Annotated in this window: 110 protein-coding genes and 1 pseudogene (2 of these 111 running past the window's edge); 52 read left to right on the top strand and 59 right to left on the bottom strand. The window is 61.4% G+C overall.

The genetic code is table 11. The features are described 5' to 3' along the window. The 20 genes from purB to RB216_RS17675 form a co-directional block, all read left to right on the top strand. Positions 1-124 carry the final stretch of an adenylosuccinate lyase gene (gene purB, locus RB216_RS17580; RefSeq protein ID WP_028616801.1) on the top strand. Its footprint begins 1,247 nt before the window's first position, so 124 of the gene's 1,371 nt are visible here — the last part of the coding sequence; its start codon lies beyond the left edge, outside the window; its stop codon occupies positions 122-124. 84 nt (positions 125-208) lie between these two features. Beyond that, positions 209-1,375, top strand: a complete 1,167-nt coding sequence (locus tag RB216_RS17585; RefSeq protein ID WP_038847892.1) for a ribosomal protein uL16 3-hydroxylase — start codon at positions 209-211, stop codon at positions 1,373-1,375. Continuing rightward, positions 1,368-1,790, top strand: a complete 423-nt coding sequence (locus RB216_RS17590) for a GNAT family N-acetyltransferase (protein ID WP_122683848.1) — start codon at positions 1,368-1,370, stop codon at positions 1,788-1,790. The genes RB216_RS17585 and RB216_RS17590 overlap by 8 nt, the downstream gene beginning before the upstream one ends. Before the next feature lie 219 nt (positions 1,791-2,009). Further along, a complete protein-coding gene (locus tag RB216_RS17595) occupies positions 2,010-2,747 on the top strand; it encodes a secretin N-terminal domain-containing protein (protein WP_308907664.1) in 738 nt (245 codons plus the stop codon). A gap of 490 nt (positions 2,748-3,237) precedes the next feature. After that, positions 3,238-4,563, top strand: coding sequence for an isocitrate lyase (aceA, locus tag RB216_RS17600; protein ID WP_010458877.1), 1,326 nt, complete (start codon positions 3,238-3,240; stop codon positions 4,561-4,563). A gap of 656 nt (positions 4,564-5,219) precedes the next feature. Further along, a complete protein-coding gene (locus RB216_RS17605) occupies positions 5,220-5,633 on the top strand; it encodes an NADH-quinone oxidoreductase subunit A (protein WP_003219575.1) in 414 nt (137 codons plus the stop codon). Positions 5,634-5,643: 10 nt separating this feature from the next. Further along, a complete protein-coding gene (locus tag RB216_RS17610) occupies positions 5,644-6,318 on the top strand; it encodes a NuoB/complex I 20 kDa subunit family protein (protein WP_016975544.1) in 675 nt (224 codons plus the stop codon). A gap of 72 nt (positions 6,319-6,390) precedes the next feature. After that, complete coding sequence (gene nuoC / locus RB216_RS17615; RefSeq protein WP_028616805.1) at positions 6,391-8,175, top strand: NADH-quinone oxidoreductase subunit C/D; 1,785 nt, start codon at positions 6,391-6,393, stop codon at positions 8,173-8,175. A 2-nt stretch (positions 8,176-8,177) separates the two neighbouring features. Beyond that, positions 8,178-8,675, top strand: coding sequence for an NADH-quinone oxidoreductase subunit NuoE (gene nuoE / locus RB216_RS17620; RefSeq protein WP_016975546.1), 498 nt, complete (start codon positions 8,178-8,180; stop codon positions 8,673-8,675). Beyond that, complete coding sequence (gene nuoF / locus RB216_RS17625; RefSeq protein WP_028616806.1) at positions 8,672-10,027, top strand: NADH-quinone oxidoreductase subunit NuoF; 1,356 nt, start codon at positions 8,672-8,674, stop codon at positions 10,025-10,027. The genes nuoE and nuoF overlap by 4 nt, the downstream gene beginning before the upstream one ends. A gap of 135 nt (positions 10,028-10,162) precedes the next feature. Next, a complete protein-coding gene (gene nuoG / locus RB216_RS17630) occupies positions 10,163-12,877 on the top strand; it encodes an NADH-quinone oxidoreductase subunit NuoG (RefSeq protein ID WP_308907665.1) in 2,715 nt (904 codons plus the stop codon). After that, a complete protein-coding gene (nuoH, locus tag RB216_RS17635; protein WP_017137518.1) occupies positions 12,874-13,881 on the top strand; it encodes an NADH-quinone oxidoreductase subunit NuoH in 1,008 nt (335 codons plus the stop codon). Before nuoG ends, nuoH begins: the two co-directional genes overlap by 4 nt. Before the next feature lie 11 nt (positions 13,882-13,892). Continuing rightward, entirely contained in the window at positions 13,893-14,441 is a 549-nt protein-coding gene (nuoI, locus tag RB216_RS17640) for an NADH-quinone oxidoreductase subunit NuoI (RefSeq protein ID WP_003174725.1), read from the top strand. Positions 14,442-14,450: 9 nt separating this feature from the next. Next, a complete protein-coding gene (gene nuoJ / locus RB216_RS17645; protein WP_016974946.1) occupies positions 14,451-14,954 on the top strand; it encodes an NADH-quinone oxidoreductase subunit J in 504 nt (167 codons plus the stop codon). Between the two features lie 2 nt (positions 14,955-14,956). Further along, positions 14,957-15,265: an NADH-quinone oxidoreductase subunit NuoK gene (gene nuoK, locus RB216_RS17650; protein WP_003174727.1), complete on the top strand. Its 309-nt coding sequence runs from the start codon at positions 14,957-14,959 to the stop codon at positions 15,263-15,265. Continuing rightward, positions 15,262-17,115: an NADH-quinone oxidoreductase subunit L gene (gene nuoL / locus RB216_RS17655; protein WP_122683854.1), complete on the top strand. Its 1,854-nt coding sequence runs from the start codon at positions 15,262-15,264 to the stop codon at positions 17,113-17,115. Before nuoK ends, nuoL begins: the two co-directional genes overlap by 4 nt. Positions 17,116-17,154: 39 nt before the next feature. Beyond that, positions 17,155-18,687, top strand: a complete 1,533-nt coding sequence (nuoM, locus tag RB216_RS17660; RefSeq protein WP_010209575.1) for an NADH-quinone oxidoreductase subunit M — start codon at positions 17,155-17,157, stop codon at positions 18,685-18,687. Positions 18,688-18,694: 7 nt separating this feature from the next. Continuing rightward, positions 18,695-20,158, top strand: coding sequence for an NADH-quinone oxidoreductase subunit NuoN (nuoN, locus tag RB216_RS17665; RefSeq protein ID WP_028616809.1), 1,464 nt, complete (start codon positions 18,695-18,697; stop codon positions 20,156-20,158). A 238-nt stretch (positions 20,159-20,396) separates the two neighbouring features. Beyond that, on the top strand, positions 20,397-20,747 hold the full coding sequence (locus tag RB216_RS17670; RefSeq protein WP_071493394.1) for a type II toxin-antitoxin system RelE/ParE family toxin: 351 nt from the start codon (positions 20,397-20,399) through the stop codon (positions 20,745-20,747). Next, on the top strand, positions 20,737-21,051 hold the full coding sequence (locus RB216_RS17675) for a helix-turn-helix domain-containing protein (RefSeq protein ID WP_068935043.1): 315 nt from the start codon (positions 20,737-20,739) through the stop codon (positions 21,049-21,051). The genes RB216_RS17670 and RB216_RS17675 overlap by 11 nt, the downstream gene beginning before the upstream one ends. A 59-nt stretch (positions 21,052-21,110) precedes the next feature. Here RB216_RS17675 and RB216_RS17680 read toward each other — a convergent pair whose 3' ends face one another. Next, entirely contained in the window at positions 21,111-21,863 is a 753-nt protein-coding gene (locus RB216_RS17680) for an outer membrane beta-barrel protein (RefSeq protein ID WP_016979648.1), read from the bottom strand. Positions 21,864-21,996: 133 nt separating this feature from the next. Then, positions 21,997-22,824 carry an arylamine N-acetyltransferase family protein gene (locus RB216_RS17685; protein ID WP_308907666.1) on the bottom strand — a complete coding sequence of 276 codons (828 nt, stop codon included), beginning with the start codon at positions 22,822-22,824 and terminating at the stop codon, positions 21,997-21,999. Between the two features lie 120 nt (positions 22,825-22,944). Here RB216_RS17685 and RB216_RS17690 point away from each other — a divergent pair, with 120 nt between their 5' ends. After that, positions 22,945-23,181 carry a DUF6555 family protein gene (locus tag RB216_RS17690; RefSeq protein WP_028616813.1) on the top strand — a complete coding sequence of 79 codons (237 nt, stop codon included), beginning with the start codon at positions 22,945-22,947 and terminating at the stop codon, positions 23,179-23,181. Positions 23,182-23,212: 31 nt separating this feature from the next. Here RB216_RS17690 and RB216_RS17695 read toward each other — a convergent pair whose 3' ends face one another. Further along, the gene (locus RB216_RS17695) at positions 23,213-23,413 is read right to left on the bottom strand and encodes a DUF6021 family protein (protein WP_016979665.1); all 201 of its coding nucleotides are present in this window, start codon (positions 23,411-23,413) and stop codon (positions 23,213-23,215) included. Between the two features lie 14 nt (positions 23,414-23,427). Then, positions 23,428-23,604 (bottom strand): hypothetical protein, encoded by a 177-nt coding sequence (locus tag RB216_RS17700; RefSeq protein ID WP_163002128.1) that lies wholly within the window; start codon positions 23,602-23,604, stop codon positions 23,428-23,430. 113 nt (positions 23,605-23,717) lie between these two features. Here RB216_RS17700 and RB216_RS17705 point away from each other — a divergent pair, with 113 nt between their 5' ends. After that, positions 23,718-24,239, top strand: a complete 522-nt coding sequence (locus RB216_RS17705; RefSeq protein WP_308907667.1) for a DUF3087 domain-containing protein — start codon at positions 23,718-23,720, stop codon at positions 24,237-24,239. A 51-nt stretch (positions 24,240-24,290) separates the two neighbouring features. Here the strand turns inward: RB216_RS17705 and RB216_RS17710 are convergent, their stop codons facing one another. After that, complete coding sequence (locus RB216_RS17710; protein ID WP_308907668.1) at positions 24,291-25,421, bottom strand: MFS transporter; 1,131 nt, start codon at positions 25,419-25,421, stop codon at positions 24,291-24,293. A 46-nt stretch (positions 25,422-25,467) separates the two neighbouring features. Further along, a complete protein-coding gene (locus RB216_RS17715; protein ID WP_028616816.1) occupies positions 25,468-26,832 on the bottom strand; it encodes an MFS transporter in 1,365 nt (454 codons plus the stop codon). A gap of 200 nt (positions 26,833-27,032) precedes the next feature. Here RB216_RS17715 and RB216_RS17720 point away from each other — a divergent pair, with 200 nt between their 5' ends. Further along, positions 27,033-27,758: a carbonic anhydrase gene (locus tag RB216_RS17720; protein ID WP_028616817.1), complete on the top strand. Its 726-nt coding sequence runs from the start codon at positions 27,033-27,035 to the stop codon at positions 27,756-27,758. 3 nt (positions 27,759-27,761) lie between these two features. Here the strand turns inward: RB216_RS17720 and RB216_RS17725 are convergent, their stop codons facing one another. The 7 genes from RB216_RS17725 to RB216_RS17755 are packed head-to-tail and all read right to left on the bottom strand — an operon-like array spanning position 27,762 to position 31,585. Next, positions 27,762-28,211, bottom strand: coding sequence for an alpha/beta fold hydrolase (locus RB216_RS17725; RefSeq protein WP_028616818.1), 450 nt, complete (start codon positions 28,209-28,211; stop codon positions 27,762-27,764). Beyond that, on the bottom strand, positions 28,204-28,953 hold the full coding sequence (locus RB216_RS17730; protein WP_308907669.1) for an HvfC/BufC family peptide modification chaperone: 750 nt from the start codon (positions 28,951-28,953) through the stop codon (positions 28,204-28,206). Before RB216_RS17730 ends, RB216_RS17725 begins: the two co-directional genes overlap by 8 nt. Further along, positions 28,950-29,774: an MNIO family bufferin maturase gene (gene bufB, locus RB216_RS17735; protein ID WP_068935052.1), complete on the bottom strand. Its 825-nt coding sequence runs from the start codon at positions 29,772-29,774 to the stop codon at positions 28,950-28,952. The genes RB216_RS17730 and bufB overlap by 4 nt, the downstream gene beginning before the upstream one ends. A gap of 55 nt (positions 29,775-29,829) precedes the next feature. Continuing rightward, positions 29,830-30,102 carry a BufA2 family periplasmic bufferin-type metallophore gene (bufA2, locus tag RB216_RS17740; protein WP_038850270.1) on the bottom strand — a complete coding sequence of 91 codons (273 nt, stop codon included), beginning with the start codon at positions 30,100-30,102 and terminating at the stop codon, positions 29,830-29,832. Positions 30,103-30,128: 26 nt separating this feature from the next. Beyond that, entirely contained in the window at positions 30,129-30,890 is a 762-nt protein-coding gene (locus RB216_RS17745) for an alpha/beta fold hydrolase (protein WP_010209550.1), read from the bottom strand. 18 nt (positions 30,891-30,908) lie between these two features. Further along, a complete protein-coding gene (locus RB216_RS17750) occupies positions 30,909-31,316 on the bottom strand; it encodes a DoxX family protein (RefSeq protein ID WP_028616822.1) in 408 nt (135 codons plus the stop codon). Continuing rightward, the gene (locus RB216_RS17755) at positions 31,313-31,585 is read right to left on the bottom strand and encodes a BufA1 family periplasmic bufferin-type metallophore (protein WP_010209548.1); all 273 of its coding nucleotides are present in this window, start codon (positions 31,583-31,585) and stop codon (positions 31,313-31,315) included. Before RB216_RS17755 ends, RB216_RS17750 begins: the two co-directional genes overlap by 4 nt. A 572-nt stretch (positions 31,586-32,157) precedes the next feature. Here RB216_RS17755 and RB216_RS17760 point away from each other — a divergent pair. After that, positions 32,158-34,974 (top strand): ATP-binding protein, encoded by a 2,817-nt coding sequence (locus RB216_RS17760; protein WP_308907670.1) that lies wholly within the window; start codon positions 32,158-32,160, stop codon positions 34,972-34,974. A gap of 217 nt (positions 34,975-35,191) precedes the next feature. Here the strand turns inward: RB216_RS17760 and RB216_RS17765 are convergent, their stop codons facing one another. Further along, positions 35,192-35,650, bottom strand: a complete 459-nt coding sequence (locus tag RB216_RS17765) for an REP-associated tyrosine transposase (RefSeq protein ID WP_236318423.1) — start codon at positions 35,648-35,650, stop codon at positions 35,192-35,194. Positions 35,651-35,823: 173 nt separating this feature from the next. On the opposite strand from RB216_RS17765, the gene RB216_RS17770 reads away from it, so the two are divergent. Beyond that, positions 35,824-35,958, top strand: a complete 135-nt coding sequence (locus RB216_RS17770) for a hypothetical protein (protein ID WP_268964204.1) — start codon at positions 35,824-35,826, stop codon at positions 35,956-35,958. A gap of 49 nt (positions 35,959-36,007) precedes the next feature. Here RB216_RS17770 and RB216_RS17775 read toward each other — a convergent pair whose 3' ends face one another. The 14 genes from RB216_RS17775 to RB216_RS17840 form a co-directional block, all read right to left on the bottom strand. Beyond that, on the bottom strand, positions 36,008-36,421 hold the full coding sequence (locus RB216_RS17775) for an ester cyclase (RefSeq protein WP_032864182.1): 414 nt from the start codon (positions 36,419-36,421) through the stop codon (positions 36,008-36,010). Between the two features lie 150 nt (positions 36,422-36,571). Continuing rightward, on the bottom strand, positions 36,572-37,618 hold the full coding sequence (locus RB216_RS17780) for an EscU/YscU/HrcU family type III secretion system export apparatus switch protein (protein ID WP_308907671.1): 1,047 nt from the start codon (positions 37,616-37,618) through the stop codon (positions 36,572-36,574). Between the two features lie 3 nt (positions 37,619-37,621). After that, the gene (gene sctT, locus RB216_RS17785; protein WP_016978389.1) at positions 37,622-38,434 is read right to left on the bottom strand and encodes a type III secretion system export apparatus subunit SctT; all 813 of its coding nucleotides are present in this window, start codon (positions 38,432-38,434) and stop codon (positions 37,622-37,624) included. Positions 38,435-38,440: 6 nt separating this feature from the next. Continuing rightward, positions 38,441-38,710: an EscS/YscS/HrcS family type III secretion system export apparatus protein gene (locus tag RB216_RS17790; protein WP_016978390.1), complete on the bottom strand. Its 270-nt coding sequence runs from the start codon at positions 38,708-38,710 to the stop codon at positions 38,441-38,443. Between the two features lie 10 nt (positions 38,711-38,720). After that, positions 38,721-39,374 (bottom strand): type III secretion system export apparatus subunit SctR, encoded by a 654-nt coding sequence (gene sctR / locus RB216_RS17795; protein WP_016978391.1) that lies wholly within the window; start codon positions 39,372-39,374, stop codon positions 38,721-38,723. Next, positions 39,371-40,372 carry a type III secretion system cytoplasmic ring protein SctQ gene (gene sctQ / locus RB216_RS17800; protein WP_308907672.1) on the bottom strand — a complete coding sequence of 334 codons (1,002 nt, stop codon included), beginning with the start codon at positions 40,370-40,372 and terminating at the stop codon, positions 39,371-39,373. Before sctQ ends, sctR begins: the two co-directional genes overlap by 4 nt. Next, the gene (locus tag RB216_RS17805) at positions 40,369-40,815 is read right to left on the bottom strand and encodes a hypothetical protein (RefSeq protein WP_016978393.1); all 447 of its coding nucleotides are present in this window, start codon (positions 40,813-40,815) and stop codon (positions 40,369-40,371) included. Before RB216_RS17805 ends, sctQ begins: the two co-directional genes overlap by 4 nt. Before the next feature lie 16 nt (positions 40,816-40,831). Further along, positions 40,832-42,154 (bottom strand): FliI/YscN family ATPase, encoded by a 1,323-nt coding sequence (locus RB216_RS17810; protein WP_122555270.1) that lies wholly within the window; start codon positions 42,152-42,154, stop codon positions 40,832-40,834. Continuing rightward, positions 42,151-42,735 (bottom strand): FliH/SctL family protein, encoded by a 585-nt coding sequence (locus RB216_RS17815; protein WP_028616829.1) that lies wholly within the window; start codon positions 42,733-42,735, stop codon positions 42,151-42,153. Before RB216_RS17815 ends, RB216_RS17810 begins: the two co-directional genes overlap by 4 nt. Then, entirely contained in the window at positions 42,732-43,346 is a 615-nt protein-coding gene (locus RB216_RS17820) for a type III secretion protein (protein ID WP_068931654.1), read from the bottom strand. The genes RB216_RS17815 and RB216_RS17820 overlap by 4 nt, the downstream gene beginning before the upstream one ends. Then, the gene (gene sctJ / locus RB216_RS17825) at positions 43,343-44,125 is read right to left on the bottom strand and encodes a type III secretion system inner membrane ring lipoprotein SctJ (protein ID WP_028616831.1); all 783 of its coding nucleotides are present in this window, start codon (positions 44,123-44,125) and stop codon (positions 43,343-43,345) included. The genes RB216_RS17820 and sctJ overlap by 4 nt, the downstream gene beginning before the upstream one ends. A 4-nt stretch (positions 44,126-44,129) precedes the next feature. After that, the gene (locus RB216_RS17830; RefSeq protein ID WP_236318414.1) at positions 44,130-44,564 is read right to left on the bottom strand and encodes a hypothetical protein; all 435 of its coding nucleotides are present in this window, start codon (positions 44,562-44,564) and stop codon (positions 44,130-44,132) included. Between the two features lie 9 nt (positions 44,565-44,573). Next, a complete protein-coding gene (locus RB216_RS17835; protein ID WP_028616832.1) occupies positions 44,574-44,807 on the bottom strand; it encodes a hypothetical protein in 234 nt (77 codons plus the stop codon). A 12-nt stretch (positions 44,808-44,819) separates the two neighbouring features. Further along, entirely contained in the window at positions 44,820-45,383 is a 564-nt protein-coding gene (locus RB216_RS17840) for a hypothetical protein (RefSeq protein ID WP_028616833.1), read from the bottom strand. A gap of 48 nt (positions 45,384-45,431) precedes the next feature. Here RB216_RS17840 and RB216_RS17845 point away from each other — a divergent pair, with 48 nt between their 5' ends. Further along, positions 45,432-46,196, top strand: coding sequence for a tetratricopeptide repeat protein (locus RB216_RS17845; protein ID WP_122683877.1), 765 nt, complete (start codon positions 45,432-45,434; stop codon positions 46,194-46,196). A gap of 71 nt (positions 46,197-46,267) precedes the next feature. Here RB216_RS17845 and RB216_RS17850 read toward each other — a convergent pair whose 3' ends face one another. The 7 genes from RB216_RS17850 to RB216_RS17880 form a co-directional block, all read right to left on the bottom strand. Next, a complete protein-coding gene (locus RB216_RS17850; protein ID WP_236318413.1) occupies positions 46,268-46,648 on the bottom strand; it encodes a hypothetical protein in 381 nt (126 codons plus the stop codon). A gap of 14 nt (positions 46,649-46,662) precedes the next feature. After that, positions 46,663-47,943: a type II and III secretion system protein family protein gene (locus tag RB216_RS17855; protein ID WP_068931656.1), complete on the bottom strand. Its 1,281-nt coding sequence runs from the start codon at positions 47,941-47,943 to the stop codon at positions 46,663-46,665. After that, positions 47,940-50,072, bottom strand: a complete 2,133-nt coding sequence (gene sctV, locus RB216_RS17860) for a type III secretion system export apparatus subunit SctV (protein ID WP_028616837.1) — start codon at positions 50,070-50,072, stop codon at positions 47,940-47,942. The genes RB216_RS17855 and sctV overlap by 4 nt, the downstream gene beginning before the upstream one ends. Beyond that, entirely contained in the window at positions 50,069-50,404 is a 336-nt protein-coding gene (locus RB216_RS17865; RefSeq protein WP_028616838.1) for a tetratricopeptide repeat protein, read from the bottom strand. The genes sctV and RB216_RS17865 overlap by 4 nt, the downstream gene beginning before the upstream one ends. Continuing rightward, the gene (locus RB216_RS17870; protein WP_308907673.1) at positions 50,404-50,760 is read right to left on the bottom strand and encodes a hypothetical protein; all 357 of its coding nucleotides are present in this window, start codon (positions 50,758-50,760) and stop codon (positions 50,404-50,406) included. The genes RB216_RS17865 and RB216_RS17870 overlap by 1 nt, the downstream gene beginning before the upstream one ends. A gap of 26 nt (positions 50,761-50,786) precedes the next feature. Further along, positions 50,787-51,674, bottom strand: coding sequence for a SctD/MshK family protein (locus RB216_RS17875; RefSeq protein ID WP_028616840.1), 888 nt, complete (start codon positions 51,672-51,674; stop codon positions 50,787-50,789). 85 nt (positions 51,675-51,759) lie between these two features. Then, on the bottom strand, positions 51,760-51,921 hold the full coding sequence (locus RB216_RS17880) for a hypothetical protein (RefSeq protein ID WP_016969018.1): 162 nt from the start codon (positions 51,919-51,921) through the stop codon (positions 51,760-51,762). Between the two features lie 601 nt (positions 51,922-52,522). On the opposite strand from RB216_RS17880, the gene RB216_RS17885 reads away from it, so the two are divergent. Further along, the gene (locus tag RB216_RS17885; protein ID WP_372514812.1) at positions 52,523-52,984 is read left to right on the top strand and encodes a winged helix-turn-helix domain-containing protein; all 462 of its coding nucleotides are present in this window, start codon (positions 52,523-52,525) and stop codon (positions 52,982-52,984) included. Positions 52,985-53,071: 87 nt separating this feature from the next. On the opposite strand, the gene RB216_RS17890 is transcribed toward RB216_RS17885, so the two are convergent. After that, entirely contained in the window at positions 53,072-53,935 is an 864-nt protein-coding gene (locus tag RB216_RS17890) for a Dyp-type peroxidase (protein ID WP_308907674.1), read from the bottom strand. A 138-nt stretch (positions 53,936-54,073) separates the two neighbouring features. Here RB216_RS17890 and RB216_RS17895 point away from each other — a divergent pair. Next, positions 54,074-55,689, top strand: a pseudogene (locus tag RB216_RS17895) (NADP-dependent glyceraldehyde-3-phosphate dehydrogenase). Between the two features lie 23 nt (positions 55,690-55,712). Beyond that, positions 55,713-56,774 (top strand): FUSC family protein, encoded by a 1,062-nt coding sequence (locus RB216_RS17900; protein WP_028616844.1) that lies wholly within the window; start codon positions 55,713-55,715, stop codon positions 56,772-56,774. A gap of 73 nt (positions 56,775-56,847) precedes the next feature. Here RB216_RS17900 and RB216_RS17905 read toward each other — a convergent pair whose 3' ends face one another. Together RB216_RS17905 and RB216_RS17910 are read right to left on the bottom strand one after the other, a co-directional pair. Continuing rightward, positions 56,848-60,723, bottom strand: a complete 3,876-nt coding sequence (locus RB216_RS17905; protein WP_308907675.1) for an immunoglobulin-like domain-containing protein — start codon at positions 60,721-60,723, stop codon at positions 56,848-56,850. A 281-nt stretch (positions 60,724-61,004) separates the two neighbouring features. Continuing rightward, positions 61,005-61,763, bottom strand: a complete 759-nt coding sequence (locus tag RB216_RS17910; RefSeq protein WP_016977465.1) for a TetR/AcrR family transcriptional regulator — start codon at positions 61,761-61,763, stop codon at positions 61,005-61,007. A 360-nt stretch (positions 61,764-62,123) separates the two neighbouring features. On the opposite strand from RB216_RS17910, the gene RB216_RS17915 reads away from it, so the two are divergent. The 4 genes from RB216_RS17915 to RB216_RS17930 are packed head-to-tail and all read left to right on the top strand — an operon-like array spanning position 62,124 to position 66,750. Beyond that, a complete protein-coding gene (locus RB216_RS17915) occupies positions 62,124-62,828 on the top strand; it encodes an ABC transporter ATP-binding protein (RefSeq protein ID WP_122684092.1) in 705 nt (234 codons plus the stop codon). Next, entirely contained in the window at positions 62,825-64,042 is a 1,218-nt protein-coding gene (locus RB216_RS17920) for an ABC transporter permease (protein ID WP_028616847.1), read from the top strand. The genes RB216_RS17915 and RB216_RS17920 overlap by 4 nt, the downstream gene beginning before the upstream one ends. Then, positions 64,035-65,513, top strand: coding sequence for a TolC family protein (locus RB216_RS17925; RefSeq protein WP_028616848.1), 1,479 nt, complete (start codon positions 64,035-64,037; stop codon positions 65,511-65,513). The genes RB216_RS17920 and RB216_RS17925 overlap by 8 nt, the downstream gene beginning before the upstream one ends. Further along, positions 65,503-66,750, top strand: coding sequence for an efflux RND transporter periplasmic adaptor subunit (locus RB216_RS17930; RefSeq protein ID WP_028616849.1), 1,248 nt, complete (start codon positions 65,503-65,505; stop codon positions 66,748-66,750). Before RB216_RS17925 ends, RB216_RS17930 begins: the two co-directional genes overlap by 11 nt. 10 nt (positions 66,751-66,760) lie before the next feature. On the opposite strand, the gene RB216_RS17935 is transcribed toward RB216_RS17930, so the two are convergent. The 7 genes from RB216_RS17935 to RB216_RS17965 are packed head-to-tail and all read right to left on the bottom strand — an operon-like array spanning position 66,761 to position 73,902. Next, positions 66,761-68,152 (bottom strand): FAD/NAD(P)-binding protein, encoded by a 1,392-nt coding sequence (locus RB216_RS17935; protein ID WP_308907676.1) that lies wholly within the window; start codon positions 68,150-68,152, stop codon positions 66,761-66,763. A 12-nt stretch (positions 68,153-68,164) separates the two neighbouring features. Next, positions 68,165-68,932: an ABC transporter ATP-binding protein gene (locus RB216_RS17940; protein WP_028616851.1), complete on the bottom strand. Its 768-nt coding sequence runs from the start codon at positions 68,930-68,932 to the stop codon at positions 68,165-68,167. Positions 68,933-68,935: 3 nt separating this feature from the next. Beyond that, positions 68,936-70,276 (bottom strand): ABC transporter substrate-binding protein, encoded by a 1,341-nt coding sequence (locus tag RB216_RS17945; RefSeq protein WP_308907677.1) that lies wholly within the window; start codon positions 70,274-70,276, stop codon positions 68,936-68,938. A 21-nt stretch (positions 70,277-70,297) separates the two neighbouring features. After that, on the bottom strand, positions 70,298-71,347 hold the full coding sequence (locus RB216_RS17950; protein WP_028616853.1) for a branched-chain amino acid ABC transporter permease: 1,050 nt from the start codon (positions 71,345-71,347) through the stop codon (positions 70,298-70,300). A 4-nt stretch (positions 71,348-71,351) separates the two neighbouring features. Further along, a complete protein-coding gene (locus tag RB216_RS17955; protein WP_028616854.1) occupies positions 71,352-72,233 on the bottom strand; it encodes a branched-chain amino acid ABC transporter permease in 882 nt (293 codons plus the stop codon). Next, positions 72,233-73,003 carry an ABC transporter ATP-binding protein gene (locus RB216_RS17960; RefSeq protein ID WP_308907678.1) on the bottom strand — a complete coding sequence of 257 codons (771 nt, stop codon included), beginning with the start codon at positions 73,001-73,003 and terminating at the stop codon, positions 72,233-72,235. Before RB216_RS17960 ends, RB216_RS17955 begins: the two co-directional genes overlap by 1 nt. Then, a complete protein-coding gene (locus RB216_RS17965) occupies positions 73,000-73,902 on the bottom strand; it encodes an AMP-binding protein (protein ID WP_308907679.1) in 903 nt (300 codons plus the stop codon). Before RB216_RS17965 ends, RB216_RS17960 begins: the two co-directional genes overlap by 4 nt. 343 nt (positions 73,903-74,245) lie before the next feature. Between RB216_RS17965 and RB216_RS17970 the strand changes: the two genes are divergently transcribed. Beyond that, entirely contained in the window at positions 74,246-75,133 is an 888-nt protein-coding gene (locus tag RB216_RS17970; RefSeq protein ID WP_308907680.1) for a hypothetical protein, read from the top strand. Between the two features lie 60 nt (positions 75,134-75,193). Here the strand turns inward: RB216_RS17970 and RB216_RS17975 are convergent, their stop codons facing one another. The 4 genes from RB216_RS17975 to RB216_RS17990 all read right to left on the bottom strand — a co-directional run bounded on the left by RB216_RS17975 (position 75,194) and on the right by RB216_RS17990 (position 78,832). After that, positions 75,194-76,582 carry an LLM class flavin-dependent oxidoreductase gene (locus RB216_RS17975; RefSeq protein WP_028616858.1) on the bottom strand — a complete coding sequence of 463 codons (1,389 nt, stop codon included), beginning with the start codon at positions 76,580-76,582 and terminating at the stop codon, positions 75,194-75,196. Continuing rightward, positions 76,582-76,908: an acyl-CoA dehydrogenase gene (locus RB216_RS17980; RefSeq protein ID WP_028616859.1), complete on the bottom strand. Its 327-nt coding sequence runs from the start codon at positions 76,906-76,908 to the stop codon at positions 76,582-76,584. The genes RB216_RS17975 and RB216_RS17980 overlap by 1 nt, the downstream gene beginning before the upstream one ends. Before the next feature lie 9 nt (positions 76,909-76,917). Continuing rightward, positions 76,918-78,114 carry an SfnB family sulfur acquisition oxidoreductase gene (locus RB216_RS17985; protein WP_308907681.1) on the bottom strand — a complete coding sequence of 399 codons (1,197 nt, stop codon included), beginning with the start codon at positions 78,112-78,114 and terminating at the stop codon, positions 76,918-76,920. Positions 78,115-78,268: 154 nt separating this feature from the next. Then, positions 78,269-78,832: a helix-turn-helix domain-containing protein gene (locus RB216_RS17990; RefSeq protein ID WP_028616861.1), complete on the bottom strand. Its 564-nt coding sequence runs from the start codon at positions 78,830-78,832 to the stop codon at positions 78,269-78,271. A gap of 92 nt (positions 78,833-78,924) precedes the next feature. Here RB216_RS17990 and RB216_RS17995 point away from each other — a divergent pair, with 92 nt between their 5' ends. The 7 genes from RB216_RS17995 (at position 78,925) to RB216_RS18025 (ending at position 86,067) form a co-directional block, all read left to right on the top strand. Further along, positions 78,925-79,869 (top strand): DMT family transporter, encoded by a 945-nt coding sequence (locus RB216_RS17995; protein ID WP_016977448.1) that lies wholly within the window; start codon positions 78,925-78,927, stop codon positions 79,867-79,869. A gap of 158 nt (positions 79,870-80,027) precedes the next feature. Then, on the top strand, positions 80,028-82,949 hold the full coding sequence (locus tag RB216_RS18000) for a monovalent cation/H+ antiporter subunit A (protein WP_308907682.1): 2,922 nt from the start codon (positions 80,028-80,030) through the stop codon (positions 82,947-82,949). Continuing rightward, entirely contained in the window at positions 82,949-83,293 is a 345-nt protein-coding gene (locus RB216_RS18005) for a Na+/H+ antiporter subunit C (RefSeq protein WP_003192163.1), read from the top strand. The genes RB216_RS18000 and RB216_RS18005 overlap by 1 nt, the downstream gene beginning before the upstream one ends. Next, positions 83,290-84,972 (top strand): monovalent cation/H+ antiporter subunit D, encoded by a 1,683-nt coding sequence (locus RB216_RS18010; protein ID WP_308907683.1) that lies wholly within the window; start codon positions 83,290-83,292, stop codon positions 84,970-84,972. The genes RB216_RS18005 and RB216_RS18010 overlap by 4 nt, the downstream gene beginning before the upstream one ends. After that, a complete protein-coding gene (locus RB216_RS18015; RefSeq protein ID WP_308907684.1) occupies positions 84,969-85,457 on the top strand; it encodes a Na+/H+ antiporter subunit E in 489 nt (162 codons plus the stop codon). The genes RB216_RS18010 and RB216_RS18015 overlap by 4 nt, the downstream gene beginning before the upstream one ends. Then, positions 85,454-85,732: a K+/H+ antiporter subunit F gene (locus RB216_RS18020; RefSeq protein WP_003211751.1), complete on the top strand. Its 279-nt coding sequence runs from the start codon at positions 85,454-85,456 to the stop codon at positions 85,730-85,732. Before RB216_RS18015 ends, RB216_RS18020 begins: the two co-directional genes overlap by 4 nt. Then, positions 85,729-86,067: a Na+/H+ antiporter subunit G gene (locus RB216_RS18025; protein WP_028616866.1), complete on the top strand. Its 339-nt coding sequence runs from the start codon at positions 85,729-85,731 to the stop codon at positions 86,065-86,067. Before RB216_RS18020 ends, RB216_RS18025 begins: the two co-directional genes overlap by 4 nt. Before the next feature lie 125 nt (positions 86,068-86,192). Here RB216_RS18025 and RB216_RS18030 read toward each other — a convergent pair whose 3' ends face one another. Continuing rightward, positions 86,193-86,651 (bottom strand): HIT family protein, encoded by a 459-nt coding sequence (locus RB216_RS18030; protein WP_308907685.1) that lies wholly within the window; start codon positions 86,649-86,651, stop codon positions 86,193-86,195. A 112-nt stretch (positions 86,652-86,763) separates the two neighbouring features. Here RB216_RS18030 and RB216_RS18035 point away from each other — a divergent pair, with 112 nt between their 5' ends. After that, the gene (locus RB216_RS18035; RefSeq protein WP_308907686.1) at positions 86,764-87,093 is read left to right on the top strand and encodes a winged helix-turn-helix transcriptional regulator; all 330 of its coding nucleotides are present in this window, start codon (positions 86,764-86,766) and stop codon (positions 87,091-87,093) included. Here the strand turns inward: RB216_RS18035 and RB216_RS18040 are convergent. Both RB216_RS18040 and lepB read right to left on the bottom strand, forming a co-directional pair. Beyond that, on the bottom strand, positions 87,090-87,872 hold the full coding sequence (locus RB216_RS18040) for an SDR family oxidoreductase (RefSeq protein ID WP_028616869.1): 783 nt from the start codon (positions 87,870-87,872) through the stop codon (positions 87,090-87,092). The two genes, RB216_RS18035 and RB216_RS18040, sit on opposite strands and share 4 nt — an antisense overlap. 179 nt (positions 87,873-88,051) lie before the next feature. After that, positions 88,052-88,720, bottom strand: coding sequence for a signal peptidase I (gene lepB, locus RB216_RS18045; protein WP_308907687.1), 669 nt, complete (start codon positions 88,718-88,720; stop codon positions 88,052-88,054). Positions 88,721-88,831: 111 nt separating this feature from the next. Between lepB and RB216_RS18050 the strand changes: the two genes are divergently transcribed. After that, on the top strand, positions 88,832-89,395 hold the full coding sequence (locus RB216_RS18050; RefSeq protein WP_028616871.1) for a dihydrofolate reductase family protein: 564 nt from the start codon (positions 88,832-88,834) through the stop codon (positions 89,393-89,395). 241 nt (positions 89,396-89,636) lie between these two features. Here RB216_RS18050 and cysS read toward each other — a convergent pair whose 3' ends face one another. Beyond that, a complete protein-coding gene (gene cysS / locus RB216_RS18055; RefSeq protein WP_068931674.1) occupies positions 89,637-91,025 on the bottom strand; it encodes a cysteine--tRNA ligase in 1,389 nt (462 codons plus the stop codon). Positions 91,026-91,043: 18 nt separating this feature from the next. Further along, the gene (locus RB216_RS18060) at positions 91,044-92,744 is read right to left on the bottom strand and encodes a glutamine--tRNA ligase/YqeY domain fusion protein (protein WP_236318386.1); all 1,701 of its coding nucleotides are present in this window, start codon (positions 92,742-92,744) and stop codon (positions 91,044-91,046) included. Positions 92,745-92,992: 248 nt separating this feature from the next. Between RB216_RS18060 and RB216_RS18065 the strand changes: the two genes are divergently transcribed. Together RB216_RS18065 and lpxH are read left to right on the top strand one after the other, a co-directional pair. Continuing rightward, a complete protein-coding gene (locus RB216_RS18065; RefSeq protein WP_122683912.1) occupies positions 92,993-93,496 on the top strand; it encodes a peptidylprolyl isomerase in 504 nt (167 codons plus the stop codon). Further along, entirely contained in the window at positions 93,493-94,242 is a 750-nt protein-coding gene (lpxH, locus tag RB216_RS18070) for a UDP-2,3-diacylglucosamine diphosphatase (RefSeq protein WP_308907688.1), read from the top strand. Before RB216_RS18065 ends, lpxH begins: the two co-directional genes overlap by 4 nt. 115 nt (positions 94,243-94,357) lie before the next feature. Here lpxH and RB216_RS18075 read toward each other — a convergent pair whose 3' ends face one another. From RB216_RS18075 to RB216_RS18090, 4 genes are read right to left on the bottom strand one after another with little or no spacing between them, the layout of a single operon-like run. Next, positions 94,358-95,887: a DHA2 family efflux MFS transporter permease subunit gene (locus RB216_RS18075; RefSeq protein ID WP_028616875.1), complete on the bottom strand. Its 1,530-nt coding sequence runs from the start codon at positions 95,885-95,887 to the stop codon at positions 94,358-94,360. Then, positions 95,887-97,086 (bottom strand): HlyD family secretion protein, encoded by a 1,200-nt coding sequence (locus RB216_RS18080; protein WP_028616876.1) that lies wholly within the window; start codon positions 97,084-97,086, stop codon positions 95,887-95,889. Before RB216_RS18080 ends, RB216_RS18075 begins: the two co-directional genes overlap by 1 nt. 15 nt (positions 97,087-97,101) lie before the next feature. Then, positions 97,102-98,550, bottom strand: a complete 1,449-nt coding sequence (locus RB216_RS18085; RefSeq protein WP_308907689.1) for an efflux transporter outer membrane subunit — start codon at positions 98,548-98,550, stop codon at positions 97,102-97,104. Then, positions 98,547-99,020 carry a MarR family winged helix-turn-helix transcriptional regulator gene (locus tag RB216_RS18090; RefSeq protein WP_016977433.1) on the bottom strand — a complete coding sequence of 158 codons (474 nt, stop codon included), beginning with the start codon at positions 99,018-99,020 and terminating at the stop codon, positions 98,547-98,549. Before RB216_RS18090 ends, RB216_RS18085 begins: the two co-directional genes overlap by 4 nt. Positions 99,021-99,188: 168 nt before the next feature. Between RB216_RS18090 and RB216_RS18095 the strand changes: the two genes are divergently transcribed. The 7 genes from RB216_RS18095 to RB216_RS18125 all read left to right on the top strand — a co-directional run bounded on the left by RB216_RS18095 (position 99,189) and on the right by RB216_RS18125 (position 111,076). Then, the gene (locus tag RB216_RS18095; protein WP_122683914.1) at positions 99,189-101,975 is read left to right on the top strand and encodes an ATP-binding protein; all 2,787 of its coding nucleotides are present in this window, start codon (positions 99,189-99,191) and stop codon (positions 101,973-101,975) included. Next, entirely contained in the window at positions 101,962-103,149 is a 1,188-nt protein-coding gene (gene pvrR / locus RB216_RS18100) for a response regulator cyclic di-GMP phosphodiesterase PvrR (protein ID WP_028616879.1), read from the top strand. The genes RB216_RS18095 and pvrR overlap by 14 nt, the downstream gene beginning before the upstream one ends. Positions 103,150-103,200: 51 nt before the next feature. Next, positions 103,201-106,359 (top strand): hybrid sensor histidine kinase/response regulator, encoded by a 3,159-nt coding sequence (locus tag RB216_RS18105; RefSeq protein WP_028616880.1) that lies wholly within the window; start codon positions 103,201-103,203, stop codon positions 106,357-106,359. 22 nt (positions 106,360-106,381) lie between these two features. After that, the gene (locus RB216_RS18110) at positions 106,382-107,026 is read left to right on the top strand and encodes a response regulator (RefSeq protein ID WP_028616881.1); all 645 of its coding nucleotides are present in this window, start codon (positions 106,382-106,384) and stop codon (positions 107,024-107,026) included. Between the two features lie 83 nt (positions 107,027-107,109). Beyond that, positions 107,110-107,700, top strand: a complete 591-nt coding sequence (locus tag RB216_RS18115) for a fimbrial protein (protein WP_068935134.1) — start codon at positions 107,110-107,112, stop codon at positions 107,698-107,700. A gap of 60 nt (positions 107,701-107,760) precedes the next feature. Further along, the gene (locus tag RB216_RS18120; protein ID WP_068935132.1) at positions 107,761-108,510 is read left to right on the top strand and encodes a fimbrial biogenesis chaperone; all 750 of its coding nucleotides are present in this window, start codon (positions 107,761-107,763) and stop codon (positions 108,508-108,510) included. Positions 108,511-108,595: 85 nt separating this feature from the next. Further along, positions 108,596-111,076, top strand: coding sequence for a fimbria/pilus outer membrane usher protein (locus RB216_RS18125; RefSeq protein WP_308907690.1), 2,481 nt, complete (start codon positions 108,596-108,598; stop codon positions 111,074-111,076). A 289-nt stretch (positions 111,077-111,365) separates the two neighbouring features. Here the strand turns inward: RB216_RS18125 and RB216_RS18130 are convergent, their stop codons facing one another. Beyond that, a protein-coding gene (locus RB216_RS18130) for a translocation/assembly module TamB domain-containing protein (RefSeq protein ID WP_308907691.1) crosses the window boundary here: on the bottom strand, positions 111,366-112,092 show its 3' portion. Its footprint extends 2,945 nt past the window's final position; the window shows 727 of its 3,672 coding nt (coding positions 2,946-3,672); its start codon lies off the right edge, out of view — the gene reads right to left on this strand; its stop codon occupies positions 111,366-111,368.

The raw sequence follows: 112,092 nt of genomic DNA on the forward strand, positions 1-112,092 counted from the left end.
CCCTGAAGCACTGCAGACTTTCATCGATGGCCTGGACATGCCAGCCGCGGCCAAGGCCGAGCTGAAACTGCTCACCCCGGCCAACTACATCGGCAACGCTGTAGAGCAAGCCAAGCGCATCTGATCGTTGCTTGACCCTTTGAGACGCCCGGCCGCGCCGGGCGTTTTTATTCCAGTCTGAAAAGTGCTTTCTTTCAATAGGTTACACATGAATCCTGATATCCCTCTTCAACTTCTGGGCGGCATCACGGCACGGGAATTCCTGCGCGACTACTGGCAGAAAAAGCCGCTGCTGATCCGTCAGGCCATCCCTGATTTCGAAAGCCCGATCGACGCCGACGAACTGGCCGGCCTGGCCCTGGAAGAAGAAGTCGAATCGCGCCTGGTGATCGAACACGGCGAGCGTCCGTGGGAACTGCGCCGCGGCCCGTTTGCTGAAGATGCCTTCAGTACCCTGCCTGAGCGCGAGTGGACCCTGCTGGTGCAGGCCGTCGACCAATTCGTGCCGGAAGTGGCCGAATTGCTGGAGCAGTTCCGCTTCCTGCCAAGCTGGCGCATCGACGACGTGATGATCAGCTTCGCCGCGCCCGGCGGCAGCGTGGGTCCACACTTCGACAACTACGATGTGTTCCTGCTGCAAGCCCAAGGCAAGCGCAACTGGAAGATCGGCCAGATGTGCAACTCGGAAAGCCCGCTGCTGCAGCACGCCGACCTGCGCATCCTCGCCGAATTCGAAGAGAGCGCTGAGTGGGTCCTGGAACCGGGCGATATGCTCTACCTGCCGCCACGCCTGGCGCACTTCGGCATTGCCGAAGATGACTGCATGACCTACTCCGTCGGTTTCCGCGCTCCAAGCGCCGCCGAAGTGCTGACCCACTTCACCGACTTCCTCAGCCAGTACCTGACTGACGAAGAACGCTACACCGACGCCGACGCCCAGCCGGTCAGCGACCCGCACCAGATCCAGGGCGACGCGCTGGACCGCCTCAAGAGCCTGCTGGCCGAGCACATGAGCGACGAGCGCATGCTGCTGACCTGGTTCGGCCAGTTCATGACCGAACCACGCTATCCTGAACTGGTAGCCGGCGAGGAACTGGGCGAAGAAGACTTCATCAGCGCCCTGCAAGACGGCGCGATCCTGGTGCGCAACCCGAGCGCGCGCATGGCCTGGTCGGAAGTCGACGACGACGTGCTGTTGTTCGCCAGCGGCCAGAGCCGCTACCTGCCGGGCAAGCTGCGTGAACTGCTCAAGCTGATCTGCGCCGCCGACGCCCTGCATGCCGAAAACCTCGGCCCGTGGCTGGCGGACGAAGACGGTCGCGATCTGCTGTGCGAACTGGTCAAGCAAGGAAGCCTGGGATTTGCCGATGAATAAAATTCACGTAAGTGTCGCGGACTGGCAAAAGGATATCGCCGAGATTCGGCGCATTCGTGAAGCGGTGTTTATCGCTGAACAATCGGTTCCACCGGAGCTGGAGTGGGACGCGGATGACGCCGGCGCTGTGCATTTCCTTGCATTCGAAGGCGATTTTCCGATTGGTACCGCGCGCCTGCTGCCCAGTGGCGAGATCGGACGCGTTTCGGTACTCAAGGACTGGCGCGGCTTGAAGGTCGGCGACAAGCTGATGGAAGCGGTGATCGGCGTGGCCGAGCAGCGCGGCCAGACCAAGCAGTTCCTGAGTGCGCAGGTGTATGCGGCGCCGTTCTATGAGCGACTGGGCTTCAAGATCGTCAGTGAAGAATTCCTTGAAGTCGGGATTCCGCATGTGGACATGGTGCGCGGGCACTGAGCTGTCTCGTTCGCGAGCAAGCCCGCTCCCACATTTGACCGAGTGCACTCTTTGGAATGCGGTCGAATGTGGGAGCGGGCTTGCTCGCGAAGGCTACTTCAGCAACACCCAAAATGCCCTGCACTGCCAGGGCATTTTGCCGTCTACGATTCAATTTGCGACCTGCCAGGCCGACAAACTGGCACTATCCAGCCTAAATGACTCGCAGAGATAACGGACATGTCCCTACGCACCCTGCTCACCGCCCTCCTCCTGACCGCCAGCGTTTCAGCCATGGCTGACACCGAAGTCGTCAACCTGAGCAACCGCACCAGCGCCGACCTGCTCCCCGTAGCGCAGAATTTCATCGGCAAGGACGGCACCGTCAGCGCCTACGGCAACCAGTTGATCGTGAATGCCGACCCCGCCAAAATCCAGGACCTGCGCGCCCTGCTCTCTCAACTCGACACTCCCGCCAAACGCCTGCTGATCACCGTCGACACCAACGAAAACAATCAGCAGAACAGCGGCGACAGCCAGACGCGCATCATCAGCTACGGCACCGCCAGTCGTGACGGTGGCGTCCAGCAGATCCAGGCCAGCGAAGGCGTGCCCGCGCTGATCCAGGTCGGCCAGAGCGTACCGCTGACCACCACCCAGCAAGACAGCTACGGCCGCCTGCAAAACCAGACCCAGTATCGCAACGTCACCCAGGGGTTCTACGTGACGGCCAGCGTCACTGGCGAAACCGTGCACCTGGCGATCAGTACCAACCGTGACCGCATGAGCCAGGAACGTCCCGATGTAGTGAATGTACAAAGTACCGACACAACCGTCAGCGGGCGACTAGGCGAATGGATTCCCCTGGCCGGCATCAATCGCGAAACCCAGGCCGACAAATCCTCTACAACCCGCAGCTACTCTACTCAAGGCCGCGAAGACCTGACTGTACGGGTGAAGGTCGACACCCTGAACTGAAGCACCAAAAACTGACTGATGAGTCGTATTAGACTAAAGATGTAGTGCTTGAAAAAAAGCACTACAAAACATTTGACGATCCAAAAAAGCATGGGCATGATGGCCTCGCTCCCGCTAATCAGGGGCCCTGGCAAGGGCCTTCGGATCGCCGCTCTAAGCTACCCACCTGAGCCGATTCGTGTCTGTACCGCCCACAAGGCGTGTTTGACGAGGTTGCGACTGGAACGAAGTTGTCCCGAGGGACGGAAGCTAACCAGGTAACCCGGCTACACGCTGTTGAACACCCAAGGGCCCACGACGCCCTCAGACTGTTCGCGGCCCGCCTTTACCTACCGCCCCTCTCGCCAATCGTTCATCCCGTCGCATTCCCCGCCAGACCCGACATGACCGCCTAAGCTTCTGGTCAGCGAGCAGCCCTGCCCACGCATTTGAATGCAGGGCTGGCAAATGGATTTTTCCACCACAAGAAGACGCGACGAGGTTTACTTCCATGGCACTGACACGCGAACAGCAAATTGCAGCCCTCGAAAAAGACTGGGCTGAAAACCCACGCTGGAAAGGCGTGACCCGCGCTTATTCCGCTGCTGACGTCGTCCGCCTGCGTGGCTCGGTTCAACCTGAGCACACCTTTGCAAAACTCGGCGCCGAGAAGCTGTGGAACCTGGTGACCCAAGGTGCCAAGCCTTCCTTCCGTCCCGACAAAGATTTCGTCAACTGCATGGGCGCCCTCACTGGCGGCCAGGCAGTGCAACAGGTGAAAGCCGGTATCCAGGCAATCTACCTGTCCGGCTGGCAAGTGGCAGCGGACAACAACTCCGCTGAATCCATGTACCCCGACCAATCGCTGTACCCGGTGGATTCGGTTCCAACCGTGGTCAAGCGCATCAACAACTCGTTCCGTCGTGCCGACCAGATCCAGTGGAAAGCCGGTAAAGGCCCGGGTGATGAAGGTTATATCGACTACTTCGCGCCTATCGTGGCTGACGCTGAAGCCGGTTTCGGCGGCGTACTGAACGCCTACGAGCTGATGAAGAGCATGATCGAGGCTGGCGCTGCCGGCGTACACTTCGAAGACCAACTGGCATCCGTGAAGAAATGTGGCCACATGGGCGGCAAGGTACTGGTTCCGACCCAGGAAGCGGTACAGAAGCTCACCGCTGCCCGCTTGGCTGCTGACGTTGCCGGTACTCCTACCATCATCCTGGCGCGTACCGATGCCAACGCGGCTGACCTGCTGACTTCGGACTGCGACCCGTACGACCAACCGTTCGTGACCGGCGAGCGCACCCAGGAAGGTTTCTACAAGGTACGTGCCGGCCTGGACCAGGCGATTGCCCGTGGCCTGGCCTACGCGCCGTACGCCGACCTGATCTGGTGCGAAACCGCCAAGCCGGACCTGGACGAAGCCCGTCGTTTCGCCGAAGCGATCAAGAAGGAATACCCGGACCAACTGCTGTCCTACAACTGCTCGCCTTCTTTCAACTGGAAGAAAAACCTGGACGACGCGACCATCGCCAAGTTCCAGCGCGAACTGTCCGCGATGGGCTACAAGCACCAGTTCATCACCCTGGCCGGCATCCACAACATGTGGCACAGCATGTTCAACCTGGCGCACGACTACGCCCGCAACGACATGACCGCCTACGTGAAGCTGCAAGAGCAGGAGTTCGCTGACGCATCGAAGGGTTACACCTTCGTGGCGCACCAGCAGGAAGTGGGCACCGGCTACTTCGACGACATGACCACCGTGATCCAGGGCGGCACCTCGTCCGTGACCGCGCTGACCGGGTCGACCGAAGAAGAGCAGTTCCACTAAGCACCGCGTACACGGCCACTGCGTAACCGTTCAAAAGCTAACCGCAGTGCCGCACAACAATCACGCCCCGACCCGTTCGGGGCGTTTTTTTTGCCCGCACAAATCTATCTGAAGCACCGCGATCCAAATGTGGGAGCGGGCTTGCTCGCGAAAGCGCTGGTTCAGTCAGCACATCTTTGCCGGGCACACCGCTTTCGCGAGCAAGCCCGCTCCCACAAGGGGAATGCATTCAGCTTGATGATTTTGTGCAAAACATTGATCCAGAGCGGTATTCGCGTGGATCAGATCGGTTAAAAGATCCCCGTCAGCAACTAAGCGACACTCTAGCAAGTAACGGCAACTTCCCTCGCCACACGAGAAACATTCGCTTAAACCCCACGCAAACAATATTCATTATCATTTGGCGCATGAAAACTTCGTTACTGGCTAAACAAAACACATTTGATTAAATGCCCGCTAATGCCCGCCACGCAAGGGCTACAGCCCCACGAAGGTGCACTATGTCCTTATTCCATCGAATAATTTCGCTATAGGAATTTTACTTGCCCGGTGTTTAGCCATAAAATCACCGCGATTGATTGCAGTGCGACATATCGTCACTGCATCGTTACTTTTTCGAGCTCAGAGACCTTTGCTCTCTGTTAAGGATTTCCAGCATGACCGAAGCGACAGGACTCATGGCCCACAACTGGGGCTTTGCCATTTTCCTCCTCGGTGTTGTCGGCCTCTGCGCCTTCATGCTTGGTGTCTCCAGCCTCCTCGGGTCAAAAGCCTGGGGCCGCAGCAAAAATGAACCGTTCGAATCCGGCATGCTGCCTACAGGTGGCGCCCGCTTGCGGCTCTCAGCCAAATTCTATCTGGTCGCGATGCTCTTCGTGATCTTCGATATCGAAGCCCTCTTTCTCTTTGCCTGGTCTGTGTCCGTCCGCGAAAGCGGCTGGACCGGATTCGTCGAAGCTCTCGTTTTCATAGCAATTCTGTTGGCAGGCCTTGTCTACCTATTCCGAGTGGGCGCCCTTGACTGGGCTCCGGAAGCTCGTCGTAAGCGGCAAGCGAAGCTGAAACAATGAGGCTTTGGCGATGCAATACAATCTCACCAGGATCGACCCGGATGCTCCTAACGATCAATACCCTATCGGCGAACGGGAAACCGTTTCCGATCCGTTAGAAGATCAAGTCCACAAAAACATCTACATGGGCAAGCTCGAAGACGTGCTGAGTGGCGCGGTCAACTGGGGACGTAAAAACTCCCTGTGGCCGTACAACTTCGGCCTTTCTTGCTGCTACGTGGAAATGACCACCGCCTTCACGGCGCCCCATGACATCGCACGCTTTGGCGCCGAAGTTATCCGGGCATCACCGCGTCAGGCGGATTTCATGGTTATCGCCGGCACCTGCTTTATCAAGATGGCGCCGATCATCCAGCGTCTCTACGAGCAAATGCTCGAGCCGAAGTGGGTTATCTCCATGGGTTCGTGCGCCAACTCCGGTGGCATGTACGACATCTATTCCGTCGTTCAAGGGGTGGACAAGTTCCTGCCCGTGGACGTCTACGTGCCTGGCTGCCCGCCCCGCCCTGAAGCATTCCTGCAAGGCTTGATGCTGCTGCAGGAATCGATTGGCAAGGAGCGTCGCCCGCTTTCCTGGGTCGTAGGCGATCAAGGCGTGTACCGCGCCGAGATGCCTTCGCAAAAGGAAGAGCGCCGCGAACAGCGAATCGCAGTCACCAATCTGCGCAGCCCTGACGAAGTCTGATCCAGACCGCTTCTTTTATAGAACGAACACCTGGCTTCATTCTTTACGTTGACCGAAAGCGATAAAAAAACCATGACTACAGGCAGCGCTCTGTACATCCCGCCTTATAAGGCAGACGACCAGGATGTGGTCGTCGAACTCAATAACCGTTTTGGCCCTGACGCCTTCACCGCCCAGGCCACACGCACCGGTATGCCGGTGCTGTGGGTGGCGCGCGCCAAGCTCGTCGAAGTCCTGACCTTCCTGCGCAACCTGCCCAAGCCGTACGTCATGCTCTATGACCTGCATGGCGTGGACGAGCGTCTGCGCACCAAGCGCCAGGGCCTGCCGAGCGGCGCCGATTTCACCGTGTTCTACCACTTGATGTCGCTGGAACGTAACAGCGACGTGATGATCAAGGTCGCGCTGTCCGAAAGCGACTTGAGCGTCCCGACCGTCACCGGTATCTGGCCGAACGCCAGCTGGTACGAGCGAGAAGTCTGGGACATGTTCGGTATCGACTTCCCGGGCCACCCGCACCTGACGCGCATCATGATGCCGCCGACCTGGGAAGGTCACCCGCTGCGCAAGGACTTCCCTGCCCGCGCCACCGAATTCGATCCGTTCAGCCTCAACCTCGCCAAGCAACAGCTTGAAGAGGAAGCGGCGCGTTTCCGTCCGGAAGACTGGGGTATGAAACGCTCTGGCACCAACGAGGACTACATGTTCCTCAACCTGGGCCCGAACCACCCTTCGGCTCACGGTGCCTTCCGTATCATCCTGCAACTGGACGGCGAAGAAATCGTCGACTGTGTCCCGGACATCGGCTACCACCACCGTGGTGCCGAGAAGATGGCCGAGCGTCAGTCCTGGCACAGCTTTATCCCGTATACCGACCGTATCGACTACCTCGGCGGCGTGATGAACAACCTGCCGTACGTGCTCTCGGTCGAGAAGCTGGCCGGTATCAAGGTGCCCGACCGCGTCGACACCATCCGCATCATGATGGCCGAGTTTTTCCGGATCACCAGCCACCTGCTGTTCCTGGGTACCTATATCCAGGACGTCGGCGCCATGACCCCGGTGTTCTTCACCTTCACCGACCGTCAGCGCGCCTACAAGGTCATCGAAGCCATCACCGGCTTCCGCCTGCACCCGGCCTGGTACCGCATCGGCGGCGTGGCCCACGACCTGCCGAATGGCTGGGAGCGCCTGGTCAAGGAATTCATCGACTGGATGCCCAAGCGTCTGGACGAGTACCAAAAGGCTGCGCTGGATAACAGTATCCTCAAGGGTCGTACCATTGGCGTCGCCCAGTACAACACCAAAGAAGCGCTGGAATGGGGCGTCACCGGTGCTGGCCTGCGGTCCACCGGTTGCGACTTCGACCTGCGTAAAGCGCGTCCTTACTCGGGCTACGAAAACTTCGAATTCGAAGTCCCGCTGGCCGCCAATGGCGATGCCTACGACCGTTGCATCGTGCGCGTCGAAGAAATGCGCCAGAGCCTGAAGATCATCGAGCAATGCATGCGCAACATGCCGGCAGGCCCGTACAAGGCGGATCACCCGCTGACCACGCCGCCGCCGAAAGAACGCACGCTGCAGCACATCGAAACCCTGATCACGCACTTCCTGCAAGTTTCGTGGGGCCCGGTCATGCCGGCCAACGAATCCTTCCAGATGATTGAAGCGACCAAGGGTATCAACAGTTATTACCTGACGAGCGATGGCGGCACCATGAGCTACCGCACCCGGATCCGTACCCCAAGCTTTGCCCACTTGCAGCAGATCCCTTCGGTGATCAAAGGCGAGATGGTCGCGGACTTGATTGCGTACCTGGGTAGTATCGATTTCGTTATGGCCGACGTGGACCGCTAAGCATGAACAGCACGCTTATCCAGACAGACCGTTTCACCCTGAGTGAAACCGAGCGCTCGGCCATCGAGCACGAGCTGCATCACTACGAAGACCCGCGCGCGGCGTCGATCGAAGCCCTGAAGATCGTCCAGAAGGAACGTGGCTGGGTGCCGGACGGCGCGCTCTACGCCATCGGCGAGATCCTCGGCATCCCTGCCAGCGACGTTGAAGGCGTGGCCACGTTCTACAGCCAGATCTTCCGTCAGCCGGTCGGTCGCCACATCATTCGCGTGTGCGACAGCATGGTCTGCTACATCGGCGGCCACGAATCGGTGGTTGACGCGATCCAGACCAAACTGGGCATCGGCCTCGGCCAGACCACCCCTGACGGCCGCTTCACGCTGCTGCCAGTGTGCTGCCTGGGCAACTGCGACAAGGCGCCGGCGTTGATGATCGACGACGACACATTCGGTGACGTGCAGGCAACTGGCGTGACCCAATTGCTCGAGGGCTACCCATGACCCTTACATCTTTCGGCCCGGCCAACCTGATCAAGCGTTCGCCCGAGACCCATCCCCTGACCTGGCGCCTGCGTGACGATGCCGAGCCTGTATGGTTCGACGAGTACCAAGCCAAGAACGGTTACGCCGCTGCGCGCAAGGCCTTCGCCGACATGGCCCAGGACGATATCGTCCAGACCGTGAAAGACGCCGGCCTCAAAGGCCGCGGCGGTGCAGGCTTCCCCACGGGCGTGAAGTGGGGCCTGATGCCCAAGGACGAATCCATCAACATCCGCTACCTGCTGTGCAACGCGGATGAAATGGAGCCGAACACCTGGAAAGACCGCATGCTGATGGAGCAGCTGCCCCATCTGCTGATCGAAGGCATGCTGATCAGCGCCCGCGCGCTCAAAACCTACCGTGGCTATATCTTCCTGCGTGGCGAGTACACCACCGCCGCCAAGCACCTCAACCGTGCTGTGGAAGAAGCCAAGGCCGCTGGCTTGTTGGGCAAGAACATCCTCGGTTCGGGTTTTGACTTCGAACTGTTCGTGCACACCGGCGCCGGGCGTTACATCTGCGGTGAAGAAACCGCACTGATCAACTCCCTCGAAGGCCGCCGCGCCAACCCGCGCTCCAAGCCGCCCTTCCCCGCCGCTGTCGGCGTGTGGGGCAAGCCGACTTGCGTGAACAACGTCGAAACCCTGTGCAACGTGCCGGCGATCATTGCCGACGGCGTGGACTGGTACAAATCGTTGGCCCGCGAAGGCAGCGAAGACATGGGCACCAAGCTCATGGGCTTCTCCGGCAAGGTCAAGAACCCTGGCCTGTGGGAACTGCCGTTCGGCGTGACCGCCCGCGAGCTCTTCGAGGACTACGCCGGCGGCATGCGCGACGGCTACACCTTGAAAGCCTGGCAGCCAGGCGGCGCCGGCACCGGTTTCCTGTTGCCCGAGCACCTCGACGCACAGATGTATGCCGGCGGCATCGGCAAGGTCGGCACCCGGATGGGTACGGGCCTGGCGATGGCGGTGGACAACACGGTGAACATGGTCTCGCTGCTGCGCAACATGGAGCAGTTCTTTGCCCGTGAATCCTGCGGCTTCTGCACCCCATGCCGCGACGGTCTGCCGTGGAGCGTGAAGCTGCTGATGGCCCTGGAAAATGGCGAAGGCCGCGAGGGTGATATCGAAACCCTGCTCGGCCTGGTCGGTTTCCTCGGCCCAGGCAAGACCTTCTGTGCTCACGCACCGGGCGCCGTGGAGCCATTGGGCAGCGCAATCAAATACTTCCGCTCGGAGTTCGAAGCCGGCATCGCGCCTACCAGCGCCGCCGTCCCGCCTCTGGCAAAGCCGATCGTAGTCGGCGCGTAACGCTTTAAAAGGCGAAGGGTCCGTGCCCTTCGCTTTCTCATGGGCTGACGCCGTAAAGGCTGTATTGATGCCCATGAATAACAAGATTCCATTAGCCACGCCCGCTGACAACGGGCCAACGAAGAACTTTGAACCATGGCCACTATCCACGTAGACGGCAAAGCGCTCGAAGTCGATGGGGCAGACAACCTGTTACAGGCATGTCTCTCACTAGGCCTCGACATCCCGTATTTCTGCTGGCATCCCGCGCTTGGTAGCGTCGGTGCCTGTCGCCAGTGTGCGGTCAAGCAATACACCGACGAGAACGACACCCGTGGTCGTATCGTCATGTCCTGCATGACCCCAGCCACCGACAACACCTGGATCTCCATCGACGATGATGAATCCAAGGCGTTCCGCGCCAGCGTTGTCGAATGGCTGATGACCAACCACCCTCACGACTGCCCAGTCTGTGAGGAAGGCGGTCACTGCCACCTGCAAGACATGACGGTGATGACCGGCCACAACGAGCGCCGTTATCGCTTCACCAAGCGTACCCACCAGAACCAGGACCTCGGCCCGTTCATTTCCCACGAAATGAACCGCTGCATCGCCTGCTACCGTTGCGTGCGCTTCTATAAAGACTACGCCGGCGGCACCGACCTCGGCGTATTCGGCGCCCACGACAACGTGTACTTCGGTCGCGTTGAAGACGGCGTGCTCGAAAGCGAGTTCTCCGGCAACCTCACCGAGGTCTGCCCGACCGGTGTATTCACCGACAAGACTCACTCCGAGCGCTACAACCGTAAGTGGGACATGCAATTCGCCCCGAGCATCTGCCATGGCTGCTCCAGCGGTTGCAACATCTCCCCGGGTGAGCGCTACGGTGAACTGCGTCGGATCGAAAACCGCTTCAACGGTTCGGTCAACCAGTACTTCCTGTGCGACCGTGGCCGTTTCGGCTACGGCTACGTCAACCGCGAAGACCGCCCACGCCAGCCACTGCTGGCCAATGGCGCCAAGCTGAGCCTGGACGACGCCCTGGATAAAGCCGCCGACCTGCTGCGCGGGCGTAACATCGTCGGTATCGGTTCGCCGCGCGCCAGCCTCGAAAGCAACTACGCGTTGCGCGAGCTGGTCGGCGCCGAGCACTTCTACTCCGGCATCGAAGCCGGTGAGCTGGAGCGCATCCGCCTGGTCCTGCAAGTGCTGAACGACAGCCCGCTGCCGGTGCCGAACATGCGCGACATTGAAGACCACGACGCCATCTTCGTGCTCGGTGAAGACCTGACCCAGACCGCCGCACGTATCGCCCTGTCGCTGCGCCAGTCGGTCAAAGGCAAGGCCGAAGACATGGCCGACGCCATGCGCGTCCAGCCTTGGCTCGACGCCGCCGTGAAAAACATCGGCCAGCACGCGCTGAACCCGCTGTTTATTGCAAGCATCGCTGAAACCAAGCTCGACGACATCGCCGAAGAATGTGTGCACGCAGCACCGGACGACCTGGCCCGCATCGGTTTCGCCGTGGCCCACGCCCTCGACGCCAGCGCGCCTGCCGTCGAAGGCCTGGACGCTGAAGCCGTTGAACTGGCCCAGCGTATCGCCGACGCACTGCTGGCGGCCAAGCGCCCATTGATCATTGCCGGCACCTCGTTGGGTTCCAAGGCGTTGATCGAAGCCGCTGCCAACATCGCCAAGGCCCTGAAGCTGCGCGACAAGAACGGTTCCATCAGCTTGGTCGTGCCGGAAGCCAACAGCCTTGGCCTGGCCATGCTCGGTGGCGAGTCCCTGGACGCGGCCCTGCAAGCGGTGATCGACGGCAATGCCGACGCCATCGTGGTGCTGGAAAACGACCTTTACACCCGCACCGATGCCGCCAAGGTTGACGCTGCGCTGAACGCCGCCAAAGTGCTGATCGTTGCCGACCACCAGAAGACCGCTACCAGCGAGCGCGCCGACCTGGTGCTGCCAGCCGCCACCTTTGCCGAGGGCGACGGTACCCTGGTCAGCCAGGAAGGCCGCGCCCAGCGCTTCTTCCAGGTGTTCGATCCGAAGTACATGGACGCCAGTATCCTGGTTCACGAAGGCTGGCGCTGGCTGCATGCCCTGCGCGCCACCCTGCTGAACCAGCCGATCGACTGGACCCAGCTCGACCACGTCACCGCCGCTGCCGCCGCGAGCGCGCCGCAACTGGCACGTATCGTCGACGCTGCACCGTCCGCCGCGTTCCGCATCAAGGGCATGAAGCTTGCCCGTGAACCGCTGCGTTACTCCGGGCGTACGGCCATGCGCGCCAACATCAGCGTGCACGAGCCACGTACTCCGCAAGACCCGGACACCGCGTTCGCCTTCTCCATGGAAGGTTACTCGGGCTCTGCCGAACCGCGCCAACAGGTGCCGTTCGCCTGGTCGCCGGGCTGGAACTCGCCGCAGGCCTGGAACAAGTTCCAGGACGAAGTCGGTGGTCACATCCGAGCTGGCGACCCGGGCACGCGCCTGATCGAAAGCACCGGTGATTCGCTGAATTGGTTCTCTGCCGTACCGCGTCCGTTCAACCCGGCCCAAGGCACCTGGCAGGTTGTGCCGTTCTTCCACCTGTTCGGCAGCGAAGAGAACTCTTCGAAAGCCGCACCGGTTCAAGAACGTATCCCAGCCGCCTACGTTTCCCTGGCCAAGTCCGAAGCCGACCGCCTGGGCGTCAACGACGGCGCCCTGCTCAGCCTGAACGTGGCCGGCCAGACCCTGCGTCTGCCGCTGCGCATCAATGAAGAGCTGGGCGCTGGCCTGGTTGCACTGCCTAAAGGCATCGCCGGCATTCCAGCGGCGATCTTCGGCAAAACCGTTGACGGTCTGCAGGAGGCAGCGCAATGACTTGGTTCACTCCTGAAGTGATCGACGTGATCATCTCGGTGGTCAAGGCCATCGTGATCTTGTTGGCCGTGGTCGTCGCGGGCGCCCTACTCAGCTTCGTCGAACGTCGCCTGCTGGGCTGGTGGCAGGACCGTTACGGTCCGAACCGCGTTGGCCCGTTCGGTATGTTCCAGATCGCGGCCGACATGCTGAAAATGTTCTTCAAGGAAGACTGGACCCCGCCGTTTGCCGACAAGGTGATCTTCACCCTGGCACCGGTCGTGGCCATGAGCGCCTTGCTGATCGCCTTCGCGATCATCCCGATCACCCCGACCTGGGGCGTGGCGGACCTGAACATCGGCTTGTTGTTCTTCTTCGCCATGGCCGGTTTGTCGGTCTATGCGGTGCTGTTCGCCGGTTGGTCGAGCAACAACAAGTTCGCCCTGCTGGGCAGCTTGCGGGCTTCGGCCCAGACCGTGTCCTACGAAGTGTTCATGGGCCTCGCGCTGATGGGCATCGTGGTGCAGGTTGGCTCGTTCAACATGCGCGATATCGTCGAGTACCAGGCGCAGAACCTGTGGTTCATCATTCCGCAGTTCTTCGGCTTCTGTACTTTCTTCATCGCTGGCGTCGCCGTGACTCACCGTCACCCGTTCGACCAGCCGGAAGCGGAACAAGAACTGGCCGACGGCTACCACATCGAATACGCCGGCATGAAATGGGGCATGTTCTTCGTCGGTGAGTACATCGGCATCATCTTGATCTCGGCCCTGCTGGTCACGCTGTTCTTCGGCGGCTGGCACGGTCCGTTCGGCATCCTGCCGCAGTTGGCGTTCTTCTGGTTCTTCCTGAAGACCGCGTTCTTCATCATGTTGTTTATCCTGCTGCGCGCTTCCATTCCGCGCCCACGATACGACCAGGTGATGGATTTCAGCTGGCGCTTCTGCCTGCCACTGACCCTGATCAATTTGCTGGTGACGGCTGCTGTTGTGTTGTTGAACACGCCAGCCGGCGCGGTTCAGTGAGGATTTGACCCATGTTCAAATATATTGGCGACATCGTTAAGGGTACCGGTACCCAGTTGCGAAGCCTGGTGATGGTGTTCGGTCACGGCTTCCGCAAACGCGACACCCTGCAATACCCGGAAGAAGCGGTGTACCTGCCGCCGCGCTATCGCGGCCGTATCGTGCTGACTCGCGACCCCGATGGCGAAGAGCGTTGCGTAGCCTGCAACCTGTGCGCCGTGGCGTGCCCGGTGGGTTGCATCTCCCTGCAGAAAGCTGAAACCGAAGACGGTCGCTGGTACCCGGACTTCTTCCGCATCAACTTCTCGCGCTGCATTTTCTGCGGCCTCTGCGAGGAAGCTTGCCCGACCACCGCGATCCAGCTCACGCCGGATTTCGAGATGGCCGAGTTCAAACGTCAGGACCTGGTGTACGAGAAAGAAGATCTGCTGATCTCTGGTCCCGGTAAAAACCCTGATTACAACTTCTATCGTGTTGCAGGTATGGCCGTTGCCGGTAAGCCGAAAGGCGCCGCACAAAACGAAGCCGAGCCGATCAACGTGAAGAGCTTGCTGCCTTAAGGAAGAAAGATGGAATTCGCTTTCTATTTCGCGTCCGGTATTGCAGTGGTGTCCACGCTTCGCGTGATCACCAACACCAATCCTGTGCACGCCCTGCTCTACCTGATCATTTCGCTGATCGCCGTGGCCATGACCTTCTTCGCACTCGGCGCACCGTTCGCCGGTGTGCTGGAAGTGATCGCCTACGCTGGCGCCATCATGGTGCTGTTCGTGTTTGTGGTGATGATGCTCAACCTGGGACCGGCTTCGGTCGCCCAGGAACGCGTCTGGCTCAAGCCCGGCATCTGGCTCGGCCCGGTTATCCTCGCAGCCCTGCTGCTGGGTGAACTGCTGTATGTGCTGTTCGCTCACCAGAGCGGCCAGGCCATCGGCCACACCACCGTAGACGCGAAGGCCGTGGGCATCAGCCTGTTCGGCCCGTACCTGCTGGTGGTCGAACTGGCTTCGATGCTGCTGCTCGCCGCAGCCATCACCGCCTTCCACTTGGGCCGCAACGAAGCCAAGGAGCAATGACGATGCCTGCTATCCCTTTGGAGCATGGTCTGGCGGTCGCCGGCATCCTGTTCTGCCTTGGCCTGGTCGGCCTGATGGTTCGCCGTAACATTCTGTTCGTGTTGATGAGCCTGGAAATCATGATGAACGCCGCGGCACTGGCGTTCATCGTAGCGGGTGCACGTTGGGGCCAGCCGGATGGACAAGTCATGTTCATCCTGGTGATCAGCCTGGCAGCCGCCGAGGCCAGTATCGGCCTGGCGATCCTGCTGCAACTGTATCGTCGCTTCCACACGCTTGATATCGACGCTGCCAGTGAGATGCGCGGATGAACATGATCTTTCTGACTTTCGTATTTCCCCTGATCGGTTTCCTGCTGCTGTCGTTCTCTCGCGGGCGCTGGTCGGAAAACCTCTCGGCCTTGATCGGCGTGGGCTCCATTGGCCTGTCGGCCATTGTGGCCGCCTACGTCATCTGGCAATTCAACGTGGCGCCGCCAGAAGGCGGTCACTACACCCTGGTGCTATGGCAGTGGATGTCGGTGGAGGGCTTCAAGCCCAACTTCGCCCTCTACGTCGACGGTCTGTCGATCACCATGCTCGGCGTGGTGGTGGGTGTGGGCTTCCTGATCCACCTGTTCGCGTCCTGGTACATGCGCGGTGAAGCCGGTTACTCGCGCTTCTTCTCGTACACCAACCTGTTTATCGCCAGCATGCTGTTCCTGGTACTGGGCGATAACCTGTTGTTCCTGTACTTCGGTTGGGAGGGCGTGGGCCTGTGCTCGTACCTGTTGATCGGTTTCTACTACAGCAACCGCAACAACGGTAACGCGGCACTCAAGGCCTTCATCGTCACCCGGATCGGCGACGTGTTCATGGCCATCGGCCTGTTCATCCTGTTCCAACAGGTGGGCACGCTGAATATCCAGGAACTGCTGGTGCTGGCACCGCAGAAATTCCAGGTTGGCGACTTCTGGATCACCCTGGCGACCCTGATGCTGCTGGGCGGCGCCGTGGGTAAATCCGCGCAACTGCCGCTGCAAACCTGGCTGGCGGATGCGATGGCCGGTCCTACCCCTGTTTCCGCACTGATCCACGCGGCAACCATGGTTACCGCCGGTGTCTACCTGATCGCGCGTACCCACGGCCTGTTCACCCTGGCGCCGGATATCCTGCATCTGGTGGGCATCGTTGGCGGCGTGACCCTGGTCCTGGCCGGCTTCGCCGCGCTGGTGCAGACCGACATCAAGCGCATCCTCGCCTACTCGACCATGAGCCAGATCGGCTACATGTTCCTGGCCCTGGGCGTTGGCGCCTGGGACGCGGCGATCTTCCACCTGATGACCCACGCCTTCTTCAAGGCCCTGCTGTTCCTCGCTTCCGGTGCGGTGATCGTTGCCTGCCACCACGAACAGAACATCTTCAAGATGGGCGGCCTGTGGAAGAAACTGCCACTGGCCTACGCCAGCTTCATCGTCGGTGGTGCCGCCTTGGCCGCCCTGCCACTGGTGACCGCCGGTTTCTACTCGAAAGACGAAATCCTCTGGGAAGCCTTTGCCAGCGGTAACCAGAACCTGCTGTACGCAGGCCTGGTGGGTGCGTTCATGACCTCGCTGTACACCTTCCGCCTGATCTTCATCACCTTCCACGGTGAAGCCAAGACCGAAGCACACGCAGGCCACGGCATTTCGCACTGGTTGCCATTGTCGGTGCTGATCGTGCTGTCGACCTTCGTCGGCGCCATGATCACCCCGCCTCTGCACGGTGTACTGCCGCAAAGCGTCGGCCATGCCGGCGGCGAAGCCCAGCACAGCCTGGAAATCGCCTCGGGCGCCATCGCCATTGCCGGTATCCTGTTGGCCGCGCTGCTGTTCCTCGGCAAGCGTCGCTTCGTGACCGCCGTGGCCAACAGTGGCATTGGCCGCTTCCTCTCGGCCTGGTGGTTCGCTGCCTGGGGCTTCGACTGGATCTACGACAAACTGTTCGTCAAACCGTACCTGGCCATCAGCCACATTCTGCGTAAAGACCCGCTCGACCAGACCATTGGTTTGATCCCGCGTGCTGCCAAGGCCGGTCACACCGCCCTGAGCCGCAGCGAGACGGGCCAATTGCGTTGGTATGCAGCTTCCATGGCGGCCGGTGCCGTGCTGGTGATCGGCGCCATCGTAGTGGTAGCGGTCTGATATGAACTTTGCGAACTTGCGAAAGGAAACGAGCCTGTCATGATTCTGCCCTGGCTAATCCTGATCCCCTTTATCGGCGGCCTGCTCTGCTGGATGGGTGAACGCTTCGGCGCCACCCTCCCCCGCTGGATTGCGTTGCTGACCATGTCCCTGGAACTCGCACTCGGCCTCTGGCTGTGGGCCCATGGCGACTATTCATTTGCTCCGGCACCGGGTGTCGATCCAACGTTCGCGCTTGAATTCAAGCACGTGTGGATCCAGCGCTTCGGCATCAACGTGCACCTGGCCCTCGATGGCCTGTCGCTGTTGATGATCCTGCTGACCGGCCTGCTGGGTATCCTCTCGGTACTCTGCTCCTGGAAAGAGATCCAGCGTCACGTGGGCTTCTTCCACCTGAACCTGATGTGGATCCTGGGCGGCGTTGTCGGCGTGTTCCTCGCCCTCGACCTGTTCATGTTCTTCTTCTTCTGGGAAATGATGCTGGTGCCGATGTACTTCCTCATCGCGCTCTGGGGTCACAGTTCTTCGGACGGCAAGAAAACCCGGATCTACGCGGCGACCAAGTTCTTCATCTTCACCCAGGCTTCCGGCCTGATCATGTTGGTGGCGATCCTGGGCCTGGTACTGGTCAACTTCAACAACACCGGCGTGATTACCTTCAACTACGCCGACCTGTTGAAAACCAAGATGTCCCTCACCACCGAGTACATCCTGATGCTGGGCTTCTTCATCGCGTTCGCGGTGAAGCTGCCGGTGGTGCCGTTCCACTCCTGGCTGCCGGATGCCCACGCACAGGCGCCGACTGCCGGTTCCGTGGACCTGGCCGGTATCCTGTTGAAGACTGCGGCCTACGGCCTGCTGCGTTTCGCCCTGCCGCTGTTCCCGAATGCCTCGGCGGAGTTCGCGCCGATCGCCATGACCCTGGGTCTGATCGGGATCTTCTACGGTGCGTTCCTGGCCTTCGCACAAACTGACATCAAGCGTCTGATTGCCTTCTCGTCCGTGTCCCACATGGGCTTCGTACTGATCGGTATCTACTCCGGCAGCCAACTGGCGCTGCAAGGCGCAGTCATCCAGATGCTGGCCCATGGTGTCTCGGCCGCTGCCCTCTTTATCCTGAGTGGCCAGTTGTACGAGCGCCTGCATACCCGTGACATGCGTGAAATGGGTGGTGTGTGGTCGCGCATCGCGTACCTGCCGGCGATCAGCCTGTTCTTCGCCGCCGCGTCCCTGGGCTTGCCGGGCACCGGCAACTTCATCGGCGAGTTCCTGATCCTGATGGGTGCATTCGTGCAAACACCGTGGATCAGTGCGATTGCTACCTCCGGCCTGGTGTTTGGTTCGGTTTACTCGCTGATCATGATCCACCGCGCCTACTTCGGCCCGGCCAAGTCCGACACCGTCCTGCAAGGGATGGATGCTCGCGAACTGATCATGGTGCTCGGCCTTGCGGTGCTGCTGATCTACATCGGCGTGTACCCGCAACCGTTCCTGGACACTTCTGCCGCGACGATGCATGGCGTGCAGCAGTGGTTCGGCACCGCCTTCTCTCAACTCGCTTCGGCCCGGTAAGAGCGCTATGGAATTCACGATCCAACACTTTATCGCGCTTGCGCCGCTGCTGATTACCAGCCTCACCATCGTGGTGGTGATGCTGGCAATCGCCTGGCGCCGCAATCATTCGCAAACGTTCCTGCTGTCCTGTGCCGGCCTCAACCTGGCCCTGCTGTCGATCATCCCGGCCCTCAAGGTCGCACCATTGGCGGTCACGCCGTTGATGATGGTGGATGACTTCGCCCTGCTGTATATCGCGCTGATCCTGGTCGCGACCCTGGCGTGCGTCACCCTCGCCCACGCCTATATGGGCGAAGGCGGCACCGGTTACCCAGGCAACAAGGAAGAGCTGTACCTGCTGATCCTGCTGGCTGCGGCCGGCGGTATCGTGCTGGTCAGCGCACAGCACCTGGCGGGCCTGTTCATCGGCCTGGAACTGCTGTCGATCCCGACCTACGGCCTGGTGGCCTACGCCTTCTTCAACAAGCGCTCCCTGGAAGCCGGCATCAAGTACATGGTGCTGTCGGCCGCCGGTTCCGCGTTCCTGTTGTTCGGTATGGCCCTGCTCTACGCCGAAGCCGGCAGCCTGAGCTTCACCGGTATCGGTCACGCCCTGGCCACCACCAACATGCCTGCGCCAATCGCCCAACTGGGCCTGGCCATGATGTTGATCGGCCTGGCGTTCAAGCTGTCGCTGGTACCCTTCCACCTGTGGACCCCGGACGTGTACGAAGGTGCGCCGGCGCCGGTAGCGGCGTTCCTGGCCACCGCGTCGAAGGTTGCAGTGTTTGCGGTGATGGTGCGTCTGTTCCAGATCTCCCCTGCTGCCAACACCGGTGTGCTGAGCACCGTGCTGACCGTGATCGCCATCGCGTCGATCCTGTTCGGTAACCTGCTGGCCCTGACTCAGAACAACCTCAAGCGTCTGCTGGGTTACTCCTCCATCGCTCACTTCGGCTACCTGCTGATCGCCCTGGTGGCGAGCAAAGGCCTGGCCGTGGAAGCCATGGGTGTGTACCTGGTTACCTACGTGATCACCAGCCTGGGTGCGTTCGGCGTGATCACGCTGATGTCCTCGCCGTTCAAAGGCCGTGATGCCGACGCCCTGTACGAATATCGCGGCCTGTTCTGGCGCCGTCCGTACCTGACCGCCGTACTGACCGTGATGATGCTGTCCCTGGCCGGTATCCCGTTGACTGCCGGCTTCATCGGCAAGTTCTACATCGTCGCCACCGGTGTCGAAGCCCACGAATGGTGGTTGGTTGCCTCCCTGGTACTGGGCAGCGCCATCGGCGTGTTCTACTACCTGCGCGTGATGGTCACCCTGTACCTGATCGAGCCAAACCTGCGCCGTGTGGATGCCGAGCTGCATTGGGAACAGAAGGCAGGCGGCGTGATGCTGCTGGCCATCGCCCTGCTCGCGTTCTTCCTGGGCGTGTACCCACAACCGTTGCTCACCCTGGTGCAGCACGCGGTGCTGGGCGTTTGATCGCTTAGCGGGATGCAGTAAACAAGACGGCGCCTTCGGGCGCCGTTTTGCGTTTCAGGGGCAGGGGTTTTTACCCTCCCCTATTCACGGAAATTTCCTCGCCCGTCTGCCTCCCCATCCGGCATCTACCCGATTAACGCCGCCGTATGGTGTCTGCGTTTTAGGAAAGTTCCCACGGCAGGGTCACTTGACCCTTTGCGAGTGGGCCACCAAACTATACGCAGGCTACGTACAGAACATGGATGCTCTATTTATCGAACTGCCGGCCTTCGAGCGGCATCGCAAGGACTATCTGAGTGACGAGCTTTTCCAGGGTTTTCAACAAGAGTTGATGAAGAACCCGGAAGCAGGAGATGTGATCGAGGGAACAGGCGGACTGCGCAAAGTTCGCTTCATCGATGAGCGACGCAACAAAGGCAAGCGCGGTGGCCTGCGGGTCATTTACTACTGGTGGTCGGGCGGCACGCAATTCTGGCTGTTCACCCTGTACGGCAAGCACGAACAGGATGACCTGACACCACAGCACAAAAAAGCCCTAAAACACATGCTGGACAGGGAAATCAAAGCGAGAACACATCATGAAACGTGAAATCTTTTCCGAACTTGTCGAAGGCTTCGACGCCCTGGCAGACGAACGCCAAGGCAAAGTCACCTTGCGAACCCACAAGGTTCACCTCAAAAACCTGGCGCCACTCACCGCTGAGGAAGTGATCGCCGTGCGCCAACAACTCAACCTCTCCCGGTCGGTGTTCGCCATGTACCTGCGCACCAATACCCGCACCCTGGAAAACTGGGAGCAAGGCCGAGCCAAGCCGAATGCCCAGGCTGCCACGCTGATTCGCCTGGTGGCACGTTTTCCTGAGACCGTGGCGCAACTTGCCGCTTTGGGTTGATCTGCAATTGCCTTAAAAAAAACGCCCCGGATATTCGGGGCGTTTTTCGGTGCATGGCGTCAGAACGCGATACCGACCTTGAAGCCGTACTCGTTGCGCTTGAGCTTGGTGTTATCGGCCACTTCAGAATCACCGTCGAGTTTGTACTCGGTGCGGGTGTAGTACAGGCCCGCGACCACCGGCAGGTCGCCCTTCTGATTCATCAGCAGGCTGACCTCAGCGTAAGGGTTGGTGCGGTCCTTGAGGTCCACGGTGTCGCTGCCGAAATCATCGACCTTGAGCTTGGTACGGCCGTCGATGGTGCGACGGGCGCCGGCTTCGACACGCAGGGTCATGTCATCGAACTGATGGTTGTAGCCCAGGGCTGCCTTGGCGAACGGCGATTTGTTGGTGAGTTTCACGTCGAGATCGTTGATCTCTGGCTCGTAACGGGTCCAGCTGTAGCCACCGCCAACGATCACGTCGACAAAGTTGCGCGCATCCAGCGCGGCACGCCAGCCGAGGTCCAGGTCAGCCTGCCCTTCCTTGAGCTTGTTGTCGCTCTTTTCGCCGTACTTGGCTTCGATACCGGCCTGGTAGATAAAGCCGGATTCGGCGGTGAGCTTGTTACCGAAGTTGTAGAACAGGCCGGCCTCGGGCATGTGGCTCTTGTCGCTTTCGCTGCCGCCTTCGAATTTGAAATCGTTATAGCTGCCCAGGATCCCGAAGGTGGAAATCGGGTCAGTGGACGGTGCGGCGAACACCGCAGCAGGCGCAGCGACCAGCGCCAGCAGCGAGGAACCCTTGAGGAATTTTCCGAATAGCTTGGACATCGTTTTACATCTCCTTGTCTGGTGAGCAAATTATTCAGGAACCGGTTCGAACCCCGGCCGGCGCCAAAGGTTCGAATTAATTTGCGTTGATTTGGAGGTAAAACGGTTCAGCGAAGGCTCTATCTCAATACTGTTACGAATTAGCCATTACCAAGCCATCAAGGACTGCCCGCAGCGCCGGCGTTTCCGGCACGCGAATCCCGAAGGTTTCAGTCAATATCTGCAACACCTCGTCGGCACTGGCGAGGGCGCGCTTTTCACTCGGCCGGTCCAGGTAGTGAATCGCATAATGGGCGTTGTTCAGGGTATGGCGCTTACCCGCAGCCAAGCGCGCGACTTTCAACTGGCCAATGAAGACCGAATCCGGATGGGTGGAGACATACCAGTTGCCGATTTCATAATCGATGGCCGCCTGCACCTGCAGATCGAACACATACAGACCACGCCACCCCTCGGCCACTTGCGCCCACAGGGTGTAACTGCCCTGCCCGTCGAAGGTCAACCGATAAGGCTCATGGGCCGTGGCCTGCACCGCCTCGGTGTCCAACAGCAACGGACTGCTGGGCACCATGCCGCCAAAGCCGACATCGGTGATATAGCGCACGCCATCCAACGTCACCAGGCTCAAACGATGAGTCCGCGCCGTGCGCGCATCCGGCGCCCCGCCCATCACCACCCGCCCGGTGATGCCGCGCGCGTCAAAGCCAAGTTCCTGCAATAACGCCAGGAACATCTGGTTCAACTCGTAGCAATACCCGCCCCGCCCTTCCAGCAGCACTTTCTGCTCGACGCTCGGCAGGTCGATGGGCACTGGCAGGCGCATCAGACTCGACAAACTCTCGAAAGCAAAGGTGCACACATGGCGCAATTGCAGGTCCTGCAAGGTTTGCAGGGTCGGCGCTGGCGGCGAGTCATAGCCCAGGCGTTGCAGATAGAGGCGGCTATGGGTCAACAGTGACATGGCGCAATCCTTGGGCACGGGATGAAGCCGACACTATGCCGCGTCGACGTGCAGATTGTCATTTTGAATGAACCTTTTTAAGCGCTGCCCTATCCATCTATAACAACACAGGGAGGCAACATGAGTACCGCAAAAATCTACACCATCAATTATCAGCTGCACGGCAAACCGAAATCCTTTGTGGTGCGCGCCGAAGTGATGAACAACGCCGAGGCCTGGCACTGGGCGGCGGTGGATGCCGATATCGCCCATGTGAGCCGCGTGGGGCGAGTTGGGCACGAGCAAGTGAAGAAGACGACTCGGCCCTGGGCGGAGAAATATGGCATCACTGAAGTCACCTGGATCGCGCCCAAGTAAATAAAAGCCCCGCTCAATGGCGGGGCTAGTTTTATGGCTTCAAGTCGCCCAACGGATCATAAGGCGGCTTTTTTTCATCCTTGTCTTTCTTCTCCTTATCCAACGGCGCAATCGCCGGTCCGATAGGATCCACCTGCGGATCCGCCACATCCGGCGAATCCGGGTCAAACCCCAACTCATCCTTGCCACTGGAATGCTCGCCCGAAGCCGGACCTTTTGGTGTGTTACTCACGGTGTTCTCCTCGTTCAGAGCGGGCGGGCCTTGTCGTGCAGGTTTTCCAGGTCGTCTTCGATGCGTTCCACGTCGTCGTCCTGACGCTCCGCCGGGTCGTTGGGGCGCAACGCATCGTTGTCGCGCTCTTCTTCTCCGGGTGTGCGGTCAGGGTTTGGGGTGCCGGGGGGCGGCTGGTTGTAGTCGGACATGATGGTTCACCTCAAGGGGTCTACACAGGTTTAGAGAAACCGCCGTGCGCCATCGTTCAACTTGTTTGCCCAAGCGTGAGATGATGCCCACCCCTTCTTGAGGCATGAACCGGATGTTCGAGCTCAAACCCTGCGACCCTGTCACCTTCCGTCAACAGACCCGGCGCAGCACCTTGATTGTGGCAGTGCTGTTCGTGGCCCTGGCGATGTTGCTGTCGAGCCTGGCGGTGATGCTGTTTGGCGAGCCTGGCGGGGATAATTTCCGCTTTAATGTCGGCGGGGTGTTCGCCGGGGTGCTGATTACGGTGGCGCTGGTGCGCGGCCCGTTCTGGTCTCAGCCGTGGCTGGCGGAGGCGGTGTATGGCTGGCAGCTCAAGCGCAACCTGATGAGCGTGACCAATGTGATGCACAAGGTCACCGAGCGGGTGCAGGCGAATGACCCGACGGCGATCAAGGTGCTGCGTTTTTATCACTTGGGCCTGACGCAGATGCATGAACTGGACGCCAACTCCAGCGCCCAGGTGCAACTGGTGGCTGAGGTCGAAGTGCATAAGGCCAAGATGCAGGCGCTGGGGATCGATCCCGAGCAGACACGGTTCGACCCCGCTTGGCTGGACGCGTTTAAAAGCGCTTAGGCCAGCACGCCTACGAAGTCTTCTTGATGGGACACGCGCCCCCTCACATCGTCAGTTTGAAATTTTTGCCCGCCAGCAGAACACCGCGCTGACGGCAATCGCCGCACCGGCCAGGCCAAACACCCAGGGCGCCGAGGCGATCGGCAGCAACAAGCCGGCGAGCAAGGGCCCGAGGCCGGCGCCGATATCGCGCCACACGGCGTTGGAGGCCAGCGCCGACACGCGCATGGAACCGGGGTTGCGCTCGGCCACCAATGTCGTCACCAGCGGAAGTTGCAGCGCACGCAGCACCAGCACCGCCGCCGCGCCGACAATCACCCAGTAACTGCCGAATGCGGTCAGGGCCAGGGCACTCAGGAACGAAAACAGCAGCAGCATCGAGGTCGCGCCAAACCGCTGGGCGGCGCGACCGCCCAGGGGGCTCAGGAGCATTTCCGAGACGTACCGCAGCGCCATCAGGCCACCGGCGATCAGCACCGCATCGCCACCCAGCAGCTTCTGCGCCTGGATCGACAGGCCGAAGATAAACAGGCCGTCCAGCGCCACCCCCTCGATAAACGACCACATCGCCACACTGTCCGGCCACTTGAAGCGCCGCCCCGGCGTGCTGTGCAAATCATGCCCGACCGTAGGCAAGCCACGCGCCATCCACAAGCCCACTAGGCAGCACCCAGCCAGAATCAGAAAGATCGGACGCGGCCCGGCCATCAATGTCAGCCAGCCGCCCAACGGCAACGCAAGCATCGGCCCGAGGGCGATCAGCGCGCGGGAACGCCCGGCCCGGCGTGCGGCACCGGCAGGTTCCGAGGTGGCCAATACTTGGGTCGAAAGGTTCAGCGCAGCGAAACACAGGCCCCACACCAACCGCAGGCAGAGCAAGGCGGCGAACCCGGACAGCAGCGAGTTGCCCACGGCGCACAGGGTGGCGGCGCCGGCGGCGATCATGCAGGTCAGGCGGTCGCCGTTGCGCGCGTAGAAATTCAGCACATGGCGGTAACCGAAAATCCGCACCAGGCGGTTGGCCGCCAGCAACACTCCCGCCTGGGCCAGGGTGATGCCGAACGCCTGGGATTCCATTGGCAGCAGCAGGTAGAGCAACACGTCACTGGGCAAGCATAAAGCCAGGGTCAGCGCGGCGCGGCGGGAGAGCGTATCAGCGGTGCGAAGGGCCAGGCTCGACATAAATCTGAAACATCCCGAAATATTCAGGTCGCCACGGTAGCGTTAATCAGTCCTTTTTCCCATAGGGAAACAACCGCAGACCGCTGGCCACGGCCCCGACCAAAGCAAACCCGCAGCCCAGCCATAGCGCATATTGCGGCCCGCTGCCCAGGGACAGGTGAAAACACAAGGCCACCAACGACGCGCCCAACGTCTGCCCCAACAACCGCGAAATCGCCACGATGCCACTGGCTCCGCCGCTGCGGGCCAACGGCGCACTGGTCATCAAGGCCTTGAGGTTGGGCGACTGGAAGAAGCCGAAGCCCGCGCCACACAGCGCCATGCGCCAACCAATATCCAATGCCGACGCACCGCTGCCCAGGGTCGCGAGCGCGGCCATGCCCACGCTGAGCATCAACAGGCCGATGCCGCACAGCACGCCCAGGTTCACGCGGTCGGCCAGGCGCCCCGCCACCAGCGCCATCACCGCCACAACAGCGGGCCAGGGTGTCATCAGGAAACCGGTTTCCACCTGGCTATGCCCCAGCACCGCCTGCAACAGGAACGGCAGCGACACAAACGCCAGGCCTTGGGCGCTGAACGCGCAAATAGCAGTGAGGGAAGACAAGGCAAACACCGGACGTTTGAACAGGTCCAGCGCCAGCATCGGTGCCGGGTGCCCAGCCTGGCGCCGCAGCAGCAATGCACCGCACACCAGTGCCACGGCAATCAGTCCCCAGGTCAAGGCGCCCTGGGCGCCGTGCACCGCCGTGCCCAGACCCAACACCAACAAGGCAAACAGCCCCGCGCACAACGCGGCGGCAAGACGGTCGAAGGCATGCCCGGTCATCGGCAGGGTCGGCAACGAGCGCAGGCCCAACGCCAGCGCCAGCAAGCCCAAGGGCACATTGATCAGGTACAGCCAGTGCCAGGTCGCCACCGACAGAATCGCCGACGCAGCGGTCGGCCCCAGGGTAAACGCCAGTCCTACCACCAGCGAGTTGTAACCCAGCCCCCGACCGAGCATTTTTGACGGGTAGATATGCCGCAGCAGCGCCGTGTTCACGCTCATGATCGCCGCCGCGCCCAGCCCCTGCACCACCCGCGCCGCCGTCAGGGTGACCAGCGAGCCGGCCAGCCCGCAAAACAGCGACGAGACAATAAACAACAGCAACCCGCCGAGATACACCCGGCGATGCCCCAGCACATCACTGAGGGACGCAAACGGCAACACCGTGGCGATGATCGCCAACTGGTAGGCATTCACCACCCAGATCACCGAGGCGGAATCGGTGCCAATCCCCTCGGCCAGGGTCGGCAAGGCCGTGTTGACGATGGCCGTGTCCAGGGTCGCCATGCCGATCCCCAGGGAGATCGCAATCACGGCAGGGAGGCGTTTATTGAGGGGCAACCCATCGGCAACAGAAGACATGGACTATCCGCGCAGGTGACAAAGGCCCCTAGATTACGGGTAGACCGTTTTTTTTTCAGTGGCCGATGGCCTGGCTGTCAGAATTTTCATGTTGATGCCCACGCGATTCCCGACAAAAAACGGACAGCGCCTACATCTCCCCCCGACCATTCTTTGCACCCTTGGCGTTTCTTCTCTTAACGAACCGGAGAGCGCCGCCCATGCTAAAGCAGCCACCCCTGACCCATGACCGTCGACAATTCCTACGCCTTGCTACGGTCGGCGCTGGCGCCCTGATGCTCACGGGCGCGTTACCTGCAGCGCTCGCACACGCCTCGCCGGCACCGAAGGCGGCCAATAACCTCAACCCACAACAAGCCCTGGCCAGGTTGATGGAAGGCAACGGTCGCTATGCCGAAGGCGTCACCAAGCGCCATGAATTCATGAGCGAGCGCGAGGCGTTGGAGGGCGGGCAGAATCCGTTCGTAGCGGTCCTGAGCTGCGCTGATTCACGGATTACTCCGGAATACGCCTTCGATACCGGCCTTGGCGACCTGTTTGCCGTACGGGTGGCGGGTAACTTCGTGACCGACGACGGGCTCGCCAGCCTCGAATACGCGGTGGCGGTGCTCCGCACGCCGTTGATCATGGTGCTCGGGCACGACAGCTGCGGCGCCCTTGCCGCCGGGGTGAAAGCCACCAAGGACAACGCCACGTTCCCCGGCAAGATCCAGGGCCTGGCAGACGCGTTCAAGCCGTCGGTGCGCAAGGTCTTGAAAGCGCCTGGCGATCTGCTTGCGAACGCCATTGCGCAAAATGTCAGCGACACGGTAGCGCGGCTCAAGGCCGAGTCGACGCTGCTGGCGGACGCCCTGGCCGCTGGCAAACTGCACATTGTCGGCGGTATCTACAGGTTGCACAGTGGCCGGGTCGAGTTGATCGGCTGACCCTCAACGCCAGTGCCCGGTACTGGCCATCAACCCCACGGCTTGCGCAAAACCCGCCTGGGGTGCGGTGTTCAGCGTGACCAGCCCGACACAGCGGCTCGGCTTCAACGTCGCGGCCCGCGCAGCGATCCGTGCGCCCTGCTGCGCACCGGCGAACACCGCTTCGGGGATGTGCAGCGCATTCATCAGGTCGAGCACATCCTGGCCAAGCACAGCGTCGTCTGCGGTGCGCAAGTACGGCACGATCACCCGAAAGCCCTGGGCAGCCAGCGGCGCCGCCACCTCGGAGAACGCCCTGACATCTGCCCCCAGCAACATGATCGCCCGGCCCTCCTCCGGCCCAAATTGTTCATAACGGATCTCCTGGTCATCGGTGCTCACCTGTTGCACCGCCAACGCCGGCGCGGCCATGACCACCGCCGCCAGCAGCAAAAAACCACGACGATCAAACATGACTGACTCCCACTATTAATTCACTGCCCAGCCAACCGGCCAGGTATTCCCCTGCCTGCATCACACCCGCTTCTTCCCCCAGGCGCTGCACCAGGAACTCACACAGCCCGGCGAAACTGCCGTCGGCCTGCAGCTGTTGCACGGCCAGTAGCTCCAGCGCATTCACTTGGCGTAAACGCGACGTGAACTGCCGACGCCACACGAGCAAGCCCCCCGCCTGTTCCAGCATCACCGCTTCCGGCGCAAGCGCTTCCTGCCACAGCGCCGACCAGATGGCCTCGGCATTGGTGGTCAGGGCGTGGCAGCGCAACGACGGCGTCAGTTGCAACACGGCCGTGTCCCAATCCAGCTCGGCCACGACCTCCAGGGCCAACGGCTGTGCGTCAGCGGCGACAAAGGCCTCATTCAGGGCCGACTCGATCCAGGCCAGCTCATGCACATCCGGGTTGCGCGGGAACACCTCCCTCAAGGTGGCGTAGAAGCCCTCCGGATAAGCGTCCAGCGTCCAGGCGTGGGGTGGATGGTTGTCGATATGGGTGATGCTCGCCGCCAGAAAGGCCTCCTCTCCAACCCAACGGCGCAGGTTGGGAAATGCCTGCTCCAGGCACCCGACCAACTGCGCGCGGTAGTTGTTCTGGTACACCGCCAGGCCGGCGTGATGATTGCCCAGCGACTGCGCGGATTCATCCGACGCACTCACCAACCAGCTGCGAAAGGTGTGCTGTAGCTGCGCCAGGTTCATCGTTGCGCTCCCAACGTGCGGGCCATCGCCAATTCCTGGAGCAGCTCGGCAAGTGGCGGGATCTCATCGTCGCGTTCGATCATGGTCGCCACCGGGCCCAGCCGGGTCATGGCCTGGGCGTAAAGCTCCCAGACGCCGGTGCACACCGGGCTGTCATGGCTGTCGATCAAGATGTCACGGCCTTGACTGTGACCGGCCAGGTGCACCTGGCGCACACGTTCGGCGGGAATCCCCTGGAGAAACGCCAGGGCGTCGAAACCGTGATTGCTGGCACTGACGAACACATTGTTGACGTCCAGCAGCAACTCGCAGCCGGTACGCTGGGCCATGGCCGCGATAAATTCCCACTCGGTCATGGAGGCGCCTTCGAACGCCAGGTAACTCGAGGGGTTCTCGAACAACATCGTGCGGCCCAGCACGTCCTGGGCTTGATGGATGTTGGCGCAGACTCGGTCCAGGGCTTCGTCGGTGTAGGGCACTGGCAACAAGTCATGGGAATTGAAGTCACCGCTGCGCGACCAACTCAGGTGGTCGGACACAAACAGCGGTTCAATCTCGTCTACCAGCGCCTTGAGGCGCTTCAAGTAATCCCCGTCCAACCCTTCGGCGGTGCCGATGGACATGGACACGCCGTGCAGCGCCACCGGATACCGTTCGCGCACCTGACGTAAAATGTGCCGGGGCTGGCCGCCCGCGACCATAAAGTTTTCGGAGATCACTTCGACAAAATCCACGGGCACCGAGGTCTCCAGGAAGTCGCAGTAGTGCTCCTTGCGCAGCCCCAGGCCGTAGCCTGAGAAGTGTGGGTTGGATGTCGACATGGCGGATCTCCGCTAAGAATAAGTGGCGAGCCCGCATGGGGGCTCGCCGGGTGGGTTACTTCGGTTCAGTCAGGGTGCCACCGGCCTTCAGGCACTCGGACGGGGTCTTGACGATCACGCCTTCGCCCTTGCAGCTGTTGAGGCCCTTGCAGTCGTTCTTGGCGGTGGCGCACAGGCTGGTGCCTTTGCAGGTGTTGACGCCGTAGCAGCGGCCGGGTTTTTCCGGTTGGTCGGCGGCGCTGGCAGCGGTGGCGAACGAAGCGGACGCCATGGCGATCAGGGCAGCAGCGGCAGCAAGGCTCAGGCGGGATTTGAGTGCAGTGTTCATGGGTGTTTCTCCGGGGTTGGGGTGAATTACTTGATAACGGAAGCAGCGTCTTCGATGACCTTCGCCACAGCCTCAGGCTGGGAGATGTACACCGAGTGGCTGGCCTTGATTTCGGTAACCTTGGAACCGGCGCGCTTGTACATCCAACGCTGCAGGTCCGGGCTCAGGGCACGGTCTTCGGTGGAGACCACGGCGTAGGTCGGTTTTTTGTGCCAGGCCGCAGCCCACACGGTGCCGCCGAACAAGGCAGTGGTCGCCGGCACTTGGGAGGCGGCCATGAAGTCGGTGCGGTTGGTGGTCAGGTCGGCTGCAAAGTCGGCGTTGAATTTGGTGCGGTCGAAGAACAGATGACCGTCGCGGCTGGCCTTGATGTCATCGCTGGGCGCCGGCATCGAGCCGATCAACTGGGCCATGTTCTCGCCCACTTCCGGCTGCAGCGCCGAGACGTAAACCAGCGACTTGACCTTGTCACGGTCACCGGCAATCGAGATCACCCCGCCGCCGGAGCTGTGGCCCACCAGCACCACCGGCCCGACTTGCTGCTCCAGTACTTCGCGGGCCTCGGCCACATCGGCGGCCAGGCTCTCGTGGCCCTGGTGCACCACGGTGACCTTGTAGCCCTTGTGAATCAGGATGTCGTGCACCACCCGCCAGCCGGAACCGTCGACAAACGAACCGGGCACGATCACCACGCTTTTACCGGTGCCGGGTTGTGGGGCATCCGCCGCCTGGGCCAACATCGGAACGGTCAGGGCCATGGCAATGGCCAGTGAAGAAAGCATACGCATTGGAAATCTCCATCAAAGTTAAGAACGTTTGCCTGAGATCAGGCGGTCCAGCGACCAGGCCCCACCGCCGTACGCCAGCAGCGGCAACAACAGGCCCGCCCAGGTCAGGTGCACCGGCCACGCTGCGGGGTACACAAACACCTCGATCACCAACGTCATGCCCAGCAGCGCGGCGGCGGCCGGGCGGGTCAGCAAGCCAAGCACCAGCAACAGCGGGAACAGGTGCTCGGCGTAAGTCGCCAGGTGCGCGGCCCAATCAGGCGGAATCAGCGGCAAGGCGTATTCCGAACGGAACAGCGTGTAGGTCGACGGCTTGAGTTCAAGTAAACCCGTGACCTTGGTGCGCCCCGACAAGAAGAACACCGCCGCGATCGCCACCCGCGCCACCAGCAACAGCAGGGCTTCGGGGAGCAGGCGCTGGATCACGGTTGCTCCGTCAGGCTGCCGAAGCCTTTAGGGGTCTTGATCTGGGTGCAGGTGCCTTTGTCCACCAGCACCCAGGCGTTGCCCTGGTAATCGGTGGTGGAGGTGGCGGCGCACGAAGTGCCAGCGCCTGCGGCGCAATCGTTGGCACCGGCCAGGGCCACGCCGAAGCATTTTTCCTGGGGCTTGGGTTCATCGGCATGGGCCACGGCCGCGAAGGCGCTGAGGGACAGGGCGAGGGTTGCCGCGAGGGCTGCGTAAGGACGCTTCATGGGGTGAGTCTCCTGGCTTGACTGAGTGTGGCCAGGGCGCCTTGGGGTCGGTGACCGCCTGCGCCAGCTGGTGAACAGAGTTAAAGCCAGGCGTGTATCCGGTCTGTGTCGCGAACGCGATAGAACGTCATGCGGGTGTATCAGGAGGGGGCGGGGATACAGTTCGTTACACAGTCAATAAAACAGTGCCAAAACCCTGGCGTTTTATTCGGCATCCCGAACGACACAATTAGAAATATTCGCCTTTCCGAACGAAGGCCCTATCAGGGCGCCGACGACCGCAAAAATCACCATAAATTTCATACGGTTGTTGTCATGTTTGTTACATGCCAACTGGCATACATTCTGCTTTATCCATGTTTCTGGTAATAAAATGTTTCAGCTCTGAGACAGTCTCATCCCCTGAAGCATGGCCGGCGATCCACCTATAAAAACGCCCCCCAAAGAAGGGTGGCCTTTCCGACCTTTTGATCGACATCAACTTTTCAAGACTGCTGCTGCACATCTGCACCCCAAAAAGGGCGAACGGCCTGATCGCCGAAAACAAGCCCGACTATAAAAAGGACGATTTGATGAGCTCGAGCAAGAACCACGCAGTGTCCTTCCTGGACGCAGACCACCCCGCGCCGGCTACCCCGGACAGCACCATTGGCTTCGGTCCCTTTCTACTCCTGGCAAGACAGCACGTATTGTTGCGCAACGGCGAGCCGGTGACCCTCGGCAGCCGTGCGCTCTACCTGTTGATTGCGCTGGTGACCCGTGCCGGCGAATTGCTGGAGAAATCCGAACTGATCTCGTTCGCCTGGCCCAAGGTGGTGGTGGAAGAATGCAACCTGCGCGCGCAGATCGTCGCGCTGCGCCGGGCCCTGGGTGACGATGGCAACTTCAGCTACATCGTCACCGTGCCGGGCCGGGGCTATCGTTTTGTCGCGCCGATCACCGTGCAGGCCGCCGGTGAAGAGCACCTGCCAGTCCCCTATGTGCGGGTGGATGAGCCCAACCTGCCGACGCCGACCGCTGAAGTGATCGGCCGTGATGCCTTGATCACCAGCCTGGCCGACCAAGTCATGAGCCAGCGCTTCGTCACCCTCACCGGTCCCGGCGGCATCGGCAAGACCACCGTGGCCATGGCCGTGGCGCAACGCCTGGCCAGTGAACTCAACCTGGGCAGCTGTTTTGTCGACCTGGCCCCCGCCACCAGCGGGCAATGGGTGGCCGGCATGCTCGCCAGCGCCCTGGGTATCCAGACGGTCAGCGAAGACCCGCTGCAGGGCGTGGCCGCCAGCCTGGCCAACCGGCGTTTGCTGCTGGTACTGGACAACTGCGAACACGTGCTGCCAGCAATCGCCGACGCCGTGGAAACCCTGCTGCGCAGCGCGCCCCAATGCCATGTACTGACCACCAGCCGCGAACCGCTGCGTGCCGAAGGTGAACGGGTGCACGACCTGGCGCCGCTGCAAGTGCCCGACGCACACGCCAGCCTCAGCGCCCACGAAGCCCTCGCCTGGTCCGGCGTGCGCCTGTTTGTGGAGCGCGTACGCGCCCTCGACCCCGACTTTGTATTCGGTGATGCCGATGTCGCTGCGGCCTGTGCGATCTGCCGCAAGCTCGACAGCAACGCCTTGGCCATCGAGATCGCCGCCGCCCGCGTGCGCACCTTTGGCATCCAGGACCTGGTGGGCCTGCTCGACGGCAGTTTCCGCCTGCAAATGACCGGCCGACGCACTGCCCTCGCCCGCCACCGCTCCCTGAGCGCCACCCTGGATTGGACCTACGCCATGCTCAGTGGCGATGAACAGGCGATGCTGCGCCAGCTCGCGGTGTTCACTGGCTCCTTCACCCTGGAAGCGGTCAAGGCGATGACCGCCAGCAGCAGCCTCGACCCGCGCAACGCCCTGCCCCTGCTCGAAAGCCTGATGGACAAGTCACTGCTGATCGCCGGTGAATCCAAGGCGCTCAAACGCTATCGCCTGCTGGAAACTACCCGCGCCTACGCCTTGGAAAAACTCAGCGAACAGGGCGAAACCACCTCAACCTGCCAACGCCATGCACGTTACGCCCTCGGCATGCTGCAAGAAGCCGGGCAGACCCTGGATGGCCTGTCGCCGGAAACCTGGCTGGCGCTGTACGGCCCGGAAATCAACACCATCCGCGCGGCGCTCGACTGGGCCTATTCGCCCAGCGGCGACTTGCCCCTGGGCATCGAACTGACCCTGGGCGGCGTACCGCTGTGGTTGCGTATGTCCCTGGTCAGCGAGTGCCGCACCTGGGTCGACAAAGGCCTGGCCAGCGACGGCCTCGTCCCACTGCCGTTGCGCCAGCGCATGCTGCTGCAGACCGCTCTGGCCAGTGTGCTGATGCTCACCTACGGCACCGGCAGCGAAATGCGCGAAGCCTGGCGCCAAGTGCGCGAAGACGCCCGCGACCTCGGTGATGCCGAACACAAGTTGCGTGCCCTGTGGGGCCTGTGGACCGACCGCTGCGGCTGCAACCAGTACACCGAAGCGCTGGAACTGGCCGAGCGCTACATCGCCCTGAACAGCAGCGGCAGCCACCAACTGCTCGGCAAGCGCATGCGCGCCGTGGCGCTGTTCCACATGGGTGATCTGATGGGTGCACGGCAGAATATCGACGAAGCCCTCGGCTCACCGTCGGCGCCGCGTTCGCACATCATCGACGTGCACTTCGACCAACGCATTGCCGCCCGTTGCCTCAAGGCCAAGGTGCAGTTGCTCGAAGGCGATGTCGACCCGGCGCTGCGCCTGATCGGCAGTTGCGTGGATGAAGCCATCTCCCTCGATCACCCCGCGACCCTTTGGTACACCTTGTGCCTGGGCGCGATCCCCCTGGCCTTGCTGGCGTCCAACCTGCCGAAAGTGCGCTATTACCTGGGGTTGCTGCAAGACAGCACCACTGGCCAGGACCTGCATATCTGGCGGCAATTTCGCCTGTGCTTCGAGAGCATCCTGCTGATCCGCGAAGGTTCGCCCGAAGCCGGCGTGCCGCAATTGGGCGAAGCCTTGCACCACCTGCAAGGCCAGGGTGACAGCCAACTCTACAGCCTGCTGCGCTGTGAATACGCCCTGGGCCTGGCCCGCCTGGGCCTGGAAAAACTTGCCCTGGAAGTACTGGAAGACACCCTGCAACTGGCCCTCGGTCGCCACGAACGCTGGTTCGCGCCACAGATGTTGCGGATCAAGGCACAACTGACCCTGCGCCAGGCGCACTACGGCTCGGTAGACAAGGCCAAAGTCCTGCTGCGCCAGGCGTGGGTGGATGCGCAATTGTCGGGCGCGCATTTTTGGCGGGCGCAGATTGCGACGGATTTGGCGCGGTTGCAGGAGCCTAAGTTGCGCATCGCCTCCCTACCCCGCTTCCAGCACCGATAGAGACGTCAATCTAGAACGATTTTCTGTAGTGAGCGGGGCTGTTGTGGTGAGCGGGCTTGCCCCGCGCTGGGCTGCGAAGCGGCCCTAAAACCAGACGGCCCGGTTCTAGATGGAAACATGCGGCGACTGGATTGGGGCTGCTTCGCAGCCCAGCGCGGGGCAAGCCCGCTCACCACAACCACAACCACAACTAAAGCCATCCTCAGTTGGAGCTCAATCAAAGCCAAACCGCATCCCACAGCGAGTAATCACCTACCCGATCAACCAACCCTGCCCGCAACGGGTTCGCGATGATGTAACGGGCCATCTTGCGAATATCATCCTCTTCACGCACCGCCCTATCGTGATAGCCGGGCTGCCAGACACGCTCCTTGCTTCGGCGACGACGGTTGATGGTCAGCGTGCTACATGACTTGATACGTCGCACTACATCGGCCAGGGTCTTTTGCTTCAGTTCGAATAGCCAGTGGATATGGTCGGGCATGATGACCCAGGCTAGAGAGTCGATATGACCAAGCTCGTGGGCGTTCCGGAACTCGGCAACCAGCAAACGCCCCAGGAACAAGTCGGTAAATAGTCGTTGTCGGTTATGGACGACGATGGTGATGAGGTAGCTGCGGCCGTGTTCCGAATAACGTCCGTGACGCAGGCGGTGGGATTGAGGTGCTGGGCGCAAATCCGTTGCTCCTGGAGAAGTCCTTGAGAGCATCAACGCTAGCGGCAGATTTAACGTGAGCCCGGCTTATTTATTGACTGAATATATCCGTGGTGAGCAGGCTTGCTGTGGTGAGCGGGCTTGCCCCGCGCTGGGCTGCGAAGCGGCCCTAAAACCAGACAACCCGGTTCTAGATGGAAACATGCGGCGACTGGATTGGGGCCGAAAAGAAAATCGTCTTCAGCGAAGACACCAACCCGCAGATGTTCGAGCAGGATGCTTTGCTCAAGCCCAATGGCGGTGAATACCACGATGTGGACAAACCCTGAAGCCCGACACACCGGGCCCTGCTGCATCGGGCCCGGCTTTGGGAAACCGTCAGTTTTTGTCAAAGCCCAACTGCCGGTAGAGCGTTTTCATGTCGTAGTAGTCGGTGCTCTTCACGATCTCACCGTCCTTGATCCTGATCACGCAGCAACCATCGACATTGATCGTTTTATGGGAGGCGCCATGGCCGAACAGCTCACCCTCATGGGTTCCCGTCATATGCCACTGGATCGTCCCGCCATGCTCGCCAAGGCTGATCAAGTCGCTGATGACCTTGAAATCGGGCAAGGCCTTTCTGATCAGGTCGAAGAAGTCACCCAGCTCGGGCCGTCCTCGCATGGTTAGCCCCGCGGCCTTGTCTTCATAGACAGTAGCCTCTGAAAAAATCCCGAGAAAATCGGCTTTGGAGGTGCCAGACCAGAGGTCAGCCCATTTCTGAATCAATTCACGATTTGTATCTGTCATGGTGAAACTCCCTTGAGCGCAGGAGGCGGAGCAACGGTAATCTCCCGTCGACCCCACCGTTCATTACGCTGACAGATACAACCTCAGCTCCTGCCGAGCAGATACTTCCTCTGTAACAAAAGCGTTCAACAAGCGTAGCCCGGCCACTGCCTAAATCAACCGCGCGGCCACCAACCAATCCGCCATCGCCTGGAACGACGCATCCGGCACCGGGTCGCCGGGCACGGTTTTGCGGGCAATCTCCGCGGCCAGTGCCTTGTCCGGCGCGTGGGGAATGCCCAGGTCATAGGCCTCCTGCAACATCAACAACGCCTCTTCCGGCGAGGCCCGGCAGACAATCACCGGCACCGGCGTTTCCCCGCGCACGTAACGCACGCCAATCACCCAGCCATCGGTGGTGCCGATCATCATCGACGCGCGGCTCAAGCCGAGCTTGGTGGCCAAGGCCTGCATTTCATTGCGCTGGCGCCGGCGTTCGCTCTTGATCAGCGGGTCGCCGTCGATGTCCTTGCGTTCGCGCTTGGTTTCGCTGCGGGTCATCTTCATGTCGCGACCGAACAACCAGCGCTGCATCATCACGTCCACACCACCCACCAGGATGAACGCGCAGAGCACGGTGAATACCAGCGGCTTGAGTACCAGGAAAAACGTCGACTCCATGCACTCGGCGCCGCAACGCGACGACTCCATCAAGGCCTGCAACGCATGCCTGCCGACCACGTAGAACGCGATCGCCAGCACCTGCACCTTGATCAGGCCCTTGATGAACTCCACCAGGTTGCGCAGGGCGAAGATCTTCTTCATGCCCTCCGCCGGGTTGATGCGCTTGAACTCGGGCTTGATCGGGTCGGTGGAGAACACAAAACCGCGCATCGTGATGATGTTGGTCAGGATCACCACGCCGGTGGTCACCGCCATCACCGGCAACGTGATGCCGATCACCAGTTGCTCGGCATGGTCGAGCACCCGTGGCCATACCGTGGCAAACGGCTCGATGTAGATCTGCGCGGTGAGGTCGATCAGCGCCGTGACCTGGGCCTTGGCGCGGGGTGCGAGGATCGAGATGCACAGCGTGCAGAACAGGATGACCATGCCCGACACCAAGTCCTGGCTCTTGGCGACCTGGCCTTTCTTGCGCGCGTCCTGGAGCTTCTTGTCCGTGGCCGGCTGGGATTTCTCTTCGCTGGTATCGGCCATGGGCTACTCCATGCCGGCCAGGGTCTTGAGCAGTTCGACGGTGCCGCGAAACTCCGCCAGTTGATCAAGCATCATGGGGATCAGGAAGCCGATGTAGATCACCATCAGGATCGTGAAGAACAGGTTCTTCACCGGCAACGACAAGTCGAAGATGTGCAGGTTCGGCGCCATGCGTGACAGGTAGGCGAGCATCAGGTCCGTCACCAGCAGCGCGATCAACAACGGCGAGACCATCAGCACGCCGACGCGCATGATCTGGTCGAGAATCGACAACACCGCCAGCAAAGCCGAGCTGGCGAAGACCGGGGTAAACGAGGTGACCGGCCAGAGTTGATAGCTGTGGTAATACCCGTCGACCATCAGGATGAACCCGCCGGACATGAAAAACAGCGTGATCAGCATCACGGTGAGCAGCGTCGCCATGACGCTGGACTCCCCGGACGACAACGGGTCCACCAGTTGCGCCATGGTCGAGCCGCGCTGCAGGTCGATCAATTCCCCCGCCACTTCAGCGGCCCAGAACGGAATGCCGAACAGCAGGCCGATCAAAATGCCGATCAGGAATTCCTTGATCAGCAACCCGGCGATAAACACGCTGCCGTGTTCGGGCATCGAGGTCAGCGCTTCGAACACCGGGAAAAACATCGGGATGGAAATGGCCACGGCCACACAGCCGCGAATCATGCCGGTGAGGCCGAGGCGGTTGAACGCCGGGGTGATCACCACCACGCCCATGGCGCGGCAGGCGGCGAGCGAGGCGGAACTGATCACCGGGTAGGCGACCTCCAGGAACTGCGCGGTCAGGCTGGCATCCATGGGCGGTCAGCGCGTCCACATCGGGAAATTGTCCAGCACCTGGCCACCGAGTTCCGCCACTTGCCCGGCGAGAATCGGGCCCAGAAACACGATGGTCAGCAGCACCGCCACCAACTTCACCACCTGCGGCAGGGTCTGGTCCTGGATCTGCGTCAGCGCCTGAAACAGGCCCACGCTCAAGCCCACGATAATCGCCACCCCCAACGCCGGCGCGGAGAGCATCAGCACGGTCATCAGTGCCTGTTTCATCAATGACAGGAATACGTCCTGGCCCATGGGTCGTGCCTCAGCCATAACTCAGAATCAAACCGTGCATCAAGCGCGACCAGCCGCTCAGGGACACGAATAAAAAGATCTTCAGCGGAATGGAGATCAGGTTCGGTGAGACCATCGACATGCCCATGGCCATCAGCACGTTGGACACCAGCAAGTCCACCACCAGGAACGGGATGTACAACAGAAAGCCGATCTCGAAGGCGCGGGTCAGTTCCGAACTGACGAACGCCGGAATCAACACCACCAGGTCATCATCGCGCAGGTCGGCACGGGCTTGCGGCGACCAGATAGTCTCGGTGGCCTGCACGAAAAAGCCGCGCTCGGATTCATTCGCAAAGCGCTTCAGGTGCGCCTGCAACGGCGGACGCAAGGCGTCTCCCAGGTCCTTGAGTTGCTCCACATGCTCGATGTTGAGGTCGCGCCCCTCCACTTGCCGGTACATGTCGCCAATCAACGGCGTGGTCACGTACACCGACAGAATCAGCGCAATGCCGTACAACACCAGGTTCGGCGGGGTCTGTTGCACGCCCAGGGCGTTGCGGATCAGGAACAGCACCACCGAGATCTTCATGAAACCGGTGAGTGTCACCACCGCCAACGGGATCAGCCCGATCGTCGCAACGACCAGGATGATCTCGATCAGGTTCGGCTGATAACCGGTCATGGGGTGGCGAAACTCAGCAGACGCACGCCCAAGCCGTCACCAATTTTCACCAGTTGGCCCTGGCCGACGCGGCGGCCGTTGACCATCAGGTCGACGCTGTCGACGCCCGGCGTATTGAGCTGCAACAGGCTGCCCGCGCCGAGTTCGCGCAATTGCGCCAGGGTCAGCTCCAGCGTGCCGACCTGGCACACCAGTTTCAACGGCAGGTCATCCAGTGTCGCTGCGGCATCAACATCAGTCATGGGGTTCTCCGGTTCCACAAAGGGGGCTCTCAAGGCTTCCTGCAGGCGTAGGACTTCACCCTGGTATTGGCAGCGCGCCTGCAGGCGGCCGTCGAGGTCGAGCAGCAGGCCAGGGCCTTGTTCCAGCATCAGCACATCGCCGGGGCGCAGGCTGCGCAGTTCGCCGAGGCTCAGCCACTGCCGCCCCGCCACCACCGCGAGGGTCTGGTGCAGGGCCAGCAACGGCTCGGGTTCGGGCTGGGCGTACTGCGCCAGCAGCTGCGCCACCCGCACGGCGGCGCTTTCGCTCAGGTCCAGTTGGGCGCTCATTGGCGGCTGGTTGGCGAAAGTCAGCTCCAGCGCTACGTGCACGGCAAACGGGTCTTGGCCTTCGCCCGCGTCGAGCAACTGCACCGGGTGGCCGAGCAACGGTTCCAGGGTCTCGATGAGGTCGAGCAGCGCCAGTTCCAGCAACAGCGAACGCGGCAGTGCAGGCAAGGCCTGCACATCGAATGACAATGCCAGCGGCAGCAACAACTGTTCCATCGTTGCGGCGGACAACCGCAGGCGCACGGGTGCACGGCCGAGTGACAACAGCACGTCACGCGGTGCAGTGAGGGCTTGAGGCTCGGCGGCCCAGCTCACACGCAGGTCCTGCCCGGCGCAACGGCCTTGCCAAGGACGGTAACGGCGGTGCAACGCGTTATGCAGGGCCAGCAACGCTGGGTCGAAATGGGTCAGCCAGGGCGACAACGGGTCGGCAAGAGCTGCGATCATGTGCCGACGCCTTCGTCACGCAGCTCGCCAACACGGCGCTCATCGCTCTCACGGCCTTCGAGCAGGCTTTGCCAGGCGTCGGACTGACGCTGGCGGCTCAGCCGTTCCTGGCGGAACAGATCGCGCTCACGCTCCTGGCTTTCAAGCGTGGTGGACACGTGGGTCACGTCGTTTTCCAGTTGCTGCTGGTCGTCCGAAAGGCCGCGCAACCGATCCTGGGCCGCCTGCCAACTGGCCACCGACAGGCCTTCGGTGAGCGAGGCATACACCTGCCGCGCTTCCTCGGCGATGGCCTCACGGTGCAGGCGCAATTGCTCCTTGGCGTCGGTGAGCACGCCGTGGGTTTGTTCGCAGCGTTGTTGTTGAGCGGCCAGTTGGCTGGCGGCGCGTTGTTCACGCAAGACCCGCAGGGTTTGCAGCGTGCGCAGTTGCTCGGTTTTCATTGGGTTTGCTCCTTATTCATGCCAACACCCGGCGCATATGGGCCAGGGTCTGTTCCAGGTTGCTCGGCTCGCCTGCGTTCTGGCGCAGGAAGGCTTCGATGGCGGCGTGGCGGTTAATCGCTTCGTCGGCCAGGGGGTCGCTGCCGGGGGAGTATTCGCCAACGCGGATCAGCATTTCGATCTCGCCGTACCGCGCCATCAATTCGCGGATGCGCATCGCCAGGCGCTTGTGTTCTTCATCGGCGACCTGCTCCATCAAACGGCTGCGGCTGCGCAACACATCCACCGCCGGGAAGTAGTTGCGCTGGGCCAATTCGGCGCTGAGGACGATGTGCCCGTCGAGGATCGAACGGGCTTCCTCGGCCACCGGATCGCTGGCGGCATCCCCCTCGGTGAGCACGGTGTACAACGCGGTGATGCTGCCGGTTGGGCCTGGGCCGGCGCGTTCCAGCAGGCGCGGCAAGGCCGAGAAAAACGACGGCGGATAACCACGCCGCGTCGGCGGCTCGCCCACCGCCAGGCCAATCTCGCGCTGGGCACGGGCGAAGCGGGTCAGGCTGTCCATCAACAGCAACACGTTGCGGCCCTGGTCGCGGTGGTATTCGGCCAGGGTGGTGGCAACAAACGCCGCGCGCACCCGCTCGGCCGCCGGGCGGTCCGAGGTGGCAACCACCGCCACGGTGCGCGCCCGGGCCTGGGCGTCGAGCTGCACGTCGAGCAGTTCGCGCACTTCCCTGCCCCGCTCACCGATCAGGCCGATCACGATCACATCGGCTTCGCTGTTGCGAATGATGCTGGCCAGCAACGACGACTTGCCCACGCCAGGCTCACCAAAGATACCCATGCGTTGGCCCTGGGCCAGGGTCAGCAGGCCGTCGATGGAGCGAATGCCCAGCGCCATGGAGCGCACGATCAACTGCCGGGAAAACGGTGCCGGGGGTTCAGCGTGCAGCGGGTAATGCTGCAGGGCCACGGTCGGCGGGAGGCCGTCACCGTCGAGAAAATCGCCCATGGGGCTGATCACCCTCCCTAGCTGAGCATCCCCCACTGCCACGCCCAGGGTTTCGCCGGTGGCGGTGATTTGAGTGCGGGTGGACAGCCCTTCCATGGAGCCGATGGGGGACAGGATCGCCTCGTCACCGTCAAAGCCGATCACCTCGGCGCTCAGACTGCGGGCGCTGCCCGGATCACGCAGTTGGCACAGCTCACCGATGCTCGCCCCGGCCACGCTGGCCCGCAGCAACACACCGCGAATGCTCAACACCGTGCCGTGCATAGGGCGCAAGCGTGCCTGGGCCAGGCGCCCGCAGAGGCGAGGCAGCAGCTGTTCCAGGTTCATGCCACGCCCTCTTCGGCGAAAGGCAACAGGCTGCGCCGCAGGTTTTGCAACTGGGCCTCGAGGCCCAGTTCAACTGAACCGGCCGGGCTGTTCAGCCGCGCCTGGCCAGACTGCAACTGATCGTCTGCATCCACTGCAATGGCCAGCCCTTCCAGCTTGAGGCGTTGGCGCAACGCGTCGACCTCCACTGGCGCCACCCACAAGGTCAACGCCTGGTCCTGGCGGAACGCGCTCAAGGCCTGGCGGGTACTGCGCACCAAGCGGTCGGCGTTGTCCAGTTCGCCCAGCACTTCACGCACGATGCCCAGCGCCAGGTCGGCGAGGGAGGCTTCCAGGCTGCTCAAGTAGTGCTGCACCTGGGACTGGGTGTGCAGCAGCAATTGCGCAACCTGTTCAGCCCCGGCTTGGCGGGCACTTTCGAAGCCTTCGGCGCGGGCGCTGCTCAGCCATTGTTCGCTGTCGGCCTTGACCTGTTCGGCCTGCTCCTTGGCCGCTTGCAGGAAGGCAAACCCGTCGCTCCATAACGCGGCATCGTCGGCGCGCAGGATGCGTGCAGTGGGACGGCTCGGCAATTCGCTCATGGCATCATCTCCTCGGCCAGCAGGCACGCGGCGGCGGCCTGGACGATTTCCAGGTCACGCGGCACTCGGGCGCTATGGCCCTGGGGGAAGGCAAAGCGCAAACGCAACCAGCCCTGCCAGTCGGCATGCTGGGCGTGCAACCAGGCGGCGACACAGCCTTGGCCGTCGCGGTCGATGGCCTCGATCAATTCGCTCGGATCGCGCAGTAAATCCGCTGCGCCGCCGAGTTGGCGCAAGGCCAGGGCTGAGACAAAGACTTCAGCACCCAGGCCCTCGCGCAGCTCATTGACTACCTCGCGGCGGATCTCCCGGCTCAGGGTCGCAGCATGCCAGATCGCCCCGCAGAGCCTCGGCAAGCGGGCGAACTGCGCGGGCGACAGCAGCAATACCGACAGGTCCGCCGCCAACGGCGTGACCAGTTGGTCCATGGGCGCCAATTGATAATGGCGGACCAGCAGCTGTTCCAGGCGCTGGCGAAAACGCGGCTGCCCGTGCATCGCCCGCAGCACGGCGTCCGGCAACTCATCGGCAAAACACGCGCCCAGGCTCGGCCCGCGTATGAACTGCAACGGCTCGGCGATCAGCCCCTGCCAGCGCTCGAACAGACTCATTCACCCTCCTTGAGCACATACAGCGCCTGGGACTGGCGACGCACCCATTGCTGACGGGCCAGCACCCCGACAGCGCCGAAGGCGATCAATAACAAGGCACCCAACATCAGCCGCGCCTGGGGCAGGTTGTCTTCCAGCAGCCACAGGCCCATGAAGCGGGCCAGGCGCGGCTGTGCCGGGTTGTTGCTGATGGCCACGGCGGCCTTGATCGCGGTCACCGAAACGCCGTCGTAGCTCAGCCCGGAAATACCGTTGGCCACCAGGGTCTTGATCTTTGGAATCAGCGTATTGATGTCGGTGCCTGGGTCGTAACGCACCAGCACCGACGCCGAAGACGGTGAAATCACGCGTTTGAGCAAGTCGTTGTCCGGCAACACCACGTGCACGCGAGCGGCGACGATGCCGTCGATCTGCGAAACCGAGTGCGACAGTTCTTCGCTCAGCGCATAGATCATCTGCGCCCGCTCCTGCACCGGCGACGACACCAGGCCATTGCCCTTGAACACCTCGCCCATGTTGGAAAAGCTCTGTTGTGGCAGGCCGGCGTTGTCGAGCAGGGTCATGGCTTCGGCAAAGCGCGACTCATCGACCACCACCTTGAGCTGGCCGTTGTCCTGGGCCTTGCGTTCCGCCGGGATGCCACCGCGCAGCAGCACCGCGACCATGGCGTTGGCGTCGCGCTCGCTGAGGTTGGTATAGAGGTCGGTGTTGCACGCTTGCAACAGGCTGGCGAGCAGGCCGATCAGCAGCAGGCGCAAGACGCGGTTGGGGCTTGGCATGGCGTTATTGGCCCTTGAGCAATGTGTTGGCGGAACCGGAAATCTGTGTCGCACCGCGCACCACCATCTGGGTTTCGATGGAGTAGTCGAACATCTTGCCCAGGGAGTGGACGATCTGGTCGACCTGTTGTTCGCCGACCTTTTTCCCCGGTTCACCTTGAGGCGACGCGCTGGCGGTGCGGATTTCTGCCGAGGCCGTTGGCGGCGCCGACGGATTGTTGGTGAGCACGTCGGCACGCTCGGAAAACGCCCGCGTGCGGTCGATGAAACTGTTCATGCGCTCCATCAGGCCCGAGCCGATCTGGTGCGGGCTGGCGCCTTCGGGCATGCCCTTGGCGGTGTTGGCCATGTGCTCGAACAGGTTCTGCGAGGCCCCGGCGGGCCCCGCGCCGGCAGACGGCGGCAGCGCCGAGGCGCCGGCGGCGAGACTGATAGTCATAGGGGCTTCCTACTCTTCGTCGTCATCGGACATGGCGTCGTTCAGCAGTTCCTGCATCTTCGGCATGATGATGAACTGACCACCGATGGTGACTGCCTGAGTGATCAACGCATCGGTGAACTCGGGGTCATCGGCTTCGTTGGGTTTGTCGGCGGCCTTGGCGTTATCCACCGCGGCATTGAACTTGGCTTCAGGGCTGGCGCCACCAGGGGCGAGATTGCTGTCTACGGCCGTTACGGACATGGTGCTGCTCCTTTACTGGGTTGGGGTTTCGGTACTGACTTGCGCGCCACGGAACACCCGCACCCCGTGCTCGCGCGCCACCGGGGCGGCCACGACATTGGGTTGCAAGTGATCCACATGCTGCTGCACCAACGCCAGGTACGGCGGTGGTCCGGACACGAACACTTCATCGCCCTCGGGGCCGTTGCGCATCGACAGTTGCTGACCGAACACATCGAGGTTGCTGAGGTAGGCCTGCAGCTGGTCGAGGTCCAGGGCGCTGGCCTTGAACAGCCGGGTAGCGATTTCATCGCTGGCGTTGAGGTACAGCAGGTTGCCGTCGAAGTACCAAGTGAGGCCGTTGGTGCTGCACAGCGTCTGCAGGAACTCACCGGCGGTGGCGCCGCGAATCGTGCTACGGGCTTTGCCACGCACCTTGTCGGAGAGCACCAGGGGCACATCGAGGTTGTGGCCGAATTCTTCCAAGGCGCTGCGCACATCCTGGTCCACCAGCACGTAGGCATAGGGCTGGGAGAACCACGCAGGTTCTTCGGCGGCGGTGGCAAAACGGCTGCCGAACAGGCATAGGACAGCCAGCAAAAATATGCTTACATGGCGTCCGCCTTCGCCAGACGAGTTGTGACGATGTCCAAGAATTTCCTGCTCGCCAGTACCCTGTTGCTGGCCGCCTGCGCCAGCAAACCCGCGACCGATTCCGACAAGTCGTTGCAACTGGCCGATGACCTGAGCAAGCGCGGCGACTACGCCAGTGCGGCCGCGCTGTACGAGCGTGCGGCGCAGCAACCCGGTGCCGGCATCGAGTTGTGGCTCAAGCTCGGCCAGGCCAGGCTCGACGCCAAGGATGCGCTGGGCGCCGAGCGTGCCTTCCAGCAAGCCTTGGGGTTCGATGCGCGCAATGCCGACGCCCTGCTCGGCCTGGGCACCGCGCAGTTGCAGTTGGGCAAGACGCAACGGGCGGTGACTGCCCTGGGCCAGGCTGCCGAGACCAGCCATTTGCCGGTGGCCTACACCCGTCTGGGTGTGGCGCAAATCCTCAATGGCCAGGCCGCGGCGGCGCAAACCGCGTTCGCCAAGAGCCTGAGCCTCAAGCCCGACGACCTCGACAACCGCTGCAACCTGGCCCTGGCTTACGCGCTGGGTGGGCAGGCGCAACAGGCGTTGGATGCCATTGCACCGGTTGCGCAGTCGCCACGCGCCTTGCCCCGGCATCAACGTAATGAGTTGTTGGTGATGGTGTTGGCCGGGTATGAGCAGCGGGTGGCCACACTGTCGCTGGATGACATTCCGGCTGCCGAACGTGCACGGCTGGTGACGGAAGCCAAGCGCATCAAAGCCATCAGTGATCCGGTGGTACAGGCTCGAGAATTGGGGCTGGTTGACCCGCGTTGAGCCTGTGATGGGTGGGTTTGTTGTGGTGAGCGGGCTTGCCCGCTCACCACAGAATGCCTGTTCAACACGGGTCATTGCTTACCCCCTGCCGCTTCGGCCTTGGCTTCTTGTTGGTCTTTGCGTCGCTGTAGCTGCTCGCGGTCGAAACCTTCGATGTAGACCTGGGCGGCGCGCCCCACGGGCGCGGCCATCACTGGGCCGGTCGTGCGGCCTTGGATCAGGTCTTGCTTGCGCTCGACCATTTGCATCAGGTTCAGGTTATTCGCGCAGCCCAACGCCAGCGTTGGTTTGAAATCATCGCCCAGTCCAATGGTGTCCGTTGCCGGCGGTTGCTGGCATTGGGTCGGCAAGCCATCGGCACGGTACTCGGACGAGTAGTACGTCGGCGCCAGGTGGGTCTGGCAACCCATCAGCGCCAGGGGCAACAGCATCAATACGCGTAAAGCAGTCATGGCAGTCCCCCTGATCAATTCATGTAGAAACCGAACGCCCCGCCGCTGCGCGGTCCGGTGGCCGCTGCGGTAGCCGGTTGCGCGTCGAGGGGCGTGGCGAGGGTGCGACCGCGTACCGGTTCCACCAGGTACGGCGTGATGAGAATCACCAGTTCGGTTTCATTGCGCTGGAAGCGCTTGGAGCGGAACAGGTTGCCGAGGATCGGCAGGTCGCCCAGCAGTGGCAGTTTCTCGATGTCCTGGCTGCTTTCACGCTGGAACAGCCCGGCGATGGCGAAGGTCTGCCCGCTGCCGACTTCCACCCGTGTATCGGCGCGGCGCACGCTGAAGGACGGCACATGGAAATTGCCGAAATCCACGGTGCCGCCGCTGACCACGCTGCTGACTTCCGGACGCACTTGCAAGGCGATGCGGCCGTTGGGCAGCAGGGTCGGGTTGAACAACAGCGACACACCGAACGACTTGTATTCGATCCCCACCAGGTCACGGTTGACCGGCACCGGGATCGCCACTTCGCCACCCGCAAGGAAGCTGGCGGTCTGGCCGGTCATGGCGGTGATGTTCGGTTCAGCCAGAATCTGCAGCACGCCGTTGGCCTGCAACGCATCGAGCATGCCGTCGATATTCACATTGCCTGAACCGGCACCCGCTGCTGCCAAGCCACCCGCCGTGGCGGCGGCCAATGGTCCGCCGGTGATCAGTCCAAAGGAAAACGTGCCGTTGTTGAACATGGCGTTCCAGTTCACGCCGTAGTGCAGCAGCTCGGAGCGGGACACCTCGGCAAAACGCACGCGCAGGTTCACTTGGGCGGAGCCTGCGTATTCGGTGGTGTTGATCGCACTCTGAAAGCCTTGCCCCTGAGGGTTGAGCAAGGCATTCAGGTCGGTCGCTTCCGCCACCGAACCCAGGGTGCCTTTAGCGACCAGGCGGTTACCGGCGCCGCTGATCTGTGCGCCGTTGCCGGGGTGCAGTGCCTGCATCGGGGTGGTCACCGCCTGGCTGCCACTGCTCACGGCCAGGGTCAGGCTCGCCAGTTGTTTGCCGTCGCTGCCCAGGGCGATCAGGCTGGTGTTGCCCGGTGCCTTGCCGAAGATATAGATCGTGCCCGGCGACACCACTTGCAGGTCGGCCACATTCGGCTCGGCCACCAGCACCGAATCCACCGGCGCGACAAAATGCAGGATGCGCCCTTCACCGGAGGCCAGGGCAATCGAGCCCCCGGCACCCGCCGCGATTTCCTGAGCCTGGCTCACGCACGACAAAACACTCAGCAACAGCACACAAAAACGCATCATGAGGCAGACGCCAGGGAAGTGACGGAAGCCGCGGCAGGCGCGCGGCGGTTGGAGATTTCGGTGAGGCTGATGGTCACCAGCGCTTGCAGGTTGTACTCGGTGGCCAACTCGCGGAACGACAGCACCGCCAGCTCCAGCTCACCGCGCAGCACCAGGCGGCGCAGGCTGCGGCGCAGTTCCGGGTGCACCAGCAACACCGCACTGTTGACTTCGCGAGTGTTGTCACAGGCCACGCGCAGTTGGGCGAGCAAGGCACGGCTGACTTCTTCGGGGATCAGTTCGCGCTGCGGCTCCTGGCGACGCAATGAGGCACGCAGTTGATCTTCCAGGCCCGGCGCCAACACCAGCGCGCCGATCACCCGGTTGCGGTCGGCGTATTGATGGCTGATCTGCCGCGCCAGCGCGGCACGCAAGTGTTCGGCCAGGCGCCCGGCGTCGGTTTCGCGGGCGCCCCACTCCACCATGGCTTCGAGCAAGGCACGCTGGTTGCGAATCGACACGCCCTCGCCGACCAACAGGCGCAGGGTTTCGGCCACGCGCTGCAACGGCACCAGGCGCAAGGCTTCCTTGACCAGTTCACCGTAGGTAGCCTCGGTGCGCTCCAGCAGCAGGCGGGTTTCCTGAATGCCGAGGAAGTCGGCGGCATAGCGACGCAGGCTGCGTTCCAGCACGCCGCGCAGCACCTCGTCGGGCATCAGGAAACCGATGCCGGCGTTGCGCAGCGTGTCTTCGTGCTGGCGTTCGATCCAGTGGGCGTTGCGGCCATTGAGTGGCGAGTCGGCTTGCACGCTGGCGATGTCCAGCAACTGCACATGCACCGGGTCGTCCTGCACCAACAGGCAGTTGATCGGCAACTCGCCTTCGTTCACCGGCACGCCTTCCAACGACACGCGGAAACTGCCCGGCGTGGCCTTGGCCTCCATGTAGATACCCGGCACCGGCACGTCCACGCCAAGCTCGGTACGCAAATCGTGGCACAGCGCTTCGACGCGCTGGCGTAACAGTTGGCGCGGCGCGCTCTGGGACACGCCGCTGCCAATGGTCAGCAGCACACGGGTATCGGGCAGCAGGTTGTCATCCAGCTCGGCCTGCACTTCGGCCACCGGTTCCGGCGTCTCGACGAGCACTTGATCTTCAGGCTGCCGGTGATGACGGCGATACATCATGAACGCAGCACCGCCAAACACCAGGGACAGACCGAGAAAGACCCAGGTCGGAAACCCCGGCAGCAAGCTCACGCCAATCATGATCAACGCGGTCAAGCCCAGCGCCCGGTAACTGGCGCCCAGTTGCTTGATGATCTCGCTGCCCAGGTCACCCGCTTCACCATCACTGTTGACGCGGGTGACCACGGTGCCCGCTGCCACGGAAATCAGCAGCGCCGGAATCTGCGCGATCAGGCCGTCACCCACGGTCAGCAACGAGTAGGTGTGCACCGCCACGCCAAAGGGCATGTCACGTTCGATCATGCCGATCAGCATGCCGCCGAGCAGGTTGACCGCGAGGATCACCAGGCCGGCGATGGCATCGCCTTTGACGAACTTCATGGCGCCATCCATCGCGCCGAACATCTGGCTTTCACGCTCCAGGCGCGAACGGCGGCGGCGGGCTTCGGCTTGATCGATGTCGCCGTTGCGCAGGTCGTTGTCGATGCTCATCTGCTTGCCGGGCATCGCGTCCAGGGTGAAGCGCGCGGCCACTTCCGCCACGCGCTCGGCGCCCTTGGTGATCACTACGAACTGCGCCACGGTGATGATCAGGAACACCACCATGCCCACCACCACTTGCCCGGCGATCACGAAGTCACCGAAGGCCTTGACGATATGGCCGGCGTCACCGTGCAGCAGGATCAAACGCGTGGTGGTGATCGACAGTGACAACCGAAACAATGTGCTGAGCAGGATCAGCGGCGGCAGCGCGGAGAACTCCACCGAGTGGCCGATGTAGAACGCCACGATCAGGATCAGGATGCTCAGGGCGATATTGAGGCCGATCAGCGCATCCACCAGGTAGGTGGGCAGCGGGATGATCATCATCACGATCGCCATCAGCATGAACGCGACGATGATCACGTCGGTGCGCTGCGCAGCGAGACGCGCCAGGTTGTTCAGGCGGTTGAGTGCACTCATGCGCCGCCCCTGCGTGCAGCCAGGTAGCGTTTGAAGCATTGACGCGCTTCGTCCTTGCGCTCGCCGTACCACAAGGCGCGGGCGCGCAGCAGCAACAGGCTGGCAGATTCGCCTTCCAGCGCCACCAGGCGGTCCAGGGCACTCAGGGCACGGGCGGCGTCACCGCTGTCGGTGAAGGCCAGCACCAGCGAGCGCAGCAACACACCGTCGTGGGGCGCGACGCTGACGGCAATCAGCAGCATCACCAGGGCGCGCTGGGACTGGCCATTGCGCCGGTACAGTTCACCAATGCCTTTGAGCAGTTGCACGGCGTCTTCGTTATCGCGGGCCATCAGGTATGGACCTCCGAGCGTTGCTGTTCGAGGTTGCGGCGCATCTCGATCTCTTCGCCGATCAGCTCGACGGCCAGTTCCTTGATGTGTGGCTCGGCGTCCAGGCCGGGCAGGATGTGTTCCATCACATGCTCCAGCAGCTCCAGGGAGCGAGCGCCGCCGAACAGCAACGAGTCGACGCCGGCGGCGGCAGTGAGCGCTTCGAGGTCACTGCGCAGGGAGCGGCGGGTCTGGGTCTTGCGGGTCTTGAGCACCGCTTCGAAGGCGGTGGCCTGGCGCGAGTTGGCCGGGCGAACCGCTTCGACCGGCGCACTGCGCACATCACTGGGAATCAACGGGCGGGGTTCGACTTTCATCCCAGAGCCTTAGCTTAAAAGCATGGTCACAGCGTGAAGGTGAAGCGCTCCTCGCCACGGGCGAGGATCACTTGGTTGTTTTCGATGCGTTCCAGTACCCAGTTGTCCGCCAGGGCTGCGCCGGGGTACAGACGCTTGCCGCTGTCGTTGATCACGTAGGGGTGGGTGCCGAACCACACGGCCTGGAAGCGCACACGCGGCGCGGCGGCATCGGCGCGGGCTGTCACACGCGGGCTGAGCACGATCTGCTGGCCGTAGCGCTGATCGAAAGCCTGCTGCAATGCCAGCCACTGCGGCTTTTGCGACTGTTCAAAGGTGCCGGTGGCACTGAGCTGGTCGTTGCTGTCACTGACCTTCACGGTGTCCAAGTGGGCGGCTTGTAGCTGCTGTTCCAGCCAGGCCCTGGCTTGCTCGCGGGACGGCATTTTCAGCGGCGCTACCTCGTCGGCCTCGACCGTTGCGGGCAACAGTGGTGCTTCGCTACGAAACGCCAGCGCGCCTGCACAGATAAACAGCAGGACGGTCGCGGCAATCCAGGGGGTAATTTTGCGTGGGGCGTCCGATGGTTTTGCAGCACCGCCAGGCCCTGCCAGGCTCACAGCCGCCGTGCCGATCCGCAGTTGCAGCGGCAGTCGCGCGCGATGGCCGCTGCCGTGGGGAATGCGCACATTGCCGGCGAGCAGCACGTCACCGCCCAGCGCTTCGACCGCTACCTGGTCGCCTTCAAACCGCAGGCGCAGGTGCAGACCGGCAATGCCGGGATCGCTGAGGACCAGATCGGCCGCCAGGTCGGCGCCGAGGGTGTAGACCGGCTGGTCGAGCACCAGGGAACTGCCCTGGTGCAAACCACCGGTCACGGTCAAGGTCGGTGCGCCAGTAGCGGCGACCGGACCCAAGGAAATCAAGGCTGTCATGGTTGGGTTTGCCCCCTTGAGCATGTGCAACGGGGTCAAGCATCAGAGGGTAAACGGGCAGCGCCGGCGCCGCCCGTTTGGCGAATCAGTTCTGCGGACGCTGTTTGGTGGCGTCGAGTTCCGCTTTTTTCGCGGTGCTGATCTCGGTGATCTTGGCCGACTTCTCGATAGCCATGTTGAAGGTCGCTTCCATCTTCGCGATAGCGTCGTCGGCGCCGCCTGCTTTTACTGGTGGGACATCAGCCATGTTCATCTCCTTGCATCGATAGGGAAGTTATTCAGTTGCGCAACAGCAAGCTGAAAGTATGCAAACCGGTGAATGCCCAAAACGTCAGACAGTGAGCCTTCGAACTGCCGTCGGTTTGCATGGGTTCCATACTACTCACGATCAAAACGCCTTCGCTGTGAAAGCTTGTGAAACGTTCAGCAGAGACGGTGTGAAAGGTTTGGCTCAACCTGGCATTGAGAAAAACTCATCCATTTTGAGCCACGGAACTTTAAGAAAAAATCCAAGACACGCTGCAGCCCCCGATTTACGTGGACTTGGCAACTGGAAGGAGATCGGACTGGAACAATAAACCGCGATGTAGATGCCCTGCGCAGCAAGGCTTGGCATTTATTTTCGCGACCACTTCACATTTCTCGCTAATAGCCTTTTGCCCAACTTCCCAGATATTTCAATTTGTAACAACAGCGACTTAATCATCGCGTTTGATAGCCCTTCCCCAGCAGCCTTATTGCTGGGTGACTAACTTTCCGCCGTGCCTGTTAGTGCAACTGCACTAATAACCAAAGGACTTGTTCACAGGCTGGCTATATATAAAACTTCCAGGTGATCTATGACCGACATGAATTATTTACCCACAACGCTCCTCGAAAACGACGGTTGCGCTGAGATTCACTTCGGCCCTTATCGACTGCTCCCCAAGCGCCATCAACTGCTCAAGCACGGACGACCGGTGAACCTGGGCAGCCGCGCCCTGACACTGCTGATTGCCCTCGCCTCGCGACCCGGCGAATTAATGAAAAAAACCGAACTGCTCGACATCGCCTGGCCGAAACTGGTGGTGGAGGAATGCAACCTGCGCACGCAGATCAAAACCCTGCGCCGTACCCTGGGTGAAGACGATGCGTTGTACATCGCCACGGTGCCGGGACTGGGTTATCGCTTTGTCGCACCGACCTGGGTCGAGCGGGCACAGAAACCGGCTGTGAAAGAACCGGTGGTGCTAGGTGTGTATGGGTGTCGCCACTGCAGTGGTGCCGGGATGATGCCGCTGTTTGCGCAGATGGGTATGCAAAACAGGTGATGGCCGCCTGCCGCGTAATCTAAAAAACCCACCACCCTGTAGAAGTCGGCTCCCTCGCCACAACAAGCCGGCTTCTACAGTTTCGATTTACGGCGTGATCGAACTCAGGTCCAGGTACCCATCCTTGATCGGCGGGCACCAGTAGTAACCACCGGTCAACGGTGTGCTGATGCGGTACAGGCCATCGACAATCCCATCTTCCAGCCCACTCATGCGGCGCAGTTGCGCTTCGAATGCATCGAAGGAGTGGCCGAACGCAAGGAACATCAACCCGGCCTGGCCGTTCTCGGCCCAAGGCATGGACCGGCGCACCACGAAGGCTTCCGGGGTGAAGCTTTCCTGGGCGGTACGCTTGGTGTGAGCGGACTCGGGGGCGTCGTCGAGTTCTTCGTTGTCGCCATGGCGGCGGCCGATGATGTGGTCGCGTTCTTGCGCAGGCAAGGCCGCGAAGCCATCGAGGTCGTGCTGCCATTGCTGGATCGCGGCAAAGCTGGCGCCGCTGTCGGTCAGGGCCGCTTCAACCGCCGCCTCATCGTGGGGGTTTTCGGTGCCGTCTTCGTAGTCAGTGAGGTCGAAGCCGGTCTTGTAGCGGAAGCCTTCGGTCATCTGCACCAGGCGAAACGCCGGGGCCAGGGCCTTTTCGAAGGCGCGGCTGCGCAACAGCAATTCACCGCGATCCACGCCGTGCAGCCACACCCACAACGCCTGTTGGGTTGTCGGGTTGTGCGCGCCCGGCCCGCTGACCGTGGGGAATGTGCGCAGGCCTTCAATCCGGGCGCCCAATGCAGTTACCAGCGGCTCGCCAAAACCGACCACCGCCGCCGAATCGGTCAACTGCACCAGCGCATCCAACGCAGCGGGCACGGCGGCCAGCGAATCCACGGCAAAAAACAGATGGCGTGCCTGCAATGGCACCGGTGCGGCAAGAATGCCCGGCTGGTACTGACTCATGTGAACTCCTTCTGAAAAGCCGCGCAGTTTAACCTTCAGCCACAGCGCTGCGTACAAGAAAGCGCGCAAGCCTTGCCATAGAGCCTGTTGTTGGGTGACTCTCTAGTCATGTTTTGCAACTATTCCAGGGGTAGCGACATGACCACCAGTAACCTGCTCACCCAGCTGTTTCCCACCTCCGCCACCGAGATTCCCGAGCAATTCCAGCTAGGGGCGCCCATTGAACAGCGTGATTACCTGGTCGACGGCCAGTTGCAGGTGTGGAACGGCCCGTTGGCCAAGGTGCAAAGCCCGGTGCAGTTTGGCGACGAACGTGTGCATATCGGCAGCACACCGCTGCTGGACGCCGACACCGCCCTCACCGCTCTGGATGCCGCCGTGCGTGCCTATGACCGTGGTCAGGGTGAATGGCCGACGATGCGCGTGGCCGAACGTATCCAGCACGTCGAAGCCTTTCTGCGGCGCATGCGTGAACAGCGCGACGCGGTGGTCAAGCTGCTGATGTGGGAAATCGGCAAGAACCTCAAGGACTCGCAGAAAGAATTCGACCGCACCTGCGACTACATCACCGACACCATCAATGCCCTCAAGGAACTCGACCGCCGCTCCAGCCGCTTCGAGCTGGAACAGGACACGCTCGGCCAGATCCGTCGCGTGCCACTGGGCGTAGCGTTGTGCATGGGCCCCTATAACTACCCGCTGAACGAAACCTTCACCACGCTGATCCCGGCGTTGATCATGGGCAACACCGTGGTGTTCAAGCCGGCCAAGCTAGGCGTACTGCTGATCCGCCCTTTGCTGGAAGCGTTCCGCGACAGCTTCCCGGCCGGGGTGATCAATGTGATCTACGGCAGCGGCCGCGAAACCGTCAGCGCGCTGATGGCCAGCGGCAAGATCGATATCTTTGCGTTTATCGGCACCAATAAAGCCGCCAGTGACTTGAAGAAACTGCATCCCAAGCCGCATCGCCTACGTGCCGCGCTGGGCCTCGACGCGAAAAATCCTGGCATCGTGCTGCCCGAAGTCGACCTGGATAATGCCGTCAGCGAAGCGGTCACCGGTTCCTTGTCGTTCAATGGCCAGCGCTGCACCGCGTTGAAAATCCTCTTCGTGCACGAAGGCGTGGTCGACCGCTTCATCGAGAAATTCAACCAGAAGCTGGCCACGCTCAAACCCGGCATGCCGTGGGAAGAGGCGTGGCGCTGACGCCATTGCCCGAAGCGGGCAAGGTGGATTACCTCAACGGCCTGGTGGCGGATGCCGCGCAGCACGGTGCCAAGGTAGTGAATGAGCATGGCGCTGAAAGCCGTGGATCGTTCTTCTACCCGGCGGTGCTGTACCCGGTGAACCCGCAGATGCGTGTGTACCACGAGGAGCAGTTCGGCCCGGTGGTGCCGATCGTGCCTTACCGCGACCTGGAGACCGTGATCGACTACGTGCTCGATTCCGATTTCGGCCAACAGTTGAGCATTTTCGGCACCAACGCCGTGCAAGTCGGGCGCCTGGTGGACACCTTCGCCAATCAGGTCGGCCGGATCAATATCAACGCCCAGTGCCAGCGCGGCCCGGACACGTTCCCGTTCAACGGGCGCAAGAACTCGGCCGAGGGCACGCTGTCGGTGCATGACGCATTGCGCGTGTTTTCGATCCGCACGCTGGTGGCGACCAAGTTCCAGGAGAGCAACAAGGCGCTGGTCAGCGACATACTGCGCAACCGTGATTCAAGCTTCCTGACCACCGATTACATTTTCTAGAGGACGATTCGTCGTTGATTAACCTGCATCTGCCTGTGTTTGCCCGGCGCCTGTTGCGCCCCCTGCTCGACCCGTACCGCCGCTATCGCCATGCCAAGCTGATCCACGCCGTGCGCGTGTCCATCGGCTTGCTGGCGACGATCCTGCTGACCACCGGCATCAACCTGCCTCACGGTGAGTGGGCGTCGGTGACGATGCTGATCGTGATCGGCGGTTTGCAGCACCACGGCAATATCGGCAAGAAAGCCGTGGAGCGTGCCTACGGCACCTTGATCGGCGCCAGCGTCGGTTTGCTGCTGGTGCTGCAACAGGCATGGCTGGGCCAGCCGTTGCTGACCTATCTGCTGATGTCGGTGGTGTGCGGGTTCTTTTCCTATCACGCCATCGGCAAGGGCGGCTATATCGCGCTACTGTCGGCGATCACGGTGTTTATCGTCGCTGGGCATGGTGACAATCCGGTATCGGACGGATTGTGGCGCACCGTGGATATCCTTATCGGTATCGTGTTGGCGCTGGCCTTTTCCTTCGCCCTGCCGCTGTACGCCGTGTATTCGTGGCGTTACAACCTGGCCAGTGCATTGCGCGACTGCGCCGCTATTTATAGCCGGATCATCAATGGCCAGTCGGTCACCGATGACGAGCATCTCAAGCTGCTCAATCGCTTGAATGCGTCGATGGTGCAACTGCGTTCGTTGATGCCGTCCGTGTCAAAGGAAGTGCGGATTTCCATGACGGAGCTGGACGCAATCCAACGGCACCTGCGCCTGTGCATCAGTACCTTGGAGATTCTCGGCAATACCCGACCGGATCCGCGTGATGAGCAGGCGATGGCACGCATGCAGGTGATGTTGAAAGCCGAGCATCGGCAGATTCGGGTGCAGTTGGTGGGGATGGCGCGGGCGTTGAAGTCGGGGGTGACGGAGCGATTGGAGCGCAGCGGACACGCAATTGGCAGTGAGCCTGCAATGAAAGCGCCGATCTACAGTGCTTTGGATGGCTATCGGTTGTTGACCGTACAGCTGGCGGCGAATGTGGATGCGATGCGTCAAAGACTGGCCAATAGTGCAGGTCGCTGGAAGATCTAAGCCTCCTCACTCAACTGATCATGAAAAGGCCGGTTTCTCTATACGATCCACCGGCCAGCACTTCACGCTTGCATTATCTCAACCCGATACCATTTAGGTGGCCGCCGAGCAACTTGTCGGCTTCCGTCCCTGTGCCACCGCCAGGAATATCCAGAAAGTAGTAATAATTGGTAAAGAGAAATGAATGGGAGAAGGTACCCGACCAGTACCACGCATACCCCATGGGCCACTTGGCTCCATAGGCTTGGTTGATGGCGCGTAGCTCATCAAGACTGGGCATGCGTAGCCCAGCATTCGCCACTGCCGTACTGATATTCCTGAACGTGTTCCTGCCCACGCCATACACTTGCACCACGTTGCTGACATAAACGTCGTAACTGCGGGTCTGCACCGGCACCGACGAATCCCTGACGGTAATCCTCGCAGAACCATTGCCACGCACGGTCACCAGCCCGCCGCCATCCACCACGGCCATCGATGTATTGCTTGATGAGTAGTTGTAGGGCGCTGTACCGCCCGAAGCCTGGCGCCTGATCGAGTTTCCTGCGCCGAAGGCTGGCAATACACCGGGAGTTCCGGGAAGTAGGTAAGTCCGAGCACTCAAGGTGACCGCAGTCTGGTCGAAATTCAGCGGCGACGTCAGGCTAATGGTGTACTGAGTGGAAAGGAAAGGTAACGCATCACTGCGCTCCTCACTGCCGTCGAAGGTGACCGCCAACGTGATCGTGACCACGCTGTTATTCGGCAGTCCCAATAACCAGGCGAGCGAGATCAACTGGTCGCGCAGGCCATTGGCAGCCTGCGACGAGTTGATCGGATAGGCCGTTAACAGGTCCTGCGTGACAGCTCCAGGACTGGAAGCCGACATCCACACCCGCTGCCCGGGGTTACTCAAGCGCCATTTGGCAACTGCGATCCGGCCGTCACCGGTAAATGTGGGTGGATTGAGGCTCCCTCCATGGGCCACGCCATTGATGAGGGCACGTGGCAGGTTGGCGGACGCAATCGTATCGAACGTGACTTTCTGCTCATCGGATGTACCCTCGCCACCTCGACCCAACTGTACGAAGTACTGCAAATGAACAGTACTGTTCACACTCCTGGCGACCAAATCATTGGGCACGTTGAAGGTAACCGTGCCACCATCCAAACCATCCAGCGGCCCCAAATCAATCGTCAAACCATTTTCAAAGGCCCAGTGAAGCGTTACCCGGTCCGTACCACCCACGTTCATGTTGGGGTAGCTCACCAGCACCTGGCACTTGTTTTCGACTGTCAGTGGGTCAACCGACACTTCCGGCCCGCTGGCAGGCGTCGAGTCTTTGATCGACGGATGAGGAAATACGTTCGGTTGGTCCTGGACCACATGATGACGAACGCCAAATAGCACAGCGTTGTCCTTCAGCGAACTGTGATCGAACGTCACCCAGAAGCTGATCGTCAGTGCAGACCAGTCTTGAAGGCGGCGCAGACGACCCACTGGCGTATATGCTGATGGGCCAAATGTGACATCGTCGTCAACAACCTTGCGGGCGACAAACGTCGACTCCTCATAGGGAGCTCCCGTGTCGAGCCTGCCCGAATAGTGCAACCACATGTGTTGCCCCACTGCGGCGTATGGGTAGGGCGGCACACGAGTCATGTCCAGATCGTCCAACAACGTTTTCTGCAACACGATGTCATCGCCAATGCTGTCGATCAGGGGCCCAGGCAAATGATGCAGCGAGAGTAAACGCACCACCAGTGTCGGTGACGGTGTAGCAAATCCATTGCGGATCACTTTAAAGGACACTTCGATATCACGGCCATCAGGATGGATGTTGTAGCCGATGGCTTCGACCGGGATGGTGAAGTCGATATGGTCTCCGGTCTGCCCTTCCTTGATTTCCGAATAGCTGCCTATTCCTGGTAGCCCCATCCAGTCAACCTGGACTTTGTCGTCGGGCTTGATGAACTTGTAACGCACCCGGACCGTCGCACCCTCCGGCCATGTATGCATCGGGTCGAGTTCATGGGTGTCGGGGTTGGCTTGCAGCACTTCGGGTATGAACAGTTCGTCCAATGCCGTGCCGATTGTCACCACCGCCTCCTCGGAATACTCGAAGACACCATAGCGCTCAATCAGGAAGCTGGCAGTGAGCGTGCCGTCCAGATTGTCATCGAAGAGCTGTTTTGGAACATCCAGCACGAGTGGATTGCTCGTTACAAACAGCGAGTATTCATACTGCGCTTCCCCACTGACGGAGCCCGTGTACTTAATGATGACCTTGTCGCCCTGTTTGAAATCCGCACGCAGCTCCAGCGTACCCACGCTGCCGACCCCCGCGGGGTCGATGTTGCCATTGATTGCATCCTGGAACACAGGTGCCTGCAGCGTTCGCGCTGGGCGTCCTACTTGTATCCAACGGCGGTCTGACTCACGTATCCCCAGTGCGCCAGTGACGATGTAGTGCACGTTGGTGTCGCGCAAGCCTTCGAAACGCGCGTATTGGGCATTGAGAAAATCACGCGTGCGCACATGCGAGCCAGCCAGACGCGAAGACGAAACCAGTTCAGAGGTGTTGTCCAAGTGAAACCCCTGAATTTGAACTGTCAAATTGTCCCCAGTGCTGCCCGACGGTTGGTAGTCCGGCATCTCCACGGTAATGCGCGGCAAGTCCGGCTCGATGAACGGTCCGTGGGCTTGGCGAACCAGAGGCCTTGGCAATTCAAAACGCCGACCGGCAACGGTAACCGTCGTATCCCTGGAGCGCAGATCATCTTCACCGTCTCTTTGCCTAACATAGGAAGCCGTCAGGGTGCTTTTAATAAGTGAGCGGACCAATTCGTTCCGGATAGGAAATTCGTAATACTTTGGAATCCTGTCAACCAGCAGCCGCAAGGACTCAGTCACATACTCACCTGTTGGAGTCGTGCCGTGCACGGTGAGCAACATAAAATCACCCACCCGAAAAAAAGCACTGTTACGCGGCACCTCTACTTCGGCAGTGGCAGAGGCCTGACCTAGAGCATCTGCATCCAGGACCCCGGTGATTACGTCCGCTTCGACGATCAACGGTTCCGGCGGCGACGATAGGTCCAACTTGACTTCGACCGGTACCGGTTTGCACCACGGCTGCAGCTCACCCGAGCGGTTGCGCACCTCGTCATACAGATAAAACTGCACGACAAAATGACCTGATCCGGCCGCCTTTATGAATTCACCATCGATATCAAACGTCAGGTCAGAACCCACTTGGTCGGCTGTGACAGGGGGTAGCTCAAAACGATGCTCGCCCCAGTAGAACATCACCAAGTCGTTAACCCGCATGTGCTCCCATGCCCGAATCGTTGCAGTAACCCCCCTGTCTGCGACGACAGCGTCAATAAATGTAACCGAAAGGGTCAGCATCAGTTTGGAGTGCCAATTTTCATGGGGACGTTCGTCGGCACCTCCCGGACGGGTTTCCTTTACAAATATAACTTGGGGCGGCGAGGTACTGAGGGTTGAGCTGCCAATACGCTCAACTTCGCCGTAGACATCGCCTACAAAGCCCAACGGCAGAATGCTACGAGGAATGTTTAGGTAGACTCTATTATTAGTGATTTCGTCAGCCTTAACGGTGTCCTCCCCCAGCACCAGATCTCCCTGCTTGAACCGATAGATGTCACCCTCGGAAAATCCTACCCAACGCTCAAAGACAACATCCAGTCCCTCCTCAATATGACGGATGCCCAGACCATAGGACGCGTTCTCGACCGGTATAACCTGCGCAGGGGAGGTATAGGGAGAGTCCAGATCCTCAATAATGGTAAACCCGGGGCGGGTGTCCGACGACTTCACCACGGGAGATGGTTTTTTTCGCGGAGCAGGCCTGGCAGTGCCTGACGCGGACAATTCAGAGGATGCGGAAGCCGGTGTCTCGGCGTCCTCGACTGAGGATTTGGGGGCCTTGGGTTTGGCAGACATGATTTTTCTCCGGGTTTAAGCCCGTGCAGGTCGTACACGAGTCAGGGGAAAATCACACGCCTGATCACTCAACGTGTCTAGCTGTCAAAGTTGACAGTAGCGAAGAGTGATCGTTTGAAGTAGTGGTTTGAATGCTTGAACTATCGCAATTTACACATCATTTCTTACATATTTTTCACGTTTTATTCACATCCTGGAACGTAGTGTGAAGCCTCATCCGTTACAAATGTTGCACATCAAGCCCGCCGCCCCAGCGGGCTTTTTTTTGCCTGGGATTTGAGTCAACGCGCGGCCTTGCTCGCTGGCGCGGCAGATTGCTCACGAATCGCCCGCTGGGTATCCAGCACCTTGGCCAAGGCATGTTCCGCCTCAGGGCTTTGCTGCGGCACGCGAATCGCTGCCGACACCAACGTGATCAACTTGGCCATCACCTCGGCATCCGTGGCCGGGCGGCCCAGGCTCATGGAGTTCATCAGCAGGCGCAGTTCGGTACCGGCCATCACCCCGGAAATCGCCTTGAGGGCAAATTGCAGGCGCACGCCGAGTTCATTGCGCGGCAGGTCCGGCAGGGCCAGGGCAAAGGCTTCGAAGAACCGCTGGAACACCGGCTGGTAGTGAACCTTGAGGTATTCCTGGATGAACGGCGACGTGTCGCTGTACACCCGCCCCAGGAAACGGATGAATGAACGCCCTTCCCCACTGGCGCTGGCGGGATCGCTGCGCTCCAGGCCCATGGCCGGGGCAAACAGCACGCCGAGCAAAGTGTCGCAGTCCAGAGGGCCGTCGGACTCGGCCTCACAACGCGCGAGCAGTTCCAGGCGCTGCTCGTTGAGCGGTTCCAGGCGCTGCTTGAGCAGGGTCTGCATCAGGGAGTCCTTGTCCCCGAAGTGGTAGTTCACCGCAGCCAGGTTCACCTGGGCACGCTCGGTAATCTGCCGAAGCAGAACGGCGTCGTAGCCATACTTTATGAAGAGAGCCTCTGTCGCATCCAGCAATCGAGTCTTGGTGATGTTTGGAGCGCTGACTTTCTTCGCGACCATAGAAGTTCCACGTAGGAAATATTGTTTAAAAAAATAATTTGATTTTTTATACCGGGGCCCTCGCTCGAAAGCAAGTAGTGACACACCGCCATATGATCGAAAGCCTTGGCGTACGGGCTCGTCGGAGGCGGGCAAGCGGGTTTTGTTCAACCTCCCGCGCCCTTGGGGCAGGCCTTTTCCCAAGCTGAAACCGCTCTACATCGACGGCTGGCGAAGCGGCTGGAAGGCGGTTAGTATTCAAACAATATTTTAAAAACAAGAAACAAAAACCGGTCCATGGCGCACCCTGAGGCGTCCCCTAACTTGTTACAAGGCTTTACCGGGGACGATGACGACGGCGTCGAGACTGAAGGCGTATTCATGACAGATACCCCCGCGCACCCAGGCTTGATCTCCCTGCAAGGCATCGGCAAACACTATCTGCTGGCCGGGCAGCACCTGTCCATTCTCAATGATGTGTGCCTGTCCATTGCCCGCGGCGACAGCTGCGGCATCCTCGGCGCCTCCGGCTCTGGCAAAAGCACGCTGCTCAATATCCTTGGCCTGCTGGACCTGCCCAACTGCGGCCAGTACCACTTTGCCGGCCACGATATCTTCAACGCCACGCCCGATGAACTGGCGGCGATCCGCAATCAGCAGATCGGTTTTGTGTTCCAGAGCTTCAACCTGTTGCCACGCCTCAGCGCCCTGGACAATGTCGCCCTGCCCCTGAGTTATCGCGGCGTATCGCGTCATGAGTCGGTGGAGCGAGCCCTGCGCATGCTCGAACAAGTCGGCCTGGCCGACCGCGCCCACCATCGCCCCGCCGACCTCTCCGGTGGCCAGCGTCAACGCGTCGCCATTGCCCGGGCACTGGTGGGCAAACCCTCGGTGATCCTCGCCGACGAACCCACCGGCAACCTCGACAGCACCACGGCCCAGGACATCATGGACCTGCTGCTGGCGCTGAACCGTGAACAACAAGTCACCCTGATCATCGTCACCCACGACCCCCACATCGCCGAGCGCCTGGACCGCAAGATCCTGGTGCGTAACGGCGTGGTGCAAGAGGCCGGGCGCCCATGATCGAGCGGGTAAAGAGCAGCCTGCGGGTTGAACAGAACCTCAGCCAAGTGCTGCATGAAGCGTTCGTCAGCCTGCGCACCCTGGGCAAGCGCTCGATTCTGGCCTTGCTGGGTATCGTGATCGGCAGTTCGTCGGTGGTGGCGCTGATCAACATCGGGCATAACGCGTCGGTGGATGCCGCGATGATCTTCAAGGACATGGGCACCGACACCCTGATCGCTCAGTTCCCCCCCAAGGGCGCCAGCACTGTGCCGATGCCCGCCCGCCTCGACCTCGACGCCATGCGCCAGACGGTGCCTGGCATAGCCCATATCGGTGCTCTCACACTGTTCAGCGGGCCCATCGTGTTCCATGGCCGTACCGCCAACGCCAACTTCGTGGGCAGTACACCGGACATCAAGGATGCGATGCGCCTGGTGGTGCAGCGGGGGCGTTTCCTGTCGAGCTTCGATGTCAACGAAACCTACGGTGTGATCGGTGACCAAGTGGCCCAGTCACTGAGTGCGCCGGGCGACCCCTTGCAAGTGGGCGATCGCGTGCGCATCAACGACTACCTGTTCCTGATCGTGGGCATCCTGCGCAGCCAGCCACGGGCGATGCTGATGCCAGTACAGGCCAACGAGTCGCTGTTCATTCCCGCCGAAGGCATGCGCCGCATCTATGCAACACCGCAGATCGGCAACCTGATCATTCGTGCAGCGCCCGGCCAGGACATGGAGCGCGTCGCCAAAGAAGCGGTCGCCGCGCTGAAACCCCAACTCCCCGACCACGATGTGGACATCCAGGTGCCCCAGCAAATGATCGACGGCATGACCCGGCAAAGCCGCACATTCGCCTACCTGCTGCTGGCTTTGGGCGCGATCTCACTGGTGGGCGGTGGTGTGGGGGTGATGAACGTGATGCTGATGAACGTCTCTGAGCGCCGCCGCGAGATCGGCATCCGCATGGCCCTCGGCGCCCGCCAGCGGGATATCCGCAACCTGTTCCTGCTCGAAGCCGTGACCCTCACCGCCGTCGGCGCCCTCTGCGGCGCGGTGCTGGGCATGACCGCTGCCTGGTTGTACGCCTGGCTGTCGGGCTGGGCGTTTGCGCTGGCGGTGGCCGCCTTGCCGCTGGGGGTGGGCAGTACCTTGCTGGTAGGGTTGTTCTTCGGCATCTACCCAGCGGTGTCGGCCTCACGCTTGCAGCCGGTGGAGGCCCTGCGCGATGAATAAATGGCTCTGGCTGCTCGCATTCTTCAGCCTGCCCGGCACGGCCGCCGACGTGGTGATCAAGCCATCGGCGCCCAGTAGCACCCGCAGCGGCTATGACCGCAGCGTCTCGTTGAATGCTCAGGTCACCAGCCTGACACTGGGCGATGCGGTGTACCTGGGCTTGCGCAACAACCCGGCGATTCGCAGCGCCTACCTGCAACGGGTGGCGCAAAAGTTCGACCTGCGGGTGGCCGAAGATGTGTTCAACCCCAAGCTCACCCTCAACAGTTATTACCGCACCAACCGTGGCTCCGCCGACAACACACGCAATGCCAACCTCGCGCCGGCCACCAGCCTGCTCAGCGAATACGGCACGCGCCTGAGCATGGCCTGGACCCAGCAACTGAACACCGCCGACCGCGCCGGCCGTTACCGCAGCGACGGCCTCGACCTGGCGATCATCCAGCCGCTGTTGCGTGGCGCTGGCTGGGACGCCACCACCGCGCCGCTGCGCCTGTCGCGGTTGTCGGAACAGGCCAACCGCCTGAACCTCAAGGCCACCGTGGCGCAAACCATCAGCCAGATCATCGCCACCTACCGCGAACTGCTGCGTGCCCAGGAGCAACTGAGCATCGTGCAGGACGCCCTCAAGCGCTCTGGCACCTTGCTGGAGGTGAACAAAGCGCTGATCAATGCCGGGCGCATGGCTGAGTTCGAAATCGTGCAGACCGAAGCCGATATCGCCACCCAGCAACTCGGCGTGGAAGAAGCGCAGAACCAACTGGACACCAGCCGCCTGGCCCTGCTGCGTCTGCTGGCCCTGGACCTGTCCACGCCGGTTCGCGCCACCGAGGCCCTGGAGGCCCGGCCCATGCAGGTCGACAAGCGCCAGGCCTTCAACCTTGCGCAGACCCAGCAGCCGGAATACCTGGCCGCGCTGCTCGGCAGCCAACAGGCCGACCTCAACCTGGTGATCGCCAAGGATTCCGGGCGCTGGCAGGTGGACCTGGTAGCCGGTGCCAATCAGATACGGGCCAACACCGATAACGACGCCGGCCGCTCCACCAACCGCACCTGGGACAGCTACGCTGGGGTGCAGGTGCAAATCCCCATCGGCGATATCAGCACGCGCCAGGCCGAAGTGCGTGCGCGGGTGAATGTTGAAGATCAGGAGATCCGTATCACCGATGCGCGCCAGGAGCTGGAGCGCAGCGTCAACAATGTGGTGCGCGACCTCGGCACCCGCTGGCGCCAATATGAAATCTCCCAGCGCGCCGTGGAGCTGTCGCGGCGCAAGATCGAGATCGAGCGGGAAAAACTCAGCGCCGGACGCTCCACCAACTTCCAGGTGCTGAGTTTCGAGACCGACCTGCGCAACGCCGAGAACGCGCAGCTCAATGCGCTGATCGCTTATTTGAACGCCCAGACCCAGCTTGACTTGACCCTGGGCATGACGCTGGAAAGTTGGGAAATCGCCCTCAATGACTACTAATCAGAAACGCCTGCTGGGCGCTGTACTTATCCTGTTGCTGGGCGGCGCGGGCCTGGCCTTGCGCAGCCCGGCCTCCAATCCCGCTGGCACCACCGAACAGTGGCTGGCCATCAAGCCCGACGCGCTGGTGCACCAGATCGGCCTGGTGGGCAAGATCGAACCCGACACCACCATCACCCTCACCGCGCCGTTCGACGGCAACGTGCAAGCCAACCTGGTGGAGCAAGGCCAAAGGGTCGAGGCCGGCCAGGTGCTACTGCGCATGGACCCGGCCACCCTGGAGGTGCAACTGCGCGAGGCCCTTTCCGCCCAACTCAAGGCCCGGCGCACCGTGCAAGAAATGCAGGACTGGGACAACGGCCCCACCGTCAGCCGTGCACGTCGCAGCTTGCGCACGGCGCAAATGACCGCCGGCAATACCCAGCGCAAACTCACCGAGAGCGAAAACCTGTTCCAGCGCGGCATCATCCCGCGCAACGAACTGGACGACCTCAAGCAGCAGACCCAGCAACAACAACTGGACCTCGCCTCCGCGCGCAGCGAACTGCAGCAGGCCCTCGACCAGGGCAAGGGCGAATACCGCCAGATCGCCGACATGGAACTGACCAATGCCACGGTCAAATACGACGCCCTGCACAAGCTGCTCGAAGGCCGGGAAATCAAGGCGCCGTTCTCCGGCATCGTGGTGCCGCCGCCCGGCAACAACTCACCCCAGGCTGGCGGCAACAACACGGCCCCGGTGCAGGCCGGCAGCAAGGTCAGCCAGGGTCAGGTGCTGTTTGGCCTGGCGAACATCGAACGGCTTAAAATCGTCGCCAAGGTCTCAGAGCTGGACATCAACCAGTTGCATCAGGGCCAGGCGGTGGAAGTGCTGGGGGATGGGTTTGACGGCGAGCGACTGAACGGCTCGGTCAGCGTGGTGAGCGGCTTGGCGATGGCCGGTGACGGCCAGGGCAGTGCGCAGTTTCCGGTGACCTTGTCGATCCCCAAGCTCACGCCGCAGCAGTTGCAACGGGTGCGCCTGGGGATGAGCGCGCGGTTGACCATCGTGACTTACAACAATGCGCAGGCGATGGTGATTCCGAGCCAGGCGATAGGGCCGGATATGACGGTTGAATACCGTGAGGCGATGGATAAGCCGGTGGAGCGGGTGAAGGTGACGACCGGGCAATCGACCGCCCTAGGCGTCGAGGTCTTCGGCCTAAAGCCCGGTTTCGTGAACACCAACCCCCTGTAGGAGCCGGCTCCTACAGGGTGAGTCGTGCGGCCAGGGCCTTGGCTTGCAGCGCCACATCCGTAACTGCCGTGCTTTCCCACCACATCCCCCGCAAGGGCGGGCCCATGGCGAACAAGCGCTGGCTGACCTGCCCCTGGGCATCCACCACTGCCCCCGACGTATCCGCCGCAATCCCCAGCGCCAAGGGCCCAGGCTGGATCAGCCCACGCTTGAGCAATTGCTGGGGCAACGGCCGGGCCACGCGGCGCCAGTCGTATTCGATACCGCTGGAGTTGATCAGGGCCGCGCCGCAAACCCGCTTCACCGCCTGCTCGCCTCGGTGACGCACACCAATGGTCACGCCCTCGACCGAAGGTTCCAGGCCTTTGAACGACGCCGCCCGAATCCGCAACCGTCCTTCTTCATGCAACCGCGCCACCAACTGCGCGCTCAACGGCGGCGAACGGTGGTGATGGCTTTCCCACCACGGCCGCACATGGCGCACGAACTGACGTTTTTCGCGCTCACTGGCCTGGCTCCACAGCCGGCCGATATGCGCACGCACCGTGTCCAGCGGCGCCTGCCAATCGATGCCCTGTGCTTGCGCCATAGTGCATTGCCGACGCACCTCGCGGAGTAATTGCCGAGGGCTACGCAGGCGGTGATCTTCGCCAAGGAAATCCACCCAGCTCGGCGGCTGCCGACGCACATGGGGCAACAGGCCGTGGCGCGAGAAAATCTCGATGGGCCCGCGATGCCCAGCCTGTTCCAGGGACACCACGGCATCAACCATGGTCAACCCGGAACCGATGATCAGCACCGGCGCTTGCGGGTCAATCGCGGTCATGGCTTTCACATCCCAGGGATCCACCGCCGCCGCGTTCAACCCGCTGGACTCGGTCTGCGGCGTGCGCGCCGCCGGGAACATGCCGGTGGCCAGCACCGCACAACCGCCGCGCAATTGTTGGCCGTCATCCAGTGTGAGCAGTGCTGAACCTTCATCCACCTGCAGGTCAACCCCCTCAGCACGCACATGCTCGACGCTGGAGGCAGACTGCGCCTTCGCCTCGGCCAAGCGTTGCTGGGCGTACAAGCCAAATATCCCGCGCGGCGGGAACAATTCGCTGATCGGCACGTGCTGCTGGCGCGACTCCGGCCAGCCGCCTGCGCCAATGTACTCGGTGAGCCATTGGGTCAAATCGTCGGCATTGTCCGGGTCGACACTCATGCGCGCCGCATTGCCGTTCAGGGTGTGACCCAGTTCGACAGCACTGTAGGCCTCGCCCCGGCCGAGTTCGCCACGCGGCTCGATCACCAGGATCCGGCGCCGACCCGGCAGGCGCAGCAGTTGCACGGCCAGCATCGTGCCGCTCAGGCCGCCGCCGATGATCAGAACATCAGCGTTGCGGATGGATTCAGTCATGCAGAGTCGCCCTTACTGTTTGCCCAGGTAAATGTCATGCAAGTCGCCCCGCGCCAACAGCTCAGCGGCGCTGCCGCTCAAGGCCACGCGGCCAGTATCCAATACGTAGCCGTGGGACGCATAGTTCAGTGCGACATTGATGTTCTGCTCGGCGATCAGGAAGCTCACCTGCTGCTCACGATTGAGCTGCGCGATGATCTCGAAAATCTCCTGCACGATCATAGGCGCCAAACCCATGGACGGCTCGTCGAGCAGTACCAAAGTAGGACGCGTCATCAACGCCCGGCCGATGGCGACCATCTGCTGCTCGCCGCCCGAAGTGAGCCCGGCGCGAGTGTGGCGCTTGGTCTTGAGCCTCGGGAACCAGGTGTAGAGGCGCTCCAGGTCCTGTTCCATGTCCTTGCGGCTCAAGCGCCGCACGAAGCCGCCGCTGCGCAGGTTGTCTTCCACCGTGAGTTGGCCGAACACATGACGGCCTTCCAGCACGTGGACCATGCCCTTTCGCACGCGCTGGCTGGGATCGACACCGGCCAGGTCCAGGCCTGCATAGTCGATCACACCTCGGCTGACCTCCGCTCGCTCGGCCCGTACCAACCCCGAGATCGCCTTGAGCGTGGTGCTCTTGCCGGCGCCATTGGCACCGAGCAAGGCGACGATGGCGCCCTTGGGTACGTGCAGCGACACCCCGGCTACCGCCAGGATTGCGCCGTCGTAGATCACTTCGATGTCGTTGACCGTCAACAGTGAAGGGCTGGCGGATTCAGCAGCGAGCTGGCTCATGCTTTATTCATCCCCGGTGCAGGTGCGCGGCGTCAGGCCTTTTTCCTTGGCGAAAGCGGCGGACTTTTCATCGATCAACGGACGCAGCAACGCGCGGTCGGCAGCGATCCACTCGCTGATCAGCGTCCAGTTGGCGCCATCCCACTGCTGCACCCGCGCCGAACCGCCGCCTTCGTGGTCGCGGCACGACAGCTTGAGGTTCTGCATCAGCCCCAGGTAGCCCATGTCTTTCAAGCGGGCGTCGTCGATGTTCAGGTGTTCCAGGCCCCAGCGGCCCTCTTCGCCATTCAGCGGACGCTTGCCGAACTTGGCCTGGCCGGTGCGAATCGCTTCCACCGCCACAGCGGCGTTCACCAGGCCGGAGTTGTAGTAGACGCTGCCGAAGTTCTTCAGGTCCTTGAGGTCGCTGTGGCCCTTGTCGAGGATGTATTGCTTGAGGCGTTTGTGGATTTCGAAGTCAGCACCCGCCGGATAAGGGGTGAGCGCCAGGTAGCCTTTGGCCGAGCTGCCTGCGGGCAAGACGTCTTCGCTGGAACTGGCCCAGATGTCGCCGATGATGTGGTCCACCGCGAAGCCGAAGCGCGCGGCAGTCTTCACCGCGACCGGGGTGGATACGCCCCAGGTACGCAGGAACACCCAGTCCGGGTTGGCCTGGCGCACCTGGCGCCATTGCGCGGACTGTTCGTTGCCGGGGTCAGCCACTGGAATCTGGATGTTTTCAAAGCCGTACTTTTCCGCCAGCAATTTCAGCGGGCCGAGGGTTTCGCGGCCATAAGCCGAGTCGTGGTAGACCGTGGCGATTTTCTTGCCCTTGAGCTTATCGAAACCACCCTCGCGCTGGGCGATGTAGTTCACCAGGGTCGACGCCTCGCTGTAGAAGGTCAGCATCACCGGGAAGTTGTAGGGGAACACCGTGCCGTCGGTGGCTTCAGTGCGGCCGTAGCCGAGGGTGATCAGCGGGATCTTGTCCACTTCCGCGCGCTCGCTCAGGGCATAGGCTGCCGGTGCGCCGTTGGGCTGGTACACCGCGACCGGCGCGCCATCCAGGCCATTCTTGAAGCGCTCATAGCACTCGATGCCCTTCTCCGCCGTCCACTCGGTCTCGCACTCCTGCCACACCAACTTGACACCGTTAATGCCGCCTTCGACCTCGTTGATGTAGCGCAGGTAGTCGATCATCCCGGCCCACACCTGCACGCCGCTGGACGCGTAGGCGCCGACGCGGTAGGTGGCCAGGGGAATGAATTGCTGGTCCGGCGAGGCCATCGCCTGGGGAACAGCACCGGCCAGGGCGGCCAGCGCAAATGCAGCGCCGACCAGGGAATGTTTCAAGGATGCACGCATGGGAATTCTCTTGAGGGAATGTTAGAAACGCAGCGGCCATTGCCGCACACGGTCACGCAGGTTGTGCAACAGGCGAATCAAGCCCTCGGGTTCCTTTATGAGGAACACGATGATCAACACGCCAAAGATGATTTTCTGCAGGTTCTGCAACTGCCCCGCATCCACCGAACCGCCAAACAGCGCCTGCCCGGCATGGCTGAGGAAGATCGGCAACAGGCTAATGAAGGCCGCACCGACAAAGTTGCCGGCGATGCTGCCCATGCCGCCGATAATGATGATGAACAGGATCTGGAAAGAGCGATTGATATCGAAGCTGCTGGCGCTGGCCGTGCCCAGGTAGGCAAAGGCCCACAGCGCGCCGGCTATGCCTAGGTAAAACGAGCTGACCGCAAATGCCAGGCGCTTGTAACGCACCACCGGAATGCCGACCACGGCGGCGGCGGTGTCCATGTCGCGGATCGCCATCCAGTTGCGGCCGACCTGGCTGCGCACCAGGTTGATCGCGGTCCAGGTCAGCAGCAGCACGGTGACCAACGTCAACAGGTAACGGCCCAGCGGGGTATTGAGGTCATACCCGAAAAGCGAAAGCTTCGGCGCGGAGATGGTCCCGGAGGAGCCGTAGTTGTAGAACCAGGGGAATTTGACGAACAGCCACTCCAGGAAAAACTGTGCGGCCAAGGTGGTGACCATCAGGTAGAAGCCCTTGATCCGCGAGCTGGGCAGGCCGAACAGCAGGCCAACCAACGCGCTGATAATTCCGCCGCCGAGCAGCGCCACCGGCAAGCCCAGCTCCGGCAGGCGCAGCAAAAACCCGTAAGTGGCAAATGCGCCAACAGCCATGAAACCCGCGGCCCCCACCGAGGTTTGCCCGGTGTAGCCAGTGAGCAGATTCAAGCCCAACCCGGCCAACGAGAGCACTAAAAAAGGTATCAGGATCGCATTGAGCCAATAGTCATTGCCCCACAGCGGCACCACGACAAAGGCCAGCGCCAACAGGCCAATCAGCCCCCAGGGAATGCGCCGCTGGATCAGCAGCAACGGGGCGGTGTCTTGAACAACGGGAATCGACATGGTTTCAGACTCGCTCGATGGCGCGCTCGCCGAACAGGCCGGCGGGACGGATATACAGGAAGGCCAGGGCCAGTACGTAGGCGAACCACGGCGTGATGCCGCCGCCGATCAAGGGGCCGATATACACCTCGGCCAGGTTCTCCGCCGCGCCGACGATCAACCCGCCGACAATCGCCCCGCCAATCGAGGTAAAGCCGCCGATGATCAGCACCGGCAAGGCCTTGAGCACTACCAGCGACAACGAAAACTGCACCCCTTGGCGCGCGCCCCACAGGAGCCCCGCCACCAGCCCGACAATCCCGGCCACCGCCCAGACGATCTGCCAGATACGGTTGAGGTTGATACCGATGGACAGCGCAGCCGTGGTGTCATCCGCCACCGCGCGCAGCGACACACCGATGCGGGTCTTGTTGAACAGCAGCGCCAGCACCGTCACCAGCACCACCGCAGCGGCCGCGGCGATCAAATCGAATTGGCTGAGCATCAGCGGGCCGACGAACAGCGGCACGTCGTCGATGCCCAGGTCGAGGGCGCGCACTTGGGACCCCATCAAACCCTGGGCCAGGCCTTCGATAATGAACGACAGGCCCAGGGTCGCCATGAACAGCGTGATCTGCGAGCGGTTTACCAGCGGCCGCAGAACCAGGCGCTCGATGAGTAACGCGCCGACGATCATCACGATCACAGTCAATAGCAGCGCCAAGGCAAACGGCACGCCCTGGTCATGCAGGCTGACAAAGGTCAGCGCGGCGAACAGCAGCATCGAGCCCTGGGCAAAGTTGAACACGCCACTGGCCTTGTAGATCAGCACGAAACCGATGGCGACCAGGGAGTACATGGAGCCGGCGAGCAGACCGCCGAGCAGGGTTTCAAAGAAAAACGTCATCAGTGCACCACTCCCAGGTAAGCCGCGATCACTTCGGGATTGGTCTGCACGTCGGCGGGCGTGCCGTCGCCGACCTTGCGCCCGTAATCGAGTACCACCACGTGGTCGGACAGCCCCATGACCACGCCCATGTCGTGTTCGATCAACACCACGGTGGTGCCGAGGTCGCGGTTCACGTCGGCGACGAAGCGCGCCATTTCCTGTTTTTCCTCAGCGTTCATGCCCGCCATGGGTTCGTCGAGCAGTAACAGGCTGGGCCCGGCGATCAATGCCCGGCCCAACTCGACGCGCTTCTGCAGGCCATAAGAGAGGTTGCCCACCAGCACATCACGCTGAGCTTGCAACTCAAGAAATTCGAGAATGCCCTGGGCGCGCAGGCGGAACGCTTCGGCTTCCCGGCGTGCGCGGGGCAAACCCAGGGCCTGTTCGATAACGCTGCTGCGCATATGCCGCGACAGGCCGGTGAGGATGTTGTCGAGCACGCTCATCTTCTTGAACAGCGCGTTGTTCTGGAACGTACGGCCAATGCCCCGGCGTGCGGCACCCAGCGGGTCGATGCGATGGAAGTGCTGGTCTTCGAAGACGATCTCACCGGCATCGAAGCGATACACGCCATTGAGTACGTTGAGCAATGAGCTTTTACCGGCACCATTGGGACCGATCAGCGCGCAGATCTCGCCGCGCGCCACCTCGAAGGACAAGGCATTGATCGCCTTGACGCCCTTGAACGACAGCGAGATATCCCGCACCTGGAGAACGGCTTGGCTCATGCGATGTCCCGTTTGAATTGCGCCAGCCACACCGGCGAAGGGGTGGATTTGAGGGGTTGCCAGATGTAAGCCAGGCGCTGAAAGCCGAGCAGCTTGCGCACACGGTTTTTCAACAGGCGGCGCAGGCCGCTTTGCGGGTGGGCGATGGCCCAGTCGCACAGGCGTCGCCGCCAGGTGCCATGAGGCGCCAGGCGGCTTTCGATCTCATCGGCCAAGTGCTGCAAGCGTGCAGGCGACAACAGCAAGCCGGTGGGGGCGACTTCGCTGCGATCGCGCCGCGCCGAGGCCAGGCTTTCCGGAAAGGCCAGGCCATGGCCGCTGTTCAGCCATTGCTCCAGCACTACCGCCAAGCCGCCCTGCCAGTGGGTGCCCTCTTCGCTCCACAACGCGGTTTCGCCGCTGGGTTGCCACCAGCGTACGAGGTGTTGCGCCGGGTCGATCGGGCCGAGCAACTGGGCAAAATCCAGCAGGTTGGCCGACTGCCAATGCCGCACTTGCTGGCGGTCCTGGGTGTAGGCATGGGTGGGACGGATGCGCCATAAATGTTGTTGCAGCGCTTCGGGCTCCACGTCATCGGCCAGGGTCAGGACTTGCCCGCCGATGGCTTGAGCCGCAAGAGCCAGGAGCAACAGGTTCGGCTCGAACGCCCCGCTGAGGGCCAAGCGCGATTGCTCGTCAAAGCCCTGCTGACGCAAGCCATCGGCCAGACGTTCCACATCCCGCAAGGCGTCGATCCAGCGCCACGCATACCACTGGCCCTGGCGCTTGTGGCGCAAGGCAGTGTGCAGCGGCGTGATCTGCGCCCAGTGCTGCAATTGTTCCAGCGCCTTGGGTAGGGTGCCGAGCAGTTCGGCGGGCCATTCCAGGGCCAGCGGACGTTTGAGTTTGTGCACGCTCATAGGGGTAGTGCTCCTAATGGGGTGATGTGCGTGCGGTGGTCCGCTGGCCGACAGGATTTAACTAGCTATTGCAGAAGTCGTGCCTATACAAACTTCCAACGTATTCAATGGGTTATAAGCCCACAAAGAATTTGCGAAGCGTGCTGAGCGAGCAAAGTGTCTATTCAGTGTTGCGAGAGCAACACCTCAGCCCTGCATCGTCAGTGACTCACCGCAAACACATTCGCTATAAAAAACAAACACCTTAAACCTGTCATTACTGACAGTAGACGCCCCCTTTAAAGAGTATTAATTTTCAAAGCCATATAGACGTAGTTGTCGAGACACTAATGAGGAAATCGCGATGAACACCCTTGATCAATTAAGCCCCAAAAATACCGAAGGCAGTTGTACTGCGGAGATTCTCGGCGATCCGGACTTCAAAACTTTTACCGCCGACCAAGTGACATTCGTCGAAGATAACGTATACAAGCGGTGGAGAATAACGACCCAATCATCCACAGCAAACGGTCACCAAGAACTCACCGCTTACATCCCTTTTTCCGAGAGTATTGCCAACAAGGAATTCAATATTGTCAGCAACCCCAATGGCCCCGATCAAATGTCGATGGTCTGGGTAAAACGAATAAATGGTGGCATTGATCAATACTTTGGTATCGAAGGGAAAGCCATTGTCACTCTTGATACCGGTGCAGCCACATTAACTGCCAGCTTCGACTTCAAAGCTGAGAGAAACCCCGAACATGTCCACATCAAAGGCAAGTTAAGTGTCAAGGGTTTAGATCACGATACGGGTTCAGTGACCGCCAAGATAAAAGGCGATGCCGAGGCACGTTACAAATCCACTGAAGTCAGTCTGACCCATCAGCCTGCCTCTCGTACCTTTCCGCCTAGCTTTGCTGGATGGTCGCGCCATTACACACCCCGACCCGACGTTCGAGATTTGCGCATCAGTCTATCCGTTGCAGATAATCTAGAACTGGGTACTTACACAGTCACCGAATACAGTAAGGAGGTGAGAGTTATTTTTTTCGATATCAATAATGGGCTTGGCTACTGGGCAACCAAAGGCAGCGTAACACTACTTAAAATGCCGGCAGAGAACGCTACCACTGGTGAGCTGGAAGCCCGCTTTGAGTTCAAAGCGAAGGTTACTCTTGTAGACGGTACAGAGCAGACCGTTTGCGCCACTGACGGCCACCTGCACATTAAAAAACAAGTGGTTGCGTGAATGCGTTCATGGGCTTGCTGTTTTATCGTCAGCAAGCCCTGTCGCACTATCCAGTACGCATTACGCTGGCGCACAAGCCTCCTTTTTTAAGTTCCGATAGCCACTTCCAGGGTGCACCTCAGGCAACCGTGCACCCTCGCCAAACAGTTTTTCACGTAGCGTGCCTTGGGCATATTCAGTTTTGTAGACGCCGCGTTTCTGCAGTTCCGGCACCAGCAAATCGACAGCATCGATAAACGTCTCGTGAGTTAGCGCATAGGCTAGGTTGAACCCATCCACATCCGTCTCTTCCACCCACTCCTGCAGCAGATCCGCCACGGTTTCCGGACCACCGACAAACAGCGGGCCAAAGCCGCCGATGCCGACCCAATCGGCCAGCTCGTTGGGCGTCCAGACCTTGTTCGGGTCTGCCGTGGAAAAGGCTTCCACCGCCGATTGAATGGCGTTGGTATGCACATGCTTGAGCGGTTCATCCGGTTTGAACTGGCTGAAATCGATACCGGTCCAGCCGGAGATCAGCGCCATCGCGCCTTCGTAGCTGACGTAGGATTTGTACTCGTCGAACTTGGCCTTGGCCTTGGCGTCGGTCTCACCGACGATCACCGTCTGCAGGTTGAAGATCAGGATTTTCTTCGGATCACGCCCGGCCTCGGCGGCACGACGGCGGATGTCGGCAACGGTCTTTTTCAGCAGCACCTTGGACGGCGCCGCGACGAACACACACTCGGCCTGCTCGGCGGCGAACTGCTTGCCACGGCTGGACGCACCCGCCTGATACAGCACCGGCGTACGCTGCGGCGACGGCTCACACAGGTGAATGCCGGGCACCTGGAAGTGTTTGCCGACATGGCGGATCTCGTGGATCTTGCTCGGGTCGCTGAAAATCCGGCGCTCGCGGTCGCGCAACACGGCGCCCTCCTCCCAACTGCCTTCCCAGAGTTTGTAGCAGACCTCCAGGTACTCCTCGGCATAGTCGTAGCGCGCGTCGTGTTCTGTCTGGGCTTTCTGGCCGAGGTTCTTGGCGCCGCTTTCCAGGTAGGAGGTAACGATGTTCCAGCCAATGCGGCCCTTGGTCAGGTGATCCAGGGTGGAGAGGCGACGGGCGAACGGATACGGATGTTCGAACGACAACGAAGCCGTCAGGCCAAACCCCAAGTGTTCGGTGACCAACGCCATCGGCGCGATCAACGACAGCGGATCATTGACCGGCACCTGCGCCGCCTGGCGAATCGCCGCGTCGCCGTTGCCGTTGTACACGTCGTAGATGCCCAGCACGTCGGCGATAAACAGGCCGTCGAACTTGCCGCGCTCAAGGATCTTGGCGAGGTCGGTCCAGTATTCCAGGTCCTTGTACTGCCACGAACGATCACGCGGGTGCGCCCACAGGCCGGGCGATTGGTGGCCGACACAGTTCATGTCGAAGGCATTCAAGCGGATTTCACGGGACATCAAAGCACTCCGTTGAGGTAATAGTTGCCGACGATCTGGTATTTCCAGCGCAACGGGTCATCGAGGCTCGACGGCAGTTCGGTGCGTTGGCCGGTCAGTTCGAATTCGGCGTTGCTCGCGGCAATTAGGGCTTCGGCGGCGGCGATCTGCGCTTCGGTGGCGGCCACCGGGCTGGGGTGGGTTTCAGCGCGCTCCAGCAGGGCGGCGGCCACGTCGACGCGGATTTGTAGATCGCCGAAGCGGCTGATCACATAGGGGTCATCGCTGGTCTCGACGTGGCGGCGGGTGCTGTCCAACAGTTGGCGCGCAAGGCTCAGTGCGGTCATGGTCAATCCTCAGTTCCAGGCGTGGCGCGCGGGCTTCACGCCGTTGAGCACGAAATTGCCGATCAGGTGGTACTTCCAGCGGGCCGGGTCGTGCAGGGTGTGGGTGCGTGCGTTGCGCCAGAAGCGGTCAAGGTTGTGTTTGCCGGTGACCGAGCGGGTGCCGGCCAGTTCGAAGAGCTTGCTGCTGGCGAGCAAGGCGGTTTCGGCCGACAGCACTTTGGCCTGGGCAACCACCAGCGAGGCCTGGGCGACGGTGTCTTCGCTGGGCTCGGCGAGGGCACGGTCCACCGCCACGCCGGCCTTGGCGAGAATGGCTTCGGTGCCGTGCACACGCCATTCCAGATCGCCGATGGCAGCGATGGTGAACGGGTCCTGCCAGCCGTGCTCCTGCTGGCTGTCGATCCAGGGTCGCGCCTGGCGCGCATAGATCTTGGCTTGTTCAAGGGCGCCCAGGGCGATGCCGGTGTCGACCGCTGCCTGGATGATCTGTGAAATCGGGCCGTTGGCGGTGGGTTGGTCGAAGGCCTGGTGAGCGGGGATCACCGCGCTGAGGGGCACGGTTACGCCATCGAGGGTCACGCCGCCGCTGGCGGTGGTGCGTTGACCGAAGCCGTCCCAGCTGTCGATCACACTCAGGCCTTGGGCATCGCGCTCGACAAAGGCGATGAACGCCTGGTCTTTTTCGTTATTGCCGACGGTGGGCACGATATGGGCGAACAACGCGCCGGTGCAGTAGAACTTCTCGCCGTTGATTTGCGCGCTGTCGCCGTGGAAGCGGATCTGAGTGTCGAAGGTGCCGGCGTTCTTGCTCTTGGCTTCGGAGAAGGCATTGCCGAAGCGATAGCCTTGGAGGACTTTGCCGAAGTAGTACTGCTTTTGTGCCTCCGTGGCCGTCTGCAGCAGAATGTCGACGACACCGAGGTGGTTCTGCGGAATCTGCCCCAGGGACGGGTCGGCGGCGGAGATCAGTTTGATCACCTCGGCCACTGTCACATACGACACCTCGGCACCGCCATAAGCCTTGGGAATGGTGATGCCCCACAAGCCGCTGGCCGAGAACTCGTCGAGTTCGGCCACCGGCAGGCGACGCTCACGGTCGCGCTCGCTGGCGTCGACGGCAAACCGTGCAGCCAGGCGCGTGGCGACCTCGATGGCTTGCGCGTCAGAGCGGATGATATGGGCAGGGTATTGAGGGTGGGCTGACATGGGCCGACTCCAGGCTCCGAGGGGATACTGGAGTGATTGCAGGAGTCGTGCCTGAATTTAATCGTCAATAAAATCAGCGATTTGCCGGTAATTCAGTGCAACAGAGCGCGTTTCAAACCAGCAAAGTGTCCATCCACTGTTGCCGGGAGAACAGTTAGATCACCACGTTGCGCACAAACCGCACAGACACCTCGCCGTCATTGCGATAGCCATGCACGTGACGGCTGGCGAACATATAAAACTCGCCTGCGGCGACGTGCTTTTCTTCCTCGCCCACCAGCAGGGTGAGGCAGCCTTCGAACACGAACAGTTGCACGCTCCAGCCATCCGGGTCGGGATCGGGGCTGTAGCGATCGCCCGGCTCCAGTTGCATCTCCCACAACTCGACCTCACGCCGCGCCGTGGCCTTGGCCAGCAACACCGCCTTGCTGCCGGGGATTTCACCGGCCCAGGCCAGCTCATTGATGCGGCTGTGGTCGGGGGCATCCGGCGCCTGGATCAGGTCGCTGAAGGCCACGTCCAACGCTTCGGCCACACGGTCGAGGGTGGACAGGCTGACGTTCTTCTCCCCCGCCTCGATGGCCACCAGCATGCGCCGGCTGACCCCGGACTTTTCCGAAAGCGCGGTCTGGCTCAAGTCGGCAGCATGGCGCAGGCGACGAACGTTCTGGCTGACGTGCTGCAGGACCGAGGCCCGTTGTGGATTTTCTTTGTGCACTATATTGCTCAATGGGTGGGTGTGCGCAGTATACTGCCCAGCGTGCGGCGCATTGTGCGGTCCGTGCCTTTCCCTTGCAAGACCGAGCCGCCATGACCACCCCGAACTCCCCTTCGCGTTTCAACCGTTTCAGTAAAGCCGAATGCATCCTGGTAGTGATCACCATGATCTGGGGCGGCACCTTTTTGCTGGTGCAGCACGCGATGACCGTCAGCGGGCCGATGTTTTTCGTCGGACTACGGTTTGCGGCGGCGGCGATTGTGGTCGGCTTCTTTTCCTTACGCACGTTGCGTGACCTGACGCTGTTCGAGTTGAAGGCCGGAGTATTTATCGGCGTGGCGATCATGTTTGGCTACGGGCTGCAAACCATTGGCTTGCAGACGATCTTGAGCAGCCAATCGGCGTTTATCACGGCTTTGTATGTACCGTTCGTTCCGTTGCTGCAATGGCTGGTGCTGGGGCGCCGTCCGGGCTTGATGCCGAGCATTGGCATCATGCTGGCGTTTACCGGCTTGATGCTGTTGACCGGGCCTGCGGGCGCGTCACTGAATTTCAGCCCGGGTGAAATCGCCACCTTGATTGGCGCGGTCGCGATTGCAGCGGAGATTATTTTGATCAGTGCATTTGCCGGGCAGGTGGATGTACGCCGGGTGACCGTGGTGCAACTGGCCACGGCGTCGTTGTTGTCGTTCCTGATGGTGGTGCCGATGGGTGAGGCGCTGCCGGGGTTTTCATGGTTGCTGCTGTTCAGTGCAGTCGGCCTGGGCTTGACCAGTGCGGTGATCCAAGTGGCGATGAACTGGGCGCAGCAAAGTGTTTCGCCCACCCGCGCCACGTTGATCTATGCCGGTGAGCCGGTGTGGGCCGGCGTGGTGGGGCGGATCGCCGGGGAACGCTTCCCGCCGATTGCGATGCTGGGCGCAGCTTTGATTGTGGCGGCGGTGATTGTCAGTGAGATGAAGACCAAGGCCCAGAAGGCAGCCGCATCCACAGGTAGGAGCGAGCTTGCTCGCGAAGAACCTGAGAACACTGTGTGAATCCAGGAGGCCCGCGTTACCGTTGACGATTTTCGCGAGCAAGCTCGCTCCTACAAGGGTTTTCAGCTTAGCTTGTAGGATCCTGCCACATCTTGCCGTTTGGTGATCGAGAAAGCGGCACGTATGATGCATCCCAAACTCCCGCAGATTAGAAGCCTATGTCCCTGATAGTTCTACTGCTTCTGCCGTTCGCTGGCAGCTGTCTGGCGGCCTTGCTGCCGCACAATGCACGTAACACCGAATCCCTGCTGGCTGGCCTTGTGGCCCTGGTCGGTACCGTTCAAGTCGCCCTGCTCTACCCCCAGATCGCCCACGGTGGCGTGATCCGCGAAGAATTCATGTGGTTGCCCAGCCTCGGGCTGAACTTCGTGCTGCGCATGGACGGGTTTGCCTGGCTGTTCTCGATGCTGGTGCTGGGCATCGGCACGCTGGTGTCGTTGTATGCGCGCTATTACATGTCGCCGGACGACCCGGTGCCGCGCTTCTTTGCGTTTTTCCTGGCCTTCATGGGCGCCATGCTCGGGCTGGTGATCTCCGGCAACCTGGTCCAGATCGTGTTCTTCTGGGAACTGACCAGCCTGTTCTCGTTCCTGCTGATCGGCTATTGGCACCACCGCGCCGATGCGCGACGCGGTGCATACATGGCGTTGATGGTCACCGGCGCCGGCGGTTTGTGCCTGCTGGCGGGCGTGATGTTGCTGGGGCATATCGTCGGCAGCTATGACCTCGACCAGGTGCTGGCGGCCGGCGATCAGATTCGCGCGCACGCGCTGTACCCGGTCATGCTGGCCCTGGTGCTGATCGGCGCCTTGAGCAAAAGCGCGCAGTTCCCCTTCCACTTCTGGCTGCCCCACGCAATGGCGGCGCCCACGCCGGTGTCGGCGTACCTGCATTCGGCGACGATGGTGAAGGCCGGCGTGTTCCTGCTGGCCCGCCTGTGGCCGTCGCTGTCCGGTAGCGAAGAATGGTTCTGGATCGTCGGCGGTGCCGGCGCTCTCACCCTCCTCCTCGGCGCTTACTGCGCCATGTTCCAGAATGATCTCAAGGGCCTGCTGGCCTACTCCACCATCAGCCACCTCGGGCTGATCACCTTGCTGCTGGGGCTCAACAGCCCGCTGGCTGCCGTCGCAGCCGTGTTCCATATCCTTAACCATGCCACGTTCAAGGCCTCGCTGTTCATGGCGGCGGGCATCATCGACCACGAGAGCGGCACGCGGGATATCCGCAAGCTCAGCGGGCTGGTGCGGTTGATCCCCTTTACGGCGACCCTGGCGATGGTGGCCAGTGCGTCCATGGCCGGCGTGCCGTTGCTCAACGGGTTCCTGTCCAAAGAGATGTTCTTCGCCGAAACCGTGTTCATCACCTCGACCGCTTGGGTGGAGTTTGCCCTGCCGTTGATCGCGACCATTGCCGGTACGTTCAGCGTGGCCTACGCGCTGCGTTTCACGGTCGATGTGTTCTTCGGCCCTACGGCGACCAACCTGCCGCACACCCCGCATGAACCGCCGCGCTGGATGCGCGCACCGGTTGAACTGCTGGTGTTCACCTGCCTGTTGGTGGGGATTTTCCCGGCCCAGGTGGTGGGTTCGATCCTCGCCGCTGCCGCCCTGCCAGTGGTCGGCGGTGTGCTGCCGGAGTACAGCCTGACGATCTGGCACGGCTGGAACGCGCCGATGATCATGAGCCTGGTGGCCATGTCCGGCGGCGTGGTGCTCTATCTGCTGCTGCGCAAGCAACTCAAGCGTGGCCGCTTCAAATACCCGCCCATCATCAGCTACTTCAACGGCAAGCGCGGCTTCGAGCGCAGCCTGGTGGTGATGATGCGCGGTGTGCGCAAGATCGAGAAACGCATCAGCACCAAGCGTCTGCAGACCCAGTTGTTCCTGCTGGTGCTGGTGGCGGTGATCGGCGGCATGATCCCGATGCTCAACAGCGGCCTCAGTTGGGGCGACCGGCCGAAGATCCCCGGTTCCATTGTGTTCGTGACCCTGTGGCTGCTGGCGATTGCCTGTGCCCTCGGCGCTGCCTGGCAAGCCAAGTACCACCGTTTGGCAGCCCTGACCATGGTCAGCGTGTGCGGCCTGATGACCTGCGTGACCTTCGTGTGGTTCTCAGCGCCGGACCTGGCGCTGACCCAACTGGTGGTCGAAGTGGTGACCACGGTGCTGATCCTGCTCGGCCTGCGCTGGTTGCCACGGCGGATCGAGGAAGTGTCGCCACTGCCGAGTTCGCTGCGCAAGGCGCGCATTCGCCGTCTGCGCGACTTCCTGTTGTCCACCGTGGTAGGTGGCGGTATGGCGCTGCTGTCCTACGCGATGCTGACCCGCCAGACGCCCAACGATATTTCCTCGTTCTACTTAAGCCGCGCCCTGCCCGAAGGCGGCGGCAGCAATGTGGTGAACGTGATGCTGGTGGACTTCCGGGGCTTCGATACCTTGGGTGAAATCACCGTGCTTGGCGCCGTGGCGCTGACCGTGTACGCGCTGCTCCGCCGCTTCCGTCCATCCAAGGAAAGCATGCAACTGCCCGCACAACAGCGCCAGTTGGCGCCGGACGTGGCCACCGACCTGGTCAACCCGCGCCAGGCCAGCGACACCGCCCTGGGCTTCATGATGGTGCCGGCGGTGCTGGTGCGCCTGCTGCTGCCGATAGCGCTGGTAGTGTCGTTCTACCTGTTCATGCGCGGCCACAACCAACCGGGCGGCGGCTTTGTCGCCGGGCTGGTGATGTCGGTGGCGTTTATCCTGCAATACATGGTCGCCGGCACGCAGTGGGTCGAAGCGCAGATGAGCCTGCGACCGATGCGCTGGATGGGCTTTGGCCTGTTCTCAGCGACGCTGACCGGCCTCGGTGCATTGTTTGCCGGGTATCCGTTCCTCACCACCCACACCTGGCATTTCAGCCTGCCGCTGCTCGGCGACATCCATATCGCCAGCGCCTTGTTCTTCGACGTCGGCGTGTACGCCATGGTCGTCGGTTCGACGCTGCTGATGCTTACCGCCCTCGGTCACCAGTCCGTGCGGGCCCATAAACCGAGCAACCAGGCCAAAGTGGTTGCCGCAACGGAAGGAGCCGCCTGATGGAAGAAGTCATCGCAATTGCCATTGGGGTCCTGGCGGCCTCCGGCGTCTGGCTGATCCTGCGGCCACGGACATTCCAGGTGGTGATGGGCCTGTGCCTGCTGTCGTACGGGGTCAACCTGTTCATTTTCAGCATGGGCAGCCTGTTTATCGGCAAGGAGCCGATCATCAAGGACGGCGTGCCGCAAGACTTGCTCAACTACACCGATCCCCTGCCCCAGGCGCTGGTGCTCACGGCCATTGTGATCAGCTTCGCCATGACCGCCTTGTTCCTGGTAGTGCTGCTGGCCTCCCGCGGCCTGACCGGTACGGACCATGTGGACGGCCGGGAGCCCAAGGAATGACGTGGATGAATCAAATGATCGTCGCGCCGATCCTGTTGCCGTTGCTGACGGCCGCATTGATGCTGATGCTCGGCGAGAAGCACCGCCCGCTGAAGGCGCGCATCAACCTGTTCTCCAGCATCATCGGCCTGGGCATCGCTATTTTGCTGCTGTACTGGACGCAAAAAGGCGGCCCTGGCTCGATCGGCGTGTACCTGCCGGGCAACTGGCAAGTTCCGTTTGGCATCGTGTTGGTGGTGGATCAGTTGTCGGCGCTGATGCTGGTGCTCACCGGCATCATCGGCGTGAGCGCGTTGCTGTTCGCCATGGCCCGCTGGGACCGCGCGGGCACCAGTTTCCATGCGTTGTTCCAGGTGCAGATGATGGGGTTGTACGGGGCCTTTCTCACCGCCGACCTGTTCAACCTGTTCGTGTTCTTCGAGGTGCTGCTGGCGGCGTCCTATGGCTTGATGCTGCACGGTTCCGGGCGTGCGCGGGTGTCCTCGGGGCTGCATTACATCGCGATCAACCTGCTGGCCTCGTCACTGTTCCTGATTGGCGCGGCGATGATCTACGGTGTTACCGGCACGCTGAACTTCGCCGACTTGGCGCTGAAAATCCCGCTGGTGCCCGAGGCGGATCGCGGCCTGTTGCACGCCGGTGCGGCCATCCTCGCGACGGCATTCCTGGCCAAGGCCGGCATGTGGCCACTGAACTTCTGGCTGGCGCCCGCCTATTCCTCGGCCAGTGCGCCGGTGGCGGCGATGTTTGCGATCATGACCAAGGTCGGCGTGTACACCGTGCTGCGCCTGTGGACCCTGCTGTTTTCCGGCCAGGCCGGTGCCTCGGCGCTGTTTGGCGGTGACTGGCTGGTATACGGCGGCATGGCAACCATCATCTGCGCGGCGCTGGCGATGGTGGCGGCGCAGCGGCTGGAGCGCATGGCCAGCTTGAGCATCCTGGTGTCGGCCGGGATCTTGCTGTCTGCCGTTGGTTTCGCTCAGCCAAGCCTGACGGCGGGGGCGCTGTTTTATCTGGTCAGCTCGACGCTGGCATTGAGCGCACTGTTCCTGCTGGCCGAGTTGATCGAGCGTTCGCGCTCGGCCAACGACCTGCCGCTGGATGAAGAGATCGATGCGCTACCCAAGGCCATGGAGTCCCTGCATCCGCGCCCGGGCGTCAACCTCGATGACGAGCAGAAAGCCGTGGTCGGCCAGGTGATTCCCTGGACCATGGCCTTCCTGGGCCTGAGCTTTATCGCCTGCGCCCTGCTGATCATCGGCATGCCGCCGCTTTCCGGGTTTATCGGCAAGCTCAGCCTGTTGAGTGCACTGGTCAATCCGCTGGGCTTGGGCGTCAGCGTTGACGCGCCGATCCGCCCGGCGGCCTGGGGCTTGGTGGCGTTGCTGATTCTTTCCGGCCTGGCCTCGTTGATCGCCTTCGCGCGCCTGGGCATCCAGCGCTTCTGGACCCCGGAAGAGCGTCCATCGCCACTGCTGCGTCGCTACGAGTGCCTGCCGATCTTCTTCCTGCTCGGCCTGAGCATCCTGCTGACCTTCAAGGCCGAGCCGCTGATGCGCTACACCCAGGACACGGCTGTCAGCCTTAACAACCCGGAGCACTATGTTATGGCGGTGATGGCGACGCGACCGGTGCCGAGCCCTGAAGCCAAAGCCGCCGCGCTGGAGGTGCAGCCATGAAACGCCTGTTACCTGCCCCGTGGTTGTCGCTGGCGTTGTGGGTGTTGTGGCTGGTGCTGAACCTGTCGGTAAGCCCCGGCAACCTGCTGCTGGGTGCGTTGCTGGGCTTTCTGGCGCCACTGATGATGGCGCCGCTGCGGCCCCTGCCAATCCGCATTCGCCGCCCTGGGGTGATCATTCGCCTGTTTTTCCTGGTAGGCCGCGATGTGATCATCTCCAACCTGCAAGTGGCCTGGGGCGTGCTGATGTGCGGCTCCCGCCCGCCGCGTTCGCGCTTTATCAAGATCCCCCTGGACCTGCGCGACGCCAACGGCCTGGCTGCGCTGTCGATGATCACCACGGTGGTGCCCGGCACCATTTGGTCGGAACTGGCACTGGACCGAAGCATCCTGCTCTTGCATGTGTTTGATCTGGAGGACGAAGCGCCCTTCATCGAGCACTTCAAGTCCACCTACGAACGGCCCCTGATGGAGATCTTCGAATGAGCGCCCTGCTCTCCAATGCGATCCTGTTCAGCCTGTTCCTGTTCTCGCTGGCGATGGTGCTGACCCTGGTCCGCCTGTTCAAAGGCCCGTCCGCGCAAGACCGGGTACTGGCGCTGGACTACCTGTACATCCTGGCGATGCTGATGATGCTGGTGCTGGGCATTCGCTATGCCAGTGACACCTACTTTGAAGCGGCGCTGCTGATCGCGCTGTTCGGCTTCGTGGGCTCGTTTGCCCTGGCCAAATTCCTGCTGCGTGGGGAGGTGATTGAATGATGCCGTTATGGATGGAAATCGTCGTCGCGGTACTGCTGGTGCTCAGCAGCGTGTTTGCATTGATTGGCGCGATCGGCTTGCTGCGCATGAAGGACTTCTTCCAGCGCATGCACCCGCCGGCATTGGCGTCGACGTTGGGGGCGTGGTGTGTGGCGTTGGCGTCGATCATCTACTTTTCGGTGCTCAAATCCGGGCCGGTGTTGCACGGGTGGTTGATACCGATCTTGCTGTCGATCACGGTGCCGGTGACCACGTTGCTACTGGCGCGCACTGCACTGTTCCGCAAGCGCATGGCCGGTGATGACGTACCGGCCGAAGTCAGCAGCCGCCGCTGATTCATCAAGCGAACACAGTAAAAAAGGTGGGAGCGGGCTTGCTCGCGAATGCGTTTTTCAGTCAGCACATCAGCGACTGACCTACCGCATTCGCGAGCAAGCCCGCTCCCACATTTGGTTTTGCATTAGACAAATAATCTGATGTGCGCCGCCAACTCCGCTAGCTCGGCATCATCCGCCCGCACAAAATCGTGGGACGAGATATAACCCTCATAGGCTTCGAAGAACTTCTCCACCTTGGAGCTGATGGGCTTGAAGGTACTGTCCCCGCCCGTCCCATGCATGGGAAACAACTTCGCATGCAGGTGATCCACACCATAGCCTTCCAGCATCATCCCCGTACGGGCCACATCCGGAAACGCCCGGTCGATCTGCAACGCGGTCTTCTTCGCCGCTATCGCAAGCCCGGCCAACACCTCATCCGACTGCGCAAACGCATAGCTGCCGTAGTGCTGCTTGGGGATTACCACGCTGAAACCCGGTGTATTGGGAAAGATCGAAAGAAACGCCATATGCTGGTCGTCTTCCCACAGAATGTGCGCTGGGGAGGTCTTTTGAACAATGCTGCAGAAGATACAATCCATTTGAATCACCGCTGGTTTCATCGTGGGTTTGGTCGTGTCGACCATCTAAAGCCAGGCTGCGGCGGACGTCAAAACAAATGGCAACTTTCCGAAATGTCCCAGGACGTATGCGATGAGTAAAACCTACACCCCTGCCACCGCCGCCGCCGACGTCGAAACCACGCTCGCCTGGCTTGGCGGGCGCTGGAAGCTGATCATTCTGTTCCACCTGTTCGGCGGCCAGGTGCAGCGTTATTCCGACCTTGAGCGACTGATCCCGGATATCTCGCAGAAGATGCTCGCCCAGCAATTGCGCCAGCTCGAAGCCGATGGCCTGGTACAGCGCACGGTCTACCCAGTGGTGCCGCCCAAGGTGGAATACCGTATGACCGGGTGGGGGCAGAGCCTGTGCCCGGTACTGGATGGCCTGCTCAAATGGCAGGCCGCCAAACCGACGATTTAGACCGTAGGGACGGTGCCGCCGTCGATCACGTACTCGGTGCCGCTGATCGACGCGGCGCGGGGCGAGACCAGGAAGGCGATCAAGTCAGCCACCTCCTGGGGCTTGGCCGGCCGTCCAAGCGGGATACCGCCGAGCGCCTGCATGATGATCTGCTTGCCCCCCGCGTAATCCGTTCCCGCCTGCTCCGCCAGGCGCTCCGCCAGTGCCACCGCCGCGTCCGTCTCCACCCAGCCCGGCGAAACCCGCACCACCCGAATACCCTTGGGCGTGACTTCTTTCGACAGGCTCTTGCTGTAGGTCGCCAACGCTGCCTTTGCAGCGGCATACGCCGTGGTCGACTCCGGCAACGGCAACTCCCGCTGGATCGACGTGACATGAATAATCACCCCGGCGCCGCGCGCGAGCATGCCGGGCAGGAGCGCCCGATCCACCCGCACTGCCGCCATCAGGTTCTGACCCAGGGCATTCGCCCACTGCTCATCATCGAGCACCGCAAAACCACCGCCGGGTGCGCTTGAGCCGCCGAGCACATTGACGATGATATCGACGCCGCCAAGCCGAGCCTTCACCGCCTCAGTAGCACTCGCACAACCGGCGGCAGTGCCTAGGTCGGCAGCGATGAAATGCACGCCTTCGGGCGTCGAATCCGCCGCCGAACGCGCGACCGAAATCACCTGGGCGCCTTGTTCACGCAACACCGCCACCACGGCGGCGCCGATACCTTTGGTGCCACCGGTGACCAGCGCACGAAGGCCTTTTAGTCCGAGATCAAAGCTCATGGAACCTACTCCTGGATAAACGAAGACCGCAGGATAGGAACCGGGCGGACAGCCCACAAGAACGCACGAAAAGGTAATGGGCTAACCCAAAAGTGAGTGTCTGGATTCAGGGCCCCTCGTAACATACCCAACTGTAGGAGCCGGCTTGCCGGCTCCACAGGGGTAATGGGGGCTTGTCCTTACAGGATCGGCGCGCCAAATCTGTGCAGGCGTGGCATCCAGTGATCCAGGATCTGCGCCGACGCCAGTACATGATGTGCCCGCCCGATCAACAGCCGGCGTGGCACAACGCCGATATACCGTGAGTCATCGCTGTTATCACGGTTGTCCCCCAGCATGAAGTAACTGTCGGCCGGCACCACCACCGGCCCGAAATTACGCATTGCCCGCACCGTCGGCATGAACTGCACCGTGCGCTGACGGTTGGCCGCCCGCTCGTTCAGCTTGATTCCTGGCACCGTATGGCCGGGCAGGATGGGTTCGCTGATGTCCTGCGCGTCACTGTAGGTGGCAGGCTCGCCGTTGACCCACAACACCTCATCTTTCATTTCCAGGGTGTCACCGGGAATGCCGACGATGCGCTTGATCAGGCGCATGCCGTCCTTGGGTGATGAAAACGTCACCACATCGCCACGTTGGGGGTTATCGAGCTTGGCCAGGGAAATGTCCGTGAGCGGCAGCTTGAGGTCGTAGGCCACCCGGTTCACCAACACCACATCACCCTCCAGCAAGGTCGGGCGCATGGAGCCAGAGGGAATGGGGTTCCAGTCGGCCAGGGACGTACGGAAAACGCCGAAGCACATCCAGAAAATGATTGCGTAACGGTAACGGATCAACCAACTTCGCATACATCCTCGCACGGCAGAAAGGGGCATCAGGACTGTGTCTAGACGCCCGGTTGTTGCACGCGAGGATTAAATTAGTATTAGCGTCCACGCGCGCTAAAAGGAGTTTTCGCCATGGATAACCAATGTTCGGTCTTCATCGCAGCCAGCATCGACGGCTTTATTGCCCGCGCGGACGGTGATATCGAGTGGTTGCACCGACCAGAGTACGAAACCGCCGAGTTGAACGGCGTGACCTATGAACGCTTCATCGCCACGGTCGATGCACTGGTAATGGGTCGCAAAACCCTGGAGAAAATCTTGTCCTTCCCCGAGTGGCCCTACGAGGGCACGCCCGTCATTGCGCTGTCCCACCAGCCTCTGCTGATCCCTGCGCACCTGGAGGGCAAGGTCGAGGTCATGGCAGGAGACGTCACCTCACTCGTGGCTACGTTAGCCGAGCGCGGCATGAAGCACCTCTATATCGACGGAGGCGAGACCATCCAGGCGTTTCTTGAAGCGGGCCTGATTGATGAGCTGATCATTACGCGTATCCCGGTTTTACTCGGGCAAGGCGTGCCACTGTTCAGCCAGATTGGCAGTGAGCGGCAGCTGCACCATGTAGGCACCTACGTGTCGGACAATGGTTTTGTGCAGAGTCGATATCAAGTGACGGCAGGCGCTCACGCCGCGCAATAATGGACTTCTCTGAAGGAACAGACCATGTACCCACCCCTCGCATTGGTCGCAGGCATAGGAAGCCGTAACCGCTCCATCGGCAAAGCCGGCGGGTTGTTGCGAATGGTGCCGGACGATTTTTACGTGAGGCGTGGATCAACAACTGAATGAAGCGGGCACAGTGGATCGAGTGAGCCGTTAAAACGGTGTGCAAAAAAAAGCCCCGAACCAGTCGGGGCGTTTTTCATTCAGCGTTTACCAATCAAGCCTGATCAGCCAACCGCCACGTCGTCCCACCCTTCCCGTCTTCCAACACCACGCCCATGGCGGTGAGTTGGTCGCGGAGTCGGTCGGATTCCGCCCAGTCCTTGTTGGCACGAGCAGTCAAACGCGCCTGGATCAGCGCGTCCACTTGCGCCGCATCCACACGCCCTTCGGCGCCGGCTTGCAGGAAATCTTCAGGCTTCATTTGCAGAACCCCCAGCACGCTGGCCAGTTCTTTCAGGCGCGCCGCCAGGCCCGCCGCTGCGTCGAGATCGCTCTCACGCAAACGGTTGATCTCGCGCACCATCTCGAACAGCACCGCGCAGGCTTCCGGTGTACCAAAGTCGTCGTTCATGACTTCGGTAAACCGTGCGACGAAGGCTTCGCCACCGGCTGGAGCCACGGCGGGCAGGCCTTTCAACGCGTGGTAGAAACGCTCCAGGGCGCCCTTGGCGTCCTTGAGGTTGTCTTCCGAGTAGTTGATGGCGCTGCGGTAGTGGCTCGACACCAGCAGGTAACGCACGACTTCCGGATGGTACTTTGCCAGCACGTCGCGAATGGTGAAGAAGTTGTTCAAGGACTTGGACATCTTCTCGCCATTGATGCGGATCATGCCGCAGTGCATCCAGGCGTTGGCGTAAGTCTTGCCGGTGGCGGCCTCGCTTTGGGCGATTTCGTTTTCGTGGTGCGGGAACTCAAGGTCGCTGCCGCCGCCATGAATGTCGAAGGTGTCACCCAGGCAGCAGGTGGACATCACCGAGCATTCAATGTGCCAGCCCGGACGCCCGGCGCCCCACGGCGATTCCCAGCTTGGCTCGCCCGGCTTGGTAGCCTTCCACAGCACGAAGTCGAGCGGATCCTGCTTGGCTTCGTCGACTTCGATACGTGCGCCGATGCGCAGGTCTTCGATTTTCTTGCGCGACAGCTTGCCGTAGCCCATGAACTTGGCGACGCGGTAGTACACGTCACCATTGCCTGGGGCGTAGGCGTAGCCCTTGTCGATCAGGGTCTGGATCATCGCGTGCATGCCCGGAATGTGGTCCGTGGCACGCGGTTCCATGTCCGGCTTGAGGATGTTGAGGCGGGCCTCGTCCTCGTGCATGGCGGCGATCATGCGCTCGGTCAGCGCGTCGAACGACTCGCCGTTTTCATTGGCGCGGTTGATGATCTTGTCGTCGATGTCGGTGATGTTGCGCACATAGGTCAAGTCATAGCCGCTGAAACGCAACCAGCGGGTCACCAGGTCGAAGGCAACCATGCTGCGGCCGTGGCCGATGTGGCAGTAGTCGTACACGGTCATGCCGCACACGTACATGCGCACCTTGTTGCCATCCAGCGGCTTGAAGACTTCTTTGGTCTTGCTGAGTGTGTTGTAGATCGTTAGCACAACGGCTTCCTTAGAGAATCACTGGCCCCACGAATCACGCAAGGTCACGGTACGGTTGAATACCGGCTGACCTGGTTTCGAGTCCTTGATATCCGCGCAGAAGTAACCTTCGCGCTCGAACTGGAAACGGTCTTCCGGCTGTGCGTCGCCAAGCGATGGCTCGGCACGACAACCAGTGAGTACTTGCAGGGAGTCAGGGTTGATGTTGTCGAGGAAGCTGGCGCTGTCTTCGGCCTTTTCTGGGTTCGGCGAGCGGAACAGGCGATCGTACAAACGCACTTCGCACTCGATGCTGGCCGCGGCTGGCACCCAGTGGATCACGCCCTTGACCTTGCGGCCTTCAGGGTTCTTGCCCAGCGTTTCCGGGTCGTAGGAGCAGCGCAGTTCGACGATGTTGCCATCGGCGTCCTTGATCGCTTCGTCGGCACGGATCACGTAGCTGCCGCGCAGGCGCACTTCGCCGTTCGGCTCCAGGCGCTTGTAGCCCTTTGGCGGCTCTTCCATGAAGTCATCGCGGTCGATGTAGATTTCACGGGCGAACGGCAGCTTGCGCACGCCGAGTTCTTCTTTTTGCGGATGACGTGGCAGCTCGAGGTGGTCGACCTTGTCTTCCGGGTAGTTGGTGATCACGACTTTCAACGGACGCAGCACGCACATGGCGCGCGGAGCGTTCGCGTCGAGGTCCTGGCGGATGCTGAATTCGAGCATGCCGAAGTCGACCACGCCGTCGGAACGGTTGGTGCCGACCATGTCGCAGAAGTTGCGGATCGACGCCGGTGTGTAGCCACGACGGCGGAAGCCCGACAGCGTGGACATGCGCGGGTCGTCCCAACCGTGTACGTGCTTTTCATCGACCAGTTGCTTGAGCTTGCGCTTGCTGGTGATGGTGTAGTTCAGGTTCAGGCGGCTGAACTCGTACTGGCGCGGGTGCGCCGGCACTGGCAGGCTGTCCAGGAACCATTCGTACAGCGGGCGATGGCTTTCGAACTCCAGGGTGCAGATGGAGTGGGTGATGCCTTCGATGGCGTCGGACTGACCGTGGGTGAAGTCGTAGTTCGGGTAGATGCACCACTTGTCACCGGTCTGGTGGTGATGGGCGTGGCGGATGCGGTACATGATCGGATCGCGCAGGTTCATGTTCGGCGAGGCCATGTCGATCTTGGCACGCAGCACGCGGGCGCCGTCCGGGAACTCACCGGCGCGCATGCGGGCGAACCAATCCAGGTTCTCTTCCACCGAACGGTCGCGGAACGGGCTGTTCTTGCCCGGCTCGGTCAGGGTGCCACGGTATTCCTTGGCCTGTTCCGGGCTCAGGTCGTCGACATAGGCCTTGCCGGCCTTGATCAGTTCGACGGCCCAGTCGAACAGCTGGTCGAAGTATTTGGAGGCATAGCGCACTTCACCGGACCATTCGAAGCCCAGCCACTTGATGTCGCTTTCGATGGCGTCGATGTATTCCTGGTCTTCCTTGGCCGGGTTGGTGTCGTCGAAACGCAGGTGCGTGACGCCACCGAACTCCTGGGCCAGGCCGAAGTTCACACAGATCGACTTGGCGTGACCGATGTGCAGGTAGCCGTTGGGCTCTGGCGGGAAGCGGGTGACGATCTGCGTGTGCTTGCCCGAATCCAGGTCCGCCTGGATGATCGGGCGCAGGAAATTGACCGGGACGGCAGGTCCGGCCTTGGAATTCGAGGTAGGGTCGACAGTGGGCTTGCTCATAGGATCCTTGAACAGACAAGTACGTGGCCGGGCTAGGCCGACAAAACAAAGGCGATATCATAGCCGATGCTGTCAAGTACCTGACAGAGCGAGGCCAAAAACTGCAGCATTTATTGCATCGGCGGTAAAAAACCACCTCGAAATTCCTACAGGGCACGCTAAACTGCGCGCCTTGGCCGCAGATTCGCCATACCGGTCGTGGTGCACAGGCACCCAAACCCACGAATTCCCTGAAAAGAGTAGTGAACATGACTCAAGTCAAACTGACCACCAACCACGGTGACATCGTCATCGAGCTGAACGCCGAGAAAGCGCCGATCACCGTCGCCAACTTCATCGAGTACGTGAACGCCGGCCACTACGAAAACACCGTTTTCCACCGTGTCATCGGCAACTTCATGATCCAGGGCGGCGGTTTCGAGCCTGGCATGAAAGAAAAGAAAGACAAGCGTCCAAGCATCCAGAACGAAGCGGACAACGGCCTTTCCAACGACAAGTATACCGTCGCCATGGCCCGTACCATGGAGCCGCATTCGGCCTCCGCGCAGTTCTTCATCAACGTCGCCGACAACGCCTTCCTGAACCACAGCGGCAAGAACGTGCAGGGTTGGGGCTACGCGGTATTCGGTAAAGTCACCGAAGGCCAGGACGTCGTCGACAAGATCAAAGGCGTGCAGACCACCAGTAAAGCCGGTCACCAGGACGTTCCGGTAGAAGACGTTATCGTCGAGAAAGCCGAGATCGTTGGGTGATATTGCTGATTTCAGATTTGCATCTGGAAGAGGAGCGCCCGGATATTACCCGGGCGTTTCTGGATCTGCTCCACACCCGCGCCCGTGGCGCCCAGGCGTTGTACATTCTGGGGGACTTCTTTGAAGCCTGGATTGGCGACGATGGGATGACACCGTTTCAACACTCCATTTGCGCAGCCCTGCGCGAACTGAGCGACAGCGGCACCCCGATTTTCATCATGCACGGCAACCGTGATTTCCTGATCGGCAAGGCGTTCTGCAAAGCCGCGGGTGCCACCTTGCTCAAGGACCCGAGTGTCGTGCAGCTCCATGGCGAGCCCGTGCTATTGATGCACGGCGACAGCCTCTGTACCCGCGACGTCGGCTATATGAAGCTGCGACGCATCCTGCGCAACCCGATTGTGCTGTTTATCCTGCGCCACCTTCCTTTGAGCACCCGCCATAAGCTGGCGCGCAAGCTGCGCAGTGAAAGCCGGGCGCAGACGCGCATGAAAGCCAACGACATTGTGGATGTGACGCCCGAGGAAGTGCCGCGGGTGATGCAGCAGTTCGGCGTGCGCACCCTGGTCCACGGCCATACCCACCGCCCGGCCATTCACAAGTTGCAGATTGGTGACCAGGCGGCCAAGCGCATCGTGCTGGGAGATTGGGACAAGCAAGGGTGGGCATTGCAGGTGGATGAGCAAGGGTTTCAATTGGCGGCGTTTGATTTCGTCAATCCGCAGCTGGCCCTACCCGGCACCTGATCACCCATACCCCTTTAGGAGCCGGCTTGCCGGCGATGGCGGTGTTTCAGTTGGCACATCGGCTGACTGATAGACCGCTATCGCCGGCAAGCCGGCGCCCACAGTGATCCGGGTATCAGTGGCCGGAGGCCTCCGGCCCCGCCTTCGCGCCAAACGGCGGCTTCGCCAACCACACCAGCAACATCAACCCCATGAACATCCACCCCAGCAACGTGAAGTAGTCCACGGTGGACATCATGTACGCCTGGCTGGTGAGGATCTGATCGAGCTGCGTGTAGGCCTTCTGCCCTGCCCCGCCCAGCGCTTGCAAGGCATCGCGGGTCGCGGAGTCGTAGGTGGTCATGTTTTCGCTCATGTAAGCATGGTGCTGGTCCGCCCGGCGGATCCAGATCCAGGTGGTCAACGACGCCGCAAAACTACCGCCCAGGGTCCGCAGAAAAGTTGCCAAACCCGCGCCGTCGGCAATCTGGTGCGGCGGCAGGTCGGACATCAGGATGCTCAGGGTCGGCATGAAGAACAGCGCCACGCCGATCCCCATGAACAGCTGCACCAGGGCGATATGCTGGAAGTCCACCTCATTGGTAAAACCTGCGCGCATGAAACAACTCAGACCAATCGCCAGGAATGCCAGGCCCGCCAACAGACGCAGGTCGAACTTGTGCGCGTACTTGCCGACAAACGGCGACATCAGCACCGGCAAGATACCAATTGGCGCCACCGCCAGCCCGGCCCAAGTGGCGGTGTAGCCCATCTGGGTCTGCAGCCATTGCGGCAGGATCAGGTTGATACCGAAGAAGCCCGCGTAGCCCAGGATCAACACAATGGTGCCGATCCGGAAGTTACGGTAAGCGAACAGCTTAAGGTTGACCACCGGGTGTTTGTCGGTGAGCTCCCAGATGATGAACACCGCCAGGGCAATCACCGAAATCGCCGCACCAATGATGATGAAGTTGGATTCGAACCAGTCCAGGTCATTGCCCTTGTCGAGGATGATCTGCAAGGCGCCGACGCCGACGATCAGGCTCAACAGCCCCACGTAGTCCATCGGTTGATGGCTGGTGACCACTGGGCGTTTCTTCAGCTGGGAACGCACCACCATCACCGCAAAAATGCCGATCGGTACGTTGATGAAGAAGATCCACGGCCAGCTGTAGCTGTCCGTAATCCAGCCGCCGAGGATCGGCCCGGCAATCGGCGCCACCACCGTAACCATCGCGAGCAACGCCAGGGCCATGCCGCGCCTCGCCGGCGGGTAGACCGCAATCAGCAATGTCTGGGTCATCGGGTACAACGGCCCGGCCACCAGGCCTTGTATGACCCGAAAGGCGATCAGCTCGGGCATCGACGTGGAAATACCACAGAGGAACGACGCCAACACAAACAGCATGGTCGCCCATAGAAACAGCTTCACTTCGCCAAAACGGCGGCTCAACCAGCCGGTGAGCGGCAAGGCAATCGCGTTGCTCACCGCAAACGAGGTGATGACCCATGTGCCCTGCTCCGAACTCACGCCCAGGTTGCCGGAAATGGTCGGCAACGCCACGTTGGCGATGGTGGTGTCGAGCACCTGCATGAAGGTCGCCAGCGACAGGCCAATAGTGGCCATCAACAGGCTGGGTGGCGTGAAGGAGGCGTTATTGCTCATCAGCGTTGCACAGCCTTGGGTGCGGCGAGGCTGTTGTCATGGATCAACTGGGTGATCATGGCATCCGCTTCGGCGAGTTGGCGGTCATACACGTTGGTGGTGAATGAGGCTTTCTGCGGCGCCTGCTGCGCCAGGACCGGGCCGCTCTGGTCGTGCAGGTCCACGTTGACCAGGGTACTCAAGCCCACGCGCAGCGGGTGCTTGGCCAACTCGTCAGCATTGATATGGATGCGCACCGGCACCCGTTGCACGATCTTGATCCAGTTACCGGTGGCGTTCTGCGCCGGCAGCAGGGCAAATGCGCTCCCAGTACCTGCACCCAGGCTATCGATGGTGCCGCTGAATTTCACGTCGCTGCCATAGATGTCCGACTCGATGTCCACCGGCTGGCCGATGCGCATGTCGCGCAGTTGGGTTTCCTTGAAGTTGGCGTCGATCCACAGCTGGTTCAGCGGAATCACGGCCATCAACGCGGTGCCCGGTTGCACGCGCTGCCCCAGTTGCACAGTGCGCTTGGCCACGTAGCCGGTGACCGGTGCGATCAAGGTACTGCGCGCATTGGTCAGGTAGGCCTGGCGCAATTGCGCAGCGGCGGCCTGCACGTCGGGGTGAGACGAAATCACGGTGTCATCCACCAACGCGTTGGTGGTTTTCAGTTGCTGCTCAAGGTTGGTCAGTGCGTTTTTAGCGGCGGTCAGGCTGTCACGGGCGTGGGACAGTTCTTCCTGGGAAATCGCCCCGCCCTGGGCCAGGGTTTTACGGCGGTTGAAGTTATCCTGGGCGGTTTGCACGTCGGCTTTCTGCGCATTGACCTGCGCCTTCATGCCGTCGACGTTGCTGTACAAGCCGCGCACCTGGCGCACGGTGCGGGCCAGGTTGGCCTGGGCGCTTTGCAGGCCGACGGCGGCGTCGTTCGGGTCGAAGTTGACCAGCACTTGGCCTTCGTGGACCAGGTCGCCATCGTCGGCACCGATGCTGACCACCGTGCCGGTGACCAGTGGGGTGATTTCCACCACGTTGCCATTCACATAGGCATCGTCGGTGCTTTCATTGAAGCGGCCGTAGAGTTCATACCAGCCCCACACGCCCACTACCGCCAGGATGACGATCAGCGCCAGGCCGATCAGCATCACTTTGCGTTTGCGGGGGTTGCTGTCCTTGGGTTGTTCAGTTGCGTTGGTGTTTTCGGCAGTGGCCATGACAAATACCTCAAATTATTCCGAGCGGGCGGGGGTGGTCGCGGCCATGTTCCTGGCGTCGTATCCGCCACCCAGGGCCTGCATCAATTGAATCGACAGATCGATCTGCGCGGCATTCAGCGTCGCCAGCTGGCGCTGGGCCTGCAGCAATTGCTGCTCGATGCTGAGCACATCCAGGTAGTTGCCGATGCCAGAGCTGTAGCGCTGCACACCGGTGTCGTAGGACTGCTGGGCAATGTCCGCGGCATGTTGCTGGGCCTGGATCTGCCGGCCGGTGTCGCGCAGTTGTGAAAGGGTGTTGCCGATGTCGCCCAGGGCTTGCACCAGGGTCTTGTTGTACTGCGCCACGGCCAGGTCGTAGTCAGCGTCACGGGCATCGAGGTCGGCGCGCAGGCGGCCGCCGTCAAAGATCGGCAGTGAAATCGTCGGCGCAATGTTGAAGAAGCGGCTGGCCGAACCAAACATTGCATCCCCCAACAACGACTCGGCCCCAGCGCTCGCGCTCAGGTTGAGGTTGGGGTAGAAGCGGGTCTTGCTCGCATCGATATTCTTGCCGGCTGCCTCGACACGCCAGCGCGCGGCGATCAGGTCCGGACGACGGCCCAGCAGCTCGGCGGGCAACACCGAGGGCACGGCGACGGCGCTGGGCTTCAGCACGTTGGGCCGGGCCAGTTCACTGCCCCGGTCCGGGCCTTTGCCGAGCAACACCGCCAGGGCGATCTTGGCACTTTGCAGCTGTTTTTCCGCGTCGATCAGTTGCGACTGGGAGCTGGCTTCCAGGCTTTCGGTCTGCTGGTACTGGTAGTGGCTGTCGATACCCGAGTTCAGGCGACGCTTGCCCAGGTCGAGCATCTGCCGGGTGCGCTTGAGGTCGTCTTCGGCCAAGTCCCGCACGATGTGGGCCTGACCCAGGTCGCTGTAGGCCTTGGCCACGTTGGCAGCCAGGGTCAGCCGCGCGGCCTGTTGATCGACCTGGGCGGCGCGCGCCTCGCCCAACGCGGCTTCCCAGGCGGCCCGCTGGCCCCCCCAGAGGTCGAAGTTGTAGTTGAAGCTGGCGCCGATGTTGCGCACGGTGGAATAGGCATCGCCCTCCCCGCGTGGGTCCTGGTCTTTGGCCAGGCGCGAACGACTCACGCCCGCGCTGGCATCCAGGGTCGGCATGCGCGCGGCGTTGGCGGCATAGGCAGCGGCCTCGGCCTGGTGGGCACGGGCGCTGGCGACTTGCATGTCGGGGCTGTTTTGCAGGGCTTCCTGGATCAGGCCGTCGAGCTGTGGGTCGCCGAGGCTTTTCCACCAATCGGCGCTGGGCCAGGCCGCGTTCGATAAGGTCACGCCGCTCAACGTCTTGCCCGTTTGCAGGCCGCCGGCGTCGAGGCGTTTGCCTTGGGTGTCAAGGCCGCTGTAGTTGGCGCAACCGGCCATGCTCATGGCCACCAGCACCAGGCTAAGTGCGCGTCTGCTCATTCATTACCTACCCGCTGGATGACGATGGCGTCACCGGCAGCTACCAGAATTTTCTTGAGGATCCGTTCCAGGGTTTGCAACTCGCCAGGCTCCAGGGCGCCGGCCAACTCGTTCATCGACTGCGCGCCGATGTGCGGCAGCATGTCCGCCAGGCGCTGGCCGTCTTCGGTGAGCACCAGCCGCACCTGGCGCCGGTCCTGCTCGGAGCGCTGGCGCGCCAGCAGGCCCTTCTGTTCCAGGCGGTCGAGCATGCGGGTCATGGAGCCGCTGTCCAGGGACAGGTTGCGGCACAGTTCCGCCGGGGTATCGACGTCGAACTGGGCAATGATGATCAACACCTTGAACTGCGCGGCCGTCACGCCATGCGGTTCCATATGGGTATCGATAATGCGGTCCTTGAGCAGCGCCGCCCGGCCCAGAAGCAGGCCGAGATGGCAGTTGCGAAAACTGTCAGGAGTGAAGTGAGACATCGGAAGTCACCTTATTACTGCCTAGGCAGTGAATGTATGACAAGATGTTACTGCTTAGGCAGCGAATGTCAAATGGAATTATTAGCTTGCTTGGTATCTGGCGGATGAGTGGCGGGTTCTAAGGATCGTCTGATTTTTCCCACGGTTGGCCATCCCTAAAGTGGCGGGATGAGATTAAAGAGCTACCTGCACCAGATCAGCCCCGTGCTGTCCACGCCCCATGCCGCGCGCCGCCTGTTGCGTATTTTTGCGTTGGTACTGCTGGTGGGCATGTTGGGCGGCGTGTACAGCTTCCTGCTGTTCACTTTCAACAATGAGATCTCCCAGCGGCGCAGCTACATGAGCAGCGCCATCGCCGAGGCGCATACCTTTTTCACCACCCGTGAAGCGCTGTTGGAAAGCCTCAGTCTGTCAGCGACACGCAAGGCCGAATTGAATCTGCCGGTCTCCGATGAAGAAATTCGCCTGTTGCTGGGAAATACCCCGGGCAAGCAATGGAGCATTTGGCTGACCCAGCGCATGCGTGATTTCTTGAGGGCCAAGCAGCTCAACCTGCTGTATGTCAGCACGGATGCCCAGGTGCTGCGGCTGTACGATGCGTCGCCCGTGGCGGCCGATTTCCCCGCGACCATGCTTGAGCAACTGCACGCCCTCAAACAGCAGAAAACCCTGCAGGAACTCTGGCTGACCCACGCCACGGACGGCCACTCACAGCTGTATATTTTCATTCGCCTGGATGAACGCGACCTGGACTCCGGCTGGCTCGGCCTGGAAATGGATGACCGTGAAGTCTCCAACGCGCTGAGCGATCACAGCGCTGGCGAGTTCACCATGTTCAATGCCCAAGGCATGCCGCTCTTCAGCAACAGCCATAAACCACCGCCAGGGCAAAACCTGCCGCACTTGCACCAGCAGGACTTCTTCGGTTTTGTCGGCGATGGCTGGCTGCCCGAACAATTGGTGCTGCGCAAACAACTGAAGTCTTCAGATTGGCAACTCACCTACTCCATCGACCTGCGCGCGGTCCTGTGGGCGCTCTGGCCACAGATGCTCGGCGCCCTGCTGTTCTGCCTGCTGACCATCAGCCTGGTGTGCCTGCTCACCCGTCGCCTCGAACACCGCTTTATCACGCCGGCGATCCACCGCATCCAGGCGCTGGTGGAAAGCGAGCTGTTCAGCCGCGACGTGATCCAGACCGCCCCCGTGGCGCTGTGTGTACTGCGTCGCACCGATGGCACGGTGGTGCTGAAAAACACCCTGGCCCAACAGTGGCTCGGTGAGTGTGGCGCACAACTCGGTCCCGGCTGGATCCGTCAGGCCTTCGACCCCGACGCCCCCTGCCTCACCGACTATTTCGAAGCCGCCGACGGCCGCCATCTGTACCTGAGCTGCGCGCCCACCCGCTACAAAGGCGAAGACGTATTGCTCTGCGCCTTCAGCGACATCAGCGCACGCCGGCAGATCGAAGCTGCGCTGGAACAGGCACGCCAGTCCGCAGACGCCGCCAACGAAGCCAAGACCTTGTTCCTGGCCACCATGAGCCATGAGATCCGCACGCCGCTGTATGGCGTGCTCGGCACCCTGGAACTGCTCGCCCGCACCCGCCTGGATGCCCAGCAGAAAAGCTACCTGCACGCCATCGAGGGATCGTCCGCGACGTTGCTGCAACTGATCTGCGATGTGCTCGACGTGTCAAAAATCGAAGCCGGGCAATTGGCCCTGGAACTGAGCGAATTCTGTGTGCCGACCCTGGTGCAGGAAGTGGTGCAAGGCTATGCGGCAGCGGCACACAGCAAAGGCTTGCAGTTGTACGCCTGCCTCGATCCGCAACTGCCCCGGCGCCTGATCGGCGATGCCAGCCGCGTACGCCAGATTCTCAACAATCTGCTGAGCAACGCGGTCAAGTTCACTGACTCCGGCCGCGTGGTGCTGCGGGTCAAAAAGCTCAGTCGCGAAGGCGAACGGGTGTGCCTGCAATGGCAAATCTCCGACACCGGCAAAGGCATCGCCCCTGCCGACCAGGCGTTTATCTTCGAGCCGTTCTACCAGAGCGAAGGCAACTCCCATGTGATCGCCGGCACCGGCCTTGGCCTGGCGATCTGCCTGCGCCTGACCCACTTGATGAACGGCACCCTGCGCTTGGTCAGCGAGCCGGGACTGGGCAGCAGCTTTTCCCTGACCGTACCGCTGGAGCAACCGTCCGGCAACGCGACGCCGGCCTTGCAGCCATTGGCAGCGGAAATCGTGTATGTGCTGTCGCCAATCCGCGAACTGGCCGACAGCCTCTGCGGCTGGCTGCGCCGCTGGGGCGCGCGCGCGCAGGTCGGTCTGCCGACCAGCACAGAGCTGGCGGGGCCCGGTGTATTGCTTGAACTCATCGAACGCCGCCCCGACTTGCCCTGGCACGGGCCACGGGTACTGGCCAGCAATGACGGCGCGCACGAACCGCAGTTCAGCGGCGATGGCTGGCAGGTCAACCTCAACGACCTGGACGCGATCCAACAAGCCGTCCGCCACGCCCAGAACGGCCAGGTGGTGCCGCCCCAGGCGCGCTGCGAAGTGCGCGACCTGCGCCCCTTGCACCTGCACATCCTGGTGGCCGAAGACAACGTCATCAACCAGTTGATCCTGCGCGACCAGCTTGAAGAACTCGGGTGCAGCGTGGAACTGGCCAGCGATGGCGAAGAGGCCTTGTCGCGCTGGCACGAGGGCACCTTCGACATTGTGCTCACCGACGTCAACATGCCCAGGCTCAACGGCTACGAACTGACCGAAGCGCTTCGACGCCTGGGCTGCACCACCCCGATCATCGGCGCAACCGCCAACGCCCTGCGCGGTGAAGAAGCCTTGTGCCTGGCGGCCGGCATGAATCACTGCCTGGTCAAACCCTTTACGCTGCGAGCCTTGTCGACTGTCCTGGCTCCCTACGAACGAGCCATCCATGAAGCCCTGTAGCATTCTGATTGTCGAAGACCATCCCTTTCAGCACCTGTATTTGCAGAACCTGTTCAGCGAGTTGGGTGAGTTCGACCTGGTGTGCGCACGCGACGGTGAGGAGGCGCTGGCCTGCCTGAAGCAACGAGACTTCGACCTGGTGCTCACTGACCTGTTGATGCCAGGCATGGACGGCGTGCAATTTATCCAAGGCCTGGCCGCGCAACCGTCGCGCCCAGCATTGGCGATCATGAGCGCCGCCTCACGGCGCATGTTGATGGGCGCGAGCCTGGTGGCGAGCAACCTGCAAGTGAAGGTGATCGGGCTGATTTCCAAGCCGGTGAATGCCGCGGCCTTGCGCTGCCTGACCGATCAATTGCTGGCGCTGCGCCAGGTCGAACCGGCCGAGACCCAGCCCGGCATTGATTGCCAAAGCCTGATGAATGCCCTGGTCAATGGCGAACTGCAAGCCTGGTTCCAACCCAAGAAAGCCCTGAGCAATGGTCGCATCGTCGCGGCCGAAGCCTTGGTGCGCTGGGTTCACCCCGAGCATGGCCTGTTGTTACCCGGCATGTTCCTGCCGGCATTGATCAGTTGCAACCTCGAAGAACGCTTGTTGTGGTGCGTGCTGAAACAAGCGATGACCGCCCAAGCCGCCTGGCGCCAACACGGCTATGACATCCCGGTATCCATCAACCTGCCCACTCACTTGCTTAACAGCCACGACCTGCCCGATCGCATCCTGGCGTTCGTGCTGGAGCATCAGGGTTTGCCCGCACGCATCTGTTTCGAGCTGATGGAGTGTTCGGTGCCGGATGACATCAGCAACTTCTACGCCGGGGCCTGCCGTTTGCGCATCAAGGGCTTTGGCTTGTCCCAGGATGATTTCGGCAAGGGCTACAGCTCGTACATGAACCTGGTGTCGGCGCCGTTTACCGAGGTGAAAATCGACCGCGCACTGGTGCAAGGCTGCAACGCCAACGAGGAACTGGCCCAGGCGCTCACGAGCATTGTCAGCCTGGGCCGTCAGTTGGGGTTGATCGTGGTGGCTGAAGGCGTAGAAACCGCGCAAGAACTTGCGCTGTTGCGTAAGATCGACTGCACTCAGGTCCAAGGTTTCCTGATCTCCCACGCCGTGTCTTCGGATCAGTTCCAGCAATTGCTGACCCACGACGGGCCGGCGAGCGCCTATTGACCCGCTGGCCGGGTGCGAACGAACGCCGTTAGCTTGCGAGGTCACCGCGTCATGCATCACCCCAACGCCTTCCTGGAGAAACTCACCAGCAGTTCGCTGCGCCTGAACAAAGGCTTGCTGGTGCTGGGGGCCTTGGTGCTGTTGCTGCTGGGGATCAGCTACCTGGGGGTGCAGCGCATGGTTCACGAACAGCGCGACACCTTGCAGTTCCACTTCGCCCGGCTGATGGAGAACATCCACGAGCAGGAAGTGTTCTTGATCGATATCTCACGGGGCAGCACCAACGCTAAGTACAAGTCCATTGGCCTGCCGCCGCCTTTTGTGCAAAAGCCGCTGCCCGAGGAAGGGCCGAACACCTATGAAGGCCGCGGTTTGCCGTTCTCCCTGCCCTACAGTTTGAAAATCAACCCCGACAAAATAGCCGCTGACCAATACCCCAAGGTTTTCGCCCTGGGCATCTACCTGTCGGCTTACTACAGCGCCTTTTGGGCGGGTTCCCATTACCAGGCTCCTCAAGTGGTCGTGGTGAACGGCCCGGACAATTTCGACATCGCCGTGCCCTCCTCCGGCCGGCTGCGCGATGGCGGCCACGTGCATATAGGTATGTTGGTGGACGTGATGACCCAACTCAACGAGCGCCTGCACCTACAGAACACCTCCCAGACCCTTCACACCGTGCACTGGGAACCCTACGACACTGCCCCCGATGGCAAGGAAGCTCCGATACTGTTGGGTTATGTCGATATCAACCTGGCCTCCACCTCGTTGACCGTCACCGGCGCCAACACCTGGGTGGTGGTGGCCTCGCTGCTGGACCTGTCCAAGGTCAATAACATCGAGCGGCTGATGCAGTGGTCGATCTACGACGACTTCACCTTGATCACTCCAGGTGGCGTAGTGCTAACCGGGGCCGTCAAGCCCGGCGAGGTGCTCAATGAAGGTGTAAATTTCAACCGCGACGGCCTGGTGTTCAAGCTGACAAGCCAGGGCGAGCAGCCCTGGACGGCGATCTACGTGATCAGCCTGCAACGCTTCCTCGACTATGCGCTATGGCCTTTGCTGTGCCTGGTGGGCGTGGTGTTGGTGATGCTGGGGTGCAGTCGCGCGTTCAATCGCTGGTACACCGCACGGGTAGTACTGCCTGCGCACCGAGCCCATGCCAGCATTGCCGAAAGCTCGGCATTCGCACGAGCAGTCATCGACACCGCACCGACCGGCCTGTGTGTGATCCGGCGCAGCGACCATCACGTACTCCTGCAGAACCAGCGCGCCTTGGAGTGGCGCGACGCTCGCCCGCTGTTCGACTTGCTCAAGCAACAGACGCATGCTGAACCGGGCCAGGCCGACCTGGAAAGCGAAGGCCGCCACCTGCACGTGGCCTTTGTGCCCACCCGCTACCAGGGCCAGGACGCGTGGCTGTGTGCGGTGCATGACGTGACCCGGCATATCGAAGACGCTGCGGCCCTGGAAGAAGCGCGCCAAGCCGCAGACTCGGCAAGCGAAGCCAAAAGCCGCTTCCTCGCGACCATGAGCCACGAAATTCGTACGCCGCTGTATGGCGTGCTGGGTACCTTGGAGCTGCTCGGCCTCACGTCGCTCGCGCCGCGCCAGCAGGATTACCTGCAGACCATCCAGCGTTCCTCAACCACGCTGTTCCAACTGATCAGCGACGTGCTGGATGTCTCCAAAATCGAAGCGGGGCAAATGACCCTCGAACTCCAGGATTTCTGCCCACTGGAACTGACAGAAGACTGCGTGCGCACCTACAGCGCGTTCGCCCGCTCCAAGGGCCTGCAGCTGTATGCCTGCATCGACGCGGGCCTACCGGATCGATTGCGCGGTGACCCCCTGCGCATCCGCCAGATCCTCAATAACCTGCTGAGCAATGCGATCAAGTTCACCGACAACGGGCGTGTGGTGCTGCGCCTGCGCGCGTCGGAGAACACCGACGGCGAGGTAGACCTGCAATGGCAAGTCAGCGACTCCGGTGTGGGCATTTCCCAAGCGCAACAGCAACAATTGTTCGACCCGTTCTACCAGGCCGAAGATGCCACTAGCCAGGCCGGCGCAGGCCTGGGCCTGGCGATTTGCAAATGGTTGTGCGAGTTGATGCGCGGCCAACTGAACGTGGTCAGCGAACCCGGCCTGGGCAGCAGCTTTACCCTGCACCTCGCGCTGGAGTCAGTCCCCGGCGCCCTGACTGACTGCCCCGCCTTCAGCCCCGGCATGCCGACGGTCTATGTGCGCGCGCAGGAACTTGAACGGGCGCAACACCTGATCGACTGGCTCAAGCGCCTAGGGCTCGACAGCCGCACGGTTTCACCCGATGCGCCGTCCTCTGCACTGCTAGTGGACTTCACCCGAGAGCCGGCTTGGCCCGGCACGCGGATCATCGCCACAGCCGGCGGGCCGAACCCGGCGCAGCGGTGTGCTAGCGATTGGGCCGTCGACGCCGACGACGTACGCGCCATTGCCTGGGCCATTTCCCTGGCACAGCAGGGTGCCGAGGCCGGCAACCGCCCCGCGCCCACCGTCAACGCGCGCCCGCTCAACCTGCAAGTGCTGGTAGCCGAAGACAATGTGATCAACGCCGCCATCATCCAGGAACAACTGCAAGCCCTGGGCTGCTCGGTGGTGCTGGCCGCCAACGGCGAACAAGCGCTCATGCAATGGCTACCGGGGCGCTTCGACCTGGTGCTGACCGACGTGAACATGCCGGTGATGAACGGTTACCAGTTGGCCAAGGCGTTGCGCCAGCAAGATGCCGCGCTGCCCATTATCGGGGTGACCGCCAATGCCATGCGTGAAGAAGGCGAACACTGCACCGCCGTCGGCATGAATGCGTGGATGGTCAAGCCGCTGAACCTCGCCACCTTGCGTACTAAGTTGGAAAAGTACTGCAAGATCGAGGTGCCCGCCGTCGTCGACATGCCGCCGTTGTCGCCCAAAATGCGCGAACTGTTTGTCACCACCCTGCGTCAGGATGTACAGGCCACCCTGACCGCGCTGGACAACCAGGACGCCAATGGCGCGGCGCAGCAATTGCACAGCATGGCCGGCGCCCTCGGCGCGGTGCAACTTGGTGACATGGCCAGCGCCTTTGTTGAACTGGAACTGCGCCTGACCGGCATGGCCGTCACGCCCGCGCTCGCCCTGGAAGTGCGGCGCAACCTGGCTCGCCTCACGGCATTGCTCGACACCTTTGAATAACCTCACTCTGGATAATCACCCCATGGAAACCCTCAACGTAGTCATTGCAGACGATCACCCCATCGTGCTGGTCGGAGTACGGGAACTGGTCGAGCGCGATGAGCGTTTTCGCGTGGTGGGCGAAGCCGTGTGCTCGAACGAATTGGTGACGCTGCTGGAAAACACCGCCGTGGACCTGGTAATCACCGACTTCAACATGCCGGCGGACTCGCCCTACGGCGATGGCCTGAAGTTGGTGGAGTACCTGGTGCGGCACTTTCCCAAGGTGCGCGTGCTGGTGCTGACGATGATCTCCAATCCACTGATCCTGACGCGCTTGCAGGAATTGGGCGTGCTGGCCGTGATCCAGAAAAACCAACTGCACAATGAGATCCAGGCCGCGCTCAAGGCTATCGCCCGTGGCAACCCGGTTCGCAGCAAGGGCCCGCAACCGACCTCGGTACTGGAATCGTCCGACCTCGATGAGCGCTTCACCCGGCTGTCGCCCAAGGAGCATGAGATCCTGCGGTTGTTTGTATCAGGACAAAGCGTCAATGAAATTGCACGCGGGTTGAACCGCAGTGCCAAAACCATCAGCACACAAAAAGTCGCGGCCATGCGCAAGTTGGAAGTCAACAGCGACCAAGACTTGCTGGCTTATTGCATAGAGCGAAACTTGTTCAACTAACACCCGCTTCTAGGGATCGTCTGATGTTCCACTAACCGCCGCCGTCTTATCGTGTTGTTTTAACCCCACCATGGAAAAACAACATGAAACAGCTGTCTCGCACACTTCTGGCATTATCGATCTTCGCCGCGGGCAATGCCTTTGCCGTCGACCCACCGGTAACACCGACCAAGGCCGGCAGCGGCACCATCAACTTCACCGGCAGTATCAACAATGACGCCTGCTCCGTTGAAGGCATCGGCTTGAACAAAACCATCTCGATCAACATGGGCGAAGTGTCGATCAAGGACATGGGCACCGCCACCGCCCCCAAAGGCAACGGCACCCTGAGCGCCGAGAACTTTGACATGAAGATCAGCTGCAACGCCGGCACCAAGGTGGCGATGATCTTCGAACCGACCAAAGGCGCCGGCTCAGGCATCGTGACCGGCACCAAAGTGTTGAAGCTGATCGACGGCCTGGGCGCCGCCAAGAACATCGGTATCGCCCTGCTGGATGCCAATGGCGCACTGATCGACTTGAGCTCGCCGACCACCGCGAAGATCGAGAACACCTTGCAGGACAGCAACACCACGCTGAAATTTTCGGCCGCCTACGTCACCACCATCGACGCTGCCTCTGCCGTGGCCGGTCGCGGCGATGCCACCCTGCCGTTCACCCTGCAGTACGAATAACCCCAACCCGATGCGGGGCCTGCGGGCCTCGCACACCTCTCGAACGTAGCGGTAGCCATTATGTTTCTTCGCCATTCACTGTCCCTGTGCGCGGGCCTGCTCGGCCTGCTTGCAGTCGGGCAAGCCACAGCCGGGATTTCGTTGAGCAGCACGCGTTTGGTGTTCGACGGCCAACACAAAGAAGCCGGAATCACCGTACGCAACAGCGGTGAGGACGTGTTGATCCAGTCCTGGGTCGACACGGACGCCGACGACGCGACTTCGGTACCGTTTGCCGTCACCCCGCCGCTGGCGCGGGTCACCAGCAATGAGCAACAACTGTTGCGCGTGATCTATGAAGGCACGGGCATGCCCAGCGACCGCGAGTCGGTCGTATGGCTCAACGTGCAGGAAATCCCCAAGGCCTCAAAAACCGAGAACACCTTGCAGCTTGCCGTGCGCCAGCGCATCAAGGTGTTCTTCCGCCCGCCCGCGTTGAAAAACAACGCCTACCTGGCGCCGACCGAGCTGCTCTGGCAGTTGGCCGAACACGCCGGTAAACGCGTGCTGCGGGTGAGCAACCCGGGGGTTTATCACGTGTCGATTGCCGACATCACCCTGCAGGCCGGGGCCGTCAGCGAACATCCATTTGATTCGATGATGATTGCGCCAGGCGAACAAAAAGAGTTCCAACTCAAGCAACTTTCCTCGATTAACTCCGCGCTCTTGAAGTTCAGCAGCATCAACGACTATGGCGCACAAGACCCTTATAGCGCGCAACTTTCTGAGCGTGCTCAAACCAGCGCCAGTTTGAACAAAGAGTCGCCATAACGCGCCTGCCGTTCGCGCAGCCGCACTTTCACTGTATTTCTCTTCGCTCCGTTAGTTCGTATCGGAGGTGATATAGGGTTCCTGCATGTTTTTATTCAAGCGCGATAGTCTGGCGCCATTTTTGATTGCCGTGGGCTTCAGTTCGGTCTGCCAGGCCGACGGCGATGAACAGTTCAATACGTCATTTTTGCAAGGCGCCGCAGCGTCGGTCGACCTGCAGTCATTGCTCGCCAGCAGCAGCGTACTCCCCGGCAATTACCGGGTTGACCTGTATGGCAACGACACCCTGGTGGGCCGACGCGATATCGACTTTCGCCGCAACCCTGTAAACGGCCGAGTCGAAGCCTGCCTGACCCTGGAGATGCTGCAACAAGTGGGCGTCGATATCGGCGCCTTGCAGTCCAGCGGCAAACTCGTCGACACCGATCCCAATGCCTGCCTCGACCTGCCTGCGCTGATCGAACACGCCAAAGTGCGCTACGACGTCCCGCGCCTGCGCCTGCTGGTCAGTGTGCCGCAACGCGCCATGGAGCGCGGACGCCGCGGTTATGTCGATCCGGCCTTGTGGGACGACGGCGTACCCGCCGCGTTCATCAACTACCAGTTGAGCAGCAACCGCAGCAGCACCGACGCCGACACCACACTCTCGAATAACCTGGGCCTGCGCAACGGTATCAACCTGGGTGCGTGGCGCTTGCGCAACGAGTCGAACTTCAGCAGCAACACCGGCCGCCCCAGCACGTTCAAGAGCAACCGCAGCTACCTGCAACATGACGTGACCGCCTTGAAGGGCCAGTTCAGTGCCGGGGACATTTTCTCGGATGCCGACCTGTTCGACAGCGTGCGCTATCGCGGCTTGAAACTGGCCTCCGACGACGGCATGCGCGCTGACAGCGAGCGCGGCTACGCGCCGATCATCCGCGGCATTGCGCAGTCCAGCGCCACCGTGGAGATCCGCCAGAACAACTACATCCTCTATACCGCCAACGTGCCGCCGGGTCCGTTCGAGATCAGCGACATTTACCCCAGCGGCTCCAACGGCGACCTTGAGGTGACGGTGATCGAAGCGGACGGCCGTCGCCGGGTCACGGTGCAGGCGTTTTCCAGCCTGCCGATCATGGTGCGTGAAGGCCAACTGAAATACAGCGTCTCGGCGGGCAAGTACAACAGCAACAGTGACGCGCAGAAGACCCCGCAGTTTGTCAGCAGCACCCTGGCGTATGGCATCAGCAGCAACCTGTCGGGAATCGTCGGGGTGCAGGCCACGCAGGATTTCCAGGCGCTATCCATCGGGGCCGGGCGCAATACGTCGATCGGTGCGGTGTCGCTGGACATGACCCACTCCGCCAGCCGCACCTTTGGCCGGCAGGTCACGGGCAACAGCCTGCGCGCACTGTATGCCAAGACGTTTACCGGCACCGACACCAACTTCACACTGGCGGCCTACCGCTATTCGACCGAGGGTTATCGCACCCTCACCGAGCATGTCGAGGAACTGAGCAGCGACGGCCGCACACGCCTGGGCAGCTCGAAAACCCGCACCGACCTGACCGTCAACCAGAGCCTGGGCCGCAACCAGCAGTTCGGCAGTGTGTACGTAAACGCCAGCGATCAGCGCTACTGGGGACGCGGCGGCGCGCAAAGCCTGTCAGCGGGCTACAGCAATTACTGGGGCGACGTGAGCTACAACGTCAGTGCCACCCATACCAAGGATGTGGGCAACTACGGGCCGACGAACAATGACACGCTGATCAACCTGTCCCTGTCGTTTCCACTGGGCTCTAAGCCACGCGCGCCGAGAGCATTTGTCTCCGCCAGCACGCAAAAAGACAGCGACACCACGCAAATGGGCGTCAACGGTTACCTGACGGACGACAGCGACACCTATTACTCACTGCAAGCCGGCAACAGCAACACGGGCGGCAGCACCGGCTCGGCCAACCTCAGCACCCGCACCTCGCTGATGGACATCAGCGGCGGTTACAGCCAGGGCCGTGGCTACAGCGCGCAGAACCTCAACGTGGCCGGGTCAGTGGTGGCCCATGCGGGTGGTATCAACCTGGGACAGACCGTGGGCGAGACCTTTGCGCTGGCGCAAGTCGAAGGCATTCCCGGCGTGAAGATCGGCAGTTTCTCCGGCGCAAAAACCGGCAGCAACGGCTATGCCGTGATCCCCAATGCCCAGCCTTACCGGGTCAACTGGATCAGCCTGGACACCCGCGACCTGGGCGCAGAGATCGAAATCGATAACGCCACCCAACAAGTCGTACCTCGACGCGGCGCCGTGGTTTTGGCCCGCTACGCCAGCAAGACCGGACGCCGCGTACAGTTCGCCTTGTTCGACGCCCAGCACCGACCGATCCCGTTTGGCGCATCGCTGGAAAACATGGTGGGCAAGCAGATTGCAATCGCCGACCCGAGTGGGAAGGCGTTGGCCTTGGTGGAAGAAGACACGGGGACGCTGGTAATCAAATGGGGCGACCAGCACTGCCAGGCGCCCTATGCGCTGGGCGAACCCAACAAGGCGCTGAACTATGAGCGAGTGGCATTGACCTGCGCGCCCTAGCGCCAACCACGAGGCGAAGCGAGTCGCTCTTGATCTGGCTGTTGATCTCAGGCGCCCCGTCAAACACGCTGGCCGAACGCAGGCTTGAATCCGTGGGTAACCCGGCAGGACGCCGGGTTACCCACGGATTCAAGCCTGCGTTCGGGCACACCGAGCCTAGGCGAGGTGCCGAGTGTTGGGGCAAGAGCCTTTTGGTTACTTTTGGCTGGGCCGGCTTCCGGCTCTTTTCAAAAGTGACCCGCCGTAAGGGCGGAACCCATATCAGCCGTTACCCAAATAACGGACGAACTCAAAAATCCCGCTTGTAGAAGATATCCAGTGAACTGGCCACACCACTGGCCACTTCCAGATACACCTTCTTACTCAACAAATACCGCAAGGCAATAGTACTGGCCGGCTCAAACACCCCAACCCCATACCGCAGGCTGAGCTTCTCGGTAATCTTGCCACTCGCCACCACGGCAGTGTTATTCCCGCTACCTTGCGTATCCAGTTCAAAGTCCTGGATACCCAGATTCTTCGCCAGATCCGACGTCACCCCGGCGCTGCCCATCAACCCCAGGCCCAACGCGGCCTGGGCCAGCATGTTGTTGTCTTCACCGGTGGTGCTCAGCGGCCGCCCGAGCACCAGGTAGGACAGCGCCTGCTCCTGGCTCATGGCCGGCTCCGAGAAGATCTGCGTGGTGGGTTGTTCGGCGCTACCACTCAAGCGAATTCCGGCGATCACATCATCGGTCTTGCGGATCGCCTCGATGTCCAGATACGGCTGGTCCAACGGCCCGGCAAACAGCAACCGCGCACGGCGCACATCCAGCTTCTGCCCGTAGGCGCGATAACGGCCATCGTTGAGCCACAGTTCGCCACGGGTGTCCATGTTGTCGCCGATATGCACCTGGCCCTGCACCTTGGCGGTGAGGCCGAAGCCCGAGAAGTTGAGCTTGTCTTCGCCCACCACCACGTCAATGTCCATGGCCATCGCCATCGGCGGCTTGCCCTCTTCGGTCTGGCTGCCGATG

Source organism: Pseudomonas canadensis (assembly GCF_030980095.1).
Taxonomy (GTDB): domain Bacteria; phylum Pseudomonadota; class Gammaproteobacteria; order Pseudomonadales; family Pseudomonadaceae; genus Aquipseudomonas; species Aquipseudomonas canadensis.

Excerpts from the sequence above, each read along its gene's own strand:
- RB216_RS17585 (WP_038847892.1), top strand. The coding sequence starts at position 209 with ATGAATCCTGATATCCCTCTTCAACTTCTGGGCGGCATCACGGCACGG.
- RB216_RS17590 (WP_122683848.1), top strand. The coding sequence starts at position 1,368 with ATGAATAAAATTCACGTAAGTGTCGCGGACTGGCAAAAGGATATCGCC.
- RB216_RS17595 (WP_308907664.1), top strand. The coding sequence starts at position 2,010 with ATGTCCCTACGCACCCTGCTCACCGCCCTCCTCCTGACCGCCAGCGTT.
- aceA (WP_010458877.1), top strand. The coding sequence starts at position 3,238 with ATGGCACTGACACGCGAACAGCAAATTGCAGCCCTCGAAAAAGACTGG.
- RB216_RS17605 (WP_003219575.1), top strand. The coding sequence starts at position 5,220 with ATGACCGAAGCGACAGGACTCATGGCCCACAACTGGGGCTTTGCCATT.
- RB216_RS17610 (WP_016975544.1), top strand. The coding sequence starts at position 5,644 with ATGCAATACAATCTCACCAGGATCGACCCGGATGCTCCTAACGATCAA.
- nuoC (WP_028616805.1), top strand. The coding sequence starts at position 6,391 with ATGACTACAGGCAGCGCTCTGTACATCCCGCCTTATAAGGCAGACGAC.
- nuoE (WP_016975546.1), top strand. The coding sequence starts at position 8,178 with ATGAACAGCACGCTTATCCAGACAGACCGTTTCACCCTGAGTGAAACC.
- nuoF (WP_028616806.1), top strand. The coding sequence starts at position 8,672 with ATGACCCTTACATCTTTCGGCCCGGCCAACCTGATCAAGCGTTCGCCC.
- nuoG (WP_308907665.1), top strand. The coding sequence starts at position 10,163 with ATGGCCACTATCCACGTAGACGGCAAAGCGCTCGAAGTCGATGGGGCA.
- nuoH (WP_017137518.1), top strand. The coding sequence starts at position 12,874 with ATGACTTGGTTCACTCCTGAAGTGATCGACGTGATCATCTCGGTGGTC.
- nuoI (WP_003174725.1), top strand. The coding sequence starts at position 13,893 with ATGTTCAAATATATTGGCGACATCGTTAAGGGTACCGGTACCCAGTTG.
- nuoJ (WP_016974946.1), top strand. The coding sequence starts at position 14,451 with ATGGAATTCGCTTTCTATTTCGCGTCCGGTATTGCAGTGGTGTCCACG.
- nuoK (WP_003174727.1), top strand. The coding sequence starts at position 14,957 with ATGCCTGCTATCCCTTTGGAGCATGGTCTGGCGGTCGCCGGCATCCTG.
- nuoL (WP_122683854.1), top strand. The coding sequence starts at position 15,262 with ATGAACATGATCTTTCTGACTTTCGTATTTCCCCTGATCGGTTTCCTG.
- nuoM (WP_010209575.1), top strand. The coding sequence starts at position 17,155 with ATGATTCTGCCCTGGCTAATCCTGATCCCCTTTATCGGCGGCCTGCTC.
- nuoN (WP_028616809.1), top strand. The coding sequence starts at position 18,695 with ATGGAATTCACGATCCAACACTTTATCGCGCTTGCGCCGCTGCTGATT.
- RB216_RS17670 (WP_071493394.1), top strand. The coding sequence starts at position 20,397 with ATGGATGCTCTATTTATCGAACTGCCGGCCTTCGAGCGGCATCGCAAG.
- RB216_RS17675 (WP_068935043.1), top strand. The coding sequence starts at position 20,737 with ATGAAACGTGAAATCTTTTCCGAACTTGTCGAAGGCTTCGACGCCCTG.
- RB216_RS17680 (WP_016979648.1), bottom strand. The coding sequence starts at position 21,863 with ATGTCCAAGCTATTCGGAAAATTCCTCAAGGGTTCCTCGCTGCTGGCG.
- RB216_RS17685 (WP_308907666.1), bottom strand. The coding sequence starts at position 22,824 with ATGTCACTGTTGACCCATAGCCGCCTCTATCTGCAACGCCTGGGCTAT.
- RB216_RS17690 (WP_028616813.1), top strand. The coding sequence starts at position 22,945 with ATGAGTACCGCAAAAATCTACACCATCAATTATCAGCTGCACGGCAAA.
- RB216_RS17700 (WP_163002128.1), bottom strand. The coding sequence starts at position 23,604 with ATGTCCGACTACAACCAGCCGCCCCCCGGCACCCCAAACCCTGACCGC.
- RB216_RS17705 (WP_308907667.1), top strand. The coding sequence starts at position 23,718 with ATGTTCGAGCTCAAACCCTGCGACCCTGTCACCTTCCGTCAACAGACC.
- RB216_RS17710 (WP_308907668.1), bottom strand. The coding sequence starts at position 25,421 with ATGTCGAGCCTGGCCCTTCGCACCGCTGATACGCTCTCCCGCCGCGCC.
- RB216_RS17715 (WP_028616816.1), bottom strand. The coding sequence starts at position 26,832 with ATGTCTTCTGTTGCCGATGGGTTGCCCCTCAATAAACGCCTCCCTGCC.
- RB216_RS17720 (WP_028616817.1), top strand. The coding sequence starts at position 27,033 with ATGCTAAAGCAGCCACCCCTGACCCATGACCGTCGACAATTCCTACGC.
- RB216_RS17725 (WP_028616818.1), bottom strand. The coding sequence starts at position 28,211 with ATGTTTGATCGTCGTGGTTTTTTGCTGCTGGCGGCGGTGGTCATGGCC.
- RB216_RS17730 (WP_308907669.1), bottom strand. The coding sequence starts at position 28,953 with ATGAACCTGGCGCAGCTACAGCACACCTTTCGCAGCTGGTTGGTGAGT.
- bufB (WP_068935052.1), bottom strand. The coding sequence starts at position 29,774 with ATGTCGACATCCAACCCACACTTCTCAGGCTACGGCCTGGGGCTGCGC.
- bufA2 (WP_038850270.1), bottom strand. The coding sequence starts at position 30,102 with ATGAACACTGCACTCAAATCCCGCCTGAGCCTTGCTGCCGCTGCTGCC.
- RB216_RS17745 (WP_010209550.1), bottom strand. The coding sequence starts at position 30,890 with ATGCGTATGCTTTCTTCACTGGCCATTGCCATGGCCCTGACCGTTCCG.
- RB216_RS17755 (WP_010209548.1), bottom strand. The coding sequence starts at position 31,585 with ATGAAGCGTCCTTACGCAGCCCTCGCGGCAACCCTCGCCCTGTCCCTC.
- RB216_RS17760 (WP_308907670.1), top strand. The coding sequence starts at position 32,158 with ATGAGCTCGAGCAAGAACCACGCAGTGTCCTTCCTGGACGCAGACCAC.
- RB216_RS17770 (WP_268964204.1), top strand. The coding sequence starts at position 35,824 with ATGGAAACATGCGGCGACTGGATTGGGGCCGAAAAGAAAATCGTCTTC.
- RB216_RS17775 (WP_032864182.1), bottom strand. The coding sequence starts at position 36,421 with ATGACAGATACAAATCGTGAATTGATTCAGAAATGGGCTGACCTCTGG.
- RB216_RS17780 (WP_308907671.1), bottom strand. The coding sequence starts at position 37,618 with ATGGCCGATACCAGCGAAGAGAAATCCCAGCCGGCCACGGACAAGAAG.
- sctT (WP_016978389.1), bottom strand. The coding sequence starts at position 38,434 with ATGGATGCCAGCCTGACCGCGCAGTTCCTGGAGGTCGCCTACCCGGTG.
- RB216_RS17790 (WP_016978390.1), bottom strand. The coding sequence starts at position 38,710 with ATGGGCCAGGACGTATTCCTGTCATTGATGAAACAGGCACTGATGACC.
- sctR (WP_016978391.1), bottom strand. The coding sequence starts at position 39,374 with ATGACCGGTTATCAGCCGAACCTGATCGAGATCATCCTGGTCGTTGCG.
- sctQ (WP_308907672.1), bottom strand. The coding sequence starts at position 40,372 with ATGATCGCAGCTCTTGCCGACCCGTTGTCGCCCTGGCTGACCCATTTC.
- RB216_RS17805 (WP_016978393.1), bottom strand. The coding sequence starts at position 40,815 with ATGAAAACCGAGCAACTGCGCACGCTGCAAACCCTGCGGGTCTTGCGT.
- RB216_RS17810 (WP_122555270.1), bottom strand. The coding sequence starts at position 42,154 with ATGAACCTGGAACAGCTGCTGCCTCGCCTCTGCGGGCGCCTGGCCCAG.
- RB216_RS17815 (WP_028616829.1), bottom strand. The coding sequence starts at position 42,735 with ATGAGCGAATTGCCGAGCCGTCCCACTGCACGCATCCTGCGCGCCGAC.
- RB216_RS17820 (WP_068931654.1), bottom strand. The coding sequence starts at position 43,346 with ATGAGTCTGTTCGAGCGCTGGCAGGGGCTGATCGCCGAGCCGTTGCAG.
- sctJ (WP_028616831.1), bottom strand. The coding sequence starts at position 44,125 with ATGCCAAGCCCCAACCGCGTCTTGCGCCTGCTGCTGATCGGCCTGCTC.
- RB216_RS17830 (WP_236318414.1), bottom strand. The coding sequence starts at position 44,564 with ATGACTATCAGTCTCGCCGCCGGCGCCTCGGCGCTGCCGCCGTCTGCC.
- RB216_RS17835 (WP_028616832.1), bottom strand. The coding sequence starts at position 44,807 with ATGTCCGTAACGGCCGTAGACAGCAATCTCGCCCCTGGTGGCGCCAGC.
- RB216_RS17845 (WP_122683877.1), top strand. The coding sequence starts at position 45,432 with ATGTCCAAGAATTTCCTGCTCGCCAGTACCCTGTTGCTGGCCGCCTGC.
- RB216_RS17850 (WP_236318413.1), bottom strand. The coding sequence starts at position 46,648 with ATGACTGCTTTACGCGTATTGATGCTGTTGCCCCTGGCGCTGATGGGT.
- RB216_RS17855 (WP_068931656.1), bottom strand. The coding sequence starts at position 47,943 with ATGATGCGTTTTTGTGTGCTGTTGCTGAGTGTTTTGTCGTGCGTGAGC.
- sctV (WP_028616837.1), bottom strand. The coding sequence starts at position 50,072 with ATGAGTGCACTCAACCGCCTGAACAACCTGGCGCGTCTCGCTGCGCAG.
- RB216_RS17865 (WP_028616838.1), bottom strand. The coding sequence starts at position 50,404 with ATGGCCCGCGATAACGAAGACGCCGTGCAACTGCTCAAAGGCATTGGT.
- RB216_RS17870 (WP_308907673.1), bottom strand. The coding sequence starts at position 50,760 with ATGAAAGTCGAACCCCGCCCGTTGATTCCCAGTGATGTGCGCAGTGCG.
- RB216_RS17875 (WP_028616840.1), bottom strand. The coding sequence starts at position 51,674 with ATGACAGCCTTGATTTCCTTGGGTCCGGTCGCCGCTACTGGCGCACCG.
- RB216_RS17880 (WP_016969018.1), bottom strand. The coding sequence starts at position 51,921 with ATGGCTGATGTCCCACCAGTAAAAGCAGGCGGCGCCGACGACGCTATC.
- RB216_RS17885 (WP_372514812.1), top strand. The coding sequence starts at position 52,523 with ATGAATTATTTACCCACAACGCTCCTCGAAAACGACGGTTGCGCTGAG.
- RB216_RS17890 (WP_308907674.1), bottom strand. The coding sequence starts at position 53,935 with ATGAGTCAGTACCAGCCGGGCATTCTTGCCGCACCGGTGCCATTGCAG.
- RB216_RS17905 (WP_308907675.1), bottom strand. The coding sequence starts at position 60,723 with ATGTCTGCCAAACCCAAGGCCCCCAAATCCTCAGTCGAGGACGCCGAG.
- RB216_RS17910 (WP_016977465.1), bottom strand. The coding sequence starts at position 61,763 with ATGGTCGCGAAGAAAGTCAGCGCTCCAAACATCACCAAGACTCGATTG.
- RB216_RS17915 (WP_122684092.1), top strand. The coding sequence starts at position 62,124 with ATGACAGATACCCCCGCGCACCCAGGCTTGATCTCCCTGCAAGGCATC.
- RB216_RS17920 (WP_028616847.1), top strand. The coding sequence starts at position 62,825 with ATGATCGAGCGGGTAAAGAGCAGCCTGCGGGTTGAACAGAACCTCAGC.
- RB216_RS17925 (WP_028616848.1), top strand. The coding sequence starts at position 64,035 with ATGAATAAATGGCTCTGGCTGCTCGCATTCTTCAGCCTGCCCGGCACG.
- RB216_RS17930 (WP_028616849.1), top strand. The coding sequence starts at position 65,503 with ATGACTACTAATCAGAAACGCCTGCTGGGCGCTGTACTTATCCTGTTG.
- RB216_RS17935 (WP_308907676.1), bottom strand. The coding sequence starts at position 68,152 with ATGACTGAATCCATCCGCAACGCTGATGTTCTGATCATCGGCGGCGGC.
- RB216_RS17940 (WP_028616851.1), bottom strand. The coding sequence starts at position 68,932 with ATGAGCCAGCTCGCTGCTGAATCCGCCAGCCCTTCACTGTTGACGGTC.
- RB216_RS17945 (WP_308907677.1), bottom strand. The coding sequence starts at position 70,276 with ATGCGTGCATCCTTGAAACATTCCCTGGTCGGCGCTGCATTTGCGCTG.
- RB216_RS17950 (WP_028616853.1), bottom strand. The coding sequence starts at position 71,347 with ATGTCGATTCCCGTTGTTCAAGACACCGCCCCGTTGCTGCTGATCCAG.
- RB216_RS17955 (WP_028616854.1), bottom strand. The coding sequence starts at position 72,233 with ATGACGTTTTTCTTTGAAACCCTGCTCGGCGGTCTGCTCGCCGGCTCC.
- RB216_RS17960 (WP_308907678.1), bottom strand. The coding sequence starts at position 73,003 with ATGAGCCAAGCCGTTCTCCAGGTGCGGGATATCTCGCTGTCGTTCAAG.
- RB216_RS17965 (WP_308907679.1), bottom strand. The coding sequence starts at position 73,902 with ATGAGCGTGCACAAACTCAAACGTCCGCTGGCCCTGGAATGGCCCGCC.
- RB216_RS17970 (WP_308907680.1), top strand. The coding sequence starts at position 74,246 with ATGAACACCCTTGATCAATTAAGCCCCAAAAATACCGAAGGCAGTTGT.
- RB216_RS17975 (WP_028616858.1), bottom strand. The coding sequence starts at position 76,582 with ATGTCCCGTGAAATCCGCTTGAATGCCTTCGACATGAACTGTGTCGGC.
- RB216_RS17980 (WP_028616859.1), bottom strand. The coding sequence starts at position 76,908 with ATGACCGCACTGAGCCTTGCGCGCCAACTGTTGGACAGCACCCGCCGC.
- RB216_RS17985 (WP_308907681.1), bottom strand. The coding sequence starts at position 78,114 with ATGTCAGCCCACCCTCAATACCCTGCCCATATCATCCGCTCTGACGCG.
- RB216_RS17995 (WP_016977448.1), top strand. The coding sequence starts at position 78,925 with ATGACCACCCCGAACTCCCCTTCGCGTTTCAACCGTTTCAGTAAAGCC.
- RB216_RS18000 (WP_308907682.1), top strand. The coding sequence starts at position 80,028 with ATGTCCCTGATAGTTCTACTGCTTCTGCCGTTCGCTGGCAGCTGTCTG.
- RB216_RS18005 (WP_003192163.1), top strand. The coding sequence starts at position 82,949 with ATGGAAGAAGTCATCGCAATTGCCATTGGGGTCCTGGCGGCCTCCGGC.
- RB216_RS18010 (WP_308907683.1), top strand. The coding sequence starts at position 83,290 with ATGACGTGGATGAATCAAATGATCGTCGCGCCGATCCTGTTGCCGTTG.
- RB216_RS18015 (WP_308907684.1), top strand. The coding sequence starts at position 84,969 with ATGAAACGCCTGTTACCTGCCCCGTGGTTGTCGCTGGCGTTGTGGGTG.
- RB216_RS18020 (WP_003211751.1), top strand. The coding sequence starts at position 85,454 with ATGAGCGCCCTGCTCTCCAATGCGATCCTGTTCAGCCTGTTCCTGTTC.
- RB216_RS18025 (WP_028616866.1), top strand. The coding sequence starts at position 85,729 with ATGATGCCGTTATGGATGGAAATCGTCGTCGCGGTACTGCTGGTGCTC.
- RB216_RS18030 (WP_308907685.1), bottom strand. The coding sequence starts at position 86,651 with ATGGATTGTATCTTCTGCAGCATTGTTCAAAAGACCTCCCCAGCGCAC.
- RB216_RS18035 (WP_308907686.1), top strand. The coding sequence starts at position 86,764 with ATGAGTAAAACCTACACCCCTGCCACCGCCGCCGCCGACGTCGAAACC.
- RB216_RS18040 (WP_028616869.1), bottom strand. The coding sequence starts at position 87,872 with ATGAGCTTTGATCTCGGACTAAAAGGCCTTCGTGCGCTGGTCACCGGT.
- lepB (WP_308907687.1), bottom strand. The coding sequence starts at position 88,720 with ATGCGAAGTTGGTTGATCCGTTACCGTTACGCAATCATTTTCTGGATG.
- RB216_RS18050 (WP_028616871.1), top strand. The coding sequence starts at position 88,832 with ATGGATAACCAATGTTCGGTCTTCATCGCAGCCAGCATCGACGGCTTT.
- RB216_RS18060 (WP_236318386.1), bottom strand. The coding sequence starts at position 92,744 with ATGAGCAAGCCCACTGTCGACCCTACCTCGAATTCCAAGGCCGGACCT.
- RB216_RS18065 (WP_122683912.1), top strand. The coding sequence starts at position 92,993 with ATGACTCAAGTCAAACTGACCACCAACCACGGTGACATCGTCATCGAG.
- RB216_RS18075 (WP_028616875.1), bottom strand. The coding sequence starts at position 95,887 with ATGAGCAATAACGCCTCCTTCACGCCACCCAGCCTGTTGATGGCCACT.
- RB216_RS18080 (WP_028616876.1), bottom strand. The coding sequence starts at position 97,086 with ATGGCCACTGCCGAAAACACCAACGCAACTGAACAACCCAAGGACAGC.
- RB216_RS18085 (WP_308907689.1), bottom strand. The coding sequence starts at position 98,550 with ATGAGCAGACGCGCACTTAGCCTGGTGCTGGTGGCCATGAGCATGGCC.
- RB216_RS18090 (WP_016977433.1), bottom strand. The coding sequence starts at position 99,020 with ATGTCTCACTTCACTCCTGACAGTTTTCGCAACTGCCATCTCGGCCTG.
- RB216_RS18095 (WP_122683914.1), top strand. The coding sequence starts at position 99,189 with ATGAGATTAAAGAGCTACCTGCACCAGATCAGCCCCGTGCTGTCCACG.
- pvrR (WP_028616879.1), top strand. The coding sequence starts at position 101,962 with ATGAAGCCCTGTAGCATTCTGATTGTCGAAGACCATCCCTTTCAGCAC.
- RB216_RS18105 (WP_028616880.1), top strand. The coding sequence starts at position 103,201 with ATGCATCACCCCAACGCCTTCCTGGAGAAACTCACCAGCAGTTCGCTG.
- RB216_RS18110 (WP_028616881.1), top strand. The coding sequence starts at position 106,382 with ATGGAAACCCTCAACGTAGTCATTGCAGACGATCACCCCATCGTGCTG.
- RB216_RS18115 (WP_068935134.1), top strand. The coding sequence starts at position 107,110 with ATGAAACAGCTGTCTCGCACACTTCTGGCATTATCGATCTTCGCCGCG.
- RB216_RS18120 (WP_068935132.1), top strand. The coding sequence starts at position 107,761 with ATGTTTCTTCGCCATTCACTGTCCCTGTGCGCGGGCCTGCTCGGCCTG.
- RB216_RS18125 (WP_308907690.1), top strand. The coding sequence starts at position 108,596 with ATGTTTTTATTCAAGCGCGATAGTCTGGCGCCATTTTTGATTGCCGTG.